104 protein-coding genes and 6 pseudogenes (1 of these 110 only partly in view) are annotated in these 109,685 nt (G+C 68.8%); 65 read left to right on the top strand and 45 right to left on the bottom strand.

Features of this window, described 5'->3' with window-relative positions:
• Positions 1-267, bottom strand: partial view of a LysR family transcriptional regulator gene (locus C8D87_RS18330; RefSeq protein WP_112227585.1) — the 5' end (the start) only. It extends 639 nt beyond the left edge of the window; the window shows 267 of its 906 coding nt (coding positions 1-267); its start codon is at positions 265-267; the stop codon falls past the left edge of the window.
• A 103-nt stretch (positions 268-370) separates the two neighbouring features.
• Between C8D87_RS18330 and C8D87_RS18335 the strand changes: the two genes are divergently transcribed.
• The 3 genes and pseudogenes from C8D87_RS18335 (at position 371) to C8D87_RS46965 (ending at position 2,136) form a co-directional block, all read left to right on the top strand.
• Positions 371-1,495, top strand: coding sequence for a tartrate dehydrogenase (locus C8D87_RS18335; protein WP_112227586.1), 1,125 nt, complete (start codon positions 371-373; stop codon positions 1,493-1,495).
• Between the two features lie 32 nt (positions 1,496-1,527).
• Positions 1,528-1,668: pseudogene (locus C8D87_RS48590) on the top strand (hypothetical protein); the annotation flags it as partial.
• 177 nt (positions 1,669-1,845) lie between these two features.
• Positions 1,846-2,136 carry a hypothetical protein gene (locus tag C8D87_RS46965; protein WP_215732369.1) on the top strand — a complete coding sequence of 97 codons (291 nt, stop codon included), beginning with the start codon at positions 1,846-1,848 and terminating at the stop codon, positions 2,134-2,136.
• A 6-nt stretch (positions 2,137-2,142) separates the two neighbouring features.
• On the opposite strand, the gene C8D87_RS18345 is transcribed toward C8D87_RS46965, so the two are convergent.
• Entirely contained in the window at positions 2,143-2,892 is a 750-nt protein-coding gene (locus C8D87_RS18345; RefSeq protein ID WP_112227587.1) for a GntR family transcriptional regulator, read from the bottom strand.
• 115 nt (positions 2,893-3,007) lie between these two features.
• Between C8D87_RS18345 and C8D87_RS18350 the strand changes: the two genes are divergently transcribed.
• The 7 genes from C8D87_RS18350 (at position 3,008) to C8D87_RS48595 (ending at position 10,917) form a co-directional block, all read left to right on the top strand.
• Entirely contained in the window at positions 3,008-4,282 is a 1,275-nt protein-coding gene (locus C8D87_RS18350; protein WP_112227588.1) for an MFS transporter, read from the top strand.
• A 26-nt stretch (positions 4,283-4,308) separates the two neighbouring features.
• Positions 4,309-6,666 (top strand): NAD(P)-dependent oxidoreductase, encoded by a 2,358-nt coding sequence (locus C8D87_RS47770; protein WP_233442164.1) that lies wholly within the window; start codon positions 4,309-4,311, stop codon positions 6,664-6,666.
• On the top strand, positions 6,659-6,994 hold the full coding sequence (locus C8D87_RS18365; RefSeq protein ID WP_112227589.1) for a DUF4387 domain-containing protein: 336 nt from the start codon (positions 6,659-6,661) through the stop codon (positions 6,992-6,994). The genes C8D87_RS47770 and C8D87_RS18365 overlap by 8 nt, the downstream gene beginning before the upstream one ends.
• 27 nt (positions 6,995-7,021) lie before the next feature.
• Positions 7,022-8,035 carry an MmgE/PrpD family protein gene (locus C8D87_RS18370; protein WP_112227590.1) on the top strand — a complete coding sequence of 338 codons (1,014 nt, stop codon included), beginning with the start codon at positions 7,022-7,024 and terminating at the stop codon, positions 8,033-8,035.
• A 137-nt stretch (positions 8,036-8,172) separates the two neighbouring features.
• Complete coding sequence (locus C8D87_RS18375) at positions 8,173-8,841, top strand: alpha/beta fold hydrolase (protein ID WP_233442165.1); 669 nt, start codon at positions 8,173-8,175, stop codon at positions 8,839-8,841.
• A gap of 138 nt (positions 8,842-8,979) precedes the next feature.
• Positions 8,980-10,353 carry a DUF6351 family protein gene (locus C8D87_RS18380; protein WP_215732370.1) on the top strand — a complete coding sequence of 458 codons (1,374 nt, stop codon included), beginning with the start codon at positions 8,980-8,982 and terminating at the stop codon, positions 10,351-10,353.
• Between the two features lie 441 nt (positions 10,354-10,794).
• Entirely contained in the window at positions 10,795-10,917 is a 123-nt protein-coding gene (locus tag C8D87_RS48595; RefSeq protein WP_267899868.1) for a hypothetical protein, read from the top strand.
• Positions 10,918-10,973: 56 nt separating this feature from the next.
• Here C8D87_RS48595 and qcrB read toward each other — a convergent pair whose 3' ends face one another.
• The 5 genes from qcrB to ctaD form a co-directional block, all read right to left on the bottom strand.
• A complete protein-coding gene (gene qcrB, locus C8D87_RS18390) occupies positions 10,974-12,572 on the bottom strand; it encodes a cytochrome bc1 complex cytochrome b subunit (RefSeq protein WP_112227593.1) in 1,599 nt (532 codons plus the stop codon).
• Positions 12,569-13,690, bottom strand: a complete 1,122-nt coding sequence (gene qcrA, locus C8D87_RS18395; protein WP_112227594.1) for a cytochrome bc1 complex Rieske iron-sulfur subunit — start codon at positions 13,688-13,690, stop codon at positions 12,569-12,571. Before qcrA ends, qcrB begins: the two co-directional genes overlap by 4 nt.
• Entirely contained in the window at positions 13,687-14,475 is a 789-nt protein-coding gene (gene qcrC, locus C8D87_RS18400) for a cytochrome bc1 complex diheme cytochrome c subunit (RefSeq protein WP_112227595.1), read from the bottom strand. Before qcrC ends, qcrA begins: the two co-directional genes overlap by 4 nt.
• A 146-nt stretch (positions 14,476-14,621) precedes the next feature.
• Positions 14,622-14,873 carry a DUF3040 domain-containing protein gene (locus C8D87_RS18405; RefSeq protein ID WP_112227596.1) on the bottom strand — a complete coding sequence of 84 codons (252 nt, stop codon included), beginning with the start codon at positions 14,871-14,873 and terminating at the stop codon, positions 14,622-14,624.
• 3 nt (positions 14,874-14,876) lie between these two features.
• Entirely contained in the window at positions 14,877-16,631 is a 1,755-nt protein-coding gene (ctaD, locus tag C8D87_RS18410) for an aa3-type cytochrome oxidase subunit I (protein ID WP_112227597.1), read from the bottom strand.
• 536 nt (positions 16,632-17,167) lie between these two features.
• Between ctaD and C8D87_RS18420 the strand changes: the two genes are divergently transcribed.
• Entirely contained in the window at positions 17,168-18,145 is a 978-nt protein-coding gene (locus tag C8D87_RS18420; protein WP_233442166.1) for an anti-sigma factor RsbA family regulatory protein, read from the top strand.
• Positions 18,146-18,201: 56 nt separating this feature from the next.
• On the opposite strand, the gene C8D87_RS18425 is transcribed toward C8D87_RS18420, so the two are convergent.
• From C8D87_RS18425 to C8D87_RS18445, 5 genes are all read right to left on the bottom strand, one after another.
• Positions 18,202-18,564 carry a SpoIIE family protein phosphatase gene (locus C8D87_RS18425; protein ID WP_233442167.1) on the bottom strand — a complete coding sequence of 121 codons (363 nt, stop codon included), beginning with the start codon at positions 18,562-18,564 and terminating at the stop codon, positions 18,202-18,204.
• A 10-nt stretch (positions 18,565-18,574) separates the two neighbouring features.
• Positions 18,575-19,483 carry a universal stress protein gene (locus C8D87_RS18430; protein ID WP_112227600.1) on the bottom strand — a complete coding sequence of 303 codons (909 nt, stop codon included), beginning with the start codon at positions 19,481-19,483 and terminating at the stop codon, positions 18,575-18,577.
• Between the two features lie 72 nt (positions 19,484-19,555).
• Positions 19,556-20,080, bottom strand: coding sequence for a helix-turn-helix domain-containing protein (locus C8D87_RS46970; RefSeq protein WP_233442168.1), 525 nt, complete (start codon positions 20,078-20,080; stop codon positions 19,556-19,558).
• Positions 20,020-20,301, bottom strand: coding sequence for a hypothetical protein (locus tag C8D87_RS18440; RefSeq protein WP_112227601.1), 282 nt, complete (start codon positions 20,299-20,301; stop codon positions 20,020-20,022). The genes C8D87_RS46970 and C8D87_RS18440 overlap by 61 nt, the downstream gene beginning before the upstream one ends.
• Positions 20,283-20,996, bottom strand: coding sequence for an SDR family oxidoreductase (locus tag C8D87_RS18445; protein ID WP_109639387.1), 714 nt, complete (start codon positions 20,994-20,996; stop codon positions 20,283-20,285). Before C8D87_RS18445 ends, C8D87_RS18440 begins: the two co-directional genes overlap by 19 nt.
• Positions 20,997-21,343: 347 nt before the next feature.
• Here C8D87_RS18445 and C8D87_RS18450 point away from each other — a divergent pair, with 347 nt between their 5' ends.
• Positions 21,344-24,121: a helix-turn-helix transcriptional regulator gene (locus C8D87_RS18450; protein ID WP_233442169.1), complete on the top strand. Its 2,778-nt coding sequence runs from the start codon at positions 21,344-21,346 to the stop codon at positions 24,119-24,121.
• 103 nt (positions 24,122-24,224) lie between these two features.
• Positions 24,225-24,983, top strand: coding sequence for an SDR family NAD(P)-dependent oxidoreductase (locus C8D87_RS18455; protein WP_112227602.1), 759 nt, complete (start codon positions 24,225-24,227; stop codon positions 24,981-24,983).
• 14 nt (positions 24,984-24,997) lie between these two features.
• Here the strand turns inward: C8D87_RS18455 and C8D87_RS18460 are convergent, their stop codons facing one another.
• Complete coding sequence (locus tag C8D87_RS18460; protein ID WP_233442170.1) at positions 24,998-27,817, bottom strand: helix-turn-helix transcriptional regulator; 2,820 nt, start codon at positions 27,815-27,817, stop codon at positions 24,998-25,000.
• Between the two features lie 241 nt (positions 27,818-28,058).
• Between C8D87_RS18460 and C8D87_RS18465 the strand changes: the two genes are divergently transcribed.
• Together C8D87_RS18465 and C8D87_RS18470 are read left to right on the top strand one after the other, a co-directional pair.
• Positions 28,059-28,685, top strand: coding sequence for a sigma-70 family RNA polymerase sigma factor (locus tag C8D87_RS18465; protein ID WP_112227603.1), 627 nt, complete (start codon positions 28,059-28,061; stop codon positions 28,683-28,685).
• Positions 28,686-28,701: 16 nt separating this feature from the next.
• Complete coding sequence (locus C8D87_RS18470; RefSeq protein WP_170166479.1) at positions 28,702-28,950, top strand: DUF3040 domain-containing protein; 249 nt, start codon at positions 28,702-28,704, stop codon at positions 28,948-28,950.
• Between the two features lie 62 nt (positions 28,951-29,012).
• Here the strand turns inward: C8D87_RS18470 and C8D87_RS18475 are convergent, their stop codons facing one another.
• The 3 genes from C8D87_RS18475 to C8D87_RS18485 are packed head-to-tail and all read right to left on the bottom strand — an operon-like array spanning position 29,013 to position 31,907.
• Complete coding sequence (locus tag C8D87_RS18475; RefSeq protein ID WP_112227605.1) at positions 29,013-29,735, bottom strand: alpha/beta fold hydrolase; 723 nt, start codon at positions 29,733-29,735, stop codon at positions 29,013-29,015.
• A 28-nt stretch (positions 29,736-29,763) separates the two neighbouring features.
• Positions 29,764-30,711 carry an alpha/beta hydrolase gene (locus tag C8D87_RS18480; protein WP_112227606.1) on the bottom strand — a complete coding sequence of 316 codons (948 nt, stop codon included), beginning with the start codon at positions 30,709-30,711 and terminating at the stop codon, positions 29,764-29,766.
• Positions 30,708-31,907, bottom strand: coding sequence for a low temperature requirement protein A (locus C8D87_RS18485; RefSeq protein WP_233442171.1), 1,200 nt, complete (start codon positions 31,905-31,907; stop codon positions 30,708-30,710). The genes C8D87_RS18480 and C8D87_RS18485 overlap by 4 nt, the downstream gene beginning before the upstream one ends.
• 177 nt (positions 31,908-32,084) lie before the next feature.
• Between C8D87_RS18485 and C8D87_RS47775 the strand changes: the two genes are divergently transcribed.
• The 6 genes from C8D87_RS47775 (at position 32,085) to C8D87_RS48910 (ending at position 35,731) form a co-directional block, all read left to right on the top strand.
• The gene (locus C8D87_RS47775) at positions 32,085-32,180 is read left to right on the top strand and encodes an NAD(P)-dependent oxidoreductase (RefSeq protein WP_146771762.1); all 96 of its coding nucleotides are present in this window, start codon (positions 32,085-32,087) and stop codon (positions 32,178-32,180) included.
• Entirely contained in the window at positions 32,177-32,938 is a 762-nt protein-coding gene (locus C8D87_RS18490) for a class I SAM-dependent methyltransferase (RefSeq protein WP_112227607.1), read from the top strand. The genes C8D87_RS47775 and C8D87_RS18490 overlap by 4 nt, the downstream gene beginning before the upstream one ends.
• Positions 32,935-33,153: a hypothetical protein gene (locus tag C8D87_RS18495; protein WP_112227608.1), complete on the top strand. Its 219-nt coding sequence runs from the start codon at positions 32,935-32,937 to the stop codon at positions 33,151-33,153. Before C8D87_RS18490 ends, C8D87_RS18495 begins: the two co-directional genes overlap by 4 nt.
• Positions 33,150-34,187: a ferritin-like domain-containing protein gene (locus tag C8D87_RS18500; RefSeq protein ID WP_233442172.1), complete on the top strand. Its 1,038-nt coding sequence runs from the start codon at positions 33,150-33,152 to the stop codon at positions 34,185-34,187. The genes C8D87_RS18495 and C8D87_RS18500 overlap by 4 nt, the downstream gene beginning before the upstream one ends.
• Positions 34,184-34,909 (top strand): CDGSH iron-sulfur domain-containing protein, encoded by a 726-nt coding sequence (locus tag C8D87_RS18505; protein WP_112227610.1) that lies wholly within the window; start codon positions 34,184-34,186, stop codon positions 34,907-34,909. Before C8D87_RS18500 ends, C8D87_RS18505 begins: the two co-directional genes overlap by 4 nt.
• A gap of 87 nt (positions 34,910-34,996) precedes the next feature.
• Positions 34,997-35,731 (top strand): MOSC N-terminal beta barrel domain-containing protein, encoded by a 735-nt coding sequence (locus tag C8D87_RS48910; RefSeq protein ID WP_325049685.1) that lies wholly within the window; start codon positions 34,997-34,999, stop codon positions 35,729-35,731.
• A gap of 46 nt (positions 35,732-35,777) precedes the next feature.
• Here C8D87_RS48910 and C8D87_RS18515 read toward each other — a convergent pair whose 3' ends face one another.
• Genes C8D87_RS18515 through C8D87_RS45165 form a run of 3 tightly spaced genes read right to left on the bottom strand, consistent with a single transcriptional unit; the run spans position 35,778 to position 36,836 of the window.
• Positions 35,778-36,110 carry a cupin domain-containing protein gene (locus tag C8D87_RS18515; RefSeq protein ID WP_112227611.1) on the bottom strand — a complete coding sequence of 111 codons (333 nt, stop codon included), beginning with the start codon at positions 36,108-36,110 and terminating at the stop codon, positions 35,778-35,780.
• Positions 36,107-36,541 (bottom strand): cupin domain-containing protein, encoded by a 435-nt coding sequence (locus C8D87_RS18520; protein WP_112227612.1) that lies wholly within the window; start codon positions 36,539-36,541, stop codon positions 36,107-36,109. Before C8D87_RS18520 ends, C8D87_RS18515 begins: the two co-directional genes overlap by 4 nt.
• 1 nt (position 36,542) lies before the next feature.
• Positions 36,543-36,836 (bottom strand): hypothetical protein, encoded by a 294-nt coding sequence (locus C8D87_RS45165; protein ID WP_146771763.1) that lies wholly within the window; start codon positions 36,834-36,836, stop codon positions 36,543-36,545.
• Positions 36,837-36,905: 69 nt separating this feature from the next.
• On the opposite strand from C8D87_RS45165, the gene C8D87_RS18525 reads away from it, so the two are divergent.
• The 15 genes from C8D87_RS18525 (at position 36,906) to C8D87_RS18600 (ending at position 56,666) form a co-directional block, all read left to right on the top strand.
• A complete protein-coding gene (locus tag C8D87_RS18525) occupies positions 36,906-37,166 on the top strand; it encodes a hypothetical protein (RefSeq protein WP_112227613.1) in 261 nt (86 codons plus the stop codon).
• 502 nt (positions 37,167-37,668) lie between these two features.
• Positions 37,669-38,043, top strand: coding sequence for an RICIN domain-containing protein (locus C8D87_RS18535; protein WP_233442173.1), 375 nt, complete (start codon positions 37,669-37,671; stop codon positions 38,041-38,043).
• Positions 38,044-38,706: 663 nt separating this feature from the next.
• Entirely contained in the window at positions 38,707-39,273 is a 567-nt protein-coding gene (locus C8D87_RS18540; RefSeq protein ID WP_109642739.1) for a DJ-1/PfpI family protein, read from the top strand.
• A 244-nt stretch (positions 39,274-39,517) separates the two neighbouring features.
• Positions 39,518-40,468: an ATP-binding cassette domain-containing protein gene (locus tag C8D87_RS18545; RefSeq protein WP_112227615.1), complete on the top strand. Its 951-nt coding sequence runs from the start codon at positions 39,518-39,520 to the stop codon at positions 40,466-40,468.
• Positions 40,459-41,610, top strand: a complete 1,152-nt coding sequence (locus C8D87_RS18550) for an inositol-3-phosphate synthase (protein ID WP_112227616.1) — start codon at positions 40,459-40,461, stop codon at positions 41,608-41,610. Before C8D87_RS18545 ends, C8D87_RS18550 begins: the two co-directional genes overlap by 10 nt.
• A 60-nt stretch (positions 41,611-41,670) precedes the next feature.
• Positions 41,671-41,925, top strand: coding sequence for an RICIN domain-containing protein (locus C8D87_RS18555; protein WP_233442174.1), 255 nt, complete (start codon positions 41,671-41,673; stop codon positions 41,923-41,925).
• Between the two features lie 314 nt (positions 41,926-42,239).
• The gene (locus tag C8D87_RS18560) at positions 42,240-45,074 is read left to right on the top strand and encodes a PQQ-dependent sugar dehydrogenase (protein WP_112227618.1); all 2,835 of its coding nucleotides are present in this window, start codon (positions 42,240-42,242) and stop codon (positions 45,072-45,074) included.
• A 37-nt stretch (positions 45,075-45,111) separates the two neighbouring features.
• Positions 45,112-46,815, top strand: coding sequence for a ThuA domain-containing protein (locus C8D87_RS18565; protein WP_112227619.1), 1,704 nt, complete (start codon positions 45,112-45,114; stop codon positions 46,813-46,815).
• Positions 46,816-46,843: 28 nt separating this feature from the next.
• A complete protein-coding gene (locus C8D87_RS18570; protein WP_112227620.1) occupies positions 46,844-48,337 on the top strand; it encodes an arabinofuranosidase catalytic domain-containing protein in 1,494 nt (497 codons plus the stop codon).
• Positions 48,338-48,419: 82 nt separating this feature from the next.
• A complete protein-coding gene (locus tag C8D87_RS18575; protein WP_112227621.1) occupies positions 48,420-49,127 on the top strand; it encodes a glycoside hydrolase N-terminal domain-containing protein in 708 nt (235 codons plus the stop codon).
• A 91-nt stretch (positions 49,128-49,218) separates the two neighbouring features.
• Positions 49,219-50,433 carry an ROK family protein gene (locus C8D87_RS18580; RefSeq protein WP_112227622.1) on the top strand — a complete coding sequence of 405 codons (1,215 nt, stop codon included), beginning with the start codon at positions 49,219-49,221 and terminating at the stop codon, positions 50,431-50,433.
• A 91-nt stretch (positions 50,434-50,524) separates the two neighbouring features.
• Positions 50,525-51,376, top strand: a complete 852-nt coding sequence (locus C8D87_RS18585; protein ID WP_112227745.1) for a sugar phosphate isomerase/epimerase family protein — start codon at positions 50,525-50,527, stop codon at positions 51,374-51,376.
• Positions 51,377-51,407: 31 nt separating this feature from the next.
• On the top strand, positions 51,408-54,902 hold the full coding sequence (locus C8D87_RS18590; protein ID WP_112227623.1) for a ThuA domain-containing protein: 3,495 nt from the start codon (positions 51,408-51,410) through the stop codon (positions 54,900-54,902).
• A 61-nt stretch (positions 54,903-54,963) separates the two neighbouring features.
• On the top strand, positions 54,964-55,650 hold the full coding sequence (locus C8D87_RS18595) for a hypothetical protein (RefSeq protein ID WP_146771764.1): 687 nt from the start codon (positions 54,964-54,966) through the stop codon (positions 55,648-55,650).
• Positions 55,650-56,666 (top strand): polyprenyl synthetase family protein, encoded by a 1,017-nt coding sequence (locus tag C8D87_RS18600; protein WP_112227625.1) that lies wholly within the window; start codon positions 55,650-55,652, stop codon positions 56,664-56,666. Before C8D87_RS18595 ends, C8D87_RS18600 begins: the two co-directional genes overlap by 1 nt.
• Positions 56,667-56,701: 35 nt before the next feature.
• Here C8D87_RS18600 and C8D87_RS18605 read toward each other — a convergent pair whose 3' ends face one another.
• Complete coding sequence (locus tag C8D87_RS18605; RefSeq protein ID WP_112227626.1) at positions 56,702-57,874, bottom strand: ROK family transcriptional regulator; 1,173 nt, start codon at positions 57,872-57,874, stop codon at positions 56,702-56,704.
• A 122-nt stretch (positions 57,875-57,996) separates the two neighbouring features.
• Here C8D87_RS18605 and C8D87_RS18610 point away from each other — a divergent pair, with 122 nt between their 5' ends.
• The 12 genes from C8D87_RS18610 to C8D87_RS18670 all read left to right on the top strand — a co-directional run bounded on the left by C8D87_RS18610 (position 57,997) and on the right by C8D87_RS18670 (position 69,350).
• Complete coding sequence (locus C8D87_RS18610) at positions 57,997-59,517, top strand: sugar ABC transporter ATP-binding protein (RefSeq protein ID WP_112227627.1); 1,521 nt, start codon at positions 57,997-57,999, stop codon at positions 59,515-59,517.
• A gap of 35 nt (positions 59,518-59,552) precedes the next feature.
• On the top strand, positions 59,553-60,524 hold the full coding sequence (locus C8D87_RS18615) for an ABC transporter permease (protein WP_233442191.1): 972 nt from the start codon (positions 59,553-59,555) through the stop codon (positions 60,522-60,524).
• The gene (locus tag C8D87_RS18620; protein ID WP_112227628.1) at positions 60,521-61,510 is read left to right on the top strand and encodes an ABC transporter permease; all 990 of its coding nucleotides are present in this window, start codon (positions 60,521-60,523) and stop codon (positions 61,508-61,510) included. Before C8D87_RS18615 ends, C8D87_RS18620 begins: the two co-directional genes overlap by 4 nt.
• 42 nt (positions 61,511-61,552) lie before the next feature.
• Positions 61,553-62,740 (top strand): substrate-binding domain-containing protein, encoded by a 1,188-nt coding sequence (locus C8D87_RS18625; RefSeq protein ID WP_112227629.1) that lies wholly within the window; start codon positions 61,553-61,555, stop codon positions 62,738-62,740.
• Between the two features lie 8 nt (positions 62,741-62,748).
• On the top strand, positions 62,749-63,528 hold the full coding sequence (locus C8D87_RS18630) for an SCO3242 family prenyltransferase (protein WP_112227747.1): 780 nt from the start codon (positions 62,749-62,751) through the stop codon (positions 63,526-63,528).
• Entirely contained in the window at positions 63,525-64,853 is a 1,329-nt protein-coding gene (locus C8D87_RS18635; RefSeq protein WP_112227630.1) for an EboA domain-containing protein, read from the top strand. Before C8D87_RS18630 ends, C8D87_RS18635 begins: the two co-directional genes overlap by 4 nt.
• Positions 64,853-65,707, top strand: a complete 855-nt coding sequence (locus C8D87_RS18640; protein WP_109642749.1) for a TatD family hydrolase — start codon at positions 64,853-64,855, stop codon at positions 65,705-65,707. The genes C8D87_RS18635 and C8D87_RS18640 overlap by 1 nt, the downstream gene beginning before the upstream one ends.
• Positions 65,704-66,795 (top strand): metabolite traffic protein EboE, encoded by a 1,092-nt coding sequence (gene eboE, locus C8D87_RS18645; RefSeq protein WP_112227631.1) that lies wholly within the window; start codon positions 65,704-65,706, stop codon positions 66,793-66,795. Before C8D87_RS18640 ends, eboE begins: the two co-directional genes overlap by 4 nt.
• Positions 66,792-68,180, top strand: a complete 1,389-nt coding sequence (locus tag C8D87_RS18650; RefSeq protein ID WP_109642702.1) for an alkaline phosphatase family protein — start codon at positions 66,792-66,794, stop codon at positions 68,178-68,180. Before eboE ends, C8D87_RS18650 begins: the two co-directional genes overlap by 4 nt.
• A complete protein-coding gene (locus C8D87_RS18655) occupies positions 68,177-68,443 on the top strand; it encodes a helix-turn-helix domain-containing protein (RefSeq protein ID WP_109642700.1) in 267 nt (88 codons plus the stop codon). The genes C8D87_RS18650 and C8D87_RS18655 overlap by 4 nt, the downstream gene beginning before the upstream one ends.
• A gap of 258 nt (positions 68,444-68,701) precedes the next feature.
• Entirely contained in the window at positions 68,702-68,977 is a 276-nt protein-coding gene (locus C8D87_RS47790) for a hypothetical protein (RefSeq protein ID WP_233440293.1), read from the top strand.
• A 175-nt stretch (positions 68,978-69,152) separates the two neighbouring features.
• The gene (locus C8D87_RS18670) at positions 69,153-69,350 is read left to right on the top strand and encodes a hypothetical protein (protein WP_112227632.1); all 198 of its coding nucleotides are present in this window, start codon (positions 69,153-69,155) and stop codon (positions 69,348-69,350) included.
• 65 nt (positions 69,351-69,415) lie between these two features.
• Here C8D87_RS18670 and C8D87_RS18675 read toward each other — a convergent pair whose 3' ends face one another.
• Both C8D87_RS18675 and C8D87_RS18680 read right to left on the bottom strand, forming a co-directional pair.
• Positions 69,416-71,146, bottom strand: a complete 1,731-nt coding sequence (locus C8D87_RS18675) for a sensor histidine kinase (RefSeq protein ID WP_112227633.1) — start codon at positions 71,144-71,146, stop codon at positions 69,416-69,418.
• Between the two features lie 3 nt (positions 71,147-71,149).
• On the bottom strand, positions 71,150-71,797 hold the full coding sequence (locus C8D87_RS18680) for a response regulator transcription factor (RefSeq protein ID WP_112227634.1): 648 nt from the start codon (positions 71,795-71,797) through the stop codon (positions 71,150-71,152).
• Between the two features lie 159 nt (positions 71,798-71,956).
• On the opposite strand from C8D87_RS18680, the gene C8D87_RS18685 reads away from it, so the two are divergent.
• Both C8D87_RS18685 and C8D87_RS18690 read left to right on the top strand, forming a co-directional pair.
• Positions 71,957-72,343 (top strand): hypothetical protein, encoded by a 387-nt coding sequence (locus C8D87_RS18685; protein ID WP_112227635.1) that lies wholly within the window; start codon positions 71,957-71,959, stop codon positions 72,341-72,343.
• Between the two features lie 11 nt (positions 72,344-72,354).
• Positions 72,355-72,651, top strand: a complete 297-nt coding sequence (locus tag C8D87_RS18690) for a hypothetical protein (protein ID WP_112227636.1) — start codon at positions 72,355-72,357, stop codon at positions 72,649-72,651.
• An 82-nt stretch (positions 72,652-72,733) separates the two neighbouring features.
• On the opposite strand, the gene C8D87_RS18695 is transcribed toward C8D87_RS18690, so the two are convergent.
• The 15 genes and pseudogenes from C8D87_RS18695 to C8D87_RS49195 form a co-directional block, all read right to left on the bottom strand.
• Positions 72,734-72,835, bottom strand: a complete 102-nt coding sequence (locus tag C8D87_RS18695) for a helix-turn-helix domain-containing protein (protein WP_215732371.1) — start codon at positions 72,833-72,835, stop codon at positions 72,734-72,736.
• A 236-nt stretch (positions 72,836-73,071) separates the two neighbouring features.
• Positions 73,072-74,106 carry a beta-ketoacyl-[acyl-carrier-protein] synthase family protein gene (locus C8D87_RS18700; RefSeq protein ID WP_112227638.1) on the bottom strand — a complete coding sequence of 345 codons (1,035 nt, stop codon included), beginning with the start codon at positions 74,104-74,106 and terminating at the stop codon, positions 73,072-73,074.
• Positions 74,107-74,126: 20 nt separating this feature from the next.
• On the bottom strand, positions 74,127-75,251 hold the full coding sequence (locus tag C8D87_RS18705) for an FAD-dependent monooxygenase (RefSeq protein ID WP_112227639.1): 1,125 nt from the start codon (positions 75,249-75,251) through the stop codon (positions 74,127-74,129).
• Positions 75,248-76,246: a 3-oxoacyl-ACP synthase III family protein gene (locus C8D87_RS18710; protein ID WP_112227640.1), complete on the bottom strand. Its 999-nt coding sequence runs from the start codon at positions 76,244-76,246 to the stop codon at positions 75,248-75,250. The genes C8D87_RS18705 and C8D87_RS18710 overlap by 4 nt, the downstream gene beginning before the upstream one ends.
• Before the next feature lies 1 nt (position 76,247).
• The gene (locus tag C8D87_RS18715) at positions 76,248-76,514 is read right to left on the bottom strand and encodes an acyl carrier protein (protein ID WP_112227641.1); all 267 of its coding nucleotides are present in this window, start codon (positions 76,512-76,514) and stop codon (positions 76,248-76,250) included.
• Position 76,515: 1 nt separating this feature from the next.
• A complete protein-coding gene (locus C8D87_RS18720) occupies positions 76,516-77,784 on the bottom strand; it encodes a cytochrome P450 (protein WP_112227642.1) in 1,269 nt (422 codons plus the stop codon).
• Positions 77,774-79,435: an acyl-CoA dehydrogenase family protein gene (locus tag C8D87_RS18725; RefSeq protein ID WP_112227643.1), complete on the bottom strand. Its 1,662-nt coding sequence runs from the start codon at positions 79,433-79,435 to the stop codon at positions 77,774-77,776. Before C8D87_RS18725 ends, C8D87_RS18720 begins: the two co-directional genes overlap by 11 nt.
• Before the next feature lie 194 nt (positions 79,436-79,629).
• Positions 79,630-80,276 (bottom strand): annotated as a pseudogene (locus tag C8D87_RS49190) (beta-ketoacyl synthase N-terminal-like domain-containing protein).
• The gene (locus C8D87_RS47795; protein ID WP_112227645.1) at positions 80,257-82,623 is read right to left on the bottom strand and encodes a salicylate synthase; all 2,367 of its coding nucleotides are present in this window, start codon (positions 82,621-82,623) and stop codon (positions 80,257-80,259) included. The pseudogene C8D87_RS49190 and the gene C8D87_RS47795 overlap by 20 nt, the downstream one beginning before the upstream one ends.
• Positions 82,620-83,414 (bottom strand): class I SAM-dependent methyltransferase, encoded by a 795-nt coding sequence (locus C8D87_RS18740; RefSeq protein ID WP_112227646.1) that lies wholly within the window; start codon positions 83,412-83,414, stop codon positions 82,620-82,622. The genes C8D87_RS47795 and C8D87_RS18740 overlap by 4 nt, the downstream gene beginning before the upstream one ends.
• Positions 83,415-84,093: 679 nt before the next feature.
• Positions 84,094-84,465: a response regulator transcription factor gene (locus tag C8D87_RS48605; protein ID WP_112227647.1), complete on the bottom strand. Its 372-nt coding sequence runs from the start codon at positions 84,463-84,465 to the stop codon at positions 84,094-84,096.
• Positions 84,466-84,627: 162 nt separating this feature from the next.
• Positions 84,628-84,846, bottom strand: coding sequence for a hypothetical protein (locus C8D87_RS18750; RefSeq protein WP_112227648.1), 219 nt, complete (start codon positions 84,844-84,846; stop codon positions 84,628-84,630).
• Positions 84,847-85,047: 201 nt separating this feature from the next.
• A pseudogene (locus C8D87_RS18755) lies at positions 85,048-86,207 on the bottom strand (IS3 family transposase).
• 66 nt (positions 86,208-86,273) lie between these two features.
• Positions 86,274-86,423, bottom strand: coding sequence for a hypothetical protein (locus tag C8D87_RS47800; protein ID WP_233442175.1), 150 nt, complete (start codon positions 86,421-86,423; stop codon positions 86,274-86,276).
• A gap of 44 nt (positions 86,424-86,467) precedes the next feature.
• Positions 86,468-86,833, bottom strand: a pseudogene (locus C8D87_RS49195) (recombinase family protein); the annotation flags it as partial.
• Positions 86,834-86,953: 120 nt separating this feature from the next.
• Here C8D87_RS49195 and C8D87_RS18765 point away from each other — a divergent pair.
• Positions 86,954-87,661, top strand: coding sequence for an ABC transporter ATP-binding protein (locus tag C8D87_RS18765; RefSeq protein ID WP_109642687.1), 708 nt, complete (start codon positions 86,954-86,956; stop codon positions 87,659-87,661).
• The gene (locus C8D87_RS18770; RefSeq protein ID WP_112227649.1) at positions 87,658-88,413 is read left to right on the top strand and encodes an ABC transporter permease; all 756 of its coding nucleotides are present in this window, start codon (positions 87,658-87,660) and stop codon (positions 88,411-88,413) included. Before C8D87_RS18765 ends, C8D87_RS18770 begins: the two co-directional genes overlap by 4 nt.
• A 16-nt stretch (positions 88,414-88,429) precedes the next feature.
• Here C8D87_RS18770 and C8D87_RS18775 read toward each other — a convergent pair whose 3' ends face one another.
• The 7 genes from C8D87_RS18775 to C8D87_RS18800 all read right to left on the bottom strand — a co-directional run bounded on the left by C8D87_RS18775 (position 88,430) and on the right by C8D87_RS18800 (position 94,625).
• Positions 88,430-89,542, bottom strand: coding sequence for a terpene synthase family protein (locus C8D87_RS18775; protein ID WP_146771765.1), 1,113 nt, complete (start codon positions 89,540-89,542; stop codon positions 88,430-88,432).
• Between the two features lie 72 nt (positions 89,543-89,614).
• Positions 89,615-90,721, bottom strand: a complete 1,107-nt coding sequence (locus C8D87_RS18780) for a terpene synthase family protein (protein ID WP_112227651.1) — start codon at positions 90,719-90,721, stop codon at positions 89,615-89,617.
• Between the two features lie 99 nt (positions 90,722-90,820).
• Positions 90,821-91,894 carry a family 2 encapsulin nanocompartment cargo protein polyprenyl transferase gene (locus tag C8D87_RS18785; protein ID WP_112227652.1) on the bottom strand — a complete coding sequence of 358 codons (1,074 nt, stop codon included), beginning with the start codon at positions 91,892-91,894 and terminating at the stop codon, positions 90,821-90,823.
• A 225-nt stretch (positions 91,895-92,119) separates the two neighbouring features.
• On the bottom strand, positions 92,120-92,332 hold the full coding sequence (locus C8D87_RS46980) for a 1-deoxy-D-xylulose-5-phosphate synthase N-terminal domain-containing protein (RefSeq protein WP_233442176.1): 213 nt from the start codon (positions 92,330-92,332) through the stop codon (positions 92,120-92,122).
• 1,312 nt (positions 92,333-93,644) lie between these two features.
• Positions 93,645-93,791 carry a hypothetical protein gene (locus C8D87_RS45990; RefSeq protein WP_170166480.1) on the bottom strand — a complete coding sequence of 49 codons (147 nt, stop codon included), beginning with the start codon at positions 93,789-93,791 and terminating at the stop codon, positions 93,645-93,647.
• Between the two features lie 144 nt (positions 93,792-93,935).
• Positions 93,936-94,070 carry a hypothetical protein gene (locus tag C8D87_RS48610; protein ID WP_267899869.1) on the bottom strand — a complete coding sequence of 45 codons (135 nt, stop codon included), beginning with the start codon at positions 94,068-94,070 and terminating at the stop codon, positions 93,936-93,938.
• Between the two features lie 300 nt (positions 94,071-94,370).
• Positions 94,371-94,625, bottom strand: a complete 255-nt coding sequence (locus C8D87_RS18800) for a hypothetical protein (RefSeq protein ID WP_146771766.1) — start codon at positions 94,623-94,625, stop codon at positions 94,371-94,373.
• Between the two features lie 544 nt (positions 94,626-95,169).
• Here C8D87_RS18800 and C8D87_RS18805 point away from each other — a divergent pair.
• The 8 genes from C8D87_RS18805 to C8D87_RS47805 all read left to right on the top strand — a co-directional run bounded on the left by C8D87_RS18805 (position 95,170) and on the right by C8D87_RS47805 (position 102,829).
• Positions 95,170-96,084 carry a class I SAM-dependent methyltransferase gene (locus tag C8D87_RS18805; protein WP_215732373.1) on the top strand — a complete coding sequence of 305 codons (915 nt, stop codon included), beginning with the start codon at positions 95,170-95,172 and terminating at the stop codon, positions 96,082-96,084.
• A 432-nt stretch (positions 96,085-96,516) separates the two neighbouring features.
• A complete protein-coding gene (locus tag C8D87_RS18810) occupies positions 96,517-97,293 on the top strand; it encodes a hypothetical protein (protein WP_146771767.1) in 777 nt (258 codons plus the stop codon).
• A 130-nt stretch (positions 97,294-97,423) separates the two neighbouring features.
• Entirely contained in the window at positions 97,424-98,488 is a 1,065-nt protein-coding gene (locus tag C8D87_RS18815) for a polyprenyl synthetase family protein (protein ID WP_146771768.1), read from the top strand.
• Positions 98,478-99,488 carry a phytoene/squalene synthase family protein gene (locus C8D87_RS18820; RefSeq protein WP_112227656.1) on the top strand — a complete coding sequence of 337 codons (1,011 nt, stop codon included), beginning with the start codon at positions 98,478-98,480 and terminating at the stop codon, positions 99,486-99,488. The genes C8D87_RS18815 and C8D87_RS18820 overlap by 11 nt, the downstream gene beginning before the upstream one ends.
• 110 nt (positions 99,489-99,598) lie before the next feature.
• On the top strand, positions 99,599-101,761 hold the full coding sequence (locus tag C8D87_RS18825) for an MMPL family transporter (protein ID WP_170166481.1): 2,163 nt from the start codon (positions 99,599-99,601) through the stop codon (positions 101,759-101,761).
• Positions 101,762-101,802: 41 nt separating this feature from the next.
• Positions 101,803-101,967, top strand: a complete 165-nt coding sequence (locus C8D87_RS18830) for a hypothetical protein (RefSeq protein WP_215732374.1) — start codon at positions 101,803-101,805, stop codon at positions 101,965-101,967.
• Positions 101,968-102,137: 170 nt separating this feature from the next.
• Positions 102,138-102,431 (top strand): formyltransferase family protein, encoded by a 294-nt coding sequence (locus C8D87_RS49200; protein WP_112227749.1) that lies wholly within the window; start codon positions 102,138-102,140, stop codon positions 102,429-102,431.
• Complete coding sequence (locus tag C8D87_RS47805; protein ID WP_233442177.1) at positions 102,428-102,829, top strand: integrase; 402 nt, start codon at positions 102,428-102,430, stop codon at positions 102,827-102,829. The genes C8D87_RS49200 and C8D87_RS47805 overlap by 4 nt, the downstream gene beginning before the upstream one ends.
• An 850-nt stretch (positions 102,830-103,679) precedes the next feature.
• Here C8D87_RS47805 and C8D87_RS18850 read toward each other — a convergent pair.
• A complete protein-coding gene (locus tag C8D87_RS18850; protein WP_112227658.1) occupies positions 103,680-105,056 on the bottom strand; it encodes a S1 family peptidase in 1,377 nt (458 codons plus the stop codon).
• Between the two features lie 250 nt (positions 105,057-105,306).
• Here C8D87_RS18850 and C8D87_RS45170 point away from each other — a divergent pair, with 250 nt between their 5' ends.
• The 5 genes and pseudogenes from C8D87_RS45170 to C8D87_RS18870 form a co-directional block, all read left to right on the top strand.
• Positions 105,307-105,540 carry a hypothetical protein gene (locus C8D87_RS45170; protein WP_146771769.1) on the top strand — a complete coding sequence of 78 codons (234 nt, stop codon included), beginning with the start codon at positions 105,307-105,309 and terminating at the stop codon, positions 105,538-105,540.
• A gap of 460 nt (positions 105,541-106,000) precedes the next feature.
• Positions 106,001-106,204, top strand: a pseudogene (locus C8D87_RS47810) (cold-shock protein); the annotation flags it as partial.
• A gap of 30 nt (positions 106,205-106,234) precedes the next feature.
• Entirely contained in the window at positions 106,235-106,939 is a 705-nt protein-coding gene (locus C8D87_RS48915; RefSeq protein ID WP_411711418.1) for a cold shock domain-containing protein, read from the top strand.
• 1,203 nt (positions 106,940-108,142) lie between these two features.
• The gene (locus C8D87_RS18865) at positions 108,143-109,366 is read left to right on the top strand and encodes a hypothetical protein (RefSeq protein WP_170166482.1); all 1,224 of its coding nucleotides are present in this window, start codon (positions 108,143-108,145) and stop codon (positions 109,364-109,366) included.
• A gap of 177 nt (positions 109,367-109,543) precedes the next feature.
• A pseudogene (locus tag C8D87_RS18870) lies at positions 109,544-109,685 on the top strand (IS5/IS1182 family transposase); the annotation flags it as partial.

Here is a 109,685-nt window from a genome sequence, read left to right on the forward strand (position 1 = left end):
GTGATGGGTGACCATGTCCTCGAGCTCGCGGACCTGGTCGAGGATCGTCTCCAGGCGCGCGGCGTAGACCTCCCCCTCGGAGGTCAGCACGAGCCGGCGCGTGCCGCGGTGCACCAGGCGTACGTCGAGCCGGCGTTCCAGGGCGCTGAGGCGTTTGCTGACCACCGGCAGGGAGCAGTCCAGCTCGCGGGCGGCCGCGGTGAGCGTCTCGCTGGCGGCGACCACCTGGAAGAAGTGGAGGTCGTCGAGGGAGCCCTGTCTTTCCATGAGCGAAAGGATAGGTTGCCGCAGACGTTCTTGTTGTCGCGTTCCCCGCCGACGAAGGTGAAGACGTGCCCGCCGACCGGACCGGGCGCGAGGAGGAACGTTCGTGTCCCATCGTTATCGCATAGCGGTCATCCCTGGCGACGGCATCGGCCGTGAGGTCGTCCCGGAGGGGGTGCGGTGCCTGGCGGCCGCAGCCCAGGCCCATGGGTTCGAGTTCGAGATCGCCGAGTTCGACTTCGCCTGCGCGGACTACTGGCTGCGGCACGGCGAGATGCTGCCGCCGGACTGGCGGGAGGTGCTCGGCGGCTTCGACGCGATCTTCTTCGGCGCGGTCGGGTGGCCGGAGGTGGTGCCCGACCACGTGTCGCTGTGGGGCAGCCTCCTGCAGCTCCGCCGCGGTTTCGACCAGTACGTCAACCTGCGGCCGGTCCGGCTGTTGCGTGGCGTGCGCAGCCCGCTGCGCGATCGGCAGCCGGGCGACATCGACTTCCTCGTCGTCCGCGAGAACACCGAGGGCGAGTACTCCAGCATCGGCGGCCGGATCTTCGAGGGCACCGACCGTGAAACGGTGGTGCAGGAGACCGTGATGACCCGGATCGGAGTGGACCGGGTGCTGCGCTACGCGTTCGACCTCGCCGCCGCCCGCCCGCGCAAGCACCTGACGTGGGCGACCAAGAGCAACGGCATCTCCATCACGATGCCGTACTGGGACGAGCGCGCGACCGCGATGGCGCAGCGGTACCCGGACGTGACCGCGGACAAGGACCACATCGACATCCTCACGGCCAAGTTCGTCCTGCGGCCCCAGCAGTACGACGTCGTGGTCGCCAGCAACCTCTTCGGCGACATCCTTTCCGACCTCGGACCGGCGTGCGCCGGCACCATCGGGATCGCCCCGAGCGCCAACATCAACCCGGACCGCACCTGGCCGAGCCTGTTCGAACCGGTCCACGGCTCGGCCCCGGACATCGCCGGACGCGGGATCGCCAACCCGGTCGGGCAAATCTGGAGTGGCGCCATGATGCTCGACCACCTCGGTGAACCGGCCGCCGCGGCGCAGGTCGTGGCCGCGATCGAGACCGTGCTCGACGAGCGGCCGGAAGTGCTCACTCCCGACCTCGGCGGTTCCGGGACGACCGAGGGCCTGGGCACGGCGATCGCCGCCGAGATCGCTGCCGGGGATTCCCGACAGCGCGGCACGCACCCGGAAGCGACCGCCACGTCATGACCCCGTAAGTCGCCGACCCGATCGGCCTGGAGATCCGGTGGGACCGGCTCACCGCCGCGACCGACGAGGCCGCGTCGACGGTGCCGGGCAGGGCGTTCTCGACGATCATCCGCGAATCCAAGGACTACACGGGCGTCCCGATGGATCGTCGGGGACGCACCGTGGCGGAGTCGCGAGCCGGTATCCCCGGCTTCGCGGCCCGGATGAGCTCGCTGACCGCCTTGGTGCTGGACAGGTCCCGGCCGGGGATTGGCAGGACGGCGACTGCGTCATCACCAACGACCCGTGGATCGCGACGGGGCACCTGCCCGACATCGCCATGATCACGCCGATCGTCCACCGAGGCGCGCTTGTCGGCTTCGCCGGTCAACTGGCGGCACTCGGCACAACTGCCCGGCCACGAGGTCTCCCCGGGATGTGTACCCCTCGACGGCGACCCCCAGCGCGGCGTGCGCGACGTCTCGATCCCCATGTACGGCTGGCTCCAGGCGACGGTCTGGGACCGGTACCGCCTGCGGCCGGGAACGGAGATCACCGGCCCGGCGGTCCTCGAAGAGCGTGAGTCCTCGTGCTGGTTCGGACCGGAGTGCTGCCTCCGGGTCGACTCCGATCTGACGCTCCTCGTCGGCGTCGAGCGGTGACGGCGGTCAGGACCCGGCTACGGGAGCCGATGCCGCCGCCGACGGGGCGGAACCGGCGAGCAGATCGCCGAGTCCGCCGCGGGCGTCCTCGATCACGAGCGCCTCGGCCGTCGCCGAGTCACCCACCCGCAGCGCCCGGACGAGCGCCCGGTGGCTCGCGTAGCGATCGAGGCCGAACCGGTCGTCCTCGCTGATCCGTTCGATGAGCCGGGACCGCCGCTCCGGCCACGAGAACACCCGCGTCTGGTCGAGCAGGCGCACGAGCACGGGATTGCCGGCGCAGGACTCGACGACGGCGTTGAAGCGCTGCATGGCGTCGAGCAGCCGGCCCAGGTGCCTCGCCATCTCCTGCCCGGCCTTGTGCCGTTGCTGGATGAGGATGAGCAGGTCGTCGGCCTCGTCGAGGATGGCGTCGAGATGGTCCAGTTGCGCTGGGGTCGCGTGCCGTGCGGCGAAGCGGGCCACCATCCCGCGCAGGGCCACTTCGACCTCGGCGAGGTCCTGTATCGCGACGTCCCCGACCGTCGTCACCTGGACCGACCGCGGTCCGGTCCGTTCGAGCAGGCCGTCCTGCTCGAGCCGCCGGATGGCCTCGCGCACCGGCGTCGGGCTGACCGACAACCGCTCGGCGAGCCCGCGTTCGGTGACTTTCTGCCCTGGGCGCAGTTCGCCGGTCGTGATCGCGGCGCGGAGGGCGCGGTACGCGCGGTCGGCCAGTGTGTCGGTCGTCAGTCCTGTCAGGTTGTCCCCCGCCATGCGGCCAGTCTATCTGCCATGGCAAGGTCGCTATGACACTCTTGACCATCTTGCTATAGCAAAAGTAGTGTGACCGCTGCCGCCAACGCGGGTGGTGAAGAGAATGAGGTGCCCGATGGCGGCGACGCTGCCCACACAGCGCCCACGAACGGGGCGGATCACGTTCTTCGTGGCCCTGGCGGTTTTCGCGCAGGAGTCCACGTGGAACCTCTACGATTCACAGGTTCCACCGCTGCTGCGCGAGCACATCGGCAGTGCCGCGCTCGTCGGCCTGCTCATGGGCATGGACAACCTGCTCGGCATCTTCGTCCAGCCGTGGATGGGCAACCGGTCGGACAACACCCGTACGTCGTGGGGCAGGCGCGTCCCCTATCTCGTCGTGGGGATGCCGCTGGCGGCACTGTTGTTCGTCGCCATCCCGCACACCGCGGCCTCGCTGCTCCTGCTGATCCTGGTGATGTTCAGTTACGCGCTCGTGGCGAACTCGTTCAAGCCGATCGCCGAAGCCCTGCTCCCGGACTTCATCGGACCCGAGCGGCGGAGCCGGGCCAACGCGGCGGTCAAGATCGCCGCGAGTCTCACGGTGATCGTCGCTGCCTTGATCAGCATCTTCCTGGTCGACGACCATCCGAAGCTGTCGTTCGCGATTCCCGCGGTCCTGATGGTGGCCTCCGTGGCCCTGCTCGGCGCGAAGGTGCGGGACAGCCGGTCTCCGGCCTACCAGGCGGCACTGGCGGAGGATCGCGAGCGGGACGGTGCGGAGGCATCCAAGGTCCGCGTGCGGAGCATCGTGCTCGACATCGTGCGGGACCCGAACCACAGCAGGCTGGTGCTCATCTTGTCGATCGTGCTCTTCGGGGGTGCGTGGGCCGCTTCGCGTTCGCTCGTCACGCCGTACGGCATGGAGGCGTTGCACCTGTCCCGCGGTGATGCGGGCGGGCTGACCCTTCCCAGCGGGGTGGCCTTCATCGTGGCCGCTTATCCGGTGGCGATGCTCGCCGAACGCTTCGGCCGCCTGCGGGTGATGATGGCCGGGATGGCGGTGTTCGCGGCCGCCATGGTCTTCGGCACCGCGGTGCAGACTGCCACCGGCACCGTCATCGCCCTGTGCCTGGCGGCCGCGGGCGCGTCCTCGTTCCTGGTCAACGCGGTTGTCGTGCTGTGGAACCTCGCCCCGTCCGACCGCGTGGTCGGGACCTACACCGGTCTCTACACCGTCGGGTGGGCGAGCGGCGGGTTCCTCGGGCCGGCGCTGGTCGGCGGCATGGTCGACCTGACCGGCTGGCCGCTGATGCCGCTCGACGTGGCGATCGTCGCGCTCCTCGCCGTGCTGGCGGTCGCCCGCGTCAGTGCGTTGCAGCGCCGGTCCTCCGTCAGCCGCGCGCTGTGACGACTCCCGACCCGAGAGAGGAACATGTGACTCACCGCGTGCTGATCACCACCGACTACCTCCGCCCCGGCGACGAGGTCGACCAGTACCTGAGACGCTCCGGGCTGGAAACCGTGCACCTGCCCATGACCGGCCGGCGCGATCCCGAACAGCTCGTGGCGGCGCTCGCTGGCATCGACGCCGCGTTGGTGGCCCACGAAGCCCTGACCGCCGACGTCCTCGCCCGGGCGCCCCGGCTGCGGGTCGTCGTGCGGACCGGCGTGGGCTACGACTCGATCGACGTCGCCGCCGCGACCCGGCTGGGGATCAGCGTGAGCAACCTGCCTGGCGTCAACGCCAACGCGGTAGCCGAGTACACGATCGGTCTGTTGCTCGCGGGAGCCCGTCGTCTGATGCAGTCCGCTGCCGGTGTGGCGCGCGGGGACTGGCCGCGCGAGGACGGACACGAACTGCGGGGATCGACCCTCGGGCTCATCGGTTACGGGGCTTCGGCGCGGGCGGTGGTGCCGTTGGCCCGTGCCTTCGGCATGACGGTCGTCTGCACCACCAACGTGCCAACGCGGCTCCGGAGCGACCCCGCGGTCCGGTTCGTGGACCTGCCCGAACTGCTGGCCACCGCCGACTACGTCTCGGTGCACACGTCGCTCACCGAACGGACCCGAGGCCTGCTGGGCGAATCGGCGTTCAAGCAGATGAAGCCGACCGCGCTGCTGGTCAACACCGCCAGAGGAGCCATCGTCGACGAGGAAGCTCTCGCCGCGGCCGTGCGGGCGGGAGAAATCGCGGGTGCCGCGCTCGACGTCGCGAGTGAGGAGCCGCTTCCGCCCGGCAGCCCGCTGCGCGGCGTGGACGGCATCGTCGTCTACTCCCACCTGGCCGGACAGACCGCCGAGGCACGCGCCGCCGCGGGCCGCCGAGGAGCCGAGGAACTGGTGGCGGCTCTCGCCGGCCGGGCCCAGTTCGTCGTGAACTCCCACGATCACCAGGAGACAAAGGGCAACATGCACAACGAACCGGTGAAGTCCGTCCGGGTCCTGTCGCCGAGCGGCATGCTCGGCGCCGGCTGGGACCATGCGACGATCGAACGCGGCATCGCACTGGGTGCCGACGTGATCAGCATCGACGGCGGGTCCACCGACTCCGGTCCCTACTACCTCGGGTCGGCAACCCCCAAGACGACGGCCAAGGCGGTGGCCCGTGACCTGCGCAGCCTGCTGACGGCCGCCGCCGGCGCGGGCATCCCCGTGATCGTGGGCTCCTGCGGCACGAGCGGAACCGACAGCGGTGTCGACTGGGTCGCCGGGATCGTCGCCGAGGTGATGGCGTCCGAAGGCCTGGACCTGAAGGTTGCGAAGATCTACAGCGAGCAGGACGCGTCCCTCCTGAAGGAGCACCTCGACGCGGGCCGGGTGCACCCGCTGCCACCCCTGGGACCGCTGCGGGCCGAGACGCTCGAAAGCTGCACCCACATCGTCGGCGTGATGGGGCACGAGCCGATCGTCGAGGCGCTCCGCGCGGGCGCCCAGGTCGTGCTCGCCGGCCGTGCCACCGACACGGCGCTGGCAGCCGCCTACCCGCTCATGAAGGGGATGCCGGCCGGGCCCACGTGGCACGCCGCCAAGATCGTCGAGTGCGGCGGCCAGTGCACCAGCAACCCGCGTGCGGGCGGTGTCCTCGCCACCATCGACGCTGGCGGTTTCACCATCGAGCCGCTCGACCCCACGGCGGCGTGCACGCCGATCCTGGTGGCCGCCCACATGCTCTACGAGACCGTGAACCCGTTCGAGATGCGGGAGCCCGACGGCGTCCTCGACGTCCGTGACGCGCGGTACATCGCGATCGACGACCGGATCGTCCGGGTCGAGGGGTCGAACTTCCACGTCGCCGACCAGTACACGATCAAGCTGGAGGGCGCCCGGATCACCGGCTACGAGACCATGTCGTTCTCGGCGATCCGCGACCCGCTCGTCCTCGGCGACATCGACGCCTGGGCGGACCTGATGCGTGCGACGATCAGCCAGCGGGTGCGCCACACGCTGGGCCTGGCGGACGACGAGTACGCCTTCGACCTGCGCCTCTACGGTCACAACGCGGTGCTGGGCGACCTCGAGCCGGAGAGCGGGCCGCCGCGCGAGGTGGGCGTGATGCTGCTCGTCAACGCGCCCGACCAGGCGACGGCGACGGCGGTCGCCAAGGTCGCCAACCCGCTGATGCTGCACCTGCCGACGCCGGGGATGGACTACCTGCCGAGCTTCGCGTTCGCGTCCTCGCCGGCCGAGGTCGAGCGCGGCGCGGCGTACGAGTTCGTGCTGAACCACGTCGTCGACTGCGACAGCCCGATGAGCCTGTTCCGGATGCAGATCGGGGAGAAGACCGATGCCTGAGACCACCCTGGCCGACCTCGCCCACGAGGTCCGGTCCAAGAACGCCGGCCCGTTCTGGGTCACCATGGAGCTGTTCCTGCGCGACGCCGACGGCTACCGGATCGCCGCGGACGAGTCCTTCCTGAACGAACGCGTGATCGCGGAGCTCTACCGGGTCGAGGAAGGCACGATCCAGATCTTCCGCATCCCGTCGCTCAACGTCGTCAAGATCTCCTTCCCGCGCCCGGTCAGCCAGGGATCACTGCACGACCGCGACATGCACGCCGGCCAGCACCACGTCCCGCTCGCGCGGATGCCGGTCCGGCAGCCGGCCGATCATGATCGCTGACGACCTCGGGTCCTGGGCAGCCGCACTGTGTTTCGACGATCTCAGCGAGCACGCGGTCCACACGGTCCGCCAACGTTTCGTCGACACCCTCGCTGCGGGCTCGGTGCGTTCCACGCCGAGCCGAGCCGGGCGGCACGACGTCTCGCCCGTGCCCTTCCCCTGGGACCGTCCACAGCGCTGGGCACGAGTGACCGCACCACCGCGGACGTCGCCGCGTTCGTCAACGGGACCATGGTGCGGTACCTGGACTTCAACGACGGCTACATCGGCCTGGAGCCGGGGCACCCCAGTGACAACATCCCGGCGTGCCTGGCGGTCGCCGAGGCCGAAGGGCGCACCGGTCGTGACCTGGTCACCGCCGTCGCGCTCGGCTACGAGGTCCAGGTCCAGCTGCAGGACGCCGCAAACCTCTACCGCCGCGGATGGGACCACGTGAACTACGTGCTCGTGTCCGCCACCCTCGCCGCGGGCAAGCTCACGGGGCTCGACGCCGGGCAGCTCACCCAGGCGGTGAACATCGCAATGAACGGGCACACATGGGCGGGACGATCCTGGGCAAGGACCCGGAGAAGTGGCGCCCCACCACTCGCGAGACCGCCGTCCACAGCCTTCCGTACACAGTGGCCCGCGTGCTCGTCGACGGGGGAGCTGACGGTGTCCTCGTACGATCCGGACGCGCTCGCCGACCCCGCGGTCGCGGCATTGATGGCGCGCGTAGAAGTTCGAGGGGACCCCGTCCTCACGGCGATGTTGCCGGCTCGCATCCCCAACCGGGTCACCATCCGTCTCACCTCCGGCGACGAACTCGTCCGCGAGGTCCTCGACGCCCCCGGTGGGCACGGGACGCCGATGACCGACGAGCAGTTCGAAGAGAAGTTCACCGCCCTGGTAGCTCCGCTGACGTCGGCGGAGCGATGCGGCCGGTTGCTCGACGAGATCTGGAACGTCGACCGCGCCCCAACCGTCACCGCCCTCACCGGCGCCCTGGTCGTTGTCGACGATCACCCGACACTGGACGGACCTTCAAGGGAGACCTCGTGATCCGTGTCGCAGACCTGCCGGATGCGCACCCAGGCCGTCGGCTGCTGACCGGCCGCACACCCTTCTTCGTCGCACCGACCGAGCCGCGCTGCAGTTACTGTCTCTACGCCCCCAGGGGCCGGGCCCCGGAGACCGAAATGTCAGTAGTGGTGGGCGTGCACGGCACTGGGCGCAACGTGGGAGCGCTGCGCGAGGGGCTCATTCCCTTTGCCGAACGCCACAACCTCATCGTCGTGACACCACTGTTCCCGGCCGGCATCGACGATCCGGACGACGTGCACAACTACAAGGCCATCGACGCCCACGGCATCCGGTTCGACCTGGTGCTGCTCGAAATCCTGGAGCAGGTCCGGGTCCGGTGGAACGCCCAGGTCGACAAGGTGATGCTGTGCGGGCACTCCGGTGGCGGCCAGTTCGCCCATCGATTCCTCTACCTGCACCCGGACCGGCTCGCCGCCGTCGCGGTCAGCGCACCGGGCCGCGTGACTCTCCTCGACAACTCGCTCACCTGGCCGGAAGGCACCGGCGACAGCCAGCAGCGGTTCGGCATCACGGTGGAGCCTGAGGCGGTCGCCCGCGTGCCGGTGCTACTCGTCATCGGCAGCGAGGACGACGGGCGGGCCGACCTGGCCGCCACGGGCTACCCGGGCCGCAGCCGGCCGGAGCAGCTCGACCGCCTGGCCGAAAGCCTGACAGGGCACGGAACCGTGACCCGGAAGGTCGAGGTCCCCGGGGTGGGCCACAGTGCCGCGGGAACGCAGCCGCCGATCGTCGACTTCTTCGCCGGCTTGCTGGCCGACGCCTGACCCGCGGTTGTCACCTTCCGGAATATGCCACTGCCACACCAAAACATGAGGGAGCAAGTTCCTTTGACCACACCTGTCGCGCCCCCGCATGGCTCCTGGCGGCTTTCAGCTCGTCGGCGACTGGCAGTAGTAACAGCAGTGCTCGCCGCCGCGCTCCTGGGAACGCTCGGCAGCCCGCCCGCCACGAATGCCCGTACCGCGCAGCCCACGGCTGCCGCCTGCCCGTCCATCCTGGCAGGCAAGGCCAGGTGTTACACCGGCCAGGAGACCAACGGCGCCTATTACACGATGGCCGTCCCGAAGCGTTGGAACGGCTCCCTTGTCGTGCATGCCCACGGCGGGCCTGACTTCTCCTACGACCCGTCCAGCACCACCGAGGACCTGGCGCGCTGGGCGGTGATGGTCGACGAGGGATACGCCTGGGCCGGCTCGTCGTACCGGCGCGGTGGCTATGGGGTCAGGATGGCCGCCGCCGACACAGAAGCCGTGCGCCGCCTGTTCGTCGACCGTTTCGGCCGACCCGGCCGTACCTATCTCCACGGCCAGTCCTGGGGTGGCAATGTCGCCGCCAGGGTCGCTGAGACCTACGGCGGGCAGCGCGGCGCCTACGACGGAGTGCTGCTGACCAACGGTTTCCTGGGCGGCGGCTCGCGCGGCTACGACCACCGCGTGGACCTGCGAGTGGTCTACCAGTACTACTGCCGCAACCTGCCTCGTCCGACGGAACCGCAGTACCCGCTGTGGCAGGGGCTTCCCGCCGACTCGACCATGACACCCGCCGACGTCCATGATCGCTTGCAGGAGTGCACGGGCATCGACGCCGCCGAGCGGACAGCGCTGCAGCAGCGCAACCTCGACAACATCCTCGCCGTCACCCGCATTCCGGAGCGCTCGCTGGAAACGAGTCTGCTCTATGCGACCTTCCTGTTCCAGGACATTGTGTTCAAGCGGCTCGACGGCCGTAACCCGTTCAGCAACGTAGGTGTGTCGTACGACGGTTCACACGACGACAGGGCACTCAATGCAGGTGTGGCCCGATTCTCCGCCGACCCCACCGCGCACCGTGACCTCTCCTACGACAGCGACCTCACCGGTCAGGTATCCCTCCCGGTCCTCACCCTGCACGCGATCGGCGACCCGCAGGTCTTCGTGGAACACGAGGCGGCCTACCGCGCCACGCTCCAGAGCGCCGGCCAGGACAGGCATCTCGTCCAGACGTTCACGAAGGAGTCCGAGCACAGTGAACTGAGCAACTCGGAGTACGCCAACTCCATCTCCGCGCTCGACAAGTGGGTGCGTACAGGCCAGAAACCCACTCCGCGGTCGATCGCACGTTCCTGCAACACGTTCGACAGCACCTACGGCAGCGGGTGCTTCTACGACCCGGAGTTCCGTCCCGCGCCGTACGGCACAAAGATGCGGCCACGGCCCGGCGGCCTGCGCTGGCCGGCGATGACCGCCGAACAAGAGCGTGCCTGGAGCCGGATCGAAGGTGTGGGGATCGCTCCCTGAGAACGCACAGCGACACCACTGGCGGCGGCTGGCGCTGTGCGTGCCGAGAAGTACGTCCGCGCAGGTCAGTACGCATCGGCGTGTTACCGGTCATCCGGCATGATCGCGGCTCGTGCTGGTTCGCCTCGCCTACCGCGTAGTCCTGCCCCGCCGGCAGCTGCACCTTCACCAGCAGCCGTCCCTCCGGATCGCGTGCGCCGCGGCCGTCCTCGAGGAGCCGGACCTGCTTGCCGTCGAGAGTGCTGCGCGCGAAGGCGACGAGTTGTTCGACACCCGTGGTGTGCACGCTGGGCCTGTGCGGTGTGCCCGACGCCCGTGCCGCTGTTGCCGAGATGCACCGCGTGTTGCGCAGCCGCGACAGCTGTTTTGCTTGATCACGGCGGCAGCCGGATCATACCGTCCATTTAGGATTGATCTTGGGTCGAGAAGCTGAGTGCGCGGATGTACGGCGACCACCAGACCCGCCGGCCGCTTCTGCCGGTCGAGCAGTCCGGGTTCACCGCGCGGCGCCAAGAACGGTTGAAGCTCGCACCGTGGAACGCCTCGCCGCAGGTCAAAGCCTGAGCTGTGCGTCCGCTGTGTCCGTTCCGGGCTCAGACCGCGCTGCGTATCCGGCCGATCTATTGTGGACTGTCTTCTCCGCTCAGCGTGCCCTCGGACGCACCGGTCGTTGCGCGTGCGTTTTCGAGTGCTGTGACTTCTTCTGGCGGGTCCGGCCGCCACAGAGTTCCGGAGAGCGGGCGTCCGGCGAGTCCGAGGTCGTTCATGCGCTTGGGCAGAGGGGTGGCTTGGTACGTCAGCGGTTTCTCGGCCAGTGGCTGGTGCACCTCGATGAACTGGCCGTGCGGCAGCCGTTTGATCACGCCGGTGGCGATGCCGTGCTCCAGCACTTCGCGGTCTGCGCGTTGCAGTCCGACGCACGCGCGGTAGGTCAGGAAGTAGGCCAGCGGCGGGAGCACCAGCATCCCGATGCGGCCGGCCCAGGTCATGGCGTTGAGCGAGAGCTGGAACTTCTCGGCTATGACGTCGTTGCCGCCCGAGACGAGCAGGACGCCGAAGAACGTGATCGACATGGCACCGAGGCTGGTGCGCACCGGCACGTCCCTGGGGCGCTGGATCAGGTGGTGGTGGGCGTGGTCACGGGTGAGGCGGCGCTCGATCCACGGGTACAGAGCGGCGAGGCCGAGCATGACCAGCGGCAGTATCACCGTGGGCCAGAACTGGGCGGGGATGCGGTAGTTGCCGAGGTAGGTCTCCCACGGTGGCCACAAGCGGGTGGAGCCGTCCAGCCAGCCGATGTACCAGTCGGGCTGGGAGCCTGCCGAGACGTGCGCGGGGTTGTAGGGGCCGAACAGCCAGATGGGGTTGATCTGGAACAGTCCGCCCATCAGCCCGAGCACGCCGACGACGGCGGCGAAGAACGCGCCGCTCTTGACCGCGAAGACCGGCAGGATGCGGACGCCGACGACGTTGTTCTCGGTGCGTCCCAGGCCGGGGAACTGGGTGTGCTTCTGGTACCAGACCAGTGCGAGGTGCGCTGCGACCAGGGCGACGATGATCGCCGGAAGCAACAGGACGTGCACGAGGTAGAGCCGGGGGATGATCTCTGTGCCGGGGAACTCGGACCCGAAGATCAGCCAGTGCAGCCACGTGCCCGCAACCGGGATGGACTGCACGATCCCGGACATGATCCGCAGGCCCGTGCCGGACAACAGATCGTCGGGCAGCGAGTAGCCGGCGAACCCCTCCGCCATGCCGAGGATGAACAGCAGGACGCCGATCACCCAGTTCATCTCACGTGGTTTGCGGAAGGCGCCGGTGAAGAACACCCGGAACATGTGCACGACGATGGCCGCCATGAAGATGAGCGCGGCCCAGTGGTGCACCTGCCGGACGAACAGGCCGCCGCGCACCTCGAACGAGATGTCCAACGCGCTCTCGTACGCCCGTGACATGTCCATGCCGCGCAGGCCGTCGTAGCTGCCGGTGTAGACCACCTCCTCCATCGAGGGATCGAAGAAGAGGCCGAGATACGTGCCGGTCAGCAGCAGCACGACGAAGCTGTAGAGCGCCACCTCGCCGAGCAGGAACGACCAGTGCGTCGGGAACACCTTGTTGATCTGCCGCCGGACCGCGGCGGCGAAGTGCAGGCGGTCCTCGGCGAATCCGGCGGCGCCGGCGACGATCCGGCGCGGTGGCCTGGTCGGACGCGTGCTCATGGCTGCAGCTCCCAGAATCCCGGGCCGACGACCTCGGCGAAGTCACCGCGAGCGGTGAAGTAGCCGTCCTCGCCGACGGTGATCGGCAGCTCCGGCAGCGGTCTGGTGGCCGGGCCGAAGATCGGTACGGCGCCCGCGAAGACGTCGAACTGCGACTGGTGGCACGGGCACAGCAACCGTCCGGTCTGCTGTTCGTACAACGACGCCGGACAGCCCAGATGCGTGCACACCTTGGAGTAGGCGTAGAAGTCACCGTGGTGGAAGTCCTCCTGGCCGGGCCGGGTCGTGACCGGGGTGCCGGGCCGGAAGCGGAACAGCATCACCGCGCTGTCGGCGCGGCGGAGTGCGGCGTGCAGCTTCTCCGGATCTTCACGTTCGGATTCACGGAACGGAAAGACCGTCACGTAGCCGCCCGCGCGCAGGTCCTCCGGCCGGACGAGCACGACCTCGTCCGGGACTCCGGTGTCCAGCCGCAGGTAGACCGTCTCGCCGTTGGTTTCCTTCCACCCGGTGTGCCACAGCGAGTCCGGGCTGTCGCTGCGTTTCCACGGATCCCGCACCAGCGGCCCGATCGCCATGACCCCGAGGCCGACGCCGAACAGCCCTGCGGAAGTGGCCGCGACACGCCGGAAAGCGGTGCGGCGGTTCAGTCCACCACGGGTGGCGGCATCGCGGAACTCGGCGGCGACCGTGCGTTTGTCCGCCTCCGCCGAACTACCGGAATGTCGTTGCTGGACCGCGAGTTCCTGCGGAAGGAACTTCTTGGCGTAACCGACGGCACCGACCGCGAGACCGAACAGCGTCAGCCCGAACGTCAAGCCGACCATCGGCGTGTAGAGCGTACGGAGGTGGTAGCCGGGTGCGCCTGGCGGGCGGTAGTCGTACGGCCAGAACACGAACACACCGATCAAGGCGAGCGCGGACAGACCGGCGAGCACGAACCAGCCGATGACGTGCCGCATCGCGCGCCGTTCCATGGTCGTGCCCGGCACCGGCCACCGGTCGGCGTACTGCACCAGTTCCACGTCGTCGAGGCGTGTCCCGAGCCGGACCAGCTCGTCGTCGCTCATGCGGTCCAGCTCCTCGGCCCGGATCCCGTCCTTGTCGCGTTCGCTCATGCGCGCGCCCCGATCCAGAGGGCGAGCAGCACGAGGGCGGCGATGCCGACCACCCATGCGACCGCGCCCTCGGACACGGGCCCGAGTGTGCCGAGGGGATGACCGCCGTAGTTGTTGCGTTCGTGCTGCACCGAATCGACGTAGGCGATGATGTCGCGCTTCTCGTCGGGGGAGAGCTGCCGGTCGCCGAACACGGGCATGTTCGACGGGCCTGTCAGCATGGCGGTGTAGATCTGCTCCTCGTTCGCCGGATCGAGGCTGGGCGCGAACTTTCCGGAGGTGAGCGCACCGCCCCGGCCGGTGAAGTTGTGGCAGGCGGCGCAGTTGAGCCGGAACAGCTCACCGCCACGCGCGACGTTCCCGCGCAGCGCGGTGCCCCGCTCGTCCGGCATCTCGGCGCCGCCACCGAAGCTGTGTACGTACGCCATGAGGGCGCGGATCTGGTCCTCGCTGAACTCGGCGGGCTTGCGCTGACCCTGCGCCTGCTGCCGGGGCAGCGGCATGCGTCCCGTCGACACCTGGAAGTAGACCTTCGCCTCGCCCGCCCCGATCAGGCTCGGCCCCCGGCCTTCCACGCCCTGCAGCTGCGGGCCGTGACAGTCGACGCAGGAGTTCAGGTAGAGCTGCTGGCCCTGTCGCGCCAGGCCGGCGTCCTGTGCGGCCGCCGTTTGCCGCTGCGGGGTCAAGGCGCTCGCGACGATCCCGGCGGCGACGAGCGCCAGCAGCAACGAGAACCAGCGCCGGAGCCGGCGCTGGCGAGGGGAGGTGCGCTTTCCTTGCGGCATAACCGCTCCCGTGCCGTCGAACGGGTGGTGGGCCCGGCTGGGCTACCACCTGGGGCCGGGTTCAATCCGATTGCGCGCTATTCCCGGTCAGGTGAGCCACTGGCCGCCGGTGACACTGAGGACCTCTCCGTCGGTGAACAACACCATCAACCGGTCGGCTTCGCGGCGCACGACCGTGCCCCCGACCCCACTGTTCGTGGCGTACAACGAGTTCGGCGGAGCACGCCGGTCGCCACGCACGCCACGCCGGCGAGATCGACGGTGAGCCGCACGGATCGGCGGTTGGCGTGCAGCGGTTCGGCACCGGGTGCGCTCAGTGCCGCGGCCAGATCCGGGTCGTTGACGGCGAGCCAGCGCTCGATCCGGCGGAGCTCGTGGCGTTCGTGGGCGGAGTCCACGGGTCAGTGCTTCGTGTCGCGGTCGGTCGGCGCGAGCACCTTGTCGGTGGTCTTGTCGATGTCGGCGGGTCCTGGTTTGGTGATGGAGACGTGCGACTCGTTGCGCATGCGTTCGACCATGTGCGGGTAGTGCAGCTCGAACGCCGGCCGCTCGGACCGGATCCTCGGCAGTTCGTGGAAGTTGTGCCGTGGCGGGGGCGAGGTGGTGGCCCATTCCAGCGAGTTGCCGAAGCCCCAGGGATCGTCGCGTCCTGCGGGTTCGCCGTAGAGGTAGCTGCGGGCGATGTTGTAGAGGAACGGCAGCACGGACAGGCCGAGCACGAAGGACCCGATGGTGGAGAAGGTGTTGAGAACCGTGAAGTTGTCGCTGGACAGGTAGTCGGCGTAGCGGCGGGGCATGCCCTGGTTGCCGAGCCAGTGATGGACCAGGAAGGTGCCGTGAAAGCCGAGGAACGTCGTCCAGAAGTGCAGCTTGCCCAGCGGTTCGTTCATCATCCGGCCGGTGATCTTGGGGAACCAGAAGTAGATGCCCGCGTAGGTGGCGAAGACGATGGTGCCGAAGAGGACGTAGTGGAAGTGCGCGACGACGAAGTACGTGTCGGTCACGTGGAAGTCGAGCGGCGGTGAGGCGAGCAGGATGCCGGACAGGCCGCCGAACAGGAACGTGACGATGAACCCGAGGCTGAACAGCATCGGAGTCTCGAACGTGAGTTGTCCCTTCCACATCGTGCCGATCCAGTTGAAGAACTTGATCCCCGTCGGTACGGCGATGATGAACGTGGTGGCGGAGAAGAACAGCAGCAACACCGCGCCAGTGGCGAACATGTGGTGCGCCCACACCACCACCGAGTACAACGCGATTGCGATCGTCGCGAAGACCAGGCCCTTGTAGCCGAAGAGCGGTTTCCGGCTGAACACCGGGAAGATCTCCGACACGATGCCGAAGAACGGCAGCGCGACGATGTAGACCTCGGGGTGGCCGAAGAACCAGAAGAGGTGCTGCCACAGGATCACGCCGCCGTTGGCCGGGTCGAACACGTGTGCGCCGAAGTGGCGGTCGGCGAGCAGGGCGAGCAGGGCCGCGGTGAGGATCGGGAACGCGAGCAGCACCAGCACCGACGTCACCAGGATGTTCCAGGTGAAGATCGGCATGCGGAACATCGTCATGCCGGGCGCGCGCAGGCAGACGATGGTGGTGATCATGTTCACCGCGCCGAGGATCGTGCCGAGACCACCGACCACGAGCCCGGAGATCCACAGGTCGCCGCCGATGCCGGGGGAGTGTCGCGCACTCGACAACGGCGTGTAGGCGGTCCAGCCGAAGTCGGCCGCGCCTGCCGGGGTCAGGAACGATCCCACGACGATCAGGCCGCCGAACAGGAACAACCAGTAGGAGAAGGCGTTCAGGCGCGGGAACGCCACATCCGGCGAGCCGATCTGGAGTGGCACCACGAAGTTGGCGAACCCGAACACGATCGGTGTCGCGTAGAGCAGCAGCATCACCGTGCCGTGCATGGTGAACAGCTGGTTGTACTGCTCGTTGGACAGGAACTGCAGGCCGGGCCGGGCGAGTTCACCGCGCATCAGCAACGCCATCACGCCGCCGACCATGAAGAAGCCGAACGACGTGATCATGTACATGATCCCGATCAGCTTGTGGTCGGTGGTGTTCAGCAGCTTCAGGAAGGCGGCGCCCTTGCGCCCATGAGCGGTCCTGTTCGGGTGCGGAACGACCGGGCCGGGCTTCAACGTGGTCATGGTTCCCCCTCGGCGATGCACGGCAGGCGCGCCGCGCAGTGCCCGGGCTACCCCGCGGAATCCTCACGACACCTGCCGGAGCGCGTCCATCCAGGCGAATCTCCATGGCGCGCGAAGCTTTCTGACCTGCAGTTTCGGTGGTGTGCGCGGGAAAGTTCGTTGCGGAGCGCTGGAAGCCGGTGTGCGTGTGGTGAACGATGAGTTGCACGAGCTCGTAGACGCCTACGGGTGGCGACCTGGTATCGGAGTGCCGGCCAGGAGCGCGTTGAGGTGGATGCCATCGGTGTTGCGCGCTGTGCCGGCTCAGTCTGAGGTGGACACGTCGAGCGAGTCGCCCGCCCAGTTCTGGTGCGTTCGACAGGCGAACAAGTTGGTGCGCTGGACGAACGTCTGCGTCCTGGGACGCCTGCGGTGAACCAGTGAAACGGGTTTTTGCTGCGAATCACCGCCGCGGGGTGCGCACGGAGGAGGTAACGTCCGAATTGTGTGTCCCCAAGCTTCAGCGTGTTCTCGGGCGAGAGGGTGGACGACACGACGTGACCACCATCGAATCTGACGCCTGGACAGTCCCGCCTGCGGGACCGTTCGTGCATCCAGCCCTGTTCTACGTGTCGGACGACGAGTATCTCGCGGTGCTCGTGCCGTTCATCGCCGAGGGCGTGGCCAGCGATCAGCCGGTCGCCGTGGCGGTCCCCGCTGCACGCCTGGAGCTGCTGCGCTCCGCTGCCGGAGATGCGGCGGACAGGGTGACGTGGGTGGACATGACCCAGGCGGGCCGCAATCCAGGGCGGATCATCCCGTTGGTGCTGCGCCGGTTCGCCGACGCGCACCCGGACCGGCACGCGCGCATCGTCGGCGAACCGATCTGGCCTGGCCGTACCGCCACCGAGTATCCGGCCTGCGTGCAGCACGAAGCGTTGATCAACCATGCGTTCGCCGGCAGCGACGTCACCATCCTGTGCCCGTACGACACAGTCGGGCTGGAGGACCACGTGGTTGCCGATGCGCGCGCCACCCATCCCGTGGTGTGGGAGCCGAACCGCCGGTATTCCAGCGATCTCTACGCGCCTGACGAGGTGGTGGCGCGGTACAACCAGCCCCTGCCAGAGCAGCCGGACGTGGACGAGCTCCCGGTCACCGAGCCGACACAACTCAGTGCCGTCCGCCGCTGGGCCGCCGAACGGGCCCGCAGGCACGGACTTGAGGCGGATCGGATCGCGGACCTGGAGTACATCGCCACCGAACTGGTCACGAACAGCCTGGTCCACACGCCCGGTGGATGCCGGCTGCGACTGTGGCGTCACGAGAACCACGTGGTCTGCGAGGTCCGCGACACCGGACAGCTGGCCGACCCCCTCGCCGGACGGAGACCCCGGCCGCCCGGACTGCGCGGCGGACGTGGGGTGCTGCTGGTCAACCAGTTCGCCGATCTCGTCCGCGTCCACGCGACCCCGCACGGCACCACCATCTACGCCTTGCTCCGCCCGGCAGCCGGGACAACCTCGGGCGACTAGGCTTTCCCAGGGAAGCCGACTTTTCGCAGCAGGCCCTTCATTCCTCGATTCAGCGTTCAACGGCCTGGTCTGTGGCGGAGTGCGAGTACGCAAATGTCGTCGCGAGCTTCCTGCGGGGCGACGGCGTTGATCACCGCCGGCACGAGGTCGTCAAGGCGTTCGGGCAGATGCGGCGCTGTCACGGCGTCGCACAGGGATTGGATGCCCGTGTCGATGTCGTTCTCGCGGTGTTCCACCAGTCCGTCGGTGTAGACGACCAGCACGTCACCCGGTCGTAGCGATGTCTCGAACGTGACGGCCGGTCGGCAGGAGCCCGTGGTGGCGCCAAACAGCACCACCGCGAGCGCCCCGCAGCGCCGGATCGTCGATCCTGATGTTCTTTCGATGGCACGCAGTGCGCGTTGCTCCCGGCGGCTCACGGCATGGGGCTCATCGCGATGTTTCCGCGTGAGTGCTCGGATCCGGCCTCACGACGACGACCGGGCAGGGGGAGTGGTGCAGCAGCGCGTGGCTGACGGAGCCCAGCACGAGGCCGGCCGCGCTGCCCCTGCCGTGCGACCCGACGACCACCAGCTGCGCCGAGCTGGCGGTCGCCTGCTCGATCAGGGCGTGCGCGGGTCCGTCGCTCACGACCACGCGCCGCACCTCGACATCGGGATACTTCTCGCTCCACCCCGCCAGCCGCTCGGCGAGCAGCCGATGCTCCTCGGCTTCGGCGGCGTCCCACTCCACCGGCTCCGTCACGGCAAAGGCGACCGCGTGGTCGTTCCACGCGTGCACCGCGATCAACGGCACTCCGCGCGCGTCCGCCGCGTCGAACGCGAACTCCAGTGCCGCCTCACTGACCGGTGAGCCGTCGATGCCGACGACGACCGGTCCGGTGTCGGACGAGTCGTCGCCGCGCACGACGACGACCGGGCACTCCGCCTGGGCGGCCAGTCTGATCGCGACCGAACCGATCAGCAACGACGTGAACCCGCCGAGGCCGCGGTCACCGATCACGAGCAGCCCGGCCGTGCGCGACTCGGTGACCAGCAGCGGCACCGGGAAACCGTCGAGGGTCAGCTCGGAGATCTCCACACCCTCGGCGACGTGCCGGGCCGCCTTGGCAGCAACGGCGACCGTCCTCCAGGTGTCCGCCAACATCGACTCCCGGTAGCCGCCGAGTCCAGGGTCGCCGAGGTGCCGGTGCCCCGACCAGCCGAAGGCGCTGACCAGGTACACAGGCGCGCTGCGCCGCGCGGCCTCGCGCGCGGCCCATCGGGCGGCATCGAGGGCTGAGGACGATCCGTCGATGCCGACGACGATCGGCAGGTTCTTGTCTTGCCACTGTCCCATTGCGTGCTCCTGTCCGAAGTGGCCCTGTGCCAACTAGGACAGATCTGGCCGCGGCGTTGTGACATGGGCCGGTCAGCTCGGCACCGCGCAGAGCTCCCTGCGCGAGGCGGCGTCGAGCTTGGCGAACACCTTGCGCAGGTGCCATTCCGCGGTGCGAGGGCTGAGGAACAGCTCGGCGCCGATCTTGGAGGTCGTCCTGCCGGCTTCCTGCGCGGTGAGGGGTTCACGCGTCGCATCCGTGCGTTGGTGTCCGGCCTCGCCGATGGCGCCCTCGACGTAGCCGTCGGCGAACCGCGCGGTCAGCCCGTCGAGAAGGGCGTCGACCGGCGCAAAGGCGATCTGCGCGCGGAGCCGGGTCAGCCGTCCGCGTTGGAGCGCGTCCAACGGGCTCATCTCTGCGGCGGGGGCTCCTGCCGGGCGGATGGGTGTCCTGGCGCACCTCGAACGTCTGCTCATCGACGACGCCCTGGCCCACCGGTGTGCCGCATTGACGAGTTCTTCGACCCACAGCACCGAGGAGGCCACCGCCGCCGCGATCAGCCGGTCACCGCCGGACAGCGCGGCGGTGTGGAACACGGACTGCGGCGCCGTGCCCACACGCTCAGCACCATCAGGGCCAGGTTGAGCGCTCCCACGTTGCGGGCCAGATGCTCGTTGTCCGGGCTGAGCGCCGCCACCCAGTGGAGTCCTGGGCCGGGGAAGTCGTTGTAGAAGGACAGTGGGAACGCCGCCGCCCACACTCCCTGGTAGGCCGCCGCGAAGGCCGGCACGCCGGCCATCCAGTGCTTGGCCGCCACCGTCATCGCGACTTCGCCCATTGTTCGAAGGTGATCTTCCCGCGGTGAAAGTCGCCGGTCGGCAGCACGCCACCGTTCGCCATCGCCTTGCCGACGGGCACCGTCAGCACCAGCTTGCCCTTGGCCAGGCGGCGCATCATGGATGCCATCGTCAGCACCTCGGGGCCTGCCAGCTCGGTCGCCCGACCCTGGGCGGGTCCCTCAGCCAGGCGTACGAGCTCGGTGGCGACCTCGGAGGCGGCGACCGGCCGGCTCTTCATCAACGGCGCCACCTTCACCGGGCCAGGCACCTTGTCGAGCATCTGCGCCGCGAACTCGTGGAACTGCGTCACCCGGAGCAGCGTCACCGGGATCGGGCCGGCCAGCGCCAGCTCCTCCTGGCGGCGCTTGCCGAGGTAGTAGCCCGAGTCGACCCGGTCGATCCCGACGATGGACAGGAGCACGTGGTGGCCAACGCCCGCCCGCTGCTCCGCTGCCAGCAGGTTGCGCGTCTCGGTTTCGAAGAACGCCACCGATGCCTTGCGGCTGAGCGTCGACACGTTCGCCACGTCGATCACGACGTCCACGCCGCGCAACGCGTCGTCGAGACCGGCCCCCGTCATCAGGTCGACGCCGCCCGACCGGGAGATCACCACGACCTCGTGACCCCGCTCACGCGCCTGCTCGACCACCAGTTTGCCGACGCAGCCGGTTCCGCCGGCCACTGCCATCTTCATCGTGTCTCGTCCTCTCGCATCGACTCGACAGACAAGACAAGGACGAGGGTCTGAATGTGACAGCCGAACGCGCCGATGGTGTCGCGCCGGTACAACGATGACGAAAACCACATTCGCCGCACGGCAGCCCGGTGTCTCTTGGGCTCACTGCCGGGCGAGACGTGGTGCTGCTGATGACCGGCCTTCATCAGGTCCCCGCGCCGTTGCAGGACACTGAGCCCGAGTCGTGGCGGCGCTACCTGGACCTCCTCTTCGGCGGCCTGCTGAGGTGACACCCGCGACAGGTGGCACAGACCCATTCGACCTGGGACGGCCACGGCACGGATGATCGTCGTCGTGGATCGTGCGTGATCAGCACGATCCAGCGCGGCGATTGGGGCTTGACGGTGGTGTTCCGAAGAGATGCCGGACTGGTGGGGCGAGAGCCGGAGCTCGCCGTCCTCGATCAGACGATCGCGGCGGTCCGCACCGGTGAAAGCCGTGTGCTCGTGGTGCACGGCCCTCCCGGGATCGGGAAGTCGGCGTTGCTGGAGCACGTGGAGAGCGCGGCGACGGGCATGCGCGTGCTGCGGGCGGTCGGTGTCGAGTCCGAGATGGAGCTGGCGTTCGCCACCCTGCACCAGTTGTGCGTACCGCTGCTGGACTCGCTGAAAGACCTTCCCGCACCGCAGCGCGAAGCGCTCGAGACGGTGTTCGGCATGCGCGCGGGCACCCCACCGGAGAAGTTCCTGGTCGGGCTGGCGGTGCTGAGCCTCCTGTCGGACGCCTCGGAAAGCAGCCCCGTGCTGTGCGTGATCGACGACGCGCAGTGGATGGACCAGGCCTCCGCTCAGGTCGTCGGCTTCGTGGCCCGCCGGCTGCTGGCGGAGTCGGTCGCCCTCGTGTTCGGCGTGCGTGAGCGAGGCCAGGACCTGCTGGGGCTCCCGGAGCTCGAGGTCACCGGGCTCGGCAAGGCCGACGCCGGCACCCTGCTCAAGGCGGCGTTCCACGCTCCGCTCGATCAGCACGTCCGCGATCGGATCGTGGCCGAGACCAGGGGCAACCCTCTGGCTCTGCTGGAGCTGTCCCGCGAGCTGACTGCCACGCGGGTGGCGGGCGGCTTCGGCCTGCCGCACGCCGGCACGCTGCCGGGCCGGATCGAACAGAGTTTCGTGACGCGGATCGAGGAGCTGCCCCCGCAGAGCCGGCTGCTCCTGCTGGTCGCCGCCGCCGAGCCGGTCGGCGATCCCACCCTGGTGTGGCGCGCCGCCGAACGGCTCGGCGTCACGCCCGCAGTGGCCCTCAACGACGAGATCGACGAGCTGGTGTCGTTCGAGGTACGCGTGATCTTCCGCCACCCGCTCGTGCGGTCGGCCGTGTACCGGGCGGCCGATGACGAAGATCGGCGGGCAGTGCATCTGGCGCTGGCCAGGGTCACCGACCCCCAGGTCGACCCGGACCGCCGTGCCTGGCACCTCGCCTCCGCCGCGCCAGGGCCGGACGAGGACGTCGCCGCGGAGCTCGAGCGGTCCGCCGAACGGGCGCAGGCACGCGGTGGGCTGGCCGCCGCTGCCGCGTTCCTGCAACGGTCCGTGGCACTGACCGTCGACCCCGCCCGACGCGCCGAGCGTGCCGTGGCGGCTGCGGACGCCAGCCTCCGGGCGGGTGACCTCGCGGCCGCACGTGTTTCGGTCGACGTGGCGGAACGCGATGCGCGGGACGAGTTCCTCCGGGCACGCGCTCACCTGGTGCGGAGCCAGATCGCGTTCTCGGCCGGCCTCGGCAACGAAGCGCCGCCGATGCTGCTGGCGGCCGCGCAACGGATCGAATCTTTCGACACGGACCTCGCACGGGAGATCTATCTGCAGGCCTGGGGCGCAGCGGCACTGATCGCCGCGGACGGCGAGAGCCTCATGGCGATCTCCCAGGCGATCAGGGACCTGCCGCCGCCAGACGGGACACCGCGTCCCATCGACCTGGTGCTCACCGGCTACGGGCTGCTCGTCACCGACGGCCGGTCCGCCGCGGTCCCCGTGCTGCAGCGGGCAACGGCCGTGCTCTCGGATCTTCCAGCGCAGGACGTGCTGAGGTGGGGATGGGTGGGCAACGGCGCGAACGCGGCCGTCTGGGACGACGAGGCCATGCGCCTGACCTACGTCCGAGCGGTCGAGGTGGCCCGGGGCGCCGGCGCCCTGACCCTGCTTCCCATCTACCTCGCCTCACTGGGGATCGCGACGACGTGGACAGGGGACTTCGCCGGCGCCGCGACGATCGCCGCCGAGGCGGAGGCCGTCTCCGCCGCGACCGGCGTCCCCATCGCGCCACACACCAAGCTTCTGCTGACAGCGATGCAGGGCAAGGAGACCGAGGCCACCGAACTGATCGCCACCACCATCGAGTGGGCAGGGCAGGACGGCCAGCTCATGGGCGTCACGACCGCGAACTGGGCCGCCGCCGTCCTGTACAACGGCCTGGCCCGGTACGAGCAGGCGATACCGGCGGCCCAGGTCAGCACCAGGATCGCCGAGCTGTGGGTCTCGGTGTGGGTGCTGCCGGAACTCATCGAGGCGGCGGCACGCGTCGGCGAGGACGGGATCGCCCGTGGCGCACTCGACCGGCTGGCAGAGGCTGCGGAACCCTGTGACACGGACTGGGCGCAGGGGATCCTGCGGCGCAGCCAGGCGTTGCTCAGCGACGAGATCGCCGCGGAACGCCTCTACCGCGAGGCCGTCGAGCGGCTGAGCCGGACGAAGCTGCGTCCCGAGCTGGCGCGCGCCCATCTGTTGTACGGCGAGTGGTTGCGCAGGCAGTCCCGGCGCGTCGACGCACGGGAACAGTTGCGGACGGCGTTCGACATGTTCGTCTCGATCGGCATGGACGCGTTCGCCGAGCGCGCCCGCCGCGAGCTTCTCGCCACCGGCGAGAAGGTGCAGAAACGCACGGTCGATCAAGCGGCGGGTGACGACCTGACGCCCCAGGAACGGCAGATCGCCCTGCTCGTCCGGGAAGGCTTGTCCAACCCGGAGGTCGGTGCGCAGCTCTTCCTCAGCCCGCGGACGGTCGAGTGGCACCTCGGCAAGATCTTCACGAAGCTGTCGATCACCTCCCGCAGGCAGCTCGGGGACGCCTTGCCACGCGACGAATAACACCCTGGTTCCCGGGACCAGGGTGATTCCCTGGCGCGCCTCGCGAACCGGACGAGCGAGTCTGGCCGCGAGGAGCAGCAGCCTGGGAAGGGACGAGAAAGCCATGTCCGACAAGACGTTGGTCGGGGCGGTCGCGCTCGTTACGGATGCCGGCAGCGGCATCGGTGCCGGCGCGGCGCACCGCCTCGCTCGCGAGGGTGCGGCGGTCGCGCTGGTCGCGCGCAGCAGTGACCGCCTGGACCAGATCGCGGACGACATCAGGAACCTGGGCGGCCAGGCCATCACGGTGACGGCCGACATCACCGAACCGGAGTGTGCCTACCAGGCTGTGCAGGACACGCTCGATCGGCTGGGGCGCCTGGACGTCCTGGTCAACAACGCCGGCGTGGTGTTGCTCGACACGGCGTTGCACGCTCCGCTGGAGGAATGGGACCGGTTGGTCGCGCTCAACGTGACAGCGCTCCTGCATGTCACGCACGCCGCCGTCCCGTACCTGATCGACGCGGCCGCGACGTCGCCACGGCGGGTGGCGGACCTGGTGAACGTGAGCCTGACGGCCGGACAGCTCCCCCGGCAGGGCAGCAGCGTCTACAACCTCACCAGGTCCGGTCTCGAGGGGTTCACCGAGTCGTTGCGCCAGGAACTGCTCGTCGAACGGGTGCGGGTCAGTCTGGTGGAGCCCGCCGTCGTGGAAGCCGACCTGGTGAACCACTTCAGCACGGCAACCCGGAACGCGATGCGCCGGCACGTCGGCGGAAGGGAGGCGCTGCGGCCGGAGGACGTCGCGGACGCGATCGGCTACATCGTCACGCGCGACCGCCGGGTGGCGGTCAACGAGATGCGCGTTCGCGCTGCGGAGTAGAGCTGGTGTGATCGTCAGTTGTCGATCAGAGCGCCGCGGAGTTGCCTGCGCGAGTCGACGCCGAGCTTGGTGAACACCTTGCGCAGGTGCCATTCGACCGTGCGGGGGCTGATGAACAGTTCGGCGCCGATCTCCGTGTTCGTCTTCCCGTCACCGGCGAGGCGGGCGATCTGGGCTTCCTGCACCGTGAGCACCGGACGCGCCTCGACCGCACCTCTGTGCACCGACTCGCCGGTTGCCGTGAGCTCGCGCCGAGCGCGCTCGGCGAAGGCCTTGGCGCCGAAGCGGTTCAGCATCTCGTACGCGGTGCGCAACTGCTCTCTCGCGTCGAGGCGCCGGCCCTCTCGGCGGAGCCACTCGCCGTACACCAGGTGCGTGCGTGCGAGGTGCACAGCGATTTTGGTGCGTTCGAGGCGCTCGATGGCCTCGCGGTACAGCCGGTCGGCGGCCGGGCCGTCGCTGAGCAGCGCTCGGGACCGGGCCAGCACGCCGAGTGCCCAGTCCGTGCCGCTGGCGGTGGCGCGTTCATCGAGTTGCCGCAGGGCAGCGGCGGCCGCGTCGGGTGCATCACCACGGGCACCCGCCTCGACCAGCTCGACGAGGGACAGGCCGAAGGCCATCAGATCGTCGTGCTCGCAGGCCCGTTCCGCGTCGGCCATGGCGGCCCGGTACTGACCGAAGCCGTTGTGCAGCACCGCGGTCAGGTAGGCACCGAGACCGATCGCCCGTCCCTCGCCCCACGTGGTCGCCCGGTGGACCTGGGCCCCGATCAGCTCCGCTGCCTGGAGATCCTCGCCGCGCCAGGCGACGAGCAGGAGCGAGGTGTAGCCGAGTGGCGAGTTGCGGGTCGCCTCCGTGATCGCCTCGGACTCCTCGACCAGTGCCGAGGCCACGTCGAACTCCCCGGCGTGCACGTGCACGGCAGCGCGGTAGGAGAGGGCCAGGGGGAGGTAGTTCAGCGCGCCGGTCTCGCGCGCCGTCCGGACCGCGTGCGTGCTCAGTTCGCGCCAGGCCTCGTCGTCCCACATGTCGCCGGCGGCCGGCCATGCCAGCCAGAGCCAACGCATGATGTCGTCCCCGGTGTGTTCGGCATCGCGCCGGAACGCCTCCAGAGCGCGCTTCACCTGCGGCGCGCCCGCGACGTGACCGTCGGCGAACCGCGTCGCCAGGCCGCCCAGAAGTGCGTCGGCCGGTCGAGCCGCTCGCGGTTCCCCCGGTGCGGCGCGGGCGGACTCGGCCACCTCCCGCAGTCCGTCGGGTCCGTTGAGCCGACCGGCGAAGATGGCTGCTCCCACTGCTTCGAGATACGCCTCGCGCGCCTGTCCGTCGTCGACTCGTGCCAGCTGGGCGGCAGCGTCGAGCAGCAACGGCAACGCTTCGCCGCCGCGCCTGCGCGCGAAGACGATCTGGCCGCGCAGCCGCGCGAGCCGTCCGCGCCGCACCTCGTCCAGCACGCCCATCTCCGCGGCGGCGACGAGTTCGAGCGCGGCATCGGGAGCCCCGGCCTCGAAGGTCGCCTGCGCCGCCGCCAGCGCTCTCGCGCCACGCCAGTCCGGATCAGGTGTCAGCTCGGTCGCCCGCCGCAGGAACGCGGCCGCCGCCGCGAGCCCGCCGCGAGCCTGGGCTTGATCAGCGCGGCGCTCCAGCTCGGCGGCCACGGCCTCGTCGGGCTCGACCGCCGCGTGGGCGCGATGCCACGCGCGACGGTCCGGGTCGGACTCGGGATCTGTCAACTCGGCCAGCGCGCGATGCACGTCCCGGCGATCCCCGGGGCCTGCCGAGCGATACGCCGCCGAGCGGACCAGCGGATGCCGGAACCGCACCTGCGCGCCGAACTCGACCAGCCCGGCCGCCTCGGCGGGCCCCGCCGCGTCCGGCCCGATGGCGAGCCGCTGGGCCACCCGCCGCAACAACGCCGCGTCTCCGACCGGCTCGGCGGCCGCCGCCAGCAGCAGCCGTTGCGTGGCGGCCGGGAGCGCCTCGATCCGCCGCAGGAAGCTCTGCTCGATCTGCCCCGCCAGCGGCCGCGCGTCGGGCTGCGCGAACCCGCCGGCCAGCTCCGCCGGTGTCAGTCCGCGCGGCAACTCCAGCAACGCCAGCGGGTTGCCGCGGGTCTCGGCGATGATCCGGTCCCGAACGCGTTCGTCGAGCCGCCCCGGTACCGCCGAATCGAGGAGCGCACCCGCGTCACGGTCACGCAGCCCCCGGACGACGAGCTCGGGCAGCCCCGTCAGCGGATCGTCGTCCGGCGCGAGCGCCTCCCCTCGCACCGCGAACACCAACGCCACCGGCTCCGCCAGCAACCGCCGCGCGACGAACGCCAGCGTCTGCGCGGACACCCGGTCGAGCCACTGGGCGTCGTCCACGACGCAGACCAGGGGCCGCTCCTCCGCCGCCTCGGCCAGCAGGCTGAGCACCGCCAACCCGACCATGAACCGGTCCGGGACACTCCCCGAGCTCAGTCCGAACGCGACGGCCAGCGCGTCACGCTGCGGACCCGGCAGACGATCGAGATGCGTCATCATCGGCGCACACAGCTGGTGCACTCCGGCGAACGCCAGCTCCATCTGGGACTCGACGCCGACGGCCCGCGCGACCCGGCAGCTGGAAGCGCTTTCCACCAGGTGCTCCACCAACGCGGACTTGCCGATTCCCGCCTCGCCCCGCAGGACCAGGACCTGGCTGCGGCCAGACCGCGCGTCGGCCAGCAAGCGGTCCAGCACAGCGGTTTCGGCGCGCCGGCCCAGCAAGCTGCGCGCAGGATCATCGGTCGACATCAGCACCGCCGCGGAGGTGGGGAGCCCTGCTCGATCGACGGCGGGCCCCTCAATCATGCACCCGCCGCGGCAACGAACCGGGCAGCCACCTCGGTGGTGTGTGCCACAGCTTCTCCAGCCGGGCCTCGGCGTCGGTGAACGCGCTCCCCACCGAGCACCACGGGGACTGGCCCTCAGGCCCGGGCCAGCCCAGGGACTCGGCCCAGGGGATGTACCCGTGCCTTCCACTGGCGCGTCCATGCCCCTGATCGGGCGACGGTTGCCGTGACACAGCGGCCACGCGACCAGGGGGAGCCTCATGCACACGTCCAACGCCACCGCCACCCTCGAAGACGCGGCGGCCTTCCAGAACGTTCGCCCGCGCCTGTTCGGGATCGCGTACCGGATGCTCGGCAGAGTCGCCGACGCCGAAGACGTCGTCCAGGACGTCTGGGTCCGCTGGCAGAGCACGGACCGGGAGGGGGTGCGTGACCGGGCGGCGTTCCTCGTGAAGGTCACGACGCGGGTCGCGCTCAACCTCGTCGGCTCGGCTCGCGTCCGCCGTGAGGTGCCCGTCGACGGCCGTCTGCCGGAGCAGGCCTCGACCGCCGACGACCCGATGAAGGTGGCCGAGCGGTCGGAGGACGTGGCGCACGCTGTCCGGCTGCTGCTGGAGCGGTTGTCGCCGAAGGAACGCGCGGTCTTCGTGCTCCGGGAGGCGTTCGACTACCCGTTCCGCGAGATCGCGGAGGCGCTCGCGATCAGCGACGCCAGCGCGCGGCAACTGGCCCGGCGAGCCCGCGCGCACCTCGCCGAACAGCGGCACGGACCTGTCCTGCCCGCGGAACTGGATCGCCTGCTCACCGCGTTCCTCGACGCGGCGCAGGTCGGTGAGGTGGCAGACCTCGAGCGCGTCCTCGTCGACGACGTCGTCGTCTCCCGCTGAGCGGTCGGGAGACGACGTGAACTGGCAGGAGCACCGCACGCTGCGCGCCATCGAGAAGAATCTGACCATCGAGGACCCGAGGCTGGCCGAGTTGCTCGGCTCGCCACGGGTCAGCCGCGTCCAGTGGCTCGCGCGATGGCTCGCCCTCCCTTTCGCACTGCTGGGTTTCGTGCCGGACGAGGTGACATCGCTGCTGACCGTGGCACTGCTGGCGGCCGGAGCCGTTCGCACGTGGTGGCAGTCGCGGACCGGCGAACAGCTCTGACCCCGGTGTCGATCACCCCGTCACCTCGTCGTGGCGGGGTGATCGACCTGTCCCGGATTTCCTTACGCGGCCGAGCCGTCGACGGCGTCGAGGATCGCGGCCGCAACCGCGGCCGGGTCCGACACGGTGAGGGCGTGCGACCCGCCCGCCACCTCCCGGACGCCCTTGGCGTTGGCGCGTTCGGCCATGTAGCGGTGAAGTGCGACGGGGATGTTGAGGTCCTGGTCGCTGAAGACGAACCAGGACGGGATCGACCGCCACGCCGGGGTTTTCGTCGCCAGGCCCGCGGTGAGCGCCGCCTCGGTGACCGGGCGTTGCGTTGCCGCCATCAGCGCCGCCTCGGCGGGCGCGACGTCGGCGGCGAACTGGTGGTGGAACGCGTCCGGCCGGATGGCGAACTCGTTGCCGCCGGTGGCGACCGGGTAGGCGGTGAGCGTCTGGCCGAGCGTGCTGCCCGGGAACTTCGCCGACAGCTGCAGCGCGCTCTCCCCGTGCTCGGGTGCGAACGCGCACACGTAGACGAGCCCGGTCACCGCCGCGTTGCCGGCCGCCGCCTCGGTGATCACCATGCCGCCGTAGGAATGTCCGGCCAGCACGACGGGGCCGCCGATGCCGGCGACGACGTCGCGCACGTACGCGGCGTCGCTCGTGAGGCCGCGCAGAGGGTTCGCCGCCGCGACGACGTCCACGTGTCTTGCCTGCAGTCGTTCGACGATCCCGTACCAGCTCGCGGACTCCGCGAACGCACCGTGCACCAGGACGACGGTCGGCTTCTGTTCGGTCATGGGTTCTGTCTCCTTCTGCGTCGGTGGTCTAACCGTGGAGCGCCCTCCGCAGCACGTGGCACGCCTGCTCCACCGCGGCGGTCGCGGCCGCGGACCCGCGGAGCGGGTTGAGCATCATGAAGTCGTGGAGGGTGCCGTTGTAGCGGGCGCAGGTCGTGCGCACCCCGGCCGCGACGAGCTTGCGCGCGTAGGCCTCGCCCTCGTCGCGCAGCACGTCGCTCTCGTCGACGACGACGAAGGTCTCCGGGAGTCCGGAGAGGTCCTCCGGCCGTGCGCGCAGCGGGGACGCGGTGACGTCGGCGCGCTGGGACACGTCGGGCAGGTAGGAGTCCCAGTAGTAGGCCATGGCCTTGGCGGTGAGATGTGGTCCGTCGGCGAACTCGCGGTAGCTGTCGGTGTCCTGGCCGGCGTCGGTGACCGGGTAGTACAGCGACTGGTGCCGGAACGTCACGTCCCCGCGCCGCTTGGCGAGGATCGCGACGACGGCGGACATGTTGCCGCCGACCGAGTCACCGGCGATCGCGAGACGAGAGGCGTCCAGGCCCTCGGCGGCGCCGTCGGCCGTGATCCACCTCGCGGTCGCGTAGGCCTGTTCGACCGCGACGGGGTACCGCGCCTCGGGCGACCGTGAGTACTCGACGAACACCACCGCGGCATCGGCGCCGACGGCCAGTTCCCGCACCAGCCGGTCGTGCGTGCCCGCGTTGCCGAGGACCCAGCCACCGCCGTGGACGTAGAGGACCACGGGGAGGGGGCCGTCCGCACCGGCCGGCTTGACGATGCGCACGCGCACGTCGCCGACCTCGGCCGGCACCGTGATCCACTTCTCGTCGACCGGCAGCAGGTCGATCGGGCCGGACTGTACGTCGTCGAGAACCTTCCGCGCGCGTTCGGGGCCGAGCTCGTACAGGAACGGCGGCTTCGCCGTCGCGTCCGCGAAGTCCTGCGCGGCCGGTTCGAGGATGTGCTCACTCATGACAGATTTCCTCTTCTTCTTTCGGCGGTGACGGTGAAAGCGACCAGCAGTGCGCAGGCCGCCGCGATTCCTGCGATCACGACGGCCACGCCGGTCGACGGCGTGGCGAGCGGGAGCAGGAACACGAAGGTGGCGCAGCCCAGGACCGCGCCGGGACGCAGGACGGGCCTCGCCACGATGGGCACCTGGACCAGCCACAGCAGCACGAGGAACACGCCCACGGAGACCGCGACCGCGTAACTGATCACGAGTGGTGAGACGTGCAGGTGGTGCCCGGTGTACTCGACCGCGACCTCCAGGCTCGCACCGAGTGCCGCGAGCGCGGCGAAGATGCCGAAGTGGCCGTAGCCCCACAGGTAGGACCCGTCGCGGCGATCACTCAGCCCGTGCCCTGCCGGTTCCAGGAAGTACAGCCACCAGGCGGCGAAGAGCAGCACGAGGCCGGAGACCGCGATCGTGATGAACGAACCGCTGATCTCGGCCGCCTCCAGTGCCCCGCGAACACCTGTGGTCGCGGCCAGGAGGCTCTCGCCGAGCAGAATGATCGTGAACAGGCCGTAGCGCTCGGCGATGTGGTGCGGATGCCAGGTGGTGGCCGTCATCCGCTCCGCCCAGCGCGGCACCGCGAGCTCCACGGCGACCAGCGCGACGAAGAGCGCCGGTTGGGTGACCGGTGACAGGACACCCGTCTCGGAGAGGACGAGCCACCCCACCCAACCGGCCTGCAGGACCGAGATGCCCGTGGCGTAACGGAACGCGGTCCGCCTGCGCGCCGGGTCCTCGACGCCGGCCCGCACCCACTGCGCGACAAGCCCGATCCGCATGATGAGGTAGCCGACCGTGACGGCGCGGTAGTCGGCGACGGCCGTGGCGGGTACGCCGGCGGCGAGGACGAGCACGCCGGCCATCTGCACCATGGTCAGCAGCCGGTACGCCACGTCGTCGGTGTCGTAGGACGACGCGAACCACGTGAAGTTCATCCACGCCCACCAGATCGCGAAGAACACCTGGAGGAACCCGGCGAGGCCGGTGAGGGCGTGGCCTTCGCCGATGCGGTGCGCGAACTGCGCGGTGGCGGCCGCGACGGCGACCACGAAGACGAGGTCGAACAGCAGCTCGAGCTGGCTCGCCGCGCGGTGCGGTTCGTCGATCGGGCGCGCGCTCATCCGGACGCGGATCCTGATCCTGGTGCTCATCGGCAGCACGGGTTCGCTCCGTTCACCACTCGGTCGGTCGCGAACAAGGACCGCGCAGCGCCGGCATTCGTGACGGGCACGGAGATTGCGCCGCGGCTGTCACAACGCGGCGGGCTGCCTGGTCTCCCTTGGTGACCGGGCGGCGAACCGCGCGCCGGCGAACGGGAAGGGTTCGTCATGAAGATCGTGGTGATCGGGGGAACCGGGCTGATCGGCTCGAAACTCGTCCCGGAGCTCGTCGGCGAGGCCACCGGCGACGGCACGGTCCGGTGACCGCGCCGGCCATGGTCGCCGAGTTCGACGACGTCGCGGGCTGGACCGCCGACGCCGTCGAGCAACTCGGCCATCGGCACGCGATCCCCGCCGCCTGCCGCGGCAGTGCCGACCCGGCCGCCCTGGCCTGGCTGGCCGAAGCCTGTGAGCTGGGCCCCGGCGCCACGCTGCTGGACGTGGGCGCGGGTGTCGGCGGACCGGCGGCATGGGCCGCGCAACGGTTCGGGGTTCAGCCGATCCTGCTGGAACCGATGCCGACCGCGGGCCGGGCCGCGGCTCGGCTCTTCGGGCTGCCGGTCATCACGGCGGACGGCAGGCGGATTCCACTTCGGACAGGTTCGGTCGACGCCGCCTGGTGTCTCGGAGTGCTGTGCACGGTCGAGGACAAGGCGGCTGTGCTCCGCGAGATCCACCGGGTGCTGCGGCCCGGTGCCCCGCTGGGCCTCCTGGCGGTCGTCGCCGAAGGTCCCCTCACCGCGCTGCCCGTCCCGGAGGGCAACCACTTCCCCACCCGGCCGCAGCTGGCCGACCTGCTCGCCGGCACCGGGTTCCGCCTCGTCGAACAGGTCCGGCCGGCCGGCCGCACGCCGCGGTCCTGGTCCCGGCGCGCCGCTCGGGTCACCGCGCTCGTCACCGCCCAGCACCGGACCGAACCCGCCCACGCGCTGGCCGCGCGGCAGGGCGAGCGCTTCACCCACCTGTTCGCCACCGGACGGATCGCCACCTGGCTGGTCCACGCACGCAAAGAGGACACATGAGCAACCCGGAAGAGAACGAGTTCCTGCACGGGCTCGAGGTCGAGGTGGAAGCGGAGATCGACATCGCCGTGTCGAGCCACTTCGAGGAGGTCGCCGGCACACCGGTCACCGAATGGCAGTTCGATCCGGCGGACGCCGAGCGCTACGAGGTCGGCCTCCGCGGTCTTCTCGGCGCGGTCGAAGCAGTCGAGGATGCGGAAAGGGGACACCGGTGAGCCGAGGAGCACGCATCGCGACACTCGACAGCCTGCGCGAGCACCTCCAGTGGGCGATCGAGCTGGAGCACTCGACCCTGCCGCCCTACCTCTGCGCGCTCTACTCCCTCGATCCGGACCGCAACCAGGACGCGGTCGAGCTCGTGGGCAGCGTGTTCGCCGAGGAGATGCTCCACCTCGCCCTGGCCGCGAACCTGCTCAACGCGGTCGGCGGCCGGCCGCGGCTGGACATCCCGGAGATGCTGCCGCCGCATCCCCGGCCGATGCCCCACGGCGACCGTTCACTGGAGCTGTCGCTCGTGCCGTTCGGGCCCGACTCCCTCGACCTGTTCCTCCGGATCGAACGGCCCGCGCCCGCGGGCGCCCCTGCGGAGAGCGACGACTACGAGACGATCGGGCAGTTCTACGCGGCGATCGAGGACGGGCTGCGCCACCTGTGCGAGCAGCTCGGCGAACAGGAGGTGTTCACCGGCGACTCCGCCCGTCAGGTGACCTCGACGCACTTCCGGCACAGCGCGGGGAAACTGGTCGCCGTCACCGAACTGGCCTCGGCGCTCGAGGCGCTCGCGGAGATCGTCGAACAGGGCGAGGGCATGTCCCGGGACGAGGTCTGGGACGGTGACGAGGACGTCTTCCACCCCGGCCGAGAGGAAGTCGCGCACTTCTACCGGTTCGAGGAGCTCAAGCTGGGCCGCCGGTACCAGCGCGGTGACACACCCGCCACCGGGCCGACCGGCGAGACGATCTCCGTGGACCCGACGGGGATCCACCCGATGCGCCCGAACCCGCGGCTGGCCGACCACGCGCCGGGCAGCCCGATTCGCGCCGCACAGGAGGAGTTCAACCTCACCTACTGCGGTCTCCTGCACCTGCTGGAGCAGGCGTTCGACGGCAGTCCGCGCATGCTGGCGGTCGCCGTCGGCGAGATGTTCGCGCTGAAAGCACAGGCCGAGGCCCTGCTGCGGATGCCGGACGACAGCGGCGGGACGGCAGGCCCCACGTTCGAGTACGTGCCAGTGGAGCAACGCCGATGACGGGCCGGCACGAGCGGCGGATCGTCGTGCTCCGCAACGGCCCGTACGTCGTGTACGGCGGCGTACCGCTACGACGCAAGCGCAAGATCATCTCCGCGGACGGCGACTCGGTGACCTGGCAGACCAGTGAGCCCATCCCGACCGAGGAGATCTATGCCCTGTGCCGCTGCGGCCGGTCGAGCGCGAAACCGTTCTGCGACGGGACCCACGCCGAGATCGGGTTCGACGGCACCGAGGCCGCCCCGATGCGGCCGTACGCGGAGCTGCAGCACGTCCACGACGGGGTGGACGTCTCCGCGCAACGGGTCGGCGAACTGTGCGTCCACGCCGCGTTCTGCGTCGGCCGCACCCGGCCGATCGCGAAGATGCTCGCCGACACCGACGACAGCGACATCCGCTCGGACGTCATGAGCCGGATCGACCACTGCCCGTCCGGGTCCTACAGCTACGCACTCCACCGCGGCGGCGACACCGTCGAGGTCGACCTGCCACAGGCGATCTCCGTTCTCGAAGAGGAGAACGGACAGGCGAGCGCGTTGTGGGTCAGCGGACGAGTACCGGTCCACCGGTCGGACAGCCGGCCACAGGAGACCCGCAACCGGGTGACGCTGTGCCGGTGCGGTCACTCGGCCAACAAGCCGTTGTGCGACGGGACGCACCGGAAGATCGGCTTCCGCGAAACGGGGGAGGCGGTCACGGACAGTTCGTCCACATTGGACTGATTGCGTCGACCTGGAGAGCAGGCCGAGCCGTTCGGCTACCGGGCTGAATCACGGTGCCGGGCCGGTGGCGCCGGGTACCTTGGCGGCGTGGCAACCGTCCACGCGCTGACGTCGTACCCGATCAAAGGGTGTGCCGGGGTCGTCGTGGAGCGGGCAGAGGTCACCCTGGCCGCGTTGGCCCACGATCGGCTGTTCGCGATCGTCGGGCCGGACAGGATGACGGTCTGGCAGGGCGAGGCGCCGCGGCTGGCCAGGGTTCGGGGCCGGAGTGGGGCCGACCTGACCGCGCTGCTGGTCCTCTCACTGTCCTCACTGGATGATCCGGACGCGCGGATCGTGGAGCGGGGCAGATCCCGTTCCGATGAACCGGTTCCGGCCGAACATCGTGATCAGCGGCTGGCCCGCGCACACCGAGGACCGGGTGGCCGGATGACGATCGGCGGCCTCGGTGAGCTGGCCAGCCGCTGCGCGTCACCCTCGTCCGGTCTGCTCGAACCGGAGAACGCGGCTGGAACCCTGATGTCCGAGGCGCACATGGTGAGGGCGGCACTCTCACGAACGCGTTGGGGGACCGGTTCATGTCCTGCAGCGCAGGGAACTGTCCGCGATCTCGGCCCGCGCGACCCTGGAGTGCGCCCTCGAACGTCGCGGGACCCGCGGCTGTCACAACCGGTCGGACGGCCCGGACCTGCATCCCGCACAGCAGCCGAACATCGTCTGGTCAGGCCCCGGCTGGGCCGACGGGAGGAGATCCCTCCCGTGCCGGACGAGATCGCGTCCCTGATGAGGGATGTCGACATGGCCGGCAAGCTGGTCGAGTGACATGAGAGAGGGGCGGGAGCGCCGGGTGGCTCTCGCCCCTCTCCCGTCACGGCAGCCTCAGTGCCGTGGTGAAGAGGAAGACGCTGTCCTCCAGCGCCTCCACCCGATGCCTGCGCTCGGGCAACGTCAGCAGATCACCGGGCAGGGCCTCCCACGAGTTTCCCCCGGCCACCAGGCGCACGTGACCGAGCAGCACCTGCACGGTCACCTCACCGGGGTGTTCGTGCTCGTGCATGTGCTCGCCGGCCCGCAGCGCCATCACCGTCTGCCGCAGCGCCCGCTCGCGTCCACCGTGGACAGTCGCGGCACTGCGGCCGCTCGAAGCGTCTCGCGCCAACGTGAGGTGGTTGTGCGCCAACGCGGTCAACGACGTTTTCACGGACGCGGCGCCCGGAGGTGCTTGCGCGCCTCCAGCTCGTCCGGTTCCACGACCGTCAGCATCGGCTGGCCGGGTGCGCAGAACATCGTGACCACGAAAGCGGATTCCTCCTCGCTGAGGTGGTTGCCGTCCTGGTAGTGGATGACGTCGCCACCCGGCTCCCAGAACGTCTCGCCCGCGCGGACGACCCGCTCCGGCTCGCCTTCGAGCTCGAAGACGATGGCGCCCTTGAGGACGTAGCCGTACGCGGGACCGGAATGCCGGTGTGGCGGTGCACCGGGGCTGCTCGGCGGCAGTGTCACGAGGATCGTCATGGCCTCGGCGCCGTCCGGGATCTGCGGTGCTCCCGGCACGGTGCCGATGACCTCGATCTTCGGTGGCGGGCCGCTCTTGTCGGGGTTCTCCAGCTGATGAGTGTGTTCGTGGCTCATGTCAGCTAGACCGGACACCCGGCTGATTTGTGACACGCAGGTGCTTGCGTGCCTCCAGCTCCTGGTCCGGGACCAGGGTGAGCACCGGCTGGTCCGGCTCGCAGATCAAGGTCGCGATCAGCGAGGACTCGTCGTCGCCGGCGCTCGGATCGCTTGCCGAACAGGGCATCCACGCCGATGGGGTGGACGGCGAACGGCTGATCGCCGGGGCAGGGCGCAACCCTCTGCGGATCGCGGCGCAGGTGGCGACTGTGCTCAGACCGGGCTGCGTGCGCGTCAGAAGCGGGATGTGCATCGTTGTTCTTCTGTGGGCGTGGCGCTGCGATTGCTCTATCTCGTCTTTGTCCAAATGCGAGGAGTCGTCATGGCTGAGCGGGGGCCTGACGAGCAGCGGAGCACGGGCGGTGCTCGGCTTGGCGGTGATCGGCTGCTGTCCTGCGCGCTGGGCAACGTGCTGCTCGCGGTCACCGAGTCCGTGTGGTGGCCGCTGGCCGCGGGCGTCGGTTGGCGGGGTGTCGCGGTCGGCGTGGCGATCCAGGCCGAGGCGGCCACGACGTCCGAATCGAGAGCGCCCCGCGTGGCACCGGGGCAGGTGGCTCCAGCTGTTCCAGCTAGTCGCGCGTGAAGTGCGGGTCTCCGCTTCGGTGTCAGGGCTGGCAACTGTGGCAGATATCTGCCACTGCTCCCCAGCGCCGCCCAGCTTGCTGGAAGGTGACGTTGGTTCGCGGGTGGCGTGGTCCGAGGCTGGCCGTTGGGCGCTCGTCACTGCTGCGGACCGGTGCTCCACCACGGCCTGTCTGTTCGCGAACAAGCGAAGGGGAGAGCAAGGTGAAAGCAGTCGTCATCGTCAGAAGGTCGTTGGTGGCCCTTGCAGTGCTGGTGTCGTCGATTCCGATCCGGAGCATCGGCGACGGGACCAGGACCGTCTGGCTGGCTCCGCTGGGTACGACGACCTTCGCCGTCGGCCCGACGATGACCAAGGCGAGCGGACGGCGACGACGATCGACGTCCCGGCCACCGCCGGTGACTACCGGCTCTACATCGTCGACGCGCAAGGAAATCGGTCGGCTGAGTCGAAATCGCTCGTTCGGCGGTAGGGCGGCGGTGGTCAGCAGGGCGGCACGATCGTGGGCGGCCAGTCCGGCCGGTGCCTCGACATCAGCGGTGCGAGTACGGCCAACGGCGCACAAGCGCAGTTGTGGGACTGCCACGGCGGCACCAACCAGCGCTTCACGTACACCTCGGGCAAGCAGTTGCAGGTGTACGGCAACAAGTGCCTGGCCGCCGGCAACGGGGGTACTGGCAACGGCACCGCGGTGGTGATCTGGGACTGCAACAGCCAGGCCGGCCAGCAGTGGACCGTCAACGCCAACGGCACCATCACGGCTGTGCAGTCGGGGTTGTGCCTGGACGCCAACGGCGCCGGCACCGCGAACGGAACCAGGATCATCCTCTGGACCTGTAGCGGTGGCGGCAACCAGCAGTGGAGCCTGCGCACCTGAAGCGGCTGAGGGCTGGGACATCACTGCTCAGCCCTCTGCCTGGGCACGCGACACTTCGTCCTGCGAACTCGGCCGGGCAACCATCCCTTTCGGACTGTCCACAGCGGTGTCGCGCACGGCGTCGCTCCGTGAGATCCGTGCCGTGACGCCCCGGACGGGGAAGGCATAACTGATCAATCTATCGTCGGCCTGTCAGGGCGAGGGCAAATGAGTCATACTAATACGGCCAAGTCGTGCAACAGTGGGTCATCGGGTGGCCGCTACGGCGGGTCGGCGGCACGTCGTGGAAGCGGTCGAGAAGCTCGTCGCAACCTCGGCAAGACGTTCGAAGGCAAACCGCCGCGGTAAAGCGTCCGATGTTCGGCTGTTTGGAGCTTGTCCTTGTTGCTGGTGGACTAGTCCAACTCATCCAAGCTTCATGTACTACCTATTGACCGTGTTTGCGGCTGGTCCTACCGTAGGAGTGTCGTACTAATCGGGTTCTGGCCGGTCAGCCAGCAATCAGGTCGGTCGTGCGTGTCGGCGCGCTTCCCGCGTTCGATTCAAAGGAGTACCTGTGACAACGCTGTCTCATACTCTCTTCAGACCATCGTGTTCGACGCGGTGGCGCTCGCGTCCTCCAGGCACGCCGGGTCCGAGAACCAATGGGATTGAGGATCGGGTATGGCGCGAGTGCTGATGCTGGCGGGGGACGCCGCGGAGGAGCTCGACTCGATGTACCCGTTGTTCCGGCTGAGGGAGGACGACCACGAGGTGGTCGTGGCCGCGCCCACGACACGTCCGGTGCAGCTGGTGGTGCACGACTTCGAACCGGGGTGTGACGCCTACACGGAGAAGCCAGGTCGTCGGTTGCCCGTGGACCTGGCGTTCGCGGACGTGCGTCCGGAGGAGTACGACGCGCTGGTGATTCCGGGTGGCCGGGCACCGGAGTACATCCGCACGGACCCGGACGTTGCCCGCATCGTCGCGCACTTCTTCGCGAACGAACTTCCGGTCGGCACGATCTGCCACGGCCCGCAGGTCCCGGCCGCACTGGGGCTCCTGCGCGGTCGTACAACGGCCGCGTACCCGCCGCTGAAGGTCGACGTGGAGCAGGCCGGCGCCACCTTCGCCGACGGGCCGGACGTCGTGGACGGCGCGATGGTGTCCTGCCGCGGCTGGCCCGACCTGCCCCAGTGGTCGCGTGCGTTCCTCCGAGTGCTGGCGAAGTCGGGTGTCCCGACCGGCTGATCATCCACAATGGATGGTCGCCGACACCCGTCGCGAGATGCTGCGTCGACCACTGGTCAAGGAAAACATTGGCCGATATGTGACACCGCCGCGACCTTGACCGTGCGAAAGCGGCTCATTGGTCCGACCGTTCGGACAGCCGAATTCTCTGCTCTCGCAGCAATTCTCGGGGCTCGGAGGACTCAATGGTGAGCTCGCCCAGGCGTGACCGCGCCCTGGTTCGCCCGTGGACGGGAGTGATCGGATGACGGTCGCGTCGACTCCACTGCTGGCAGTCAGAGGGTTGGTGAAACGCTTCCCCGGCGTGATGGCGTCGCAGGGCCTGGACTTCGAGGTTCGCGCGGGTGAGGTGCGCTGTCCGCTCGGGCAGAACGGGGCGGGCAAGTCGACGCTGATCAAGGTGCTGTCCGGGGCACATCGGCCTGACGAAGGTGAGATCCGCTGGCAGGGTGAGATCGCGGAGTTCGGCAATCCGACCGCCGCGATGCGCAGCGGTGTGGCCGTCTTGTACCAGGAACTGGATCTCGTGGCGGGCCTGTCGGTGGCCGACAACGTGTTCCTCGGTCACGAACTGTCCACAATGGGCTTCGCCCGGCGGGCAGAGGCGCGGCGCAGGATCCGTGCGCTGCTCGACCGGCTGGGGCACCCGGACACTCCGCCGGATCGCGACGTGGGCCCGTTTTCCGTGGCTCACCAGCAGGTGGTCAGCATGGCGCGGGCGCTGTCGCTGGTCGGGCAGCTGCTGATCATGGACGAGCCGTCGGCCGTGCTGGACGCGGACGAGGTGCGAGTCCTGTTCGGTGTCATCCGGGAGCTGCCCGCCCAGGGCGTGGCCGTGGTCTACATCTCGCTCCGGATGGCGGAGATCCGCGAGATCGGTGACCGGGTGACCGGGCGTGCGCTGGAGAACGTGTTCCCCCCGCGGGTACCGGAGACGCCGGAGGTGCTGGTGGTGCGCGGACTGGCCGAAGGCGACCGCTTCAGCGGCGTGAACCTCACCGTCCGCCGGGGTGAGGTGGTCGGGCTCGCAGGGCTCGTCGGGGCGGACCGCTCGGAGATCCTCGAGACCGTGCACGGCGCGCGCAAACCGACGGACGGCACCGTCGAGGTCGACAGCGAGCAGCTGCGACAGAGGAGTGTCGGGACGCTTTTGACGCGCCGGCCAGGGTCGGCTGACGAGAGGAGATGGTCGTGACCGAACGAGTCGGCTTGTGGTTGAACGGGGCCAGGGGATCGGTGGGGACCACCGCCGTGAGCGGGCTGCTCGCGTTGCGCGCGGGTCTCGTGCCGCCTGTCGGCTGCGTCACCGAGCTGCTGGACGCGCGTCTGGCGCCATGGGACGCGTTCGTGGTCGGCGGGCACGACATCACGACCACTCCGCTGGCGAAGCGGGTCGAGTCGCTGCTGCGCGACGGCGTGCTGCCGTACGACGTGACGGGGTGCATCGCGAGCGGCCTGGACGCCGCGGACGCGGAGATCCGGCCCGGTTACGACCCCGCGGCGTCGTCCGGAAGTCAGGCCGACGCCGCCCGGCGGCTGGCCGAGGACATCGCCGACTTCCGCGCCCGGCACGACCTGGCGCGCGTCGTGGTGGTGAACGTGGCGTCGACCGAGCCACCAGTGCGGGTCGAGCACGACTCGCTCGCCGCGCTGGAGGAGGCGCTCGCCGTGCCGGGAAACGCCGTGCTGCCGCCGAGCTCTCTCGTCGCTTACGCCGCTTTCCAGGCGGGGTGCGCCTTCGTGGACTTCACGCCGTCCACCGGGGTCGCGGTGCCCGCACTGGACGAGCTGGCGGTGTGGAAGGGACTGCCCTACGCGGGAAGGGACGGCAAGACGGGGGAGACGCTGGTGCGGGCGGCGCTCGCACCGATGTTCACCTCGCGGGCGCTGCGCGTGCTGTCCTGGACGGGCACGAACCTGCTCGGCGGTGGTGACGGGGCCACGCTGGAGGACCCGGCGCACGCGGACAGCAAGCTGGCGTCCAAGGCCAGGGGGCTGGCGGCGTTGCTCGGCGAGGACGTGACCGCGCCCCTGCACATCGACCACGTACCCGATCTCGGCGAACGCAAGACCGCGTGGGATCACGTGTCGTTCGAAGGGTTTCTCGGCGCGCGGATGTCACTGCAACTGACCTGGAGCGGCCTGGACTCGTCCCTGGCCGCCCCTCTGGTGCTCGACCTCGCCCGCCTGATGGCCGCCGCCCACGCGGCCGGCAGGACCGGTGCCCAGGGTGCGCTCGCGTTCTTCTTCAAGGACCCGTTGGGCAGCGACGAGCACCGGCTCGCGGAACAGGCCCGCGAACTCCACGCCTGGGCCCGGAGCCTCGACGCCCGCTGACCGATCTTTTCGACCCGGTTGGACTCCGCTGCGCAACCCTTTCCCTGCAAAGGAGCAGGCGTGAACACCACCACGAGGAAACGGCGCGGCCGCAACGGCGGAGCCAACCAGCAGTTCACCCTGCGCAAGGTCAGCTACGCGGGCAGCGCTCCCACCGATTTCCAGCTCGTCGCCCGGCACAGCGGCAAGTGCGTCGCGGTCGTGGGCGCCTCCACCGCGTCGGGTGCCCTGCTCGACCAGCGGATTTGCAACCCCGTGAACCAGGGCAGCCCGCTCAACCAGACCTGGCGCCTGCCCGGCCGCCAAACCACCTAGCACAACTCGGCCCGCGCTCCCGGCAACGGGAGGCGGACCGAATTCCGACCCCTTCTGGGAGCGCTCCCGGAAAGGGTCTCGATCGGCAGAGACCTTCAACGAAGAAGGACGATCATGGCCTCGTACCTGCATCCCCCGGCGCCACCGCCGGGTTTTCGCGCGTTCCGCGGTCTTCTGGCTCGTCTCGGCCGACGCCGTGACGCTCGCACCGAGGCTGCCGCTGACGGGTCCGCTCACCAGGACCGGCTCGACGCCCAGGCCGTCCACAGCGAACCCGCATCAGCACGCCAACGAGACCGAAGGTATGACCTGCCATGAGAAAACGACTCACCGCGGTGCTCTCCGCCGCGCTCCTGACCGTGGCCACCGCCGTGGCCGTCTCCGCCGTCACCGCACCGCCCGCCGCCGCGCACGTGGTCAACCCCGCCGACTTCCAGCAGGTCGAACTGGCCAAGGGCGTCGCCGAGATGGGCGAGCCGATGTCGATGACCGTGCTGCCGGACCGCTCGGTGCTGCACACCTCCCGCAACGGCACCCTGCGCCGCACCACGGCGGCCGGTGCCACCAGCGTGATCGCCAACATCCCCGTCTACACCCACGACGAGGAAGGGCTGCAGGGGGTCGCGGCCGACCCCGGCTTCGCCACCAACCGCCACATCTACCTCTACTACGCGCCGCCGCTGTCGACACCGGGCGGTGACGCACCGGCCAACGGCAGCGACTTCTCCGCGTGGAAGGGGGTCAACCGGCTGTCCCGGTTCACCCTCAACGCGGACTTCACGGTCAACATGGCGAGCCAGGTGACCGTGCTCGACGTGGAGACCAGCCGCGGGATGTGCTGCCACGTCGGCGGTGACATCGACTTCGACGCGGCGGGCAACCTCTACCTGTCCACCGGCGACGACACCAACCCGTTCGACTCCAGCGGTTACACGCCGATCGACGAGCGCTCGGGACGCAACCCCGCGTATGACGCGCAACGCAGCGCGGGCAACACCAACGACCTTCGCGGCAAGGTGCTGCGGATCAAGGTGAACCCCAACGGCACCTACTCGATCCCCGCCGGCAACCTGTTCCCGCCCGGTACGGCCAGGACGCGCCCGGAGATCTACGCGATGGGCCTGCGCAACCCGTTCCGGTTCAACGTGGACCCGGCCACCGGCACGATCTACCTCGGTGACTACGGACCGGACGCCGGCTCCACCACCTCCAGCCGCGGACCGGCCGGGCAGGTGGAGTTCAACCGGATCACCTCGGCGGGCAACTACGGCTGGCCGTACTGCACGGGCACGAACACCACCGACGAGAACTACGTGGACTACACGTTCCCGTCCGGGCCGTCCGGCAGCCGGTTCAACTGCGCCGCCCCGGTCAACAACTCGCCGAACAACACCGGCCTGACGAACCTGCCGGCCGCGCGCCCGGCGTGGATCAAGTACGACAACTGCTCCTTCGCCGCGTTCGGCTGCGGGTCGGAGTCCCCGATGAGCGCGCCCATCTACCGCTACGACGCCGCCAACCCGTCGACGGTCAAGTTCCCCGCCTCGCTGGACGGGCACGTGTTCGCCACCGAGTTCGGGCGGCGCTGGATCAAGACCATCGACGTCAACCCCGACGGTTCCGCCGGGCAGGTCGGTGACTTCCCCTGGCGCGGCACCCAGGTCATGGACGCGAGCTTCGGTCCGGACGGCGCTCTCTACGTGCTGGACTACGGCACCGGCTGGGGCAGCGGTGACGCGAGCTCCGCGCTCTACCGCATCGAGTACATCGGTCCGGCGGGCAACCGCGCGCCGGTGGCACGCGCGTCCGCCAACCGCCTGTCCGGCACCGCGCCGCTGACCGTGGACTTCTCGTCGGCCGGATCCTCCGACCCGGAGAACGGCGCGCTGACCTACGCGTGGAACTTCGGCGACGGCAGCACGTCCACGGCGGCCAACCCGAGCCACACCTTCACCGCCAACGGCCAGTACACCGTCACGCTCACGGTGAAGGACCCGGCCGGGCTCACCGGCAGCACCAACGTGATCATCACCGTCGGCAACACCGCACCCGTGGTCACGTTGAACACCCCGGTCAACGGAAGCCTGTTCAGCTTCGGTGACAGCATCCCGTACACGATAACGGTTTCCGACGCGGAGGACGGGACGATCGACTGCACGAAGGTGACGTTGTCCTACCTCCTCGGCCACGACAGCCACTCCCACAAGATCACCTCGCGCACCGGTTGTTCGGGCACCATCGACATCCCGGTGGACGGTGAGCACGACACGGCGGCGAACATCTACGCGGTCTTCGACGCCGAGTACACCGACAAGGGCGCGAACGGCGTGCCGCCCGCGACCACGCACACCCAGCACGTGCTCCAGCCCCGGCACCGGCAGGCCGAGCACTACACGACGCAGTCGGGCACCGGCCTGTTCGACAAGACGCCGGCCGAGGGCGGCCGCACCGTCGGCGACATCCACAACGGCGACTGGATCGCGTTCGACAACTACAACCTCACCGGCGCGAACCGGTTCACCGCGCGCGTGTCCTCCGCGGGAGCGGGCGGCACGATCACGGTGCGCAGCGGTTCCCAGACCGGTCCCGCACTGGCCACGCTGACCGTGCCGGTGACCGGCGGGTGGGACACGTTCCGGGAGGTCTCCACCGCGCTGACGAACGTGCCCACGACCACCGGCAGGCTGTACCTGACGTTCGCGGGCAGCGGCACCGGTTACCTGTTCGACGTGGACGCCTTCACGTTCGACACGTCCACCGGCGGCGGCCGCACCGGGCCGATCACCGGGGCGGCGTCCGGCAAGTGCGCCGACGTCACCGGTGGCAACAGCGCGGACGGCACGCGGATTCAGCTGTACACCTGCAACGGCGCCGCGAACCAGCAGTGGACGGTCGACGGGACCACGTTGCGGGCATTGGGCAAGTGCATGGACGTCGCGAACGGTGGCACCGCCAACGGCGGCGCCGTGCAGCTGGGGACCTGCAACGGCGCCACGAGCCAGAACTGGTCCGCCGGAGCCAACGGTTCCGTGGTCAACACGAAGTCCGGCAAGTGCCTCGACGCCAACGGCGCCGGCACCGCCAACGGCACGCTGCTGATCATCTGGACCTGCCACGGCGGCACCAACCAGCGCTGGACGCTGCCATGACGACTCCGCCGCGTGCTTCGACACCAAGGAGGATGAGATGACCTACCAGGCTTGGCGACGGGTGCTCGGTGTTGCCACCGCGGCACTCGTCGTGGGCGGGGTCGCTTCCGCACCACCGGCGGCGGCCGCTGACACACCTTACGACGTGCTGGTGTTCTCCAAGACCGCGGGCTTCCGGCACGACTCGATACCCACCGGCATCCAGCTGATCCGCGACCTGGGCGGTGCCAACAGCTTCACGGTGACCGCCACCGAGGACGCGGCGCAGTTCACGAGCGCCAACCTCGCGAAGTACGAGGCCGTGGTGTTCCTCAACACCACGGGGGACGTGCTGAACGCCACCCAGCAGAGCGCCTTCGAGTCCTACGTCCGCGGCGGCGGCGGTTACGTGGGTATCCACTCGGCGGCCGACACCGAGTACGACTGGCCGTTCTACGGCGAGCTGGTGGGTGCGTACTTCGCGTCGCACCCGGCCATCCAGCAGGCGACGATCCGGACGGAGAACCGTGCGCACGCCGCCACCGCGCACCTCTCCCCGGCCTGGGTGCGCACCGACGAGTGGTACAACTACCGCACCAACCCGCGCAGCGGCGCCCGTGTTCTGTCTACTTTGGACGAGTCGACCTACTCCGGCGGGTCGATGGGTGCCGACCACCCGATCACGTGGTGCAAGCCCATGGCGAGTGGACGCTCCTTCTACACCGGCACCGGCCACACGAGGGAGAGCTATGCCGATCCGGCTTTCCGCACGATGATCCTCGGCGGCATCCGGTACGCGGCGAACAGGACGAAGGCGGACTGCCGTCCCGAGACCGGCTACACCACCCTCTACAACGGGTCGACGACCGGGTGGACGCAGGCGGGCCCCGGCGGTTTCACCAACAGCGACGCCACGCTCACCTCGTCCGGCGGTATGGGCATGCTGTGGTACAGCGCCAAGGAGTTCCGGTCCTACTCGCTCAAGCTCGACTGGCGGATGCCGGGGGACGACAACTCCGGTGTGGTGCTCGGGTTCCCGGCGGGCAGCAGCCCGGACTCGGCTCTCGCCAACGGGTACGAGGTCCAGATCGACGCGACCGACACCGCGGACAAGACCACGGGGGCGATCTACGGGGTCAAGGCCCCCGACACCGCCGCCAGGGACGCCGCGCTGAACCCGCCCGGCGAGTGGAACACCTACGAACTGCTCGTCGAGGGCGAACGCCTCCAGGTGTTCCTGAACGGCGTGAAGATCAACGACTTCACCAACACCGACCCGGCGAGGTCGCTCACCTCTGGCCACATCGCCCTGCAGAACCACGGGTCCGGTGACGACGTGTCGTTCCGCAACGTCCGGATTAAGGAGCTCGGCGGGACCGTGCCGCGCACCGGGCGGATCACCGGCGGCTCCGGCAAGTGCGTCGACGTCGCCGGCGGCAGCAGCGCGGACGGCACGAAGATCCAGCTGTGGACCTGCAACACCAACGCGAGTCAACAGTGGACGGTCAGCGGGAACACGTTGCGCGCCCTCAACAAGTGCATGGGCGTCGCCGGTGGCAGCACCGCCAACGGCGCGCTGGTGCAGCTGATGACGTGCAACGGCAGCGGCTCGCAGAACTGGACGGCCGGGGCGAACGGCTCACTGGTCAACCAGCAGGCGAACAGGTGCCTGGACGCCAACGGCGCCAGTTCGGCGGACGGCACCCAGCTCATCCTCTGGACCTGCCACGGCGGCACGAACCAGCGCTGGACCCTGCCATGAGCGGACAGACCTTCCCAGGAGGTGCGGAATGAGACTCTCAGCAGTCTCTCCGGCGGCGCGGACCCGGATCGCCTTGGCGGTGACCGTGTTGGCCGCGGCCACGTTGACGTGGTCCACACCGGCACCTGCGGCGGCGGCGACCACCGGACCGTGTGACATCTACGCCAGCGGCGGCACGCCCTGCATCGCGGCGCACAGCACGACGCGGGCGCTTTACGGTTCGTACAACGGAAATCTCTACCAAGTCAGGAGGGCGTCGGACAACACCAGCAAGGACATCGGCCTGCTCGCCGCGGGCGGCAACGCCAACGCGGCGACGCAGGACACGTTCTGCGCCGGCACCTCGTGCGTCATCACGGTGGTCTACGACCAGTCCGGTCGCGGGAACGACCTGTGGTACCAGGGATCGAGCGTGGTCCCCGGCTCGCCGCAGAGCCGGCCCGCGAACGCGACCTCCGAGTCGCTGGTGATGGGTGCTGACAAGAGCAAGGCGTACTCGCTCTACATCAACCCCGGCAACAGCTACTGGCGTGACGGCAGCCGGACCGGCGTCCCGACGGGCGCCGCGCCGGAGGGCATGTACATGGTGACCAGCGGTACGCACGTCAACGGCGGCTGCTGCTTCGACTACGGCAACAGCGAGACGACCCGCAAAGCCGACGCGGCCGGAGCGATGGACGCGATCAACTTCAGCACGCAGTGCTGGTTCGGCGGGTGCGTCGGCCGCGGTCCGTGGGTCCAGGCGGATCTCGAATGGGGCCTGTTCCCGGGCGGAAGCCAGCAGTGGAACCCGAACCAGCGGGCTTTCACGGACAAGTTCGTCACGGCGATCCTGAAGAACAACGGGACCACGCGGTTCGCGCTCAAGGGCGGCAACGCCCAGGCGGGTGATCTGACCACGTTGTACGACGGTTCGCTCCCGCCCGGCTACAGCCCGATGAAGAAACAGGGCGCCATCGTCCTGGGCAGTGGTGGTGACTGCTGCAAGCCCGACGGTGGTGCGAACCTCAGCGCGGGCACCTTCTACGAGGGAGCGATGGTCGCGGGCTACCCGTCCGACGCGACCGAGAACGCCGTGCAGGCCAACATCATCGCTGCCGGGTACGGCGGTGGCGGCGGCAATCCGCCCGTGCCCGGCGGCGCTGTGCGTGCGGTGGGCGCGGGCAAGTGCCTGGAGACACCGAACGGCACCGCGGGCACGCAGACCCGGATCTGGGACTGCTCGGGCAGCGCGGGCCAGAAGTGGGCCCGGTCGGCGTCGGGTCAGCTCACCGTGTTCGACGGCACGACCCAGCGGTGTCTCGACGCGTACGGCCAAGGGACCACCGCGGGCACCAGGGTGGCGATCTGGACGTGCAACGGTCAGACCAACCAGCGGTGGAACGTCAACGCCAACGGCACGATCACCGGCGTGCAGTCCGGTCTGTGTCTGGACGTGTCCGGCGCATCCACGGCCAACGGCGCGCTCGTCCAGCTGTGGACGTGCCACGGCCAGTCCAACCAGCAGTGGAGCTTGACCTGATCAGCGGTCGTGCGTGCTGTCCTCCGCTCCGGCGGCGAACAGCACGCACGGCCATTCCCATCACTGACAAAGGAGTCGAGTGATGCGCATGTCAGAGCCGACGATGTACGACACCAGCCCGGCCGCGTGCTGGACGGACGGCTTCCGCACCGCCAACGGCGAATGCGGTGCGGTGCTGTACGGCGAGCCCGCGATGGAGAAAGTGGTCTTCGAGGCCGGCCGGTCCTGCCACCCGGCGTACGAGTTCCGGATCTCCAGTCCCGGCATGGCCGCCGTCGGCGGCTACGGCCGGATCACCGACTCCCGCACCGGCGAGGTCATCTCGACCTGGACCGACGGGCACGGCACCTGGGCCCGCCGGGCCTTCGCGTCCAGAGCCGACCAGGTGATCGCACACGAGCTGCTGCCGGCACCTGGCCGGACGGTCGACACCACGCTGAGCGTCGACACCGCGCTCGACGGGCTGCTCGGCAGCACGCGTTTCACGACGAGAGCCACTGTCAGCAACGGCTCGGGCTACCTCACCTTGCGACGCGTCGGCCTGTCGGGTTGCGGTGCCTTCGGCTACGAGGGCATCACCAGGGTGGTGGCCTTCGGCGGCAGCATCCTCGCCAGCGGGACCACCCTCGTCGTCATCGGGGCGGCCAGGCTGCTCCTGCTCACCAAACTCGACCGGTACGAGCCGTCCTCGACCGGCTGGTTCTTCCCCGCGCTGCGCACGGCACTCGCCGGGCTCGACAACGACTATGCCACCCTGTTCGCGCGGCACGCGGCCGCCACACCCGCTTGACCCGGCCACCGGCATCGAGAGTTCGGGCGACGATCACACGCAAGCGTGACGTTGCGCCGGGTCCTTTCGTTGCCGGTGTGACAATTACCCGATGGAGAGCACCCAGGGCATTGAGTCCGGTTCGCCAGCCGCAGTGCTGCGCATGCTGATGGACGGCAGGCCGCGCACCCGAGCGGAGATCGTGGCCGCGACCGGCCTCTCCCGCTCCACCGTGCGGGCGAGGCTCGACCTGCTCCTGGCCGCCGGTCTGGTGACCGGCGGCGGTACCGGGGAGTCCACAGGCGGACGGCCGGCGAGCCGGTTCGTGTTCAACCCCGGCGCGCGCCTCGTGCTGGTGGCCGAAGTGGGCGCCACCCATGCGACGGTCGCCGTGACCGACCTCGGGTGCCGGTTGATCGCGGTCGAACAGGTCGGCCTCGATGTCGCGGACGGACCGGAGGTGATCCTCCAGCTCCTGGTCACGACCTGGCGCGAGCTGCTGCGCGACGTGGACCACCCGGAGACCGGGTCGGAGATCGCTGGAGTGGGCATCGGGCTGCCGGGGCCGGTCGAGCACTCCACCGGCCGGCCGAACAACCCGCCGATCATGCCGGGCTGGGACGGGTTCGACGTGCCGGCGGCGATCGCGGCGGAGTTCGGCGCACCGGTGCTGGTCGACAACGAGGTCAACCTGATGGCGCTGGGCGAGCACACGGCCTCGCACCCGGACGTGCGGCACATGATCGTGGTGAAGGCGGCGACCGGCATCGGCGCCGGGCTGATCAGCAACGGTGTGCTGCACCGCGGCGCGGCGGGCGCGGCGGGGGACCTGGGGCACATCAGGGTGCCCGCCGGTGAGGAGGCGCTGTGCCGCTGCGGCAACACCGGGTGCCTTGAGGCGGTCGCCGGTGGTCCGGCGCTGGCGGCGAAGCTGAGAGAGCTGGGGCTCCCCGCGCACTCGACGGCCGACGTGGTGCACATGGTCCGGTCCGGCAACCTCGAGGCCGGCCGGGTCGTGCGGCAGGCGGGCAGGGACATCGGCGAGGTGCTCGCGGGCGGCGTGAGCATGTTCAACCCGTCGCTCGTGGTCATCGGCGGTCTGCTGGCGGACGCGGGGGAGATGCTGCTGGCGGGCGTGCGTGAGTCGATCTACCGGCGTTCGCTGCCTCTGGCCACGGAGGACCTGAGGATCGTCGCGTCGACGGCGGGTGCGACCGCCGGTGTGCTGGGCGCCGCGGCGATGGTCGTGCAGCACGTGCTGTCGCCGGAGGTGCTGGACGCGCGGCTCGGCGCGGTCGTCTCCGCGATCTCCGCCGGGGAGGCCTGAGCTACTTTGGCAGAAAGTAGCCATAACTTAGTCCGCTTCTACCGGACTTTTGCATTGACCTTGCCATATGGTCGGGTTTACGTTCACCTGCATGTGGGACATCGGCGTCAACACATGGGTTTGGACGTCACCGCTCACCGATGACGGATTGGCCGCGCTCGCGCCGAAGGTTCGCGAGTGGGGGTTCGACGTCATCGAACTGCCTGTGGAGCAGCCGGGTGACTGGGACCCGCGCCGCGCCGCCGACCTGCTGGCCGAGTTGAAGCTCCGGGCCACCGTCTGTCTCGTCATGCCGTCGGGCCGTGAGCTGGTCGCGGCAGACACGGTCGCGGAGACCCAGGACTACCTGCGGCGGGTCGTGGACGTCGCGGCGATCGTCGGCAGCCCGGTCGCGGCGGGCCCCGCCTACAGCTCGGTCGGCCGCACCTGGCGCATCGACGACCGGCCGCAGGTGTACCGCGAGCTGCGCGCGAACCTCCACCCCGTCGTCGAGTACGCGGCGCAGCGCGGTGTCCGCATCGCCGTGGAGCCGCTGAACCGGTACGAGACGAGCCTGCTGAACACCGTGGACCAGGCGCTCGAGGCGCTGGACGGGCTCCCCGCCGAGGGGTGTGGGCTGGCGCTCGACACCTACCACCTCAACATCGAGGAAGCGGCGCCGGTGAAGGCGATTCTCGCCGCCGGCGCGCGCATCGCGCACGTTCAGGTGTGCGCCAACGACCGCGGTACGCCGGGTCGCGATCACCAGGACTGGCCCGCGTTGCTGGGCGCCTTGGGCGATGCCGGCTACCGCGGTCCGTTGTGCATCGAGTCGTTCACGCCGGACAACGCCGCGATCGCGACCGCTGCCTCGATCTGGCGGCCGCTGGCCGACTCACCGGACGCCCTCGCCGTCGAAGGCCTGGCCTTCCTGCGCGCTGCCGCCGCCGCTCTCACACGTTAGCCGACCGCGTCACCACCCCGGAGGAGTGGCAATGCAACGCAGACTCAAGCGATTACTGTCGGTGTTGGCCGGTGCTCTGGTGGTGATGGGGCTAGTCACGCCGACCACCCCGGCACAGGCTCATGGCCTGCACGTCCTGCTGTTCACCAAGACCGCTTCCGGCGCCTACCGGCACGACTCCATCCCGGCGGGCATCACGATGATGGAGCAGCTGGCCGCCCAGCGCGGCTGGGAGATGACCAAGACCGAGGACGCGTCGGTCTTCAACGACGCCACGCTCGCCACGTTCAACGTGATCGTGATGCTGCAGACGTCGGGCATGGTGTGGGACACCGCCGCGCAGCGCACCGCGATGCAGAACTACGTGCGCAGGGGCGGCGGTGTGGTGGCGATCCACAACGCCACCGACATGAACATCGAGCAGCAGTTCCCGTGGTGGGACCAGATGCTCGGCATGACCATGACCCAGCACTCGTCGATCGTGTCCGGCACCGCCAAGGTCGCAGACCGCAAGCACCCGTCCGGGGCGGGTCTTCCGGACCGGTGGACGCGGACCGAGGAGTGGTACAACTTCAACCGCTCCGCGCGCGGCGACGTGCACGTGCTGGTCACCGCGGACGAGTCGACCTACGACGCGGGTCCGTCCAAGATGGGCTTCGACCACCCGATCTCGTGGTGCCGCAACTTCGAGGGCGGCCGGGTGTGGGCGACCGGCATGGGCCACCAGGCCTCGAGCTACTCCGAACCCCTGTTCCGCCAGCACATCACCGGCGGTGTGGAGTCGGCGGGCGGCATCGTGGGCGCGGACTGCGGTCCGACGGTGTGGAGCAGCTTCCAGAAGGTGCAGCTCGACAACTCCGTCATCGCGCCGAGCACGGTCGACGTCGCCCCCGACGGCCGGGTGTTCTTCAACGAGTACAACGGCAACCTGAAGATCTACAAGCCGGACACCAGGACGACGGTCGTCGCGGGCACGCTCAGCGTCTACGGCCAGGGACAGAACTCGGAGGACGGCCTGGTCGGCATGGCGCTCGACCCGGCGTTCGCGACCAACAAATGGGTCTACCTGAACTACTCCCCGGCGGGGACCCAGGAGATCGCCAGGATTTCGCGCTTCACCATGAACGGCGACAGATTGGACATGGCCAGCGAGAAGGTCCTGCTGACCCTGCCCGCGTCACGGCGTGAAGAGCCGGGGCACACCGGCGGCCAGCTGAACTTCGGGCCGAACGGCAACCTCTACATCAGCGTCGGCGACGACATCAACCCCAACGGCAACTCCGGCGGCTACGCGCCGATCGACGAACGCCCCGGCCGCGCGCTGTACGACGCGCAGGGCACCGCGGCCAACACCAACGACCTGCGCGGCAAGATCCTGCGCATCCACCCGGAGCCCGACGGCACCTACACCGTGCCCGCGGGCAACCTGTTCGCGCCCGGCACCGCCAGGACGCGGCCGGAGATCTACGCGATGGGCTTCCGCAACGCGTTCCGGTTCAGCGTGCACCCGACCACCGGCGTGATCTACGCGGCCGACTACGGCCCGGATGCGGGCAGCGACAACCCGAACCGCGGTCCGGCGGGACTCGTGGAGTGGAACGTGATCAAGTCGCCGGGCAACTACGGCTGGCCGTACTGCGTGGCGAACAACATCGCCTACAACGACTGGAACTTCGCCAGCAACACGTCCGGACCGAAGTTCAACTGCGCGTCGCCGGTCAACAACTCGCCCAACAACACCGGTCTGACGACGCTGCCCGCGGCGCGGGGAGCGGACCTCTGGTACGGCAACGGTGCGAACGGCAACGCCTTCCCGGAGATGGGGCCGAGCAGCGGCGGCGAGGCGCCGATGGCGTTCCCCGCCTACCAGTACAACGCGAGCAACCCGTCGACGACGAAGTTCCCCGCCTACTTCGACCAGACGCCGTTCTTCGGAGAGTGGTCCCGCAACCGCATGTGGGAGTTCCGGATGGACTCCTCCGGGAACCTGCTGAAGGTCAACAACTTCCTGTCGAACATGTCGTTCGCCTCCCCGATGGACGCGAAGTTCGGCCCCGACGGATCGATGTACCTGCTGACCTGGGGCACGGGCTGGGACGACAACAAACCGTTGCCCGGCGCCGGATTGTGGCGCATCGACTACACGACCACCGGTGAACGGCTTCCGGTGGCGCAGGCGTCCGGCACTCCGCTGACCGGTCCGTCGCCGCTGACGGTGCGCTTCTCCAGCGCAGGTTCCAACGACCCCGGTGGTCTTCCGCTGACCTACCGGTGGACCTTCGGCGACGGCGCCACGTCCACGGAGCCGAACCCCACGCACACCTACACCACGAGCGGGAAGTTCACCGCCCAGCTCACCGTCACCAACTCGGCCGGCAAGATCGGTACCGCGAACGTGACCATCAGCGTGGGCAACACCGAGCCGGTCGTGCGGTTCACCGGTCCCGTCGACGGCGGCATGATCAACTTCGGTGACCCCATCCCGTACACGTTGTCCGTGACCGATCAGGAGGACGGCACGATCGACTGCGGCAGGGTGAACGTCCAGTCGAACATGGGCCACGACTCGCACAAGCACCCGATCGGCTCGCCCACGACCGGCTGCTCGGGGGCGCTTCAGACGGGCATCGACTCCGGGCACCAAGGGCTCAACGTGCACGTGATCGGCTCTGCCGAGTACACGGACAAGGGCGCGAACGGAGTGCCGCCTCTGACCGGCAGCGCGCAGGTCGTGCTGCAGCCCAAGCAGAAGCAGGCCGAGTTCTTCAACGGCTCGTCCGGCGTGACCATCGTGTCGCAGGCGGGCGCCGAGTCGGGCGCCAAGGTCGGCGACATCGGCAACAACGACTGGATCTCGTTCAAACCGGTCAACTTCACCGGGATCAACCAGGTGTCGTTCCGGGTGTCCGCGCCTTCCGGTGGCGGGGGCACGATCGAACTGCGCGCCGGTTCGCCGACGGGCCAGCTCATCGCGTCGTCGCCGGTCACCAGCACGGGTGGCTCAAACACCTACGCCAGCACGCCCGCGGTGAACGTGACCGCGCCGTCCGGCACCGTCGAGCTGTTCGCGGTGTTCAAGACGTCGTCGTCGGCCAGTTTCGACCTCGACTCGATCACCTACGTCGGACCGGGCGCCGGCGGGCCCGGTGGTGGCACCGCGAAGGAGATCGTCGGCGCGAGCGGCAAGTGCGTCGACGTCAACGGTGCCAGCTCGACCGACGGCGCGAAGGTGCAGCTGTGGACCTGCAACGGCGGCGCCAACCAGAAGTGGACGCAGAACGGCACCACGCTGCGGTCGCTGGACAAGTGCCTCGACGTCACCGGCAACAGCCAGGCCGACGGCGCGATCGTCCGGTTGTGGTCGTGCAACGGCTCGTCCGGGCAGAACTGGACCGCGCAGTCCGACGGCTCGATCCGCAACGGCACGAAGTGCCTGGACGCGAACGGCGCCAGTTCGGCGGACGGCACCCAGCTCATCATCTGGACCTGCCACGGCGGGACCAACCAGAGGTGGACCTTCCGGTAGCCCAGGAGCCGGTCAGCGGCCTTTTCCGGCCGCTGACCGGTTTCCCCGTCGAGGAGGAACGATGAGCAGGACCGTTCGGTCGCGCGCGACCAAGGCCGCAGCCTGGGCCACCCCGCCGCCCAGGGCGAAAGGACGGATGTGGGCCGGTTTCCTCACCGCCTTCCTGCTCGGGCTGGCGGTCGCGTTCCTGATCACCTCGGGGAACGGGCCGGACGCGACCCAGCGGCGGATCGCGGAACTGGAGCGAGAGGACGCCGCACGCGACGCCGCGCAGCTCGGCCCGTTGACCGACCAGGCCAAGGGCACCAGAGACAGCCTGGCTCCGGTGCTCGCGGCCATGGCGCAGGCGGCTCCCGTCGACGGGTCGGCACCGAAGTCGCCGCTCACGTCCGACGCGGTGACCGGGTGGCGGGACGTCGTTGCCGCAGCGGAGAAGTCGTACGAGCAGTCGCCGTCCGCGGGCAACGGGATCAACGTGGCGCGCGCTGGCCTGCGCACGGCCGTGCAACAGCTCGCCGCGGCGGTCAGGGGGTTCGAGACGGCACTCGGTGTGGCCGAGCCGGTCAGGAGCACTCTCGTGGCGCTGGCGGGTGAGCAGCGCACGCTGGCACTGCGCACGTGGTCGGTGGCCGCGGTCCAGCTCGACGTGATCAACATCGAGGCGGGGAGGGGGCACGTGCACGTCCAGCTCTCCACAGGCGGCGACGCCGGCGTGATCGCACCCGACGGCGCGCCGGAGGGACGGTGATGGCTGGTCATGGCGTTCGGCCGGCGACCGATGCCGTCCGCCTCCTGGTCGACGCGCGCACAGTGATCGAGCCCGTGCACCGCGCCACGATCGACGAACTCGGTCCGGCGCTGCGTCGCGTCGCCGGCTACCACATCGGGTGGTGGGACGCGGACGGCAGACCCGCACCGTCGGGCGGCAAGGCGCTGCGGCCCGCTCTCACCCTCGCCTGTGCCCGCGCGCTCGCCGACGGGCCTGTGCCGCCGGACGTGATCGCGGCCGCGACGGCGGTGGAGCTGATCCACGACTTCTCGCTCCTGCACGACGACGTCATGGACGGCGACGAAACGCGGCGGCACCGTCCCTCGGCGTGGGCGGCGTTCGGGACCACGGCGGCGATCCTCGCCGGGGACGTCCTGGTGGGACTCGCGCTGCGCCGGGTGCCGCCGTCCCTGACGGGTGTACTCGCCGACGTGCTCGTCGACCTGTGCGAAGGGCAGTCGGCCGACGTGGCGGCCGAGACCGCGACGTCGGTCGACGTCGAGCAGTGCCTCGCCACCGCGGCGAGGAAGACCGGTGCCCTGCTGGGGGCAGCCTGCCGCCTTGGTGCTCTCGCGGCCGGAGCCGACCCTGCCGCCGCTGACCACTACCGGTGGTTCGGGGTGCACCTCGGCGTCGCCTTCCAGCTGGTCGACGACATCCTCGGCATCTGGGGCGACCCGGCGCGGACCGGCAAACCGGCCCACTCCGACATCAGGGCCCGCAGAAGAACCCTGCCGGTCGTGGCGGCACTCGCCTCGGACACGTCGGCGGGGCGCCGGCTCGGACGGATCTACCTCGAGGACCGCGGTGAGGACGAGACCGTGCCGTGCATCGCGGAGCTCGTCGCGGAGGCGGGTGGCCGGGCGTGGGCGGAGGCCGAGGCGGACCGCCGCGTGCGGCTGGCGTTCGACTGCCTGGACCGAGCGGATCCGCGTCCGTCCGCCGCCCTGGATCTGCGCGATCTGGCCCGGCTGGTCACGAGCAGGGACCGCTGAACCCGCTCGCGCCGAACGCGGCCTCAGGGGGACCTTCAGCCCAGTTGCTGGTCCACGACGCTGGGTGACAGGACGTGGTGGACCACCATGGCCGCCGCCCCGAGCACGCCTGCCACCTCGCCCGCACGGGACGGCACGATGCGGAGGTTCTCCGTGGCCAGCGGCAGTGAACGGCAGTAGACCGCCTCCCGCACTCCGGCCAGCAGCATCTCACCCGCTGCGGCGAGGTCGCCGCCGACCACGATCAGCGAGGGGTTGACCATGCTGACACAGGCGGCGAGCACCTCGCCGATGGTGCGGCCCGCATGCCGGATCGCCTGACCGGCTTCGACGTTGCCCGCGCGGACCAGGGCGACGACGTCGGCGCTCGAGTGGGCCTCCACCCCCTTTGCTCGCAACCGGGCCACTATCGCGGAGCCGCTGGCGACGGCCTCCAGGCACCCGGTGTTGCCACAGCCGCAGGGAGCGTCGTCGCTGCCAGGCGCCTGGATGTGGCCGAGATCCCCCGCCGCGCCGACCGCGCCGCGGTGCAGGACGCCGTTGCTGATGAAACCCGAGCCGATCCCGGTCGCGACCTTCACGACGATCATGTGGTCGGTGCCGGGGAAGGAGTGCGCGTGCTCGCCCAGTGCCATCAGGTTGGCCTCGTTGTCCACCAGCACCGGCACGCCGAACTCGGCGCGGACGTGCGCCGGCACGTCGAAGCCGTCCCAGGCGGGCATGATCGGCGGGTGGTTGGGCTTGCCCGACGAGTGTTCGACCGGGCCGGGCAGGCCGATGCCGACACCGGCCGGCGAGACGGACACGCCGGCGTCCCTGACCAGTTCCCTCCAGGTCTCGGCCAGGCGCGCCAGCACCGGCTCCGGCCCGTCGGCGATGTCCAGGCTGAGCCGGCGCATGGCCAGCGGGCCGCCGGCGAGGTCGGTCACGGCGACGGTCGCGTGCGTGGCGCCGACGTCGGCGGCGAGGACGGAGCGGGCGGCCGCGTTGAACGCCAGCCGGCCGGCGGGCCTGCCGCCGGTGGACACCCTGATGCCGTGGTCGGTGAGGAACCCCGCGTCCCGCAGTGCGTCGAGCCTGGTTCGGACCGCGGCGCGGGTCAGGCCTGTCTGGCTCACCAGTTCGGCACGCGTGCGCGGCACTCCGTCGAGCAGCAGCCGCAGCAGCTGCCCAGGAGAAGCCGCAGGAGCCCAAGGTACGTCCGGCACACGCCCAGTGAACCAGGGAACGCCGAGTAATGGTGGTGTTCATCCGTAAGACATGTGCGCTTTGGCAGTGATGTGCCAACTTATGATTGACAGTCGTCAATAGTGGCCCCTACCTTCGCCTCATGGCTGTGACCCACGGAACATCGGGGGCGGATGACCCCGTTGCCGTCGTACGGCTGGAGGGCATCGAGAAGAGCTTCTTCGGCGTACCGGTGCTGCGCGGCGTCGATCTCCTGCTGCACGCGGGTGAGGTGCATGCGCTGGTGGGGGAGAACGGTGCGGGCAAGTCGACGCTGCTGAAGGTGCTGGCCGGCGTCCACCGGCCCGACTCGGGACGGATCGTGGTGCGGGACGAGGAGGTCTCGTTCACCGCGCCGCGCGACGCGCAGGCGGCGGGGATCGCGATCATCCACCAGGAGTTCACCCTCCTCGAGCACCGCACGGTGGCCGAGAACGTGTTCCTGGGCCGGGAACCGGTGCGGCGCGGTCAGGTGGACCGGCGCGCGATGGAGACCCAGACCCGGCAGCTGCTCGACTGGCTGGGAGAGGACGGCATCGAGCCCGGCACCGAGGTGGCCCGGTTGTCCGTGGCCCGCAAACAGGTGGTGGAGATCGTCAAGGCGCTGTCGGCGGACGCCAAGGTCCTCGCGATGGACGAGCCCACCGCGGCGTTGGCGGACAACGAGGTCGAGCTGCTGTACGGCCTGGTGCGCAGACTTCGGGATCGTGGGATCGCGATTCTCTACGTGTCGCACCGGATGCGTGAAGTGTTCGACCTCAGCTCACGGATCACGGTGTTGAAGGACGGTGCGTTCGTCACCTGTGTGCCGACCGCCGATCTGGACACCGATCAGGTCGTGCGGCACATGGTCGGCCGTCCGCTGGAAGCGCTGTATCCCGAACGTACGAGCGTCCCCGGTGCGGTGCGGATCGCGTTGCGGGGAGCGGGAAACGAGCGGGTGCGGAACCTGACGTTCGACGTGCGGGCCGGGGAGATCGTGGGCCTCGCCGGGTTGCAGGGCTCCGGTCGTTCCGCGATCGCGCGGGCGATCTGGGGCGTCGAGCCGTTCACGACCGGCACCGTGGAACTCGATGGCGTGCCGACTCGCGTCACCGGTCCGCGGACGGCCGTCCGCAAGGGCATCGGGTACGTCACCGAGGATCGCAAGGGCGAAGGACTGGCGCTGCGGCAGTCGGTGCGGGACAACACCTTGCTGGTCCGTCGCGCGGCGTGCCGCGGTGCGGCGGCTCGTCAGGCCGCGGATCTGACACGGCTGCTCGGCGCGGTCGGTGTCGTCGCGCGCGGGCCGCATCAGGAAGTGCGCTACCTCTCCGGTGGCAACCAGCAGAAAGTGGTGCTGGGAAAGTGGCTCGCCGTGCGGCCACGCGTGCTGATCGTGGACGAGCCGACCCGCGGCGTCGACGTCGGCGCGAAACAGACCCTGTACCGGTTGCTGCGCGACCTGGCGGACGACGGCATGGCGATCCTCATGATCTCGTCGGAGTTGCCGGAGCTGATCGGCATGAGCGACCGGATCCTCGTCATGCACGAGGGCGCGCTGGCAGGTGTTCTGCCCGGCGGTGCCGACGAGGAAGCCGTGATGGGACTGGCCACCGGGCACCAGCCGGGGGCGGTGGCGTGAGCGCCGTGCGCGAGCGGGCCCGCGGGCGCAGCGACGTGCCGCCGCGGACGAGGACGTTCGTGATCACCCCGGTCCTGGTCGTGTACCTCGCGCTGGCGGTGCTGCTGGTGGTCGGCAGTGTGCTGGTGGGCGTCCACGGAGGTGTGCTCCTCGATCACGGCGGCATTCTCAACATCCTGACGCGCGGCACGGTGCTCGGACTGGTCGCGATCGGGCAGACCCTGGTGATCGTCACCGGTTCCCTCGACCTGTCGGTGGCCTACCTGGTCGGCCTGTGCTCGCTGGTGGCCGCCGAGACGATGGCGGGCAGCCCGGCGATGATCGTGCCCGGTGTGCTGGCGGCGCTGGTGGTCGCGGCGGTGGTGGGGCTGGTCAACGGACTGGTGATCACCGTGCTGAAGGCCAACGCGTTCATCGCCACGCTGGGCGTCGCGCTGGTGCTGCGCGGCTACCTGGAGCACAACTACACAGGGCCGGCGGGCAGTGTGCCGCGCGCGTTCCAGCACATCGGCTACGACCGGATCGGACCGGTTCCGGTGGCGGCGCTGCTGATGTTGCTGCTCGCGGCGGCGGCGTGGTGGTACCTGCGGCGCACCCGCACGGGCTACCACATGTACGCAGTCGGCGGGGACGTCGACGTGGCCCGGCTGTCCGGCGTGCGCACCGGACGGACGATCGTCACCGCGCACGTGCTGTGCGCGGTCATGGCCGGGCTCGCCGGGGTGTTCCTGGCCGGTCGGCTGGGTTCGGGCGCCCCGTACGTCGGTACCGACGCCGGGTACGACCTGGAGTCGATCGCCGCCGTCGTGCTCGGCGGCACGGCCCTCGCGGGCGGTCGCGGCGGTGTGGCCGGCACCATCGGCGGCGTGCTGATCCTGTCCACATTGGACACGATCTTCGACGACCTCGGGCTGGACTCCTTCTTCAAGGACGTCGTGCGCGGCGTCGTGCTCATCGTTGCGGTGGCGCTGTACGCCCGGCGCAGGGCTGCCAGGAGATCGACATGAGAGCGCGGCCACGCCTGGCGGACGGCACCGGGCCCGTACTGGTCGTGCTGCTGATCCTGTTGGTGGGACTGGCGTTCGCCGGTCCCGCGTACGCTGAGCCCGGCGGCTACCTCGCGCTGCTCAAACGTGCGGCGCCACTCGTGGTGCTGGCCGTCGGCCAGTACTTCGTGATCGTGTCCGGTGGCTTCGACCTCTCCGTCGGCTCGCTGGTCACCGCCGAGGTGGTCGTCGCCGCCCGGCTGGTCAACGGTGATGACGCGAACACCGGGTGGGTGATCGCGCTGCTGTTGGGCTGCGGAATCCTCGTCGGGCTGGTCAACGGGCTGATCACGACGAAACTGCTGGTGCCGTCGTTCATCGTGACCCTGGGGATGCTGCTGGTGCTCGACGGTGCGGTGTTCCTGTGGTCAGGCGGAGCACCGCGCGGCGCCCTGTCCCCGTCGTTCCGCCTCATCGGCCGGGGCAGTGTTGACGTTCCGGTCCTCGGCCAGCTGCCGTGGTCGGTGATAGTGCTGCTGGTCGTGGTCGCCGCGGCGGTGTGGTTCATGCGCAGCGGAACCGGACGCACGCTGCTTGCCGTGGGGGACAACGAGAACGTGGTCCGGCTCGCGGGCGGCCGGGTGGATCGGCTGCGCCTGCTCGCGTTCGTGCTGTCGGGGCTGCTCGCGTCGGTCGCCGCGATCCTGCTCGCCGGGTTCGCGGGCGTGTCGGCGCAGGTCGGTGAGGGCCTGGAGTTCCGTGCCATCACCGCCGTGGTGCTCGGCGGTGTCCTGCTCGGCGGTGGCCGCGGTTCCGTGGTCGCCGCGGCCGCGGGCGCGCTGTCGCTCGAAGCGCTCTTCTCCCTGTTGAACCTGCTGGGCGTCTCGGGCGCGCTCGAGTCCGCCGTGCAGGGCGTGATCATCATCGCGGCGGTGGCCTACGCCGCCCACGGGGCCGGGCTGTGGCGGGTGCTGCGGCCGCACCGGCCCGTTCCGGACACCGCCTGAACAACCCGCCTGAACCCCGTCGACGAAGCCGAGGAGCAGCACATGAACAGCAGATGGTCCGTCGTGGCCCTGGTGGGCGCGTTCGCGGTGGCCGGGTGTGCCAGCGACCTTCCCGCCACCCCTGGTCCCGGCGGCACGTCCGAGTCCGCCAAGGCGAAGTCGGAGTTCTTCGACCCGGCCGAGTTCGAGCGCCAGCTGCGGTTCCGCACCGCGAAGGCGACCGGGCTGGACTCCCAGGACGGTACCGCCAAGCCCTGGGAGCAGATGCTCGAACCGCAACTGGTCGACACGGCCAAGTACGCCAAGCCCGGCGGCGGCTACCACCTCTGCTTCTCCAACGCCTCGGTGGACAACCCGTGGCGGCAGGTCGGGTTCAAGACCATGAAGGAGGAGGTGAAGCTGCACCCGGAGATCACCAAGTTCACCGTGCTGGACGCGGAGGCCAAGGACGACAAGCAGATCAGCGACATCCAGTCGCTGGCCTCCCAGGGATGTCACGCGCTGATCGTCTCGCCGAACACGACCGCCACGCTCACCCCGGCTGTCGAGGCCGCCTGCGCGACCGGCGTGCCCGTGATCGTCTTCGACCGCGGCGTCAAGACCGGTTGCCCCGTGACGTTCATCCACCCGATCGGCGGGTTCGCGTTCGGCGCGGACGGCGCGGAGTTCCTCAAGGAGAAGGTGCAGCCGGGCGGCAAGGTCCTCGCGTTGCGCATCCTGCCCGGCGTCGACGTCCTGGAACAGCGCTGGGCGGCGGCCAACGAGATCTTCTCCGGCAGCCAGGTGAAGGTCGTGGGCGTCGAGTTCACCAACGGCGACGCGGCCAAGACCAAGAGCATCGTGAACGAGTACATCCAGCGCGAAGGCAAGATCGACGGCGTCTGGATGGACGCGGGCGCCACCGCGGTCGCGGCCGTGGAGGCGTTCCAGGACGCCGGCGCGGCGATCCCGCCGTTCGTGGGGGAGGACCAGCAGGACTTCCTGCGGATGTGGGCCGACGAGAAGATGACCGCGGTCGCCCCGACCTACCCGACCTACCAGTGGCGCACGCCGGTCATCGCCGCCCTGCGCGTCCTCGGCGGCAAGCAGGTGCCGAAGGAATGGGTGCTGCCGCAGCCGAAGGTCACCCAGGACACCCTCAAGGACTTCATCAAGCAGGACATGCCGCCGCTGCACTACGCCATGTGCGGCTGCGAGGGCATGCCCGGCTACCCGGCGCCCTGGAAGTAGCCGGGATGATGAAGGCGTACGTGGACCTGGTGCGGGCACCAGCGGCACTCACGGTGCTGGGTGACACGCTGGTCGGCGCAGGAAAACCGTTGCGGGGCAAGGGCTTGTTGCTACCGCTGGCGTCCGTCTCGTTGTACTGGGCGGGAATGGCGCTCAACGACTGGGCCGACCGCGACCTGGACGCGGTCGAACGACCGGAACGACCGATCCCGTCCGGCCGGATCAGCCCGGACGCGGCCCTGGCCACCGCAGCCGGACTGACCGCGCTCGGCGTCGGTCTCGCCGCGGCTGCCGGTCGCAACGCTCTGCCGCTCGCCGCGGCGGTGTGGGCTTACGACACCGTGCTGAAGGCCACTCCCGCCGGACCGTTCGCCATGGCAGCCTGCCGGGCGTTCGACGTGCTGCTGGGTGGCCGGGCCGTCCTGCCCGCCGGACTGATGGCCGCGCACACCCTTGGTGTGACGGTGTTGTCGCGGGGTGAGGTGCACGGCACGTCACCCCGCACGGCGAAAGCGGTCCTGTCGGGCACGGTGCTGACGGCGGTGGCGGCAGGCGTCTCCACCCGGCGGTTCACCGGGATCGCGGCGGCGCTGGGCTACGCGGTCACGGTAGGGCGTGCGCAGTGGCAGGTGGTCCGGCAGCCGTCGGGCGAGGCCGTCCGCACCGCGACGAAGGAGGGCATCCACGGCATGGTGCTGCTCCAGTCCGCGCTGACCGAGCACGGCGCGGCGCTGCCGCTCGTGCTGCCGCTGGCCCGAGCGCTGAGCAGGAAGGTGAGCCCGACATGACGTTCCAGCTCGGCTACGGCACCAACGGGTTCGCCAACCACCGGCTCGACGACGCTCTCGCCGTGATCGCCGATCTCGGCTACACGGCGGTGGCGCTCACCCTCGACCACCACCACCTCGACCCGTTCGCCGGCGACGTCGTCAAGCAGACCGATCGGCTTGCCGCACGCCTGCACGAACTGGGACTGGGCGTCGTCGTGGAGACCGGCGCGCGGTACCTGCTCGACCCGCGCCGCAAGCACCACCCGACCCTGGTCAGCTCGGACCAGGCGGTACGGGTCGACTTCCTGGTGCGTGCCAAGCAGATCGCGCTGGACCTCGGCGCGGACTGCGTGTCGTTCTGGTCCGGAGTGGGATCCGCGGACGACTGGGACCACCTGAGGTCGGGCGTCGCCGCGGTGCTGGAGAGCGGGCCGGGAGTCCCGATGGGACTGGAGCCGGAGCCGGGCATGGTCGTGCAGTGGCTCGACCAGGCACTGCGGCTGCGGACCGAGCTCGGGAACCCGGAGGAGCTGAGGATCACCCTCGACGTCGGGCACTGCGTCGCGGTCGAGCCGCAGGACGCGGCGGCGTGCATCAGGCAGGCGGGCGAGCTGCTCGTCAACGTGCAGCTCGACGACATGCTGCCCGGTGTGCACGAGCACCTGGAGTTCGGTGAGGGACAGCTGGACCTGCCCGCCACGCTCGCCGCGCTGACCGGCATCGGCTACACCGGCGTCGCCGCGGTGGAGCTGCCCCGGCACAGCCACGCCGCACCGGACGTGGCGGGGCGGGCACTGCGGGCGCTGCGCGCGGCGGAGTGGCTGGCCGAGGCGGAACGGGCGGTCCGCGCCGATCCCGGCGCGATCGACACCCTGTTCCCCGCGGCGGGAAGGGCGGTGGGAGCAGGACAGGACGCCGCACGGGTCCGCCTGCTCACCGCGTTCGCCGACGTGTCCGGCGATCCGGTCGACGGCCTCACGAGGCTCTACCGGTACGGCACCTCCGCGGAACGGCGAGGTGTCCTGCGCGGGCTGGCCGAGCTGGGGGACCGGGCTCCGGCAGCCGGGGTCGCGTTGGTCGAGGACGCCCTGCGCAGCAACGAGACCGACCTGGTCGCGGCGGCACTCGGCCCGTTCGCCACCCGGCACCTCGGCAGGCACGCGTGGCGGCACGGCGTGCTCAAGTGCCTGTTCATGGGCATTCCGCTGACCGTGGTCGACGGTCTCGACCGGCACTCGGACGCGGAGCTGCTGCGCATGGTCGCCGCGTTCGCCGACGAACGCCGCGCGGCCGGCCGTCCGGTGCCCGCCGACGCTCTCGCCCTGCTCGGAAAGGCTTCGTGATGCGCATCTTCGACCCGCACATCCACATGACGTCCCGCACCACCGACGACTACGAGGCCATGCGCGACGCCGGCGTGCGAGCGCTCGTCGAGCCCGCGTTCTGGCTGGGGCAGCCGCGGACGAGCGTCGGGTCGTTCGTCGACTACTTCGACAGCCTGCTCGGGTGGGAACGGTTCCGCGCCGCCCAGTTCGGCATTGCACACCACTGCGCGCTCGCCCTGAACCCCAAGGAGGCCAACGACCCCCGGTGCACCGAGGTGCTGGACGTGCTGCCGCGCTACCTGGCCAAGGACGGTGTGGTCGCGGTCGGCGAGGTCGGGTACGACTCGATGACGCAGGAGGAAGACGACGCGTTCGCACGCCAGCTGGAGCTGGCGCTCAGGCACGACCTGCCGGTCCTCGTGCACACACCGCACCGGGACAAGCAGGCGGGCACGAAGCGAACGCTGGACGTGGTCCGCGAGTCGGGCCTGGCGCCGCACCGCGTCCTGGTCGACCACCTCAACGAGACCACCGTCCGGATGGTGGCGGACGCGGGCTGCTGGATGGGGTTCTCCGTCTACCCGGACACCAAGATGGACGAGGCTCGGATGGTGGCGCTGCTCGCCGAGTACGGCACCGAGCGGATGCTGGTCAACTCCGCCGCCGACTGGGGCCGGTCCGATCCGCTGAAGACCCACAAGACCGGGTTGGCGATGCTGGACGCCGGGTTCGGCGAGTCCGAAGTGGACACGGTGTTGTGGCACAACCCGGTCGAGTTCTACGGCCAGAGCGGCAGGCTGGCGCTCGAGCCGGTGGCGGCGGGTGCGGTCGACGCGGCCACCGGCAGCTCGGTGCTGCGGGGTGAACGGTGATCGCCTACTGCACCAACGTCCACCCGGCTCCCGACCTCGCGGGCATCCTGGCTCAGCTCGACCGGCATGCGGTCCGGGTGCGGGAGGCGCTGGAGGCGGACACGCTCCCCTTGGGACTGTGGCTGCCCGCGCCGGTCGCACGAGGACTCGCGGAGGACGGCACCGCACTGCAGCACTTCCGCGCCGAGCTTGCGAGCAGAGGACTGACGGTCTCCACGCTCAACGCGTTCCCGTACGGTGACTTCCACGACGAGGTGGTCAAGCACGCGGTGTACTTCCCGACGTGGACCGATTCGCGCCGCCTGCGGTACACAGTGGACTGTGCGGCCGTGCTGGCTGACCTGTTGCCCGATTCCGCGTCCTACGGCAGCATCTCGACCCTGCCACTGGCCTGGCGGGAGCCGTGGACGGGCCGCGACGACGACCGTGCCGCGGAGGCTCTCGCCGAGCTCACCCTGTCCCTGCGCGCCGAGACCCGCCGGCACGGCAGACCGATCAGGCTGGCCGTCGAGCCGGAGCCGGGTTGTGTGCTGGACACCGTCGCCGACGCGGTCGGCTGGCTGGCCGGCCGGGTCGATCCCGACCACATCGGGATCTGCCTGGACACCTGTCACCTCGCGGTGTCGTTCGCCGATCCGGCCGAGACGGTCGCGTCGATCCGCCGGGCAGGGCTGGAGGTGGTCAAGGTGCAGGCGTCGGCGGCACTGGAGGTGGCGGAACCCGGCACTGCGGCGGGCAGGCGGGCGATCGCGGAGTACAGCGAACCCCGCTACCTGCACCAGGTCCGGGAGAACACCCCCGGCGGTGTCCTGGCGGCGGACGACCTGCCGGAGGCGTTCGAGACCCTGCCCGCCGAGCACCCGTGGCGCGTGCACTTCCACGTGCCGCTGCACGCTGTTCCGCCCGCACCGCTCACGTCGACCACCGACGTGCTCGTGGCCGCTGTAGCGGCGGTGGACCCCGGCACGCACGTCGAGGTGGAGACCTACACCTGGACCGTGCTGCCGGGTGCGGGCGACCTCGCTGACGGCATCGCGGCGGAACTGCGCTGGGCGGCGCAGCACCTGCGGACGGGAGTGGCGGTGTGAAACCGCTGGTGGTCCTCAACGTCGTCGGCATGACGCCGGCGCTCCTCGAACACATGCCCAATCTCTCGCGGCTGGGCTGGCAGGCCGAGCTGGGCACGGTGCTGCCCGCCGTGACGTGCAGCGCGCAGGCCACGCTGCTCACCGGTCTCACCCCGGCGCAGCACGGGATAGTCGGCAACGGCTGGTACTTCCGCGACCTGGGCGAGATTCACCTGTGGCGTCAGCACAACCGCCTCGTCGGAGGGGAGAAGCTCTGGGAGACCGCGCGTCGCGCCCATCCCGGCTACACCGCCGCCAACATCTGCTGGTGGTACGCGATGGGCGCCTCGACCGACATCACCGTGACCCCTCGGCCGATCTACCACGCGGACGGGCGCAAGTCGCCGGACTGCTACGTCCGCCCACCCGGCCTGCACGACGAACTCGTCGGAGCTCTGGGCGAGTTCCCGCTCTTTCAGTACTGGGGCCCCACGGCGGCACTGGCGTCGAGCGAGTGGATCATCGGCGCCGCGCGGAAAGTCCTCGCCGAAAGGCGGCCTGACCTGTTGCTGGTCTACGTGCCACATCTGGACTACGACCTGCAGCGGTTCGGACCGTCCTCACCGCAGGCGGTCAAGGCGGCGGCGGACGTGGACCGGGCGCTGGCGCCTCTGCTGGCCGACGCGTCGGACGCCACCATCGTGGCGTTGTCGGAGTACGGCATCACCGACGCACGCCGCCCGGTCGACATCAATCGGGCGTTGCGAGCAGCAAACCTGCTCGAGGTCTACTCGCAGTCCGGGATGGAGTACCTGGATCCGTGGACGTCGCGGGCGTTCGCGGTGGCCGACCACCAGATCGCGCACGTGTACGTCGCCGATCCGGCCGATCTCCCGAGGACGAGAGCGGTCCTCTCGGACCTTCCGGGTGTCGACGTGCTGTACGGCCGGGACGCGCAGGCGTCCGTCGGGCTGGATCACGAGCGGTCCGGTGAACTGGTGGCGGTGGCCGAGCCGGACGCATGGTTCACCTACTACTACTGGACCGATGACCACCGCGCTCCGGACTTCGCCCGTGGTGTGGACATTCACCGCAAACCCGGCTACGACCCCGCCGAACTGTTCTTCGACCCGGCCGACCCGCTCGTCAAGGCCAGAGCTGGGTTGAACCTGGCCCGCAAGAAGCTCGGGCTGAGATACACGATGAACGTCGTGCCGCTGGACCCGTCGTGCGTGCGCGGCACGCACGGCAGGCTGCCCGACCGGGCGGCGGATGGACCGGTGCTCTTGTGCTCGGGTCCGGTGGCACCGCGGTCGGTCGAGCGCACCGGCCGGATCACCGCGACCGAAGTCCGCAGTCTCCTGCTCGAACTGCAGGGGATTCCCGCGGAGGAGCTCACCCGATGATCAGCCCCTTGACCGAGGTCACCATGGCGCACCCGAATTGCGATTGCTCGGTGGTCGTGGGCAAGGAACCCACGGCGGCAACCCAGCGCCTGCTGAGGCTCATGCAAACGGGCGCGACCGACCGCGCGATCGCCCGCGAACTCAGTGTCAGCCTGCGCACCCTGCACCGGCGCATCGCCCGGCTGCAGTCGTTGCTCGGCGTTCAGTCGCGGTTCCAGCTCGGCGTGCTCGCCGCCGAGCTGGAGTGGCTCCGTCCGGGGTGAACGAGACGCGACCGAACGTGTGCCGCTCGAAAGTCGTCACCGCAGCGTGGCAGCGCATCTCTTCCAGGCTGGGAGCATGCTCGGGTGATCGTGCCTCTGCTGTACGAGGTGACTTGGAAGATGCTGTCCGCCGCATAGGTGCTGCTCCGTGGTGAAGCGGAGAAGGATGCGGAGCTGCTTGTGCTGCGGCACGAGAACACCGTGCTTCGTCGGCAGTTGGCCTGTGGGGTGCCAGAACTCTGCGCTCGCTGAGCTGCAGTGATCGGGTTCTGGTGTTCCGGCGGCATGATCGTGGGCGTGGCTCTGCGACTGCTCTGTCTCGTCTTTGTTCAGCTGGGTGGTTGGTCGGTTCTGCTCGGCCGGTCGTCGGCGGCGAAGGATGTGGAGTTGCTGGTGGTGCGGGATGAGGTCGCGGTGTTGCGCCGGACTCACGGTCGTCCGCGTCTGGATCGGGCTGATCGTGCGGTGCTGGTCGCATTGGTGCGGCGGTTGCCTGTCTGGTTGGGGGAGCACCGATTGGTGACTCCAGGCTGAGAAGGGCCGTGCCCGGTCTCGCTGACGGCGATACCGACCGGGCCTGCGGACGTCGGAGCTGCCTATCTCGCCCGGTTCCAGCGATGCGGCCGTGACACGGCTGACCTGGCGCAGCTGATCAACGAGTACGAACCTGCAGCAGCCTGATGCGCAGGTCAGACGGTTAGACCGTGTTTTGGCACCCCGCAGGCGGCGAACGAGCGAAGTCGGGCTTTTCAGCACCCCGCAGGGCACCGAGAAGGACCCGACCGTCACCATCGGCTCCGAGGCGCGCTGGGCGAACCCGAGCAGCGGCCCAGCCTGTCGGCTCGAACTGATCGACGACAACGCCTTTCTGCTCACGGGCTACAACCCCAGGCAGCAGGGGGAGTGACCTGCGCAGCGAAGCCCGCATCTTCGTCGCCCAGGTCTTCGAAGCCGTGCAACTGAAGTGAGTCGTCACGGCAGCGGCAGCCGGGCGGTCACCCGGCCACCTTCGGGCCCTGGACCGGCGACCAGGGTGCCGCCGAGCTCCTCGGCGCGTTCCCGCATCGAGGACAGGCCGACACCAGGATGCCAGTCGTCACTGCGCCCACGGTCGGCGATCTCGACCTCGAGCCAACCCTCACCGGTCACCAGCCGGACCGTCGCCGACGGGCTGTCGCTGTGGCGGGCGATGTTGGTCAGCGCCTCGACGACGATCCGGTACGCCGCGACCTCGACGGCGGCCGGCAGGGTGGGAAGGGCGTCGGGAGCGCTGATCTCCACGGCCACGGGGGCACCCGCGCGGTTGCGCAGGCCCGTCGCCCGCTGGCGCAACGCGGGTACGAGGCCCAGCTCGTCGAGGGCGGGCGGGCGCATCGCGTAGACCATCCTGCGGATCTCGTCGATCGCCTGGACCGTGTCCGATCGCAGCTGGGCGATCAGCTCCACTGCCGCGGCCGGGTCGGAGTGCACGAGGTTGCTGGCGGCGTCGGAGGTGAACGCCACACCGGTCAACCGAGGGCCGAGGCCGTCGTGGAGGTCGCGCCGGAGCCTGCGGCGTTCCTCCTCCACCGCGGTGATCGTCTGGCCCCGCGACTCGATCAGGTCGGCGGCGAGAGCTCGTGCCCGCAACGCCTGTGCCAGCAGGGGAACCGTCAACCGGAACACGTGCTCGTCAGCCTCGGAGAAGGCCAGATCGCCAGGCCTGAGCCCCACGACCAGCAGCCCGGCGCCATCGAGGTCGAGGGTGCGGGAATGGGTCGTCTCGGTGCCCGACGAGGCCACCTGCTCGTCGCCGACGACCAGTGCCGCGTACGGCAACACCAGCGCTTCGCGGATCGCACGGAGCGCGAGCACCGGATCCTCGCCTATGGTGCCGGCGACCTGGGACGCGGCGCCGAGAGGATCGGGCCGCTCGCCGAACAGCAGGTGGTCGATCACCCCGCGCAGCACCGTGCGGGTGGGCTGCAGCGCCAGCGCCGAGAGTGCCGCGACCAGTGCGAGCGCGCCGACGTTGAGCTGGGTGGCGCCGACGGCGTGCAGCAGGGCCAGCGCGAGCACGAACACGGACATCACCGTGATCAGGCCGACCACCGCGACGACGGCGTGGACCACCAGGCCGCGCACGTCGACCAGGTCCGGGAGCGTGGCTCCGATGTACATCGCGGGACCCACCAGCGCGAACATCGCCACCGCGACCGCCGGCAGCACCGTGCCGGAGCCCTCCGCCGCGAACACGACGAAGCCGCAGACCAGCGTCGTGACGGCGAGGGACAACGCCATCCACACCAGTGCCCGCCGGCGTCGTTCGGTGGCGACCTCGATCCGCCACCACGTGTGCGCGAGCACGACACAGGCCTGCACGAGTCCTATCAGCGCGGCAACGTCCGCGGTGCGGTAGACGGTGGTGATCGCGCCACCCCCGAGGACGGTCACCAGCGCGGCGAAGTCGGCGGGGTGTCGCCATCCCGCCGCCGGATAGGTCACCAGTGCCAGCGGCGCGAGGACCGCGACTGCTGCGGCCACGACGATCTCGCCGAGCCGATCACGACCGGTGGCCAGCAGCACCGCGGCCGCGACACCTCCGCTCCCGGCGAGCACCATCACCGTCGCCGACACGACGGCTCGCTGCCGCAGCAGAAGCCCGGCACCGCTCACCGCGGTCGCGACCGACGCCACCGCCAGCCCGAGAGGAAGGGCCTGCACAGGTCAGCCTCCGAGGCCGCGCTCGCGGGCGCGGATCATGGCCTGCGTGCGGTCGGAAACCTGGAGCTTGCCGAAGATCGCGGTCAGGTTGTTGCTCACGGTCTTGGGGGACAGGTGCAGCGTCCGTGCGATGTCGGCGTTGCGCCGTCCTCCCGCCAGCAGCACCAGGATTTCGTGCTCCCGCGGGGTGAGCTCGGGAAACGGGTCGGCGGGCGCCGGCACGGGCGCGGCGGCGAAGTGGTCGAGCACGCGCGCGGCGATCCCAGGCCCGAAGATGGCCTGCCCTGCCGCGACCGCACGGATAGCACCGGCGATCTCGCCTTGCCCCGCGCCTTTGAGAAGATAGCCGCGGGCGCCGGCCTGCATGGCGGTGAACACCGTGGCGTCGTCGTCGTACATCGTGAGGATCAGCACCGCGGCGTCCGGCACGCTCGCACGGATACGACGCGTGGCACCGACACCGTCGCTTCCCGGCATCCGCACGTCCATCAGCACGACATCGGGACGCAGCAGCATGGCCTCACGCAGCGCGCTGTCCCCGTCGACGGCCTCACCGACCACCTCGAACTCGTCGAGCGTGCCGAGCAGCGCCCGCAGTCCCTGACGGACCACCGGATGGTCGTCGGCGATGAGCACGCGGATCGTTTCCACCTGACCATGATGACCCCGGCGTGCCCGGCAGGATCGGGACGTTCTTCCCGAGTCGGGCGCACTTTCCGGGAACGGGCGAGGGAGCGCATGCTCTGCGGACGGGATGGTCGCACGACCGATCGTGGACGTGTCCGCACCACGACAACCGAAGGAGCTCCGATGTCCACGACCGCCCGCGGGGCAACCACCACCAAGCAGAAGGTGGGGCTGACCCTCGCCGCCCTCTACTCGCTCGCCAACATCCCGAGCGCGCTCTTGCCCGCACCGGAAGGCGAGGTGGGCCCACCGCTGGCCATCCTCGTCGTCGGCAGCGTGCTGGGCGTGATCGGCCTGGTCGCAGCCGTGCTCGCGTGGCGGGGCAACCAGGTTGCGCTGCGCATCGCGGCCGGCGCCATCATCGTCGCCACCCTGACCGGTCTGCCCGCGTTCTTCGTGGACGTGCCCATGGCGGTCAAGGCGCTGGTCGGCGTGAGCGTGGTGCTGACCGTCGTCACCGTCGTGCTCATGTTCTCCGGCAAGCGCCGCCTCCCGGCCGTCACCGACTGAGGAGCCGGGACATGATCGCGATCATCACCGTCGTGGCCGCGTTTCCGCTCGGCTGCTTCCTGCGCAGCCGCCTGGCGGCATCGGTCGCCTACGGCCTCGCCTACCTGTGGGCGTTCACGTTCCAGACCCTCTACCTGCTGCTCGACTCCCTGAACGGCGGCGCCGACCCGGCGTTCACCACCGGCGAGTTCCCGTTCGAGTACGGAGCCGTGACTCTGGGGGTGCTCGTGGTCGGCTTCGGTCTGCTCAACCTGGGCCATTGGCTGCGTGCCCGGCGACGCGCAACACCGACTGCTCACCCCGCCTGAGCGCGACGCAGGACCTCGTTCTCCTGCTCCAGCAACTTGATCCGCTTGCGGGCCTCGCGCAGATCGGCCGAGTCGCTGCGGCTCACACCGGGTTGACGCCCTCGTCGGCGTCGGCCTGGCGCAGCCACTTGAACAACGTCATCGGGTGCACCCCGAAGTCCTTGGCGATCTGCTCGACCGTCACACCGGGCTCCTCGGACAGTTCGGCACGATCTGGAACCGGTGCCCTGGCGGACCTTTATCCCGATCCTGGGCTACCCCGACGACGCTGTCATCGTCACCGTTGTGCTGCACAGCGTTGTGTGCCGTGCAGGACTTGACGCGGTAGGTGCGCACTGGCCGGGACCAAGGTGTCCATGACCGGGGCATGCCCATTGAGCATCGCCGTCCTCGGCTCAGGTCGGTCAGGGTGGTCTCGTGTCAGTGCCACTCGGTGCGGCAGGCTGTCAGGGTCACGCCTGGTCCGAGGCCGATCAGCACGCCGCGGCTGCCCGGTGGCGGTGGATCGTCGAAGGTGCGGGCCAGGATGTCCATTGTGGATGGTGCACCCATGTTGCCGTGTGCTGAGAGGCTCTGGTGTGCCTTCTGCAGCAGTGCGGGGCCGTTTGGTATGCCGGCGGCGAGGATGCGCAGGATGCGCGGGCCGCCGGGGTGGGTGATCACGAATTCTGGTGGGTCGCCGAGCCAGTCGGTGAGTCGTGGGACGAGGGTTTCGATGGTGGTGAGCAGTCGTGCCGAGTTGAATCCGTGGAAGCCGTCGTCGTCGAGTCGGTATCCGACGATGTCGGCGGTGCCTGGCTGGGTGTAGCTGTACGTGTCGGTGACCGACGGGCCGTGCGGGTCATCGGTGGTCTGGACGACGCAGGCGGCAGCGCCGTCGGCCATCAGGCCGCGGAAGATCATGGTGTCCAGGCCGGTGTCGTCGGGGTGCAGGAGTGGGACGAACAGGTCCGCGCAGGTGACCAGGACTGCTTTGCCGGGGTGCCGCGCGGCTTGTTCGGTGGCGTGGCCGAGTACGTGGGGCGCCGCGGCACAGCCCAGGTACAGCACCGGCATCCGGCGCACGGTGGGAGGAAGTCCGAGCCGCTGGACGAGGGCCACGTCCAGGCCGGGCATCAGGTATCCGGCCGACGTCGCGGTGATCAACGTGTGCACGTCTTCAGGCGCAAGCCCTGCCTCGTCGAGTGCCTGGCGGGCGGCTGCCTCGCTGAGGTCGCACGCGTCGTCGAAGTGCCAGCGGACCCGTTCGCCGAGCGAGACCTTGGCCAGGTCGGCCAGTGGTCTGGAGTAGCGGCGTGTCTTGACACCGCACGCTCTGACGGCGCGCAGCGCGCGGGCGAGATCCGGGTTGTCCGCGTATTCGCGTTGCAGGTGTTCGAGGACCTCGTCGAGTGAGACCTCGTGTTCGGGCAGTGCGAGCACGGGGCGGCGGATGACCGGTGTGGCTGTGGGCATGAGTCCTCCCTGCGCGTGGTTCAGAGCCGATAGAGGTAGTGGTCGTGACCGCTGAGCGCCGCTGTCATCCAGCCCGGCATGTCCTCCGGTGTCATCGACGTCCAGCAGGGCGTTCGTTCGACCATCGCGCGCCCGAGGCGTCGTCCGATCGCCACGAGCTCGTTGCCGGCGGGGCGGCGTTGTGCGTCGTAGATCGCCAGTACCTCGTCCCGGTTGGCACCGGTGCGAAGCGCGTGCTCCAGGCTCTCCGCGTCCAGCATGGCCTTGGCGGCCCCGGACGCGGTGTGTGGCCGGGTCAGTGTCGCCGCGTCGCCGACGAGGAGGAACGGGTTGGCGGCGTAGCTGGCGGTGGTTACGTCTCGCACCGGGTGCACGCATCGCACGCCGGTGCGTCGGCAGACGTCGGCCCAGGCGGGCGGCAGAAAACGGGTGACCGTCGGCCAGACCTCGTCGGTGTCCGCGTGCCGGGGTCTGCGGGGGCGTTGGTAGACGGCCCAGAACAGTTGCCGGCCACCTGAGCTGGACGGAATGAGGTAGAAGATCGCGTGGCCGCCGGGGAAGACCGCGGTCACGAACGCCGTCGCCAGGAGGTCGGTGATCCACGTGGGCAGCCGATCGTCGGTGACAATGCCGCGCCAGAGGGCGTAACCGGCTTCCTGCGGCCGGCTTTGCGGGCTGACCTTGTCACGGACCAATGACGCATGCCCGTCCGCGCCGACCACCAGGTCGAAGGTGTGCGTTCGTCCGTCCTCGGTGGTGATGGCGCCGTTGCCGTGCACGCTCGTGACGCGGGCACCGGCGTGGTAGTCCGCGGCCACCTTGTCGGCGAGAGAGCGCCACAGCTGGCCCCAGCTGACGGCCAGGGCCGGTGCGGGTTGCCGCCACAACACGCGCCCGGCCGGCTCACCCGGCTCCGCGATGACCCACAGCCGGTCCTCCACGCGGTGGACAGGTAACCCGGGGTCCAGGTAGCCGGCCGTGGTCAGGTGTTCGTAGATGGTCACGGGCATGGCCACGCCGAGTCCGCGGTCGCGGAGGTCGGCCGTGCGCTCGAACACGGTCGCCTCGAATCCCGCACGCCGCGCGGCCAGTGCCGCCGCACAGCCGGCGACGCTGCCGCCGACGATGCCGATTCGCCCGCTCACGGGACGCGCACCACCTGGCTGGCGTAGGCCAGACCGGCACCGAAACCGGCGAGAACGGCGAGATCGCCGGGCCGCACGTGGCCGGTTTCGCGGAGACTCGCCAGTGCCAGCGGCACCGAGGCCGCCGACGTGTTGCCCATGTCCCGGAAGTCATCGGAGACCACGACGTGCTCGGGCAGGCCGAGCTGATCGACCACTCTGGCGATCACCCGCCCACCGGCCTGGTGCGGCACGAACGCGGCGACGTCCCGCCAGCTCACCCCGGCACGGTCGAGGGCCGACGTGACCACCTGTGGAATGGTCCCCGCCACCCACCGGGCCACCGCGGTTCCGTCCATCCGCAACCACGGCCGCCCCTCCGCGGGCGGGCTCGTCGCGAAGGTGACGAAGTCCGGGCGTACTTCCAGCGCCGAGGATTTCTCTCCCGCGCTGCCCCACACCGCCGGTGCGATGCCCGGCTCTTCCGCGGTGCCGACCACCACCGCGGCCGCCCCGTCGCCGAACACGATGGCCGTGTTCCGGTCGTCCGGATCGACGATGTCGAACATCCGGTCCGCCCCCACGACCACCACGCAGTCCGCGGCACCTCCCGCGATCAGCGTTCTGGCGAATTCCAGCGCGTAGCAGAACCCGGCGCACGCGGCGTTCACGTCCAGCGCCGCCGCGGACGTGGCCAGACCGTGGGCGACCCGTGGCGCGACAGCCGGTGTCGGCTGCGGATTCGTCATCGTCGCGACGAGCACGAAATCGACATCGCTGCCGTGCCTGCCGCTTGCGGACAGCGCTTTTTCCGCCGCGGAGGTGGCCATCGCCACCAATGTCTCGTCCTCGGCGGCGCGTCGTCGTCGCAGCACCCCGGTCCGTGAGGTCACCCACTCCGGTGATGTGCCCAGCCGCGCGGCGACCTCGTCGGTGGTGACGGCCCCCGCCGGCCGGTACGTACCGATCCCGAGCAGCCGCGCCGGTCGCCCTGGTGCGCCGGACAACGCCGCCATGTCACAGCTCCCAATTCTCGAGCCGGGCGTTGACGTAGTCGAGCATCATCCGGGGCGTGCGCAGGTCCTGCGCGGTGTCGTCGTCGATCGACAAGTGGTAGGCCTCCTGCATCCGATCGACCAGTTCCACGAGCGCCAGCGAGTCGACTCCGAGGTCGTCGAAATCCGTGTCCATCATGGATTCGTCGAGGGTGATGGGATCCAGTCCCGTGCTGGCGTTGAGGAATCCTTCGAGGTCCGTCAGGTTGATCTTGGTGTCCACCGACATGTCATGTCACCTTTCCGTTGAGTTCCACTGGGACACTGAGCGGCACTGTGTGTTTGTTGTTGGGGGAGAAGACGACCGGCCCCGCTGGCTGGATCTGTTCGACTTGGTCGAGCAGAGAGGTCAGCACCAGTCGCAACAGCGCTCGGCTGAGCTCGGCACCCGCACACAGGTGGCTGCCCGCGCCGAACGCCACGTGAGGGTTGGGGTTTCGCCGGATGGCGAACACGTCGGGGTCGCGGACGACCTCGGGGTCACGGTTCGCCGCCGGCCACCAGAAGGTCACCTTGTCCCCAGCGCGGATGTGCTGTCCGGCCACGATCACATCGGTGCAGGCTGTGCGCCGGTTGTACGGATTGGGCGGCGCCCAGCGGAGGACCTCTTCGACCGCGCTGCCGAGCAGCGAACGGTCGTCTCGCAACAGACGCCACTGGCCGGGGTGCTCGGCGAACGCGGCGACGGCCGCGGCCGTCGTGTTCCGCACCTGCTCGTAACCGGAGACGAACAGGACCAGCGCGTGGGCTTCCTGTTCCACTGTCGACAGTGGACGGCCACCGGGCACGTCACCGGCTGCGATGGCCCCACCGAGATCGCGGACTGGACACGCGTGCTTCTTGCTGACCTTGCGCTGGAAGTACCGCCGCATGGCGTCGAACGTGGCACGGGAGTGGTCGTCCACACGGCCGGTGCGCCGGTCGGTGAACCCGACCACTGCCCGCAACCAGCCGGTCAGCAGTGCCCTGTCCTGGTGGGGCACACCGAGCAGGGCGCAGATCGCGTGCAGGGCGAACGGTTCCGCGACGGCACTCACCACATCGAGCACACCTGATGCCACAGCACGGTTGACGAGTTCGACAGCGCGTGCACGTAGCTCGTGTAACAGCGTCTCGACCGCGGGCCCGGTGAGGAAGGGCCGCAACGCCCGCTTGATCAGCTCGTGTCTGGGGTCGTCCATCATGAACAGCACCGCACCCGTCGGCTGGCCCGCCGGCAGATCCTCCAGATGGGTGCCCCCACCCCGGCGTGTTCCTCCACCCTCGGCGGAGAAGGCGGGATCGCTCGCTGCGGCGACAATGTCGGCGTGCCGGGTCAGCACCCAGAACCCGTTCGCAGGATCGGGCCCGCACGGGTGGAACACCACCGGTGCTTCCCGCCGCAGCCGGGCGAACAACTCGTACGGAACCCCACCGGTGAACCCGCTGGGATCGGCCAGGTCGATTCCGCCGAGCACCTCGGGAAGCTCGATGGCGGGTGTCAGCCGGTTATCGGCCATGACGACCGCCGAGGAACTCGAAGGCCGAACCGGCCAGCCAGCCGCGGCTGATGGTCCGGTAATCGGGTTCGTCGTCCGGTTCGAGCTTCCGCCAGAGACCCGTCAGGCGATGCCGGGCTGCCGTGCAGTGCACGTCCGCGAGGTCCTGCGCCTCAGCCGTGTCCAGCTGCGCCGTGCGGCTGAGCACCACGCTCGCCGTGACCAGCTCCGCCGCGATCCTGCCCACGGTGACGAGGAGATGCTCGTCGGCGCCGGACGTCACCGCATCCGTGTCCCTTGTCTGCGCGCACAACTTGGCGAACCAACGGACCTGCTCCGCCACCGCGCCGAGATGGACCTGGTTGCGGAGCGAGAGACCAGTCGCGGACCGCCCGAGATCCACCCGATCGACAGCCGGGCCTTCACCGTGGGTGCCGGCCAGGATCAGCTGCGCCACCTGGCTGTCGAGCCGGAAGTCGACGTTGCCCGCAGTGCGCAGTACGCGACTGTCCCGCAGCGCCCGTTCCACCGGCAGCGCAACCGCGCCACGCCGCCGCTTGCTGGCGGCGGTCTCCACGCCCTCGGCGCCCAGCAACGACACCGTGCGATCCGCGGCGTGCCACGCAGTCCTGGTCAGCACGTTCTTCGCCACGAACCGTTCCAGCCACCGGTCAGCCAGTCCGGAGCCCACCAGACACCATCGCGCCACGCTGTCCACGGCATAGGCGTCCGCCATGGTGGCCGCGACCATCCGCTGGATCCGGGAGTAGTCTCCGAGCGGCCGGTCGTCGACGCGGCGCCGATTGACGAAGTCGCGCGACCAGGCCAGGCAGTTGCGCACGATCGCGATCGCCGGTCCGCCGGCGAGGTAGATCCTCCCGAGGAAAGCCACCGAGTTCAGCGCCGGCGGGAGCCGCAACTGACCGTCGACACCGGACAACACACGATTGGCGGGCACCCGGACCCCGTCGAAACGCAGCGCGCCACTCGGCAGACCCTTGCTGCCGATGAACTCGATCGTGGACTCGACCGAGAACCCCGGGCTCGCGGTGTCGACGAAACACACACAGACCTGGCCATCCAGCACCGCCGAGACAGCCAGCAGGCCGGCGACTGGGCCGTTGGCCGTGTAGAGCTTCTCACCGTGCAACAACACCGCCGAGCCATCACCGGTGCGGGTCGCGGTCATCCGCGGCAGCCGGTTGTTCTGCCCTGCCGGATCGGTGTCGGCGAACCCGGACAGCACCCCGTTGCCGATCCGATCCCGCACCAGCTCCCGCAGCGGTCCGTCCGGCAACACCGGATCAAGGGCACCGGCGCCGACTCCAGCGTGAACAGCGACGACCTGCGCGACCGGGACCGACCACGTCGCCATCGCGGTCACCAGCCGCAGCACGTTGTACGGCGATAACGCCGCCTTTTTCTCGGTGCGGAACGCGGCGGTGAGGAAACCTTCACGGCGTAGCGCGTCGATCAGTCCTGCGGGCAGTTCTCGCGTAGAGTCGATGTCATCGGGATCGACCTGCCGCCGCATGAACGTCTCCGCCTGTGCGACCCACTCGTCGCCGACGGCACGATCTGCAGGATCCTGTTCCGGAAACGCGCCGAGCGACTCCATGTCCAACCGCCCGGTGCGCAGACTGGTGAGCAGCGTCGGTACGTCAACCGGCATCGCGGGTAGCCCTTCAGGTTCAACGCGGCCTGCAAACACCTCCGGAAAGCGATCCTGCGCCAGGTAATGCACACCGACAACACAAAAGCGGTCATGTCACCTGACCGGGTCTTCACGGGAGTGATGCCGTGCGCTCCATCCAGTGAGAACCTGGGGCGGTGGTGACTCACCGTCAACGTCGTCCGCCAAACGATTCAAGATGCACAAAGCCGGGCAGGATTCGGACACCGCTTCGAAAGAATTTGTGTCATCATGCAACGAATCGGGACGAATGTCACTGCCCGTAGCTTCTTCACCGCCCGGCCGAGTGATTGCATCCCACCTGCCCTAGGATATTGAGCGTTGGAATCGAATTCTTGACCCCTAAGCCGGGTGCTGGCTGCCCAACAACCACTGGGCAACGCCAAGCCGCTCGGGCCCGGTCTTCTGCAAACGATCAGCACAACGACTCGACGAGCCTGAGTTGCTCCGTTGCACGCCATCAGTGCCGCGTAGCCGTCCCAGATGGCACCGGTGAACACACCGGTCCGGCTTCCCGCCAGCGTCGAGGGGACGACGCCGGCGTCCTCCAGCGCTTCCCAGCACAACTCCAGCATCAGCCGCTGGTGTGGATCCATGGCCGCCGCCTCACGCGGCGAGACGCCGAAGAAATCAGCGTCGAACAAGTCGATCCGGTCGAGGAAACCGCCGAGGCTTCCCGGGGCGGTGCTGATCCGGTCGGCCGGGGCCGCTGCGTCACCAGCATCCGCCAGAACTCGTCCGGACTGTTGGCTCCTGGTAGGCGGCACGCTATGCCTATGACGGCGATTGGCTCCGCAGCGTCATGCCGGCAGTGCGGCATGGTCGCCTCCGTGGTGGGCGGGGACGAGGTGAGGTGCGACGCTGCGGAGTTTTTCGCATGTTTCTTCGTATTCCCGTTCGGGTCGTGACTCGGCGACGATGCCGGCGCCGGCACGTAGCCATTGGCGGCCGTCCTTCTCGAAGACGGTGCGTAGCACCAGGCCTGCGTCGAGCGCGCCGTCGCTTGAGGCGGTCAGAACGGCGCCGGCGTACAGGTCGCGGGGGTTCGGTTCGGTGCGGGCGATGTAGTCGCGTGCTGCGGCTTTGGGGATTCCGGAAGCGGTGACTCCGGGATAGACGGCCTCCAGTGCGTCCCAGGCGGTGTGATCGGCTGAGAGTCGCCCGCTCACTCGTGAGGCGAGGTGTTGCACGCTGCCGCGTTCCTTGACCGACAGCAGTTCGTTGACGACGACCGAGTCCGGCGCGCAGACCTGCCGCAGCTCGTCGCAGGCCGCCTGTACGGACAGGGTGTGTTCGAGGAGTTCTTTGGGATCGCTGAGCAGTTCCTGGCGCAGCCGCAGGTTCTCGTGCGGGTCGGTGCCGAGTGCTCTGGTGCCGGCCAGTGGCTGGGTGGAGACGATCCGGTCGGGCCCGGCTTGCAGGACGGTCTCGGGACAGAACCCCGCCGCGGTGATGCCGCTCATCTTGAGCAGGAAGGATCTGGCAGGTGTGTTGGCCGCGCGGCCTCGCAGGTAGGTGCTGGGGATGTCGATGGCGGACGGCACGGGAACAGATCGGGACAGAATCACTTTCCGGAAGTGGTCGTCGTGGATTTCCCGGACGGCGGCGGCGACGGCGTCGCAGTACCAGTCGCGATCGGAGCTGATGTCCACGGTGACCGAACCGGGTGGGCGCGCGGGGAGGTCTGCGGTGAGGGTTCGGCGGATGGCCTGTCGCAGATGCTGGTCGGCGCAGGTGATCAGCGCGGTGCCGGCCGAGATGCGTACCTCGGTCTGCGGCACGATCAGCTGGGCGAGATCGTCGTCACCGGTGCGGTCTGGTTGACCGGCCTCGAAAGCGATCCAGCCGTAGGCGGTCCATCTCGGCATGGGCAGCTCTGCCAGGGCCTCACCGAGAGCTCGCAGTGGTCGTGACGTCCAGGTGCGGGAGTGCTCGTCCCCGGCGTGGGTGCGGCGAATGCGCGTCGCGTCCAGGGTGACCGAGGCCAGCACGCCACCGGCCACCGTCCAGACGCCGCCTCGTTCGTAGACCATGTAGGTGTCGAACAGGCCGGTGCGAGCGAGGGCGACTGCGCGGTCGGCTGGTGAACCGGTGATGCTCACCGCTTCGGTCCGCGTCCGCGCGGTCGCGTGCCCGCTGTGACCCCTGCGCCGGCGCCGGGCGGCCGACGCCTGGCCCAGCTCCGTCAGGACCTCGGCGGTCGCCGGCCAGCTCAGGCAGGAGTCGGTGACGCTGCGCCCGTGCTCCAGAGTCCGGCCGGGCACCGGTTCCTGCCTGCCAGGCAGCAGGAAGCTCTCGATCATGACGCCGCGGATGGCCTGGTCGCCGCCTGCGACCTGCCCGGCGATGTCGTGGGCGACGGCGGCCTGGCGTTCGTGGTCCTTGCCGCTGTTGCCGTGGCTGGCGTCGACGACCAGCCGCTCGGGCAGCGACGCCGAGCGCAGCAACCGCCGGGCCTCCTCGATCGCCGAGGCGTGATGGTTCGATCCGTGTGTGCCGCCGCGCAGTACGAGATGACAGTGCCGGTTGCCGGGAGTCCGCCGGACGCAGAGCTGTCCGTTCTGATCGACGTCGAGGAGGGCGTGACCGCGTTCGGCGACCAGGATGGCGTTCACAGCCGCCTCCACGCAGCCGTCGGTGCGGTTCTTCATGCCGATGGGCATGGCCAGCCCGCTGGCCAGCTGACGGTGGGGGAGGCCGCGCTGGACGATGTCCGCCATGATCGATCTGGCCAGCCGGAAACCCGACATGGGGTCGGGCTGGCCGTCCACGACCGGGACGGTGGACAGACCGGGCCAGCCCGTCGCGGTCCGGGCCTTCTCGAAGTAGGCGCGCATCACCACGACCAGGTCCTCGGACAGCTGTCCGGCCAGCGCCGTCAGGTGGTCGGCATAGTCGAGCGCGGAGTCGTGGTCGTGGATCGAGCAGGGACCGACGATCACCAGCAGACGGTCGTCGGCGCCGTCCAGCACGTCGCGGATCGACCGCCGCGCCCGGCGCACCACCTCCGCCGCGTCCTCGGTGAGGGGTACCAGTTCCCGCAACGATGCCGGGCTCGTCATGGGCTCACAGATCGCGCGGTCCGCCCACACCATCGAGTCCAGGGCCAGAAGGGCCTGCCGTGCAACGATCTCAGCCGCTGTGTCCGGCGTGTCGACGGTGGTCATCTGCCGCGCCTGCCGCGAACGCTGATCATGGGGTAGGACTGGACCGCGAATCCCGGATCGCCCAGCATGGACCAGAAAAGCCGGAGATCTTCCTCGGTGACACCGTGCTCCAGAATCCGGCCGGCCAGTTGCGTGGTGTTGGCGTGGTGCAGACTCGCTCCCACGCTGCCCCCAGGCCATGCCATGGCGAACGTGGTGGCCGCCACCTCGCCGAGCCCGGCCCGCACGAACTCGCCGAACACCTTCCGGCCCCACGTCACATCCGCCCCGGACGCGGTGAGCGACGCGAGGAACGCGGCGTGCACCCGCTCGAAGATCGCTTCCACGCCCTCACGGGGAGTCATCAGGACCGGGGTCCACGAACAGTCGAACTCGTCCAGGACGAGCCATCCCCCTGGCCGCAGTGACCGGACCAGGCGTTGCAGGACCTGACGTCGTTCGGGCAGATGCAGCAGCACGAGACGGGCGTGCACGAGATCGAACTCCGCCTCCGGCAATGGGTCGCCGACCACGTCATGCCGCAGCACCTGGACGTTCGGGCAGGACAGAAGCCCGGGGGTGAGCTGACCGGGCTCGATGTCGGTGACGGTGACCCGGCCGCCCGGTCCGGTCGTTCCCGCCAGCCAGAGCGCGATCGAACCGCCGCCCGCACCGATTTCCAGGCAGTTCCACCCGGCGGTCAGACCGGTGTGCTGCAACGAATCCCAGGTCGCGGCGTCATAGCAGGATTCGAGGGCTTCGAAGCGTTCAACCGTTTCGGCGGCAGCGTTGTCGAGCGCATACCCGTGCATAGGATCGGTCCTTTTTCGTTTGTCGCAGTGGAACCTCGTGATGTCTGCAGGTGAAATCGTGATCAGTGGGCGTAGGATGAGCGCCGGTGATGTCGGAAAAAGGTCATGCGGGCTCAGTGTGCATCTACCCGACACGCCCCGCGAACGTGCGCACAGGGGTTTTCTTCCATGCCGTCATGACGGATTGATTCCGCAGGGCATGGCGGCTTTGTTGAGATATTTCACGTCGTGATGTCACGAGTGCCCTGAGGGTCGTTGACGACAGTGATCACTGCATCAGCTCTTTCGGTGCGAATCTTTCATGATCACTCCGGAGGGTCGGGTAGGGGAATCCTTCCGAGCGGGCCCACGGCAGAGAGAGCCTATGGCGGTCGACCAAGCACAGGAAGATTTGTAGCCCGTCTGGCCTACTGCATGTCATCTAGGTGGGAGTGTCAAATCCCGTGAGGTCGGTTCGTGGATCAGAACTCCGGCCGGGTTGGGAATGATCTCGCCCGTGCTTGGGTGCATGGAACGCGACCCGCGCCGACGGTCAAGAGGGTCCTGCGGTCATTTGAATTTCGTATCGCGCTGCATCGGCTGTGCTGTCTGGTTTGCACGTTGGACCGGTCTGTTGTCGGATTGTGCCTTGTCGTCACCCTGTGTTTCCCTAACCGGTTGGGCAGGCGTCGTACCAGCGCTACGGCGAGCGCCGCGCGGTCCGTCCGAACGAGGGCAGGGAGTGGTTCGGCGCAGAGTTGTGGGACCCTGCGGGTTGTCGATTGTCCCGAGTTCTTCGCTGTTCGGTGATCCAGATTCGCGACCTGGTGCGTTTGGCGAAACCGGGCTTGGCCAGGATGCGGTCGACATGGCCTTCGGTGGTGCGCTGGGCGATCACGAGCCACTCGGCGATCTGCTTGTTGGACAGCCCCTCGGTGACCAGTTCTGCGACCTGTCGTTCCCACCCGATCACTTGCCGCCGCAGCCCCCCGCGGACCCTGCCCCAGTCTCTCAAACCCGGCCAGATCGAATGCCTCGACGTAGCTCGACGGGACCGCCTGGGTGGAGTCATCCACGAGTATCGCCATGCAGCTCAACCGGCGCGTATACGGTTTTCGGTACGCACAGCGTCGAACAACGCGTTCGCCCGATACGCCCGCTCGAGTTCTGCCTTGGTGACCGGCCGGCACGCCATCGGTAGTACGGCTGTCGAGCGATGTTCAAGACCGGCACGTCACCGCGACGGAATCCCGTCTGTGGCGAGCTCGTTCACAAGCGGGTAGAGCCTTTTCCCGGCAGGTTCGCCTGCGACAGATACGCGGTCGCGCGCCGCAGGACCCTCGTTCTCCTGCTCCAGCAGCTTGATCCGCTTGCGGGCCTCGCGCAGCTCGGTCGAGTCGCTGCGGCTCACACCGGGTTTGGTGCCTTCGTCGGTGTCGGCTTGCGCAGCCATTTGAGCAGGTCATCGGGCGGACCCGAAGTCCTTGGTGATCGGCTCGACGGTCACGCCGGGCTCGCGGTTACGGGCGACCTGCGCGACATCGTCGCGGAACTCATGAGGTAGGGCTTGGGCACAGCTACATCCTCCCAGCTCACCATCACGGCAAGCCAACTCAGATGACCTGCCCCACCGGAAGGGTTCCAGTCGTCGTGGCTAACTAGCAGCGGTGATGGTCTCGCGGTCAGAGCGTAGTTCGTACTCGATTGGGGTGAGGTAGCCGAGGGCGGAGTGCCGTCGTCGGCGGTTGTGGAAGATCTCGATGTAGTCGAAGATCGCGTTGGCCAACTCCACGCGGGTCTTCCATCGTTGACGGTTCAGTAGCTCGATCTGCATGGATGACCAGAAGGATTCCATCATCGCGTTGTCGAGGCCGTCTCCGACTGTTCCGAAGGATGGCAGGAGGCCGGCTGAGCGGATCTTGTCGCCGAAGACCCAGGAGGTGAACTGGGTTCCGTGGTCGGCGTGGACGATGCCTCCGGGCTCGGGGCGCCGGTTGCGGATGGCCATGTCGAGTGCGTTGACGACCAGGGTTGAGTCCTGTTTGGAGTCGATAGACCAGCCCACGATTCGACGGCTGAACGCATCGAGGACCGCGGCGCAGTAAAGCCATCCTTCCCTTGTCCTGTGCTGGGTGATGTCGGTGACCCATAGTTCGTTCGGTTTCAGTCGATGGAACTTGCGGTTCACCAGGTCGCCGGCGGTGGCGACGCCGCGGAGCTGTTTGACCCGTGTTGGACCGGGAAGTCCGTGGATGCCGGCCTGGTTCATCAGTAGCCATACGGTTCGCTCGCAGACGGTGATGCCCATGCCGAGAGTGAGTTCTGCGTGCACCCGTCGATGGCCGTAGGTGCCGCGTGAGGCGACGTGCACTTCCCGGATCACGCCGGTCAGCCAGCGGCGTCGCAGTTCCGTCGGCGTGGTCGGTGTTCGTTTGGCCTTGTAGTAGTTCTGGCGCGCGACCCCGAGGACGCGACAGGAACGGTCGACCGGAATCCCGGCGTCGGTGAGCCTGTCGATCATCGGGTAGAACCTTTTGGGCGGGGACGCTCCTGCCCCAGGAACGTCGCCGCCTGACGCACGATCAACAACTCGGTCTCGAGCTCATGGATCCGCCTTCGAGCGGCGCGCAGCTCGACGGACTCGCTGCTCGGAGTGCCAGGAATCTCGCCGCGATCGATCCGGTCCTGCTTGACCCACTTCGACAACGTCACCGGATGGATACCCAGGTCCACCGCGGTCTGCTTCTGCTCTTTGCCAGCTCGGACCAACGCGACGGCGCGCGCTCGGAACTCAGCGGGGTACGGACGGGGCACAGTGCACAGCCTCTCGAACAGGCCGCCAGTTAGCTACCAACTCTGGAACCCATCCAGTAGGGCAGGTCAAGATGTCACCTGACGGTGCAGCAGACCCGACCGTTTGGTCTGCGGGTGCTTGGTGTTGGCTTCGTCGGCGGTGCGGGAGCCGAAGCTGTGGCCGCTGACTTCTTGGGTCTGGATGAAGGTGTGGAGGTCGACCAGTACCTCGTGCACGGGTTGGGGTGACCAGATCCATTGGGAGACGGGTTGCGCTTGTTTCCGACGGATTTGCGGGCGCGGCCGTTCCACACCATGTGCCCGGTGTACTTCGGGTTGGTGAGAATGTCGCGCACGTTGGAGTAGGTCCACAGGCCGACCGCCCGTGACGGAGTGTGGGTGAGGGCGGCGGGTTGGTCACCAGATCTCGGTTGAGCCGGTCGGCGATTGGTTGGTAGCCGAGTCGCTCCTCCAGTCGCCACTCGAAGATCCACTTGACTATCGGGCCTCGGCCGGGTTGGGTTCGAGGAACTTTTCAAGCAATGCGGTGAGATAGCATCGGGATGAGTTGTCGAATTTCCATGAACGGATTCCATATTCGTCGTGAAATGTCCGGCGAAGGTTATGATCATCTTGTTGACGTCCATCTGCAGGGATTGTTCATTCTTTCGTGTTCTTGACCAGGGCCTCGTTCGTAGGCACTGTCGTTGTTCGTGCCCCTTGATGCGCTCAGCGAGAACCAGCAGCCGGTGGTTCGGGTAGATCAGATGACTGTGGTCCGTCGCCGGGTGGTCCTGCGGAATATCAGCTTTGCCGTGCCGATGGGCTCGGTGACCGGGTTGCTCGGTCCGAGTGGATCCGGCAAGACGACGTTGATACGCACGATCGTTGGACTACAGGCGCGGGCGAGTGGGACGGTGGAGGTTCTGGGGCTGCCGGCGGGCTCGGCGTCGTTGCGTCGTGAAGTGGGGTATGTGTCCCAGGCGCCGTCGGTGTATCCGGATGTGACGGTGCGGGAGAACCTGCGGTATTTCGCCTCCGTGCTCGGTCTGCGTGGCGAGCCCAGAGCACAAGCCGTGCGGCGGGTGCTGAGCGATGTGGACCTGACCGCCCTCGCGGGTACGGTCGTGGGACGGCTGTCCGGTGGTGAGCGCTCCCGGGTCTCGCTGGCCGTGGCCTTTCTGGGCACACCGCGGCTGCTGGTGCTGGACGAGCCCACGGTGGGACTGGACCCGGTGCTGCGTCGTGACCTGTGGGCGTTGTTCGGCCGGCAGGCACGCCACGGCACCACCGTGCTGGTGTCCAGTCACGTGATGGATGAAGCGGATCGTTGCGACCGGTTGCTGCTGCTGCGTGAGGGCAGACTGCTCGCCGCCGGAGACCGCGGCGAGTTGCTGGCCCGAACCGGGACCGTCCGTGCCGAGGATGCCTTCCTCCGTCTGGTCGAGGCGCCGCACTCGCTGGAGGCGGGATGACTGTCCCGGCCGGGCGGGAGGCGAGGACGGTGTTCGCGACCGCCCGCAGAGTGCTCGGTCAACTCGCCCACGACCTGGGCACTGTCGCCCTGATCCTGGCGTTGCCGTGTGTACTGCTCATCCTGCTGCGGTGGGTGTTCCACGGGGTGCCGGGCTCGTTCGCCAGGGCGGGGCCCCAGCTGTTCGGGGTGTTCCCGCTGATCGTGATGTACCTGGTCGCCTCGGTGGCCACCCTGCGAGAACGGGTCAACGGAACGCTGGACCGCCTGTTGTGCCTGCCGATGCGCAGACTCGACCTGCTGCTGGGCTACGTCGTGGCCTTCGGCGTGCTCGCCGTGGCCCAGGCCGGGATAGCCACCGGTCTCGCGGTCGGTGTGCTGGGGATGCGTGTGGCAGGCCCGGTGTGGTTGCTGCTCCTCGCCGCGGCGCTGGACGCTCTGCTGGGTCTCGCGCTGGGCCTGCTCACCAGCGCCTTCGCCCGCACCGAGTTCCAGGCGGTGCAGTACCTCCCGGCGGTCATCCTGCCGCAGTTCCTGTTGTGTGGCCTGTTCGTGCCACCCGAGGCGATGGACGGCACACTGCGGCTGCTCGCCGACACGATGCCGATGACCTACGCCGTCCAGGCGACCAGCCGCATCGCCACCGAACCCGGCATCACCTCGGCTTTGCTGGCCGACCTCGCCGCGGTCACCGCGTTCCTGCTCGCCTGCTTGATCCTGGGTGCCTTCACCTTGCGCCGCCGCACCCCATGACGATCGGATGAGGCAGTCAGCCAACCTGGTCCCACCACCAGGCGATGTCGGGGTAGGGCGGCGGCGTGAGATCGTCCGGGTCCCACACGGTGGGATCGGCGACCATCGACACGCTGGGCAAGGTGATGCTGGTGCCCTCGTTCCCGGCCACAGCGGGTAGTTCGAGGTAGCGGAGGCTGGTGCTGGTCCAGTGGATGGTGGCGGGAAGCCACTGGGGAAGCTGCACGGCGTAGCGGACGACATGGGGCCGGGGATCGGCCAGCAGACGCCGCTGTAGACGCAACATCAGGGACACCGTGCGCTCGTGCAGTTCCCAGTATGTACCCAGTGCCTCCGCGCGGCCGATGCCGTGTTCACGTGCGAGAACGGTGAGGATGTTCAGTTCGGCCTGCGCCGCCGGGGCCTCCTTGGCCAGACTGACCAGGTCGTTGAATAGCGCGCACGGATAGAGAACCGCCTGGGTGAACGCGTGGACGACAGGGTCGAGGTGTTCCTCGACTGTCAGCGTGTAGCCCGCTCCGCCGGATGCGACGCCCCAGGCGGCGGACTCCAAGGCCGCCTTCTGCCAGCGCATGCGCAGGTACTCGCCGAGGGAGGGCGGGGCCGTCCGGCGTTGCAGGCTTCTCTTCCACAGGTCACCGATCAGCCAGTTCGTGAAGCTCCGCTGAAATCCCGCGAGTCCGTCGGAAGGCAGACAATTCTTCATCAAACGGGACAGGTCGCGAAAACTGGCGATCCAGCGGTCCTCGGGGTCGGGAACCGTGGACGGGGTGGAGAGGACTCGGAGTACCTCAGCGGTGTGGACAGTCTGTTCCGTCGGCTCGGTGTCCAACCCGTCAAGCCAGTCGTCCCACAGTACTGCCCAATACCAGGCGCAGGCCCACGCCTTGGCGAACTCGGGCGAGCTGAAGGGCGTCGATGTCGCGGCGACCAGACCGAGGTTCATCCGGGCGTAGGGGGATTCGGCGGTGATCAGACCGTGCTGGATTGCCCACCCGCACGCGTGGCGGTCGAGTGCTGCCGCTCCGATCGGATGGGTCTTGAGAGGTACCGGGCAGAAGACGCGGACAGCATCCGTCACCGGAAGCCCGGTGAAGTGCGCGAAAGACGCGGTCGTGGTGGGCTTCACGAACAACTTCTCCTTCTGCTTGATGGGCGTGAACGATTCTCATTCCCGCATGTCCGCCTGTCCCTGGATGTCTCAGCTCGCGTGGCCGGTTCCACGACCGTCCCCCGGTGGCCGATCGAGCTGGTCCCACCACGAGGCGACGGTCGGGATGTCGACGGGAGCGGTGTTGCCATCGCTGGGCTGGTCCACCTGCGTGATGGTGAGGACAACCCCTGGAGGCGAGTAGCGGCGAGCTGCCGCAGTGGCGTAGGCCAAGTTTCCGCTGATGAAGCAGTCGAGTCCGGACAGGTAACGGCGTAGGTCCTCCCCCGCTGAGGCCAGGAGCTGTGCACGCAGACGCAGGTAGAGGGTCATGAAGCTGTCGCGGAGGGCGACGCCTTCGGTCACAACCTGGTCGCGGGAGTAGTTGGGGCGTTCGCGGCGGATCGCGTCGAACAGGTTCGGCTTCCTGACCGGTTGGAGAAGCTCCTTGAGACAGGAGTAGCGGTCGTTGTCCAGAGCAGCGGCCAGCATGCCCACCTCAGCGGCCGCTCGGACTGCGGGGTGGGCCCATTCCTGTTCGCTGAGTTCGATGCCTTCCACCGCGTCGAGGTAAGAGGGCGCAGCGGTGCCCCCGGCACAGGTGAGACGCGAGGCAAGGTACTCGTTGAGTGACAGGGGAGCGTCCCGGGCGCGAAGAGCGACCTCCCACATCATGCCGCAAAGCCAGTGGCTCTGGCCAGCGATGAAACGCTCCCACTGAACAGGGGTGAGATGTTCCTGTATTCGCAGTAACGCGTCCTGCTGAGCGAGATCCATGGAGGTGGTGGAGTTCGGCCAGGAGTTCGGCGCACGCATGGTGCGTTCCCACCGTCCCAGAACTTCGATGGTGTCGGCGATCGGTCGCGTCGATTCGATGTAGTCGTTGGCTCCAAAGGCCCAGGCGTTGTAGCAGGCGAAGGCCTCCGCAACTGCGCCTGTGGCATGCGGAAGGAGGAAAGCGGTCATGGCCGCGCCGGTCTGAGCCCACATCGCGGTGCGGTGGGGGTCGCCGGCGGCGAGATCGAAGCGTGTCGCCCAGGCGAGTGTCTTTTCCTGGAGGAGATCCGCCTCGGGACTTACCTCTGCGACGAGTGGGCAGTAGAAGGAGAGAAGTGCCTCGGGAACGGTCTGAGGCTCAGCGGTGTCGAAGTGGGGCATGGCGCTTCCTCACGCATGTTGATCGCATCGGTAGCCGTCGGTGTCACAGGTGACTCGGGTATGCCCCTCGGCCGCCTTCCTTACTGTCATCCAGTTCCTCTAGTGGTTTCGTTGGATGATCATGTGGGCGAGCGTGGCGAGTTGGGCGGCGGGATGGTCTGCGAGGTCGGCGGCGGTGAGGTGGTGTAGTGCGGTGGTGAGGTGGTGGTCCGCTTGGCGGGTGGCCCAGTCACGTCCGCCCGCGGCTTCGATCAGGGTGGCGGCGTGTTGTAGTTGGTGTTCGGTGAGGGGGGCGTTCTGGTGGTAGAGGCTGGCGAGTTCCTGGCTGGCGGGGCATGGGGTGGTGAGGGCGGCGACGACGGGCAGGGATTTCTTGTGGGCACGGAGGTCGGAGAGGTGGGGTTTTCCGGTGTGGGCGGGGTCGCCCCAGATGCCCATGAGGTCGTCGACGAGTTGGAAGGCGATGCCCAGGTGGTGCCCGAAGCTACGGAGGTGGTCTGTCTGTGTGGGGTTCGCGCCACCGGCTAGTGCGCCGAGGGCGCAGGCGCAGGCGATGAGTGTGCTGGTTTTGGCCTGTGCCATGGCTTGGCATTGCGCCAGGGTGACTTCGGTGCGGTGTTCGAAGGCGGTGTCGGTGTATTCGCCGTCGATCAGTTGCTGCACTGCCTCTTCGAGGAACGCCAGTCCTTGGGTGCTCAGTGGGGCGGGGGCGGTGGACAGGATGTGGATGGAAAGGAAGAACAAGGCGTCGCCGGCCAGGATCGCGGCGGGGACGCCGAATGCCGACCAGGCGGTGGGTCGGTGCCGGCGGGTGGCGTCGCGGTCGATGATGTCGTCGTGGAGCAGGGAGGCGTTGTGGACCAGTTCCACTGCGACCGCTGCAGGTAGTCCGCAGGCAGCGGTGCCGCCGACGGCTTGCGTGGCCAGCAGCGCCAGCGCGGGCCGGACCGCTTTGCCGGAGTCGGTGGTGATCGAGCGGCCGTGTTCGTCCCACCATCCGAAGTGGTATCCGGCCACTCTCCGGACCGAGTCCGGCAGTCGGTTGACGGCCGCGCGCAGCGCGGGATCGACCACCGTGCGGACGTGGCCGAGGATCTGTTGCGCTGCCAAGGGCGACGAGGGGCTGGTTTCCCTCGGTGGTGACGGGTGCACAGTGTGCGGCGGCTGGCTCATGGATTTGGTTCCTCACCGGGGACGAGCGTCGTGTCCAGCGCGTTCAGGGGCTTTGTACGAGCTTGCGGGTTTCGGCGTAGGTGAGGCTTGTTCGAGGAGCGTTTCGACGACTGTGCCTTTGACGAAGATCAGATATCCATACCGTCCATCCGGGCGATCGTGGGAAGGTCGGGCCCGGTTGTCGTTGGCACCATGACCGCCGCCGGTCGCAGGCGCCGATGTTGTTCAGCGCGCCTCCCAGCACATCCCACCGGTGAGCGCACCGGCGCCGACGGCCGCGACCACGTGGCGATTGATCTGGCCGTGCAGAGCGCGGGCTTTGGCCACACCGGGGCGGCCGGTCAGGATCTTGCGCACACAGGCCAGGTGACCCATGCCGAGCACCAACACATCCCAGGGGTGCTCGAAGACCCGGTGCAGGGCCGGGGTCACCTCCACCACGGCGAGGTTCGACCCAAGATGCGCACCGGTGATCCCGGCTTATACGACCACGAACTTCCGGCTCTCCCCGGCCCCGGTAGGGTCCAGGCGCCGCCCGTCGACCGGGCAGGTGATCGCGTCCCACAGTCTCGCCGCGGACTCCGTGGCGGCGATCAGCTTCTCACCACGGCCGGTAGCGCGAAGTGCTGGGGCTCGCGGTCCGCGGCAACCACGGGCAGCCGCCTCGGCATGTACCGCTGGCGACGCCCCATGCGCGGCGAACACCGCCACCGCACCGCATCCTCCACGATCTCCACCGCCCGCGCTGTACACCTCGTCTTGCCAGGGCATGGTTGTGACACTCCTTCCCGCCGATCCAGAACATCAACCACGGCTGAACAGAGTCGGGACCTGTCGATGACTGACGGGCACGACCGCCTTACTCGCGGCAACTATCTACATTGAGTCTGAACCGTCTCGCGGATCTCCGCAATCACCCGATGAATGCATACCTACAGCAACATCGGGCGGGCCTTGACCAACTCCCCGCCGAGAGCCACCAAAGCATCCAAATAGCGCACCGGGACGCTGGACCCTCACCCGACCTGGTGCGCGTGACGACTACACTCCGCGACATCAGACGTCCAGTTTTCCGCCATTTGCCGGACTGTGCACCTCATGTTCTGAGCTGACAAACTCGGACGCTGTCCAAATGTACCCATCTGGTCCATCATCGACCCACCAGGGGATAGTGGATCATCGACTACGGGTCGGCGGTCCTCGCTTTCTGGGGCTGGTCTGGTTGCGGTCCTCAGTCGCCGGCCTGGCAGGGGAGCCGAGGTCCGCCGGAACTCCACAATCAGGTCCTGCTCGACGACGCCAGCGAGAAGGTCGTCTCTGTTCAGTCAATTTCTGCACGGCAATCCGTTCCGTCGGCTTTGCTGAACGAATGACCGTCAAACCAGACCCGACGAGAAGGAAGCCCTCGCCGCCTCGCCGTGACCCGCGATGGGCGGTCGTCATGGCCGCTCCCCCCGGTTCCACGTAGGCGCGGAGCAATACTCCGCGCTCAGCATGCTGCGGCGGACGCGGGTAAGAGCGTTCCAACCAGCGGGTTCGGGGTTCAAATCACTGGTGGCCGTGTGTCAGGGCTGCAAGTCAGCACAGTCGTCTATCTCCTGATCAGGACGCTTCTTGATCTACGTCGATGGGGTAGCGGTGGCTGTTGATGCGGAGAAAGTTGGTGGCCAGCTGTTCCCTACGGGCTGGTTTCCGGAGTTCAGGGCTGCCACTGCTAGCTCGAGCAGTTTGGGAGACACCATTGACTCATTCAGATGATCTTCGCCGTGGACATCACGTCATGCGCCGCCGTCAACACCGCCCTCATCTCCATGTGCTGCCGGTCAGGCCTGACCAGGCGCGCCGGAGCCCCGGCGCGGCCGTGCCAGCTGGAGGCGGTCCCGACGTTGCCGCGCACGAGGCGAACAGGCTGGTGGTCGAGCGGCGACCGCGCAGCGGCACACCCGGTCCTCGGCCACTGCCCCGTCCAACAACAACGACGTACCACAGGCGGCGGACAGGCCTGGGAGCGCTCGGGCCGAAGCGGCTGACGAAGTCTTCTCTACACCGCCGAGCAGGCGCCCGCGTTGTTGCAGGTGCGGCCCTCGTGGTTCCGGCGCAAAGCCGCGGCACGAGCGGTGCCGTGCCGGTTCGTCGGGAAGCACTTGCGGTTCTCCCGCGCCGATTGCGAGACCATCGCCGAGGGCGACGCTCCATCAATTCGAAACTCTTCCTGAACAACTCTATCGCGACCGACTTGAACCTTGTCGCGGATCACGAGTTCCTTTGCAACACCGCTTGACATTTGACGAATACGGAGCGTCCACGTGTCCGTCAAACACAAACACACCAAGGGGTTCATTGAGCCTATTTCATCCTGGTGCGGATGTGTTGGTAGCCCTGGACAGCACATCACGGTCCAGCACGGCAGTCTCTGACGGCTGGACCATTGTCCGGTGTCCAGCGGACGTTGATACGGACCAACGTCGCTAGCGGTTCACCCGTAGCCGCTTTGTGTCACCACCACGTTCAGCGCCCGGCTGGACGTCACCGCGTTGGAGGCTGACTTCTTCGGGGCGTAGGCGCTGGTGACCAGTGCCGGTTCGAGGAAGTCCCTGAGCTGACCCAGCTGCCCTGCGCCACTACACCCCACCCGGCGAGATCCTCCGCGGAGGGAGAGCCTCGTGCAGTCCAGCCCGGTCTCGGGCTTCGAGTCCTCAGCGTTCTCCACGCCGGACATCATGTCGGTCATCAGGTGCACTTCCGTGATCGGGAGTTACACCGGCCTTGATCTTCGAACAGTCCCCCGCCCCACACCCACAGGAACGAGAGCAGTTGTCCGGCACATAGATGGCACGCTGAGCGGTTGACGGCGTGAGCACCTTCACCGATTTGTCATACGCCCAGGTGAGCTCAACGTATGGGATTCGTGGTTGAGGTGGGATGGTCGGATAGTTGATTGGCTCGAGCTTCGGAGTGATGGAGGCCGTGGATGTGGGTGCGGTGATTTACGGAGCAGTTCGACGTCAACGAGGAGACCAGTCTCATCCTGACCATCCGTCCTCCACTCCGCGGGGTATGGGTGGACGCCACCCTCGCCGCGGCGATCGTGTGCGGTCTGCTCACCCTGGTGCTGTCCAACCTTGGCGGACTCCTGCCTGGCTCCTGCTCGGTTGCTGCCAGCTCCGCCCCACTGGGAACGTACTCACCCTCGCCTGGATACCCGTCCCGGACACCGCGGCGAATCAGCCGGGTGGCACCGGGCATGTACTGCTCGACAAGGGAGTGATTTCGCCGTGACGTCCGAACCTCGTTACGCGGCTGCCTACAACGACAGTAATGTGTTGTTCCGCGTACTTCGCCATGTGGGGTGGGGAGATCTGGTCAACGTCGGATACTTCACCCTGCCCACCCTGCCGATCGCTGTGACCGGTCTGGGCTGGTTTCAACGTCGGTTGCTGCGACGGTCACTGTCGCTGTTGGACGTGCACCAGGGACAGCGTGTGCTCGACGCCGGATGCGGCCGAGGTCTTGGCACCGCGTGGCTGGCACGGCGGGGCTGTGAGGTGCTGGGGGTGGACGTCGAGCCCGACCAGGTCCAGCAGGCGCGGCACCGCTTTGGCGACCAGCTCAACGCCCGGTTCGCGGTCGCCGACGTCACCGCCCTGCCTGCTCGAGTAGCCGACGTCGCGCTGGCCGACGAATCCTTCGACCGCGTCCACTGCCTGGAGGCTGCTTTCCACTTCGGACCGGAAGGTCGGCGCGCCTTCCTGACCGAAGCCTTCCGGCTGCTACGCCCCGGTGGCCGCCTGGTCCTCGTCGACTTCACCTGGCCCGAGCCCGACCCCGGCACGATCAACGGCCTCGATCCCCACCGGCTGGTACGCGACACCTGGCGTTTCGAAGAGCTCGAGCCACTGGACCGTTACCTCGACAACGCCGTTCGAACCGGCTTCATCGTCCACGCGGTGCACGACTGGACACGTCCCGTCGTCCGCCGCCCCCTCCAACACGCCACCCTGGTGACGCACATTGTCTCCACCGCCGTTGGCCGCACGATGCTCCGTCTCCGCTGGCCAGGGCTACGGGAGCTGAACCGCCAGGACTGGCGCGCCGTCACTGACCGCATACGCGCCATGCGCGCCGTCGGCGCGAAATGTGGTTATTCCGCCCTCGTACTCGACAAGCCAGCCTGCCCTGAACCCGCCTGAACCCGCCTGGATCGACGAGTTCCGCCTGTCCCCTCGGAAGGCGAGTGGCCACGGGGGTAGCCATTTCGATACCAACTGAGGACGTTTCATCAGCGTCGGCGTCGTCCTTTGCAGGCACATTCCGGAATCGCAAGACCAACGTAATCTCGATGTACCTCGAAATCATTAGGATTTTCTGATGCCCTGTTCGTGAGGCGCGGAGGGCGGATGTGGCAAGCTTCACCACCAGTGTACCCTGCTTGCGACATCCGTGCAGATTCACCATATTGAGGGTCCCTCGATCGGGGAGACGAGGGTGCATGCGTTTACTGACAGTATAGTAGTTTTTCTATTGGGTGACTGTGTCATGTGGAATGTAGTGATCCGTTGACAGCATAAGCCCCGTTGCGTATTACTGATGTGCGCAACTGAAATGAGGTCGCTGCGGCCCCGTTGATGCTTCTGCCGTTTCGTGAACGGTCGATTCCGCTTGCGGCGGATTTCCTACGGTGCCGTGTGGCGTACGAGATGCAGAACATCGGTTCCCATCGGATGACGGAGGTAGCGATGCTCAGAACCACGAAGATCGGACGGCCCGCGAGAGGACGGGCGTGGCACCGGATCAACCGGTTAACCGCTGCGGCGGTGCTCATGGCCGCCGGAGTGCTGCCGTTCTCACTGACCGCGGCGGCCGCCGCACCTGCCGCGAACACTCACGTGGGAAGCGAGGCTTCCGCCACGACGGCGCAGGACGAGCCGAACGTTCTGAAGTGCACTGGTAGGGGAGTGCTCAAGACGACCGACGGGCAGACCATCGGGTTGGCCCCGAAGGTGGTCACCGTGGGCGGTAGCAGCGATCTCACCTGCGTGGACGATGTCGGCAAGTCCTACACCGTACTCATCGAGACCACAGAGCAGGCGATCGAGGCATCCTGCTACTCAGCGGCGCTCGGCGCGGGCGAGGCGATGGTCACCTGGACTGACGCGCAGGGACGACAACAGTCCGGCACGGTCAAAGCCACACCGGATCCCGGCTCCTACACCTCGGGCACGCTTGAAGCGACCAGTGGACCGCACGTGGGTTACGTCGGGAGAGTGTCCGGAAGCCCGGTCGATTTCATCCAGGCCGATGTGTCGATGCAGTGCGTGAGCGCCGCCCTGACGCCGAGTCCCAGCGATGACCTCCACACGTACACCGGAACCGTTGAACTGACCCTGATCAAGATCTGACACGGAGGAGTGCGGGCACGGGCTCGGTCCTGTGCCCCCACCCAGATGCTGGGACAGACCCGCCCCGTGCCGCCTCGGTCCAGCCGTCGTGAACGGCTTCCTGATCATTTCGCCGACAGATCGGAACAGCATGACTCTGCATGTGCCGGACACCGCCGGGGTGACACCCGCGTCGAGAGTGGCCGCCGACTCCGATGCGTTCGCCGAGCAGTGTGAGCGGGCCTGGAGCGAGTATCGCACGTGGTTGTGCGAAGAGTTGGAACGTCGGGTGGGCCTTGTCCAGGGTGAGCCGGGTGAGATCACGCGGCACGCGCTGCTGCCGCCGGGCAAGATGGTGCGGCCGATCCTGCTGCTGGAGTCCGCGGCTGCCGTGGGGGGCCGGCCGGACCAGGCGCTGCCCGCAGCGGTGGGCGTGGAGTACGCGCACGTGGCGAGCCTCGTGCACGACGACATCATCGACCGGGACGAGATCCGGCGAGGACGTCCCAGCGTGCAGCACCGGTACGGCACGGAGAAGGCGATCCTCATCGGTGACATGCTCATCGTCGGCGCGTTCGACTGCTTGTCCTCCTGTGCCGAGCGCGGTATGCCGGACGCCCGGATCGTCGCGGCGTTGCGGCTGATGTGCGAGTTCGAAGAAAAGGCCGGCAAGGGCGTGGTCCTGGAGGTGAACCTGGTCGGAGACGCCTCCTGCGAGGTGTCGACCTATCTGGAGATGATCGAGGCCAAGACCGCGAGCCTGTTCCGGGTCGCCTGCGAAAGCGGCGCCGTCCTCGGGGGCGGCGGCCGCACGGAGGTCGAGTCGCTGGGCAGGTTCGGGACCGAACTGGGTATGGCGTTCCAGATCGTCGACGACCTGCTGCCTTTCGTCAGCACCAGCGCCACGGCGGGCAAGTCGGCGTTGAGCGACCTACGCAACCGTCGGCCCACCCTGCCGGTGTTGCTGGCCTACCGCGCGGCGCGCAGGCGCGAACGGATCCTGGTCGAGAAGGTCCTCGCCGGGGTCGTCCCCCCGATGGTGGCCTACCCGCTGATCCGTGCCGTGTTGCGGCGCACCGGGGCCGTGGACCGGGCGCTGCGGATGGCAGAAGACCACGTGGACACCGCGCGTGCGGCATTGACCGCCTTACCCGACAGCCCGGCCCGCCGCCGCCTCGCCCGGGTGCTCGACCAGGTGACGCACCGTGTCCGATAACCCGACCAACTCGGTCAGCCCGATCGCCAAGGCCCTACTGCTGCCGTTGGCCCCCGTCGACCACAGAGCGCTGGCGCAGGCCGGCGTCAACGACCTGGGGTTGCGGCAGGCGTACCGGTGCTGTCGCGATCTGCTCCTCGCGCACGAGGGTTGGGCGTCGGGATACGCCTTGTGGGCCCTGCCACCGCAGACACGTCCGCACGCGTGGGCGCTGTACGGCTTCGCGCGCCGGACCGACGCGATCATCGACGACGGTGATCCGGCGACCCGCACCGAGGAGTTCCGCACCTGGCGTGCCCAGGTGGAGGGCGACCTGCGCGCGGGCCGGTCCGACCACCCTGTCTGCCGGGCGCTGCTGCACACGCTGCACACCTACGACATCGACCCGGACACCGTCCACGCCTACCTCGATGCGATGTGGACCAGCCTGACCACCACCACCTGGGCCACCTACGCCGACCTGTACCGCTACGTCGAGGCCGTCAACTGCAGTGTCGGGCGGCAGGTGCTGGCCCTGCTCGGGCCACGCGCTCCCGAGGCCACCGAGCGCATGGACGCGTTGAGCGCCGCCATGTACCTCACCGACATCCTGACCGACCTGGGTGAGGACCTCCGCTGGGGGCGGCTCTACCTCCCCGCCGACGAACTCGCGGAGTTCGGGGTGATCCGCCGCGAGCTGGAACGAGGAGAGGTGACACCGGCGATCCGTGAGCTGCTTCGGTTCCAGGTCGACCGCGTGCGCCGGCTGTACAACCGCGGGATGGAGGTCGTCGACATGGTGGAGCCCGCCAGCCGGTTGGCCGTCCGGTGCGGGGCGGCGCTGTTCCGGGAGATGCTGGACGACATCGAACGCCGCGACTTCGACGTGTTCGCGACCCCGCCGCGGGCCGGCTGGCCCCGGATGGTGGAAGCGCTCCTGCGTGCCGGCCTCCCCGCCATGCCCGCCCGACTGCGCAACCGCCGCACAGCTACCGTTCGACAGGCGGCCGAGCGGCGGTGATGAGCAGCAGCACAGGCGGCCGTCACCACCGAACAGGCATCCTCCACCGGGTCGGTGTCGCCGCCGCCCGGCATCGCTGGCTGGTGCTGACCGCATGGTCGGCGTTCGCGTTGCTCGGCCTCGTGCAGCTGCCGCAGCTGCTGGGCCCGCTGGATCCCCCGCCCATCCGGGTCGACAGCTCACAGTCGGCGCGGGCCGAAGCGGCGATGGCCGAGCACTTCCCCGACCTGGGCCGCGAGCAGATGCTGGTCGTGCTCCGCAACGAGCACGAGACCGCCACCGAGCCCGGCTTCGCCCGCACGGCGGTCGCAGTCATGACCGCGCTCCGACAACGCCGCGAGGTCACCGTCGTGGTACCTCTCCCACCAGCGGATCTACCCACCGGTAACATCCCCGCCGCGGCAGCGGGACCGCTGTGGGAGCTGCGCGGGCTCTACCGGGATTCGCACAACAGCTACATCCTCGTCACGGTATCCGGAACGGACGGACAGCGACTGCGCTGGTTCCCCGAGTGGCAGGCCGCGGTCGAACAGGCCATCCGCGACACCTCCGCCGGACACGTCACCGGCTACCTCGTGGGCTACACCGCCGCCGCACACGAACTCCAACAGCTGGCGCTGACCGACGTCTACACCGCCGACGCCATCGCGATGCCCGCGGCCTTCCTCCTGCTACTGCTCGGGCTCGGCTGCCTGGGCGCCGCCGCCGTACCCGCGGTCGTGGCCGGTGTCGCCATCAGTGGCACCCTCTGCGTGCTCGATCTGCTCCCCGCAGTCAACGCCACCCAGCTCATGGTCGTCAGCATGGTGGGCCTGGGCGTCGGCATCGACTACTGCCTGCTCGTCGTCAGCCGCTTCCGCGAGGAACTGGCACGCGGTCTCGGCCGCACCGACGCCCTCGGCCACACCACGGCCACCGCCGGACGCACAGTGGCCTACTCCGGCATCGCAGTCATGCTGGCCACGAGCAGCGCACTCCTGATCGACAACGCCGCTGTCCGCGCCGTGGCCGCCAGCGCGATCACCGTCACCGCCATCTCGGTCGTCGCCGCGCTCACCCTGCTCCCCGCGTTGCTCGCCACCTCCCGCCCCTGGCTGGACCGCGGAACACTGCCGTGGCGGACACGCCCCCACGCCACGGCCACAGCGGGGGAGCAAGGACGCTGGGCTCGCTGGGCACGACATGTGATGCGACGCCCGTGGCGATACGGCACCACTGTCGTCGTGCTGCTCGCGCTCGCCGCAGCCCCCAGCCTCGACCTGCGCCTGAGTCTGGAACTGCCCGAGAAAGCACTCGCCGACACCGCCTTCGGGCGCGGCATGGCCGTACTCACCGACGACAAGGGCGCCGACGGCGGCAACCTCGGCGGTTTCATGCCCATCGTCGTACAGACCCCAGCCCACCGGCCGGTCCCGGACACAACCGCCCTGGTCTCCGCCCTACGCGCGGACCCCCGGATAGCCACCGCCCTCGTGTACGGCACCCGAGCCGACACCACCCTCGTCCTCGCCGTGCCCAAAATCAGCCCCACCACCCCAGAAGCCGCCGCGCTGGTCCGCTACGTGCGTCACACCATCGTCCCTCGTACCACCCCACCCGACATCACCGTGCTGGTCGGTGGACCCCCCGCAGTGGTCGTCGACCTTGCCGAAGAGTCCACCAGCAAGCTCTGGTGGGTCATCGGGTTCGTACTGGCCGTCTCGCTGCTGCTGCTCATGGTGCTGCTGCGCAGCGTGCTGCTGCCCATCAAGGCAATCATCATGAACATCCTGGTCACCGCCGCCACCTACGGCCTGGTCGTGGTCGTCTTCCAAAACGGCATCGGCGACGAACTGTTCGGCACCACCGCGACCGGCACCACCCAGGTCTATCTCCCCATCGCCGTGTTCGTCGTCCTCTTCGGACTGTCTCTCGACTACGAGGTCTTCCTCATCCGACGCATCCAAGAGGAATACGAAATCCACGGCGACACCGAACGGGCCGTCGCCACCGGCCTGCAAACCACCGCCCGACCACTCGCGACGGCCGCCGCTATCATGATCGCCGTCTTCGCCAGCGGCCTCGCCGCGCACCTCCCCGACAGCAAACAACTAGCCTTCGCACTCGCCGTCGCCATCCTCCTCGACGCCACCCTCGTCCGATTCGTTCTCGTCCCTGCCTTCATCAAGATCCTCGGCCGCTGGAACTGGTGGTATCCCCAACCCCTCCGCCGGGCCACTCGGCACCACCGACGCGACATCAACCCCGATGAGACAATCCAGCCAGTCCGGTAAACCACGGCCGGAAGTGGGCGGACGGCAACAACGTGGAGTTGGTGTTCCTGCCGACCTACTCCAGCTGGTTGAACTGGATCGAGGCCGAGTTCGCCGCTCTGCGCTACTTCACGCTCAACGGCACCGACCACTGCGGCTGCGCCGAGCAGAACGCCGCCACCGCCGGCGACGTCCGCTGGCGCAACGCCCGAGCCCGACCCAAGTAGTCGTTTCCTTCACCCCGAGTTACACCGTTCGTTTGACATCAGAAGCCGCGCTGGGGCAATTTAGGGAACAGACCCAGCGTGCGGCGGCGGCTCAAGCTGAGCCGAACGGGGGTCTGAACGGCTGACCGCGATCTGCGACACAGTCCTAACCGGACACGGCCGGTGCACACATAAGTCACGATGACACCGAGAGGTACCGGGGAGCGAACCCCTACGCACGTGTCCGTCGGCACGGTGCCCGCACGATCGCAGCGACCGCGCACATCGCGACCGAGGTCCTAGACGACGGACACATCATCGCCCAGGAGTCGCGCCACGTCGACGCGCTGGGGCCGATGCGTCCACGGGTCCGTTCAAGTCCATTGAGGACCGTTCCGGGATGTTCAACGCGCGGAGTTGCTCCCAATCTGCTCCCACTCCGTGTGGGGTGCCAGAACTCTGCGCTCGCCCGTGAGCTGCGGTGATCGGGTTCTGGTGTTCCGGCGGCATGATCGTGGGCGTGGCTCTGCGACTGCTCTGTCTCGTCTTTGTTCAGCTGGGTGGTTGGTTGGTTCTGCTCGGCCGGTCGTCGGCGGCGAAGGATGTGGAGTTGCTGGTGGTGCGGGATGAGGTCGCGGTGTTGCGCCGGACTCACGGTCGTCCGCGTCTGGATCGGGCTGATCGTGCGGTGCTGGTCGCATTGGTGCGGCGGTTGCCTGTCTGGTTGGGGGAGCACCGATTGGTGACTCCAGGCACGGTGTTGCGGTGGCATCGGCGCTTCGTCGCAAAGAAGTGGACCCACCCGAACCGGACTGGGCGGCCGCAGGTCGATGAGACGCTCAGCACCGCCACCAACCCTGACGGGCGCTGGACCACCCAGTAGGCTCGCAACCTCTTGATAAACCTCGGCGATACGGCCAGTGACTTCCGATTCATGGTTCGTGACAGGGCCGGCCAGTTCACGGCGTCGTTCGATTCCGTTCTCGCTGACGCCGGGATCGACGTCGTGAAGATCCCGCCAGGGTGTCCCGCGGCCAACTGCCACGCGGAACGGTTTGTCGGCACCGTCAGACGCGAGCTCACCGACCGACTGCTCATCAACGAGCATCACCTCAAGTCAGTGCTGAACCGCTACGTGTCCCCACTACAACCACCGGCGGCCACATGAAGCGCGACACCACACCCCACCGCGACCCGATCGCCCGATCGCAGTGCCCGGCCGTAGCGGTCCGTACGTCGCCGCCAAGTACTCGGTGGCTTGATCAACGAGTATGAACCTGCGGCAGCCTAATAGACCAGGTCAGACGCACCGGACCGTGTTTTGGTACCCCGCAGGGCTCGGCTGGAACCGCTGATCCCGGTATGCCTGGGCGGTACGACCTGGACACCATCGCCGCCGACAACGCCGTGCGGAGGAACACCGGCAACGTCACCACAGACTCGCTGTGGGGCGCGGTGTCGGCCCCTGGAGGGTTCCGCCTCGACAACAGCCGCTCCGACCGCGACTACATGTACGCGCCTCGGCCGGTGAGGCGAAGCGGAACACCGGATCCCCCGACGGCAGCGCAATATGGGTGTTCGAACGAAAGTAGCCGTCCTCTCGCGACATGAGCGACACTGGCACCCTCGTATTGGTGTACCTGGTCGTTGCCAGGCACCTGGCGCGGAAGCGGCCCAGCTGCCGGCGGGTGGCCGGGCACGCAGTGCGTCCGGCCACCCGAGAACAGGACTCGTCAGCCCTTCTTCACGATGCCGGGCATCGCCTTCTCAGCCAACCGGATGTCGGTGAACACGTCCATGCAGTCACCGTCGTTGAAGTTGCCGCCAGCGCTGAGGATGCCCTTCGCGACGATCTTCCCGCCGCTGACCGTGTAGGCCGGGCCGCCGGAGTCGCCACGCGCGGTGCAGGTGCCGCCCTTCTTGCCCAGGGTCACGTTGCGCGCCATCTCGCCGTCGACGTACCGGATGTTGGTCTTGGCGTCCCAGACCTTCCAGCCGCACAACTCGCCCTTGGTGGTTCCGCCCGTGCAGTACTTGTCGCCCTTCTTCGGCGCCCTGCTGGCGACTCCCTTGACCTTCCGGTAGGAGCTCGAGTTCGGCCCGCCGACGTACATCTTGCCCGCGGTCTTCCAGCTGCCGTTCATCTTCACCAGCGCGAGGTCACCGCTGTAGTACGACACACCGCTCATCTTGGTCGAGCCGGTGGTGTTGTTCCAGTTGTCCTTGACGACCTTGCCCACCTTCTGCGTGCCGTAGCGCGGCATCCGCACGTCGCTGTTGGCACTCGTGCAGTGCCCGGCGGTGAGGAAGTAGCTCTCGCCCTCGTGCGTCCAGGAGAACCCGACCGTGCAGGTGCCCGCGTTGGTGTTGGTGGTGGAACCGCCGAAGAACGGGTTGGCGTCGTTGTCCCGGCTGACCTGCTTCTGCACGAAGGTGTTCGGAGCGAGGTGCACCGCGACCTTTTCAGCGCCGTACTTGCTCGCCAGCGCCGTACGGGTCTCCTCGGTGAGCGCCGAGGCACGCACCACCACGCGGTTGCGCTCGGCGTCCACGGACGCGGCGTACAGGTTCTGCACACCGGGCACGTCGGACTCCAGCACCGCGTCCTTCACGGCGTCGAGGTCGGCCAGGCTGTACTTGGCCTTCGGCGTGCTCGGGTAGAAGATCCTCGGGATGACGACAGCCTGCGCGGCCTCCGGCTCGGCCGCCGCGGTCTCGGACGCCGGTTCCTCGGTCTTGCCGGTCTCGAGGCCGTCCTGGTTCGCGTCGTCGTTCCCGTTGTCCGCAGTGGACGGATCGACGCCGATGCTGCCTGCCGCATAGGCGGTCTTCGTCGAGTCGGCGCCGGTGCGCACGCCCGCGACGATCCGGCCGGTGGTCCGGTCGACGTAAGGAGGCGCGAGGTCCGCCGGGTCCGCCTCGGCGCGCGCCTCCGCCGCCTCCAGGGCCTGCGCGACGTCGTCGGCGAGCTGGTCCGGCAGCGCGGGGGCCGCGGTGAACACCTCGACCGCCGTGGCGGTGGCCGGCCGGTCGCCGGTCACGTCGGTGCTCGCCACAGCCGACTGCCCAGCAGTGAGCACCGCCGCCGCCAGGGAAGCGACGGCGATCACGCGGGTCAGGATTCGACGCTTGTGTCTGTTCAAAGAAAACCCCCATGCAACGAACGACCACGGCGGACGGCCGTGGCCTACAGGGGAGGAAACGCGGACGAGGCGAGACCGGGTTGTCACGTCTGGCCAGCCAGACGCTGTGCTGATGATCACAGCCGAGGACGTGGAACAGCTTGCGCGCTGCGGCGCGACCGATAGCCGTCTTGGGTAGGGGCACATCGTCTCCGGCAGCCACAACCATCAGGGCTTCGTGGAGCCGCTGAAGGGGCTGCCAGCGCCGAACCTGACGTCTGAAGCGGAGGTTCAGGCTGCTGCGGACTCGTTGCCAGATGTGACGGCGGTCATCAAGGAAGGCGATCCGGAGAAGCTGTCGGGGCTCTACGGAGAACTTGGGATCGAGTTGAAGTACGACAAAGCAAAAGAGGTCGTCTATGCGACGACCTCTCCGCCTGTACTTAGCGATTGTGTCCGAGGGGAGATTTGAGTTCCCATACGTAGCAAGCTTGCGCAGTTCGCGCGTTGCACTATTGGATAGCTCGAAACCATTATGGAGGGCCAGTCGGCGTATTTCAATCTTTGGTCATTTGCGATGTCGGCTATCTGTGGAACACTGCTGACCAACGAAGGTGACCCTCGGCTTCAGCGCACTCCACCACAGCCCGGTGGCCCGCTCACAGAATCAGGCTGTAGCGTCGTTCATCGTTGGCGAGTAATCGGCGGCTTGATCAACGAGTACGAATCTGCGGCGGCCTGAGGCGCAGGTCGGACCACCAGGCATAGTTTGGCCCCACACGTCCGCATACTCGGGCAACGTCTGGTGACGGGCGCGAACTCGGTGACTTCGGCGATGTACTCACGGCGGAGCTGCCGCGCGTCGGGATCAAGATGTACATACGCGCCTGGGACACTGGCCCCCCGACCACCCGCGAGACCAGGAGTGCACCGTGCAGCAGGGAACCGTCCGCTGGTACGACCTCGAGCGCGGCTTCGGCTTCCTCGCCCCGGATGACGGCAGCGCCGACATCTTCGTGCACGTCTCGCAGGTGCAGGGCGAGGGCGCGGCCCGGGCGCTGCGCGAGGGCCAGACGGTGGAGTTCGAGACCGGTGAGGGACCCCGCGGTCCGCAGGCACTGCACGTCGCCGTCACCGGGGACGCCGCGCCTGACGCGACCCTGGGCGTGCTCGCCACAGTCTCCTGGTACGAGCCGGCCAAGGGCTACGGGTTCGCCGCGCCGGACGGCGGGGGTGCGGAGGTGTTCGTGCACTCCTCCGCCATCGTCACCGGGGGCGTCCTCGCAGCCGGGCAGCGGGTGGCCTTCGTCGTCACCGCGGGGGAGAAGGGGCCGCAGGCCCAGCACCTGGTGCCGCTGAGCTTCGACGCCGGTGTCCGCCGAGCCCCTCTGGTCGCGCCCGGCGACGGCGCCGACGGCTCCGTCCTGTGGTTCGACGAGGAGAAGTCGTTCGGCTTCGTGGCCGCCGACGACGGGGCGGGTGACGTCTTCCTGCACGTGCGCGCCCTGGCTGACGAGGTGTACCTGCCGGCCGAGGGCGACCGGGTCTCGTTCACCACGGTCACCGTGGACCAGGGTCGTCAGGCGCGCGAGGTGCGGTTCGTGACCACCGGCGAGCCGGTGGAGGCCGCCGCGACCCCCAACCAGGCCCGTACGGTCACCCGGCCCGCAGCCCGCGCCGGCGACGGCACGGTGGCCCGCTACGACGCCGACCGCGGCTTCGGTTTCATCACCCCCGACGCCGGTGGGCCCGACCTCTTCGTGCACGTCTCGGTGGTCTCGGGCGAGCCTCTGGTGGCTGGCGAGCGGGTGCGCTTCCGCATCCGGCAGAGCGACCGGGGTCCGCAGGCCGATGCCGTCGAGCGCGCCTGACCGTCCGGGACGGTCCTACGACGCCTCGAAGCGGGCGACGTAGCGGCGCTGCCGCGGCGTCTCGACCGCCCGGCGGTCCATAGCGCGCCCGCGTACGTGACCGCCTCGGCGGCCTGCACCCCGTTCAGGACGGCCAGGCACGCCAGCGCGGTGCCGGTGCGACCGTGACCCCACCGCAGGCGAGCTCGACCCGCTCGTCGCGCGCGGCTCCACGCCTCCCACAGCGCGTCCGCGGCGGGTCGGTTCATGAGCCAGTCTGCTGGGGGCTTGCCGGGTGTAGGAGCTGCCGACCTTGTTCCTGGTGGATTCCCAGGCAGTGCCGGTCCAGGTGATGGACGCGGGTCAGCGGCCGGGGCGTCCGCTCCGTGAGGCCTGCTTTCCGGGCCGTGATGGTGGCCAAGCGCTCCCGGCCTAGCATGACGGCCAGATCTGGCATCGTTGCGTCGCCTCAGAGTCGAGCGCGACACCGCGGCGGGACGCCACCACCGTGGCAGCTAGGGCGACCAGTCTGCGCGGGGACTCGAGGAACAGGCTGGAGTCCGGCGCATCGTCCACAACGGACAGTGACTGGCTGGCGTTGTGGCATTCGGGCGATGTTCATCTGAACAGCTGACGTGGCTCCGTGCTCGATGGTAAAGACAGTCGATCATGAGCGCGGGTGAGCTGGAGGAAGCCGTCGTCGACGGGCCGTCGTGGTCCGAGAGAGGACTCGGCCTGAAGTCTGGCCGGTATCCGCTGGCAAGGGAACCCACACCAGTGGATACGGATTGCTCAGAACGAGACGAGTGTTCCGAGCTATGCGGAACGTGACGCCAACCCTTGGTGGATGCGCGTCGCCGTCGTCGTCGAAAGCATGGGGCGTCGATGTAGTTGACACACTCATCTGGAGCGGGGAAGTACGGCCGGTCGAGGTCAATGGCGACTCGTTGAGGGTCCTCGAAGGCGAGATCATCAACGGACGTCATGCGGCAGTCCGCCATCGCGACTATGTCGCACTACGGAAAGCCGCAGAGGGTGCCGAGCCGACGGAGCAGTAAGCCTCTTGAAGCGTCGTTCGGCGACGTTACGGCCGCGCGGTGACGACATCCCGCTATGGCGGCTGCTGAGTCAAATGATCCACGATGCTGCCCCGCGGTCCTGTTGCCCGTGACTTGTTGGTGAGCGAGCAGTAACGAGTGTTCGTGCGGGCGCGATCAGGTGGCCGTGGTTGACATCAGCGTGGACTTCGGTCTGTACGGCGAGGATAGCGACGGCATCCGCCGAACGAGGCGGTACCGCAAGCGCTACGAGGTCAAGCCTAGGGTGCTCGCCGTGCGTGCGTTGCGCAGCCTTGGGTTCGGCGACGTGTGTGTGAATGAGCCGCACGACTGGATCAACCAGGGTCGGATGGTCAGCGGCGGGCTATGGGTGTCGGCCGTGTTGGGGTTGGGTGTGCTTGCCGTCGCGGAGCTGGGCTTCTCCGTGCTTGCGGCGGCCGGGGCGGTGCTAGCGGTCGTGTTCGCACCGCTCGTGCTGCTCATGCTCAACGTGATCACACCGAGGACGAACCGCTACATCGTCGTGTGCGCCTGGTGGGTCACTTTGGGGTGGCTGTTGTTCACCAACAGCGCGTTGATCATGCTGACGCATCTGCTCCCGTTGGCGTTGGCGGTGTTGGGGCGGTGGGTGCTGCGCGCTGGGTTGCTGGCCCGGCGGATGCCGCTGTTCTTGCCCGCCGCGCTGGTGATCGTGCTGGCGCCGATGTTCACCGAGGATCCGTGGAAGTTCGTTGCGTCGGCGGGCTGGCGGCTGGCGGCGCTTGCAGTGCTCGCTGTCGGGCCGTTGCTCTTCCTGGTGCTGCGCCGGCTGCGGAACGTGCGGTTGGAGCAAGTGATGGAGCAGGCCGGTTCGGCGGTGAGTGGCGATGTCGACAAGTCGGTCCGGATGGGAGCGACGATGCTGCGCAACAGGTGCATCGCTCGTGAGCATTGGCCAAGGCCAAAGGAGCTGAACCGTTTCCTCAAGCTTGCACACCAGAAGCCCGACGTCGGCAGGTTGTGCGAGCTGGCTGCGAGAGAATTCCCGCGCCGGGTGAGAGGCAGGCTGATCAGCCTGCTCATCGGTACGTCGGCGGCGACCTACGCCGTGATCTACCTGCTGACCGTCGTTGCCATGCCGTCGAGTCTGGCCGAGGCATGGTCGGGCACACCCACAACGTATGTGGATCTTGACGTCGTATGGCGTGGGCTCGACGTGATGTTGCCGGTGTGGCCGTATGCCGGCGTGGCTTCGCTGTTCTCGATCATCGCCGCGGCTGGGCTCCTGGCGGCAGCGCTGACCGACGACGTCTACACCAATGCCGTTGTCGATGTCGTGTACGGCCACCTGGCGCGACTGCTGATCGTGGTGGGGGTGCCATTCCTCGCTGACATCCCCGATCGGAAGTGACCAGTTCGACACCTGTCACATCGAGCCATTTTCATCCTGGTCTGGATGCGTTGGCAGGTAAGGGTTTGCGGTCGTGACAGGTTGGCGCGCTCTCGGCGTGTCGACCCGCAGGCATGGCGAAGCCCCTGGTAGCAGAGCTATCGACCAAGATCGTTCCGCGTCACCCAGGGGCTTCATGTGTTGTTCTGTCGTGCCGCGCTGCCGTTGTCACATCGCACCCTGAGGTTCGTGTCCGGCTTGATCCGCACGCACCGCCGGGAGCTGGGATCGAGGTGGCGCAGGCTCGATGCCGGGCAGCAAGCCCTGCTGGTGCTGGTCC

The sequence above is a fragment of the Lentzea atacamensis genome, from assembly GCF_003269295.1.
Lineage (GTDB): Bacteria > Actinomycetota > Actinomycetes > Mycobacteriales > Pseudonocardiaceae > Lentzea > Lentzea atacamensis.

Excerpts from the sequence above, each read along its gene's own strand:
- C8D87_RS18625 (WP_112227629.1), top strand. The coding sequence starts at position 61,553 with ATGAACAGCAGATGGTCCGTCGTGGCCCTGGTGGGCGCGTTCGCGGTG.
- C8D87_RS18430 (WP_112227600.1), bottom strand. The coding sequence starts at position 19,483 with ATGGGACAGTGGCAAGACAAGAACCTGCCGATCGTCGTCGGCATCGAC.
- C8D87_RS18480 (WP_112227606.1), bottom strand. The coding sequence starts at position 30,711 with ATGAGTGAGCACATCCTCGAACCGGCCGCGCAGGACTTCGCGGACGCG.
- C8D87_RS18715 (WP_112227641.1), bottom strand. The coding sequence starts at position 76,514 with ATGTCGGTGGACACCAAGATCAACCTGACGGACCTCGAAGGATTCCTC.
- C8D87_RS18720 (WP_112227642.1), bottom strand. The coding sequence starts at position 77,784 with ATGGCCGATAACCGGCTGACACCCGCCATCGAGCTTCCCGAGGTGCTC.
- C8D87_RS18770 (WP_112227649.1), top strand. The coding sequence starts at position 87,658 with ATGACTGTCCCGGCCGGGCGGGAGGCGAGGACGGTGTTCGCGACCGCC.
- C8D87_RS18640 (WP_109642749.1), top strand. The coding sequence starts at position 64,853 with ATGCGCATCTTCGACCCGCACATCCACATGACGTCCCGCACCACCGAC.
- C8D87_RS18725 (WP_112227643.1), bottom strand. The coding sequence starts at position 79,435 with ATGCCGGTTGACGTACCGACGCTGCTCACCAGTCTGCGCACCGGGCGG.
- C8D87_RS18560 (WP_112227618.1), top strand. The coding sequence starts at position 42,240 with ATGAGAAAACGACTCACCGCGGTGCTCTCCGCCGCGCTCCTGACCGTG.
- C8D87_RS18750 (WP_112227648.1), bottom strand. The coding sequence starts at position 84,846 with ATGGCTGCGCAAGCCGACACCGACGAAGGCACCAAACCCGGTGTGAGC.
- C8D87_RS18440 (WP_112227601.1), bottom strand. The coding sequence starts at position 20,301 with ATGGGCGAAGTCGCGATGACGGTGGCGGCCAAGCACTGGATGGCCGGC.
- C8D87_RS45165 (WP_146771763.1), bottom strand. The coding sequence starts at position 36,836 with ATGCACATCCCGCTTCTGACGCGCACGCAGCCCGGTCTGAGCACAGTC.
- ctaD (WP_112227597.1), bottom strand. The coding sequence starts at position 16,631 with ATGACCACGTTGAAGCCCGGCCCGGTCGTTCCGCACCCGAACAGGACC.
- C8D87_RS18365 (WP_112227589.1), top strand. The coding sequence starts at position 6,659 with ATGCCTGAGACCACCCTGGCCGACCTCGCCCACGAGGTCCGGTCCAAG.
- C8D87_RS48610 (WP_267899869.1), bottom strand. The coding sequence starts at position 94,070 with ATGGTCTCGCAATCGGCGCGGGAGAACCGCAAGTGCTTCCCGACGAAC.
- C8D87_RS18495 (WP_112227608.1), top strand. The coding sequence starts at position 32,935 with ATGAGCAACCCGGAAGAGAACGAGTTCCTGCACGGGCTCGAGGTCGAG.
- C8D87_RS18540 (WP_109642739.1), top strand. The coding sequence starts at position 38,707 with ATGGCGCGAGTGCTGATGCTGGCGGGGGACGCCGCGGAGGAGCTCGAC.
- C8D87_RS18485 (WP_233442171.1), bottom strand. The coding sequence starts at position 31,907 with ATGAGCACCAGGATCAGGATCCGCGTCCGGATGAGCGCGCGCCCGATC.
- C8D87_RS18765 (WP_109642687.1), top strand. The coding sequence starts at position 86,954 with ATGACTGTGGTCCGTCGCCGGGTGGTCCTGCGGAATATCAGCTTTGCC.
- C8D87_RS48595 (WP_267899868.1), top strand. The coding sequence starts at position 10,795 with ATGTACGGCGACCACCAGACCCGCCGGCCGCTTCTGCCGGTCGAGCAG.
- C8D87_RS48605 (WP_112227647.1), bottom strand. The coding sequence starts at position 84,465 with ATGACTCCACCCAGGCGGTCCCGTCGAGCTACGTCGAGGCATTCGATC.
- C8D87_RS18445 (WP_109639387.1), bottom strand. The coding sequence starts at position 20,996 with ATGAAGATGGCAGTGGCCGGCGGAACCGGCTGCGTCGGCAAACTGGTG.
- C8D87_RS47775 (WP_146771762.1), top strand. The coding sequence starts at position 32,085 with ATGAAGATCGTGGTGATCGGGGGAACCGGGCTGATCGGCTCGAAACTC.
- C8D87_RS18610 (WP_112227627.1), top strand. The coding sequence starts at position 57,997 with ATGGCTGTGACCCACGGAACATCGGGGGCGGATGACCCCGTTGCCGTC.
- C8D87_RS18565 (WP_112227619.1), top strand. The coding sequence starts at position 45,112 with ATGACCTACCAGGCTTGGCGACGGGTGCTCGGTGTTGCCACCGCGGCA.
- C8D87_RS18460 (WP_233442170.1), bottom strand. The coding sequence starts at position 27,817 with ATGATTGAGGGGCCCGCCGTCGATCGAGCAGGGCTCCCCACCTCCGCG.
- C8D87_RS18350 (WP_112227588.1), top strand. The coding sequence starts at position 3,008 with ATGGCGGCGACGCTGCCCACACAGCGCCCACGAACGGGGCGGATCACG.
- C8D87_RS18550 (WP_112227616.1), top strand. The coding sequence starts at position 40,459 with ATGGTCGTGACCGAACGAGTCGGCTTGTGGTTGAACGGGGCCAGGGGA.
- C8D87_RS18690 (WP_112227636.1), top strand. The coding sequence starts at position 72,355 with ATGATCGCGATCATCACCGTCGTGGCCGCGTTTCCGCTCGGCTGCTTC.
- qcrC (WP_112227595.1), bottom strand. The coding sequence starts at position 14,475 with ATGCCGCAAGGAAAGCGCACCTCCCCTCGCCAGCGCCGGCTCCGGCGC.
- C8D87_RS18700 (WP_112227638.1), bottom strand. The coding sequence starts at position 74,106 with ATGCCCACAGCCACACCGGTCATCCGCCGCCCCGTGCTCGCACTGCCC.
- C8D87_RS18580 (WP_112227622.1), top strand. The coding sequence starts at position 49,219 with ATGGAGAGCACCCAGGGCATTGAGTCCGGTTCGCCAGCCGCAGTGCTG.
- qcrB (WP_112227593.1), bottom strand. The coding sequence starts at position 12,572 with ATGAGCACGCGTCCGACCAGGCCACCGCGCCGGATCGTCGCCGGCGCC.
- C8D87_RS18815 (WP_146771768.1), top strand. The coding sequence starts at position 97,424 with ATGACTCTGCATGTGCCGGACACCGCCGGGGTGACACCCGCGTCGAGA.
- C8D87_RS18785 (WP_112227652.1), bottom strand. The coding sequence starts at position 91,894 with ATGAGCCAGCCGCCGCACACTGTGCACCCGTCACCACCGAGGGAAACC.
- C8D87_RS18525 (WP_112227613.1), top strand. The coding sequence starts at position 36,906 with ATGGCTGAGCGGGGGCCTGACGAGCAGCGGAGCACGGGCGGTGCTCGG.
- C8D87_RS18570 (WP_112227620.1), top strand. The coding sequence starts at position 46,844 with ATGAGACTCTCAGCAGTCTCTCCGGCGGCGCGGACCCGGATCGCCTTG.
- C8D87_RS18685 (WP_112227635.1), top strand. The coding sequence starts at position 71,957 with ATGTCCACGACCGCCCGCGGGGCAACCACCACCAAGCAGAAGGTGGGG.
- C8D87_RS18630 (WP_112227747.1), top strand. The coding sequence starts at position 62,749 with ATGAAGGCGTACGTGGACCTGGTGCGGGCACCAGCGGCACTCACGGTG.
- C8D87_RS18475 (WP_112227605.1), bottom strand. The coding sequence starts at position 29,735 with ATGACCGAACAGAAGCCGACCGTCGTCCTGGTGCACGGTGCGTTCGCG.
- C8D87_RS18455 (WP_112227602.1), top strand. The coding sequence starts at position 24,225 with ATGTCCGACAAGACGTTGGTCGGGGCGGTCGCGCTCGTTACGGATGCC.
- C8D87_RS18545 (WP_112227615.1), top strand. The coding sequence starts at position 39,518 with ATGACGGTCGCGTCGACTCCACTGCTGGCAGTCAGAGGGTTGGTGAAA.
- C8D87_RS18520 (WP_112227612.1), bottom strand. The coding sequence starts at position 36,541 with ATGAGCCACGAACACACTCATCAGCTGGAGAACCCCGACAAGAGCGGC.
- C8D87_RS18505 (WP_112227610.1), top strand. The coding sequence starts at position 34,184 with ATGACGGGCCGGCACGAGCGGCGGATCGTCGTGCTCCGCAACGGCCCG.
- C8D87_RS18620 (WP_112227628.1), top strand. The coding sequence starts at position 60,521 with ATGAGAGCGCGGCCACGCCTGGCGGACGGCACCGGGCCCGTACTGGTC.
- C8D87_RS18635 (WP_112227630.1), top strand. The coding sequence starts at position 63,525 with ATGACGTTCCAGCTCGGCTACGGCACCAACGGGTTCGCCAACCACCGG.
- C8D87_RS18800 (WP_146771766.1), bottom strand. The coding sequence starts at position 94,625 with ATGACCGACATGATGTCCGGCGTGGAGAACGCTGAGGACTCGAAGCCC.
- C8D87_RS18345 (WP_112227587.1), bottom strand. The coding sequence starts at position 2,892 with ATGGCGGGGGACAACCTGACAGGACTGACGACCGACACACTGGCCGAC.
- C8D87_RS18740 (WP_112227646.1), bottom strand. The coding sequence starts at position 83,414 with ATGCACGGGTATGCGCTCGACAACGCTGCCGCCGAAACGGTTGAACGC.
- C8D87_RS18575 (WP_112227621.1), top strand. The coding sequence starts at position 48,420 with ATGCGCATGTCAGAGCCGACGATGTACGACACCAGCCCGGCCGCGTGC.
- C8D87_RS18590 (WP_112227623.1), top strand. The coding sequence starts at position 51,408 with ATGCAACGCAGACTCAAGCGATTACTGTCGGTGTTGGCCGGTGCTCTG.
- qcrA (WP_112227594.1), bottom strand. The coding sequence starts at position 13,690 with ATGAGCGAACGCGACAAGGACGGGATCCGGGCCGAGGAGCTGGACCGC.
- C8D87_RS18655 (WP_109642700.1), top strand. The coding sequence starts at position 68,177 with ATGATCAGCCCCTTGACCGAGGTCACCATGGCGCACCCGAATTGCGAT.
- C8D87_RS18585 (WP_112227745.1), top strand. The coding sequence starts at position 50,525 with ATGTGGGACATCGGCGTCAACACATGGGTTTGGACGTCACCGCTCACC.
- C8D87_RS18780 (WP_112227651.1), bottom strand. The coding sequence starts at position 90,721 with ATGCCCCACTTCGACACCGCTGAGCCTCAGACCGTTCCCGAGGCACTT.
- C8D87_RS18600 (WP_112227625.1), top strand. The coding sequence starts at position 55,650 with ATGGCTGGTCATGGCGTTCGGCCGGCGACCGATGCCGTCCGCCTCCTG.
- C8D87_RS18375 (WP_233442165.1), top strand. The coding sequence starts at position 8,173 with ATGTCAGTAGTGGTGGGCGTGCACGGCACTGGGCGCAACGTGGGAGCG.
- C8D87_RS47795 (WP_112227645.1), bottom strand. The coding sequence starts at position 82,623 with ATGACCACCGTCGACACGCCGGACACAGCGGCTGAGATCGTTGCACGG.
- C8D87_RS18465 (WP_112227603.1), top strand. The coding sequence starts at position 28,059 with ATGCACACGTCCAACGCCACCGCCACCCTCGAAGACGCGGCGGCCTTC.
- C8D87_RS18710 (WP_112227640.1), bottom strand. The coding sequence starts at position 76,246 with ATGGCGGCGTTGTCCGGCGCACCAGGGCGACCGGCGCGGCTGCTCGGG.
- C8D87_RS18595 (WP_146771764.1), top strand. The coding sequence starts at position 54,964 with ATGAGCAGGACCGTTCGGTCGCGCGCGACCAAGGCCGCAGCCTGGGCC.